Source organism: Levilactobacillus fuyuanensis, from assembly GCF_003946395.1.
Lineage (GTDB): Bacteria > Bacillota > Bacilli > Lactobacillales > Lactobacillaceae > Levilactobacillus > Levilactobacillus fuyuanensis.
In genome coordinates, this window is record NZ_RHNZ01000006.1 from 1 (window position 1) to 115,343 (window position 115,343).

Consider the following 115,343-nt stretch of genomic DNA (forward strand, 5'->3'; position numbering starts at 1 on the left):
AATGCCTGAACTAGCTTAGCAACTAGACCACTTCTAAGAATAGATTCTTAGTGTTGCACTTGATTTGACAATTGAGGAACTTGATTTTTCTGACAAATGTCATTTTTAGATAATTTTTTTCAATTGTTAATCGTGAATGACTGAGGTATGCTAAAGAAGCAAGTTAAAGGAAATAGGCGTTTTTGGAAAAATGAAATGCCGGTGTATCAGTGTTTGTTTAGTGTATTCCCCACAGGTGTGGGGGTGATCCCTGACATTCATACAGGATACGAGCTAGCCAATCGTATTCCCCACAGGTGTGGGGGTGATCCCACCCCGAAGCGAAGCAGTGGAAGACCATTCCTGTATTCCCCACAGGTGTGGGGGTGATCCCTGTATAGCTGGTTCAAAACAACGGGACTCCCCGTATTCCCCACAGGTGTGGGGGTGATCCACGACGGGGGTTCGACGTTGCAAGCTAACGCAGGTATTCCCCACAGGTGTGGGGGTGATCCCTTGATAATCTGTTTATCTGGGTTTTGATGGTTGTATTCCCCACAGGTGTGGGGGTGATCCCATGCCAATGGCGGAACGAATCGACGACAATAGGTATTCCCCACAGGTGTGGGGGTGATCCTTGCGAAGGCAAACGGGGGGAATCCTGGCAAAGGTATTCCCCACAGGTGTGGGGGTGATCCCTGTTATAATCACACTTAACAATTTCTGCACTTGTATTCCCCACAGGTGTGGGGGTGATCCTGACAAAGTTGCAAGCAGTGATATGATTGATTCGTATTCCCCACAGGTGTGGGGGTGATCCCAAGCACTGAGAACTTTAGAATCACTCCGCCTAGTATTCCCCACAGGTGTGGGGGTGATCCTGGCGTCAGCGCCCTCCTTGGTAACCGTTCCGGGTATTCCCCACAGGTGTGGGGGTGATCCTAGTGTGAATTAACCCACCATCTTCGCCGCGCTGTATTCCCCACAGGTGTGGGGGTGATCCCAAAGATAGTGTTGCTACTGATTTTGATAGTACGTATTCCCCACAGGTGTGGGGGTGATCCCAACATCTTCCGTCAGACTCAAAGCAACGGGGAGTATTCCCCACAGGTGTGGGGGTGATCCCAACGTTGCTTATAACTTGGAATGGTGTAGCCGGTATTCCCCACAGGTGTGGGGGTGATCCTACTAAGTAAATTTTGTCCTAACTTCATTGGTGGTATTCCCCACAGGTGTGGGGGTGATCCTACGGCATAACATTGACGTCGCTAAATCTCATAGTATTCCCCACAGGTGTGGGGGTGATCCTGCTGGCGTTCTGCTCGTTGATCTGTAGCTGGTGTATTCCCCACAGGTGTGGGGGTGATCCCATAAAATTGTAATAAAAAATATTCAATAATTCGTATTCCCCACAGGTGTGGGGGTGATCCCTTCGCGGCGACTTGTTCCATCTCAGGCACCCGGTATTCCCCACAGGTGTGGGGGTGATCCCTCATGTGCGGCGTGCTGGCGGCTCGCATACGTGTATTCCCCACAGGTGTGGGGGTGATCCTCATGCTTTCCACCGTTCTAACTACCTCTTTTTGTATTCCCCACAGGTGTGGGGGTGATCCCCTCTTCAATATCACTCTTGGCAGTCTGAACTTGTATTCCCCACAGGTGTGGGAGTGATCCTTTAGCCGCAAAAGTGTGCCGCAAAAGGTGGCAGTATTCCCCACAAGTGTGGGGATGATACACCATTACGCCATATGAGAGCGTCTGCGAGTACAACAATACGCAGCAGGCAGTTTCTGAAGTGCTGTGGGTGGTTTGTACCTTACTGATTGTGGTGCTGGTACTTTGGCCGTATTGTTGTCCCTGTACAGAGTAGTGAATGGAGATGATTGCGGAGGGCATGAAAGCAAAATAAAAGGCTACCCTGTTACAGGTAGTCTCTTTGGTAGAGATTAATATAGACCTTCAACGAAAACCGTTGAGACTTTCTTATCGTTGGTGCTGACGTATTCGTTGCCATTTATTGCCGAAATATAAGACTCAGCTACATCATTTAGTGGCAGGAAAAAGGGCTGCTTGCCATTATTAACAGTAATATTGTACGCGCCAGCGTCACCATTGTAACTATCATGGCTCTGGAAAACGTGTCCTAACTTAAAACTCAATTTATATTGGGTGGACTTGCCGACCTTGGCTTTTTTGGTAGTTACACCAGATAATCGCTTGTTTAAGTAGTAAGTGACGGTTGCGTGTGTACGCTTAAACTTTTTGATTTTAGCATAGCGCGTAGCCTTGTAAATTCCACCCTTAGAATGGTAAGCGAGTTGACTGTCTGCAGTCACTGAGATAAAAGGCAAGCTTGAGGCTGCGTTATCGTATTGTGCTTTTGTAGTCTTAACTGATAGTCGAGGGAAACTTGCGACAGATTTTTTAGAAAAGGCGGTTGTTCGCATGTATTTTTGTGTTGCGCCACTATTATTTTTGGACATTGCGAAGCTGTAGTGCCAGTTTCCGAGTTTTTTAAAAACTTTTTCCTGATTCTTGATACTCAGGGTAGTGTTGTCAATATTTTGCAGGTTGCCGTTACCGTCATTTAAGCCAGTGACAACTGAACCTTTAGGTAAAGTGACCGTTTTGTGTCTAAATTCATTGGTTAATGTTAACGGGCTCTTTAACTTGTACGTTTGATACATATTATATGGCTGTACGGTTTGTGTTGCACTGGGGCCATAGGTATAAATAGAATTTAGATTAGATAAATTGCTAATATCAATTTTATCAATGGCTTTATCAACTTTTTTTTCATTAGCTGCCATTTTTGCACGAGCCGCCGCAATCTGTGCAGTAGTAGGCGTTTTAGTTTTAGCGTGTGCTGTAGTCGTCCCCGTAGCAATTCCAACCCCTGTAACTGCTCCTAGAAGCATGAGAGCAGCGGCGTATTTACTAGTTAACTTAATCATGTAGTTACCCCCTAATATATGTGGTGCTTGTAAAATATTATAAACTTGCTGAGCGCAAATTAAAAACCATCCCCTGAATAAGAAAGATGGTTGCTAGTTGACCTATTTTAAAATTGCATTTCCTGCTAAAATGATGAAAGCTAGTGCAAAGAAAATAATGGTCAGTGTATTCATGGTTCGTTTATTCATTGTGGTGCCCCCTTTGTTGCATCTCGTAGATCTATGGCAGGATGGTTAGTGTCTTGCCTCGTATAAGTTACGAATTGCTAAGACCAGCCCAATTATGGCAATCACTAGAGCTATTATTGAGATAGCAAGCGTTACTGTTTCCATGTTGAGGCTTCCAGTGCCATCCAAAATCTGTAGCGCCCACGTAATCGCTAAGAGTACTAGCGCAAGGGCCCAACATATCTGATTAGCTTTTTTGCTCATATAAACTCACTCCCTGCTGATATCATACAACTAGGTGGGGTGGAAAGTAACCCCTGAGCCTTATACAGCACCTGCTGTCCCCCACGTATGTGGAGGCTTTTTCTTACGTTAGTTAGCTTGAAAGATCGCATACATAAAATTGAAAAACTATAGCTTAATTTGTTTATAAACTCTATTAGCTGTTTTGTTAAGGAATTACTTCAATCCCCAACTAGTTCAGCCGCAGTCCGATTCGGTCACTGACCTCCGCAAGCCAGTGTGACGAGTTGGCATAGCGGGCCCGGCCCGCTATGATGGAGGCCACAGTGAGGGGGGATTCTCATGCGCAAGACGGTACTACGGCTCAGCTTGGAAATCGTGGGTGGGATGATCGTGTCGGCAGGGCTACTGTCGCTGATCATTTCCAGCACCTACGTCTACGTGCACGCTTCGGGGGTAGCGCACTACAATCTCAATCTATTGGGATTGTCATTCTTTCGGATTAGCCACGTGGCAGGCCATTTTAGCGGACAATCCAACTCGTTAGGTATGGGTTATGTGTGGCTGGCGGGGACGGCAATGATTTTAGTTTTAGGCGAGTTGCGTCACCGGTTAGTCACGCATCGGTGGTTGTAGGGGGCGAGCACATGCGGATGACGACACAGAAACTCACGGGGGTGGGGATGCTGATCACGCTGGGAATTGTTTACGGCGACATCGGCACCTCGCCCCTTTACGTCATGAACGCAATCGTTGACCAGGCGGGGCGTGGAGCGATGACGGCCGTGACACCGGTCATGTTGGGTAGCATCTCCCTAATTTTTTGGACGCTGATGCTGATCACCACAGTCAAATACATCCTGTTAGCGATGCGGGCCGACAACCGGCACGAAGGTGGCATCTTTGCCCTGTACGCCCTGGTCCGTAATCACGCCAAGTGGCTGATCTTTCCCGCGCTGATTGGCGGGGCTGCGTTACTTGCAGACGGTACATTGACGCCTGCGGTGACGGTGACCTCGGCGATTGAGGGCCTGAAGAGCCAAACGCTGGGTCCCGTACACTTCAGTGGGAGTCAGGGCTGGGTGCTACTCGTGGTCACAGGGATTCTGGTCGGACTGTTTCTGGTCCAACGCCTGGGAACCCAGTTGATTGGCTGGTCATTTGGACCGCTGATGCTGGTATGGTTCAGCTTTATTGGGCTGGTGGGCTTACGTAACCTCTTTAGTGACCCCCTGATTATCCGGGCACTCGCACCGACATATGCGCTACGTTTCTTAGTCAGTCCGGATAACCGGCAAGGTATCTTCATTCTCGGTAGCGTGTTTCTGGCGACAACGGGGGCGGAGGCCCTTTACTCCGACATGGGACAGGTTGGCAAACGCAATATTTACGGGACCTGGCCGTTTGTTTACTTAACGCTGATGCTGAGTTATCTCGGCCAAGGGGCCTGGGTAATCCACCACGCTAGTCAGCTGAGGGCGGCTCATCCGGTCAATCCCTTCTACGCGATGGTGCCGGGAAGCTGGCGATTGTTTGCCATTGGAATTGCGACCGTGGCGGCAATCATTGCCTCGCAGGCGTTGATCACCGGGTCCTATACGCTGGTGCATGAAGCGATGGGGCTAAAATTACTGCCAAGATTGCGCATTAAGTTTCCCGGTAGTGAAAAGAGCCAGCTGTATATTTCAACCGTCAACTGGCTACTGTGTGCCGTGACGCTGGGGATCGTCTGGTTCTTTCGGACGTCCAGCCGCATGGAGGCGGCGTACGGCCTGGCAATCACGCTGACCATGTTGATGACAACGCTACTCCTACACGCATTCTTACAGCAGCGCGGCCATCGTTTGTTGGCACAGATCTACGTGGGGGCCTTTGGTTTGCTGGAAGGCTTATTCCTGGTGGCGAGTTTGGCGAAGTTTGTTCGCGGTGGCTACGTGACGCTGTGCCTGACCGTGGTGATTCTGACGATCATGGTCTTTTGGTACTACGGCAACCGGCGGCGGAGCGCTCACGTGGAGGATGCTGAGTACGTATCGTTGTTGGACTTTCTGCCACAGTTGGCAGCTTTGAGTCGGGACGACCAGGTGCCACCATTTGCGACGAATCTGGTCTACGTGGGTCACGTGGCCCCGAACTACGCGATTAAGCGGGCGGTGGTCTACTCGATTCTGGATCAACAGCCGAAGCGCGCGGCAGTCTACTGGTTCGTGACGGTCAACGAGACCGATACGCCCTATGAGTGTAGCTATACCGTGGAAACGCTGGGCACACGAAACGTGATGGACGTGCAGCTTTATCTCGGTTTTAAAAAACCGCAGCGGGTCAACGTGTACTTGCGCCAAATCGTCAATGATTTACTGAAAGCGGGAATTTTACCGGACCAGACGCCCCGGTATTCGAGTGTTCCGGGTCGACGCGTTGGTAACTTCAAATTTGTTATGCTTAATCAGCAATTCCAGGATCTAGGGACGGAGGATGATCTGCCGGCAGTGGATCGGTTGCTAATCGGCGGTCGACTGCTACTTCAACGCGTGAGCCTGTCACCCCAACGTTGGTATGGTTTGGAATTTAGCGACGTGGTGGAAGAACGAGTGCCACTATTCATTGGACATGCGCCGGACCGGACGTTGCGGCGGAAATAAGCTGAAGTTTTGGCAGACTAATCGTGATTCTAATTGCATTTAACGTCAAAAAAAGTTCGAGACCAATCGTCTCGAACTTTTTCAATAGTCAATTTAGTTTTCGTCACTAGCTGGATCATTTTCCTTTGCTGAACGCTTTTCAGCGTTGTGGTAGAAGATCCAAGCCACGGCACCGAAGAAGATTGGGCCAATGATCGTCCAGAAGGCGGTCTTGTAGTCGGCAGCCATGATTGGTTGGAGACAAGTGAAGACGATTCCGGCAATCAAGACCAGCAGCACGATCCCCACGATGATGTTGGTGAAGACCTTGTTCTTGTAAACGACGAATGGCCGTTCCAGGTCGGTCCGCTTCTTGAAGAATGGGAAAGCCCCAATCAAGAAAAGGTAGGGTGCTGAGGTGGAAACGTTGGCCATGTTGGTCAAGATTTGGTAGAACTCCTTGGCTGCGGAACCCCCGAAGGAGACGAAGAAGATGAAGACGGCAACCACTGTGGCTTGAATCCACATGGAGTAGGCTGGCACACCAGCCTTGTTGAGGCGCGTCATCTTCTTAGGCCACAGCTTTGGTGAAGATCCCATGATGAAGGACTTCAGTGGCGAGTAGACCAAAACGAAGAAAGAACCCAAGTAAGCCATGAACATACTCAACCCGGTCAAACGAGCCAAGACATTTCCAATCAACACGGAAGTACCGTGAGACAGGTTCATCGCGTGACCCATGACCAGCCCTAAGTTATTCATCAGGACGTAGGTGATGTTCCCCAGGTTAACGGAACCGCCACCCAAGACTTCGTGCCAGTTGGCGCTGACCCCCCAGAGGAAGATCGAGACGGAGTAGGCAATCGTGATGGTAATCGTGGAAATGATCAGCCCCTTAGGGAAGGTCTTTTCCGGCTTATCCATACTGTCGGTGATCCCCCCCATGGATTCCATCCCGGCGTAAGCAAAGACGGCGTAGATCACGAATGACAAGAGCGCCATCGGTGACTGGAATTGTGGGTTGGGTGAGGCAATGAAGCTGTGCAGGCCGTTAACGGGTTCTGCGAGTTGACCCTTGTTCAAGATCCAGATTAAAATGCTGGCGATGAAGAACAAGATGGTCAGGCCCATCACAAAGATTCCTCCCAATGAAGAAATCTTAGCGATTGAGCTTACCCCACGCGTGGCGAAGAAGGTCACGGAGAGAATCCAGACGATTCCCAAGATCCCAACCGTTTGCGTAGAGCTTAAACCGAGGATCCCCCAGGTCTGCGTTTGGTCGCTCCCGGAGATCAAGGTTGACAGTGGAATCCAAACCTTGGTCGAGGTCGACAGCATCCAGATGATCCAAGAAGACAGCCAGATGAAGGTCCCAATGAAGGCCATCTTTTCGCCGATGGATTCAGCTAACCAGGAGTAAATGCCCCCCTTAGCTTCCTTAAACGTTGATCCGTATTCTGCCAGCATCAAGGCACTTGGCAGGAAGAAGAACAGGGCGGCTAAAACGTACCAGATAATGCTGGCATATCCCATTTGGTCATAAGCAACAGTTCCGTTAGCGAAACCGTAGATGGCCGAAAAAATCATTAAGATCAGACTGAAGAGTCCAATCTTTTTTTGCTTTTCCATTAGATTAATATCTCCCATTTATGTGGTGCGGACTAGGCCAGCTAGCCCGGGCCGTGTTATAAGTTCAGGTCCTGGTGGTAATTGAGGGGCCCGAGGTCGGTGGCCTTGGTGATTAAGGTCGCCGCCAGTTCGCGGTAACGCCGAATTCCCAATGCGGCGTTCTCGTTGGCTTGTTGCGTTAAGTACTGATTCAGCTCGGTGCCGGAAAGTTGTTGACCGACGACATCGGTGTGCTGAACGGACTGCTTGAAGGCAATTCGCAGTTCCTTTTGGACGGCACTAACCGTTGGCCAAGCCGACTGATAGTGTGCGTCTAAGAGGACGCTCACGAGCTTGTAGACCCAGTAAGCGGAATCCGCGTCGTAGGTTTCCTTGCCCAAGTGATAGGCGGCTGGTGTGCTTTCGATACCGGCGTAGAACGGCACGTAGACACTCTGCGCACCCACACCCATGGCGAGCCACTGGATACCGGCTAAGGCCGGGTCCATGGCCGGTCGTAACTGTAAGACGTGTGATTCCTGCGTCTTGGCGAGGCTGACTGGTCGGAATCGCTTACGCTGTTCCGACGTGCCAGCACCGACGGGATCGTAAGGGGTGCCCTCAAAGTGACTGCTGAGGTAGCCCTGCGCGTCATCGACACTCAACAGGTGATCGGCGTACTGAATAAAAGGTAAGTCAAATGATTGCGGTTCCTGTGCGATTTCTGGATTGAAGCAACGTTGGCCGTACCAGACGCGCGGGGTATTGTAGTACAGATCCGATTGATCCTGCGTCCCGAAGATGTTGCGCCAGCTGAAACGGTCGCGGTCAGGGTTCAAGTGATTCGTGGCCACGAACTCACGCAGGTTGCGGGCGAACATAAAGTTCTCGTGATCCTTGAAGTCAATGTCCTGAATGGCCATTTGATTGGCAACGACCGCGTAGCCGTTATCCGGAATTCGTTGGGCGACCCAGTAGTGGCCGGCCCCTGTTTCCAGGTACCAGGCTTCCTGCTGGTCGGCGAATAAAATACCGTTGGATTCGCTGGTTCCGTAGTGCTCGACGATTTGGCCAAGCAGGGCGACCCCGGCTCTAGCAGAGGTGACGTAGGGTAGGACGACCGTGATCATAGCTTCCTCACCGATACCGTCTTTGACCAGGGGATCGGCCCCGAGTACCCGTTCATTCGAGTAGGTACTTTCGGTGGCACTCATGGCCACGCCAAATTCATTGATCCCGTCTTCCTCGAACAGACCGTATTTGTCGGTCCACTCGGGGGTGGCGGTGTATTTGGCAGCGGATTGGGGCAGCGGCATGGTGAAGCCGTTGTCCGTGCTGACAAAAGTCTGGGGCGTCGTGGCTGTCGTCGCGGGGTGAACGATGAAGTGCTTGGGCCAAGCGGCCTTAGCGTCTTCGTTACGGCCAATCATGACCGAGCCATCCGTGGAAGCTTGCGCGCCAATTAAAATACTTGTACAAGCGGAATAATTCATGGGAGCGCTCCTTTCTATATAGTAGTGAATAAATTCTCGTTACTATTCTATCATTTTTAAGGATTAACGGGGCCGGTTTCTGAATATTTTTAATTATTTTACACGATTTTCTCATGAAAATAAATATTTATACAATTTGATGTTTACGCCAGACTGGGATTTTGCGGTGGTTGTGGGGGCTAAAGGCTGATGGGATGGCCGTACTAGGGGTAGCTAAGTCGCAGGAGTTGTGGTTAAATGGTGAAAACAACTGATGACTGAAAGGCGTGAAGATGAGAATTATGTTAGAAAACAATCGGCGCGAGGTGGGCAAACACCTGTTAATTTTGCTTGGATCGGCCATAATCACGGCCATTGCATTAAATGAATTCTTAGTTCCCGGTAAGATTTTCAGTGCAGGCATCAACGGGATCTCTCAGATTATTGCCACGTTATTGTCGGCGGTCGGAATTCATCTGAGTACCGGGTGGTTTATCCTGCTCTTTAACATCCCCATTGGTCTGTTGGGCTGGTTCAAGGTCGGCCGGGGATTCACCATCTATTCCATTGCGGTGGCGATTCTGACCTCGGTGTTGGCCATCGTGATTCCGGTCAACAACATTTCAAATAATTCGCTACTGGCAGCGCTGTTCGGGGGCATTCTGACCGGTGTTGGCGTGGCCTATCCGTTGAAGAATGGTTTCTCGACCGGGGGGATGGATATTATTGCCGTGGTGCTGGAGAAGACCACGGGGCGGACGATTGGAACCCTCATGATGATGATCAACTCGGGTATCGTCATCGTGGCTGGCTTTCTGTTTGGCTGGGAGAGCGCGTTATACACGATTATTTCCATTTATGCAATGTCACGAGTGGTCGATAGCATTCACACGCGCCACCAAAAGCTGACCGCTTTCATTGTGACGTCGGAACAGGACGCCGTTATCACAGAACTTAATAAAACTCTCATTCGCGGCATCACGGCCATCCCATCATTTGGGGCTTATACGCGGCAGTCGAGTACGGTACTGATGACCGTTATTTCGCGGTATGAACTTTATGCATTGGAACGGGCGGTCAAGGAAGTTGATCCCCGGGCCTTCGTCAATCTGGTCAATACCGTTGATATCGAGGGGAATTTTTACAATGAAACTGAACAGTTGAAGTTACGGGAGAAGACGGCGGAAAAGTAGGTCGCGCAAGGGGTTCCAGCGTGTTATGATAGTATTTAAATAGACTTTTAAATAAGACGCAATCATATAGGGTGAGTGAGGATGCAAGCAGAACTGGAATTTGAAGACCGATTGATCGATTATTTAACGAGCATTGGCGGGTCTAAGCAGTGGCAGTACATGCCAAAGATCAAGACGACCGCTGAGTTGTGGCAGAACTTCAAGCTTATCTTGGAGCGGAATAATCAGGAAAAGTTGGATCAACCACTGAGTGACAATGAGTTTGCACAAGTTAAGAAGCAAATCGATGATTTAAAAACGCCGTATCAAGCGGGAAAATTTTTATATGGCTTAAATGGCGTGTCCCAAGTAGAAATTGATACTGATGCTGGGGAACACGTCTTTTTGACAGTCTTTGATCAAGCCTACGTTGGGGCTGGAGGGACGGTCTATCAGGTCGTCAACCAGATTGAGCGGCCGGCCAAGTTAGCCAACTGCAGGGACCGGCGTTTCGATACCACACTGTTAATCAACGGGTTGCCAATTATTCAGATTGAAGAGAAGACGGCTGCCCGTAACGTCAAGGAAGCTTTGAACCAAATGCAGCAGTACATTCATGAAGGCCAGTTCTCAGATATTTACTCAACGGTGCAGATATTGGTGGGGATGACCCCGGATGATACGCGCTACATGGCTAATACCACTGAAGATAAATTCAATTTGGACTTTGCCTTTCACTGGCAGCGCGAGGACAACAATCAGCCCGTTATGGCGTGGCGTGACTTTCTAAACCGCATGTTGTCGATTCCAATGGCTCATCAGATGGCGACGAGTTACATGATCCTGGATGGGACCAAGCACCGGCAGATGTTAAAAGTCATGCGGCCTTATCAGGTCTATGCGACTCGCCGGGTCATTGAAAAAATCAAACAATCGCGTTTTGAACTGGATAGTCAAAAATTAGGGTACATCTGGCACACGACGGGTTCCGGGAAAACAATCAGTAGTTTCAAGACGGCTTGGCTAGCTTCACGGCTACCGAACGTGGATAAAGTCGTCTTTCTAGTGGACCGAATCGCGCTAACGCAACAAACAGCCGACAATTATTCCGCGTATGATCCAGATACCAACGATGAAAATAAAGATGGTATTATTTTTGATACAGCCAATGTGAATGTCCTGGCCCGTAAGTTGCGACAGCACGGCGGAATTATTGTGACCTCGATTCAAAAATTGGACCGATTAGTTCAGCGTCAAAGCTTTAAACGGCCTGAGCAAAATATCGTATTTATTGTCGACGAGGCCCACCGTTCAACGGCGGGAGACATGCTGCAACGGGCAAAGGATGGCTTCCCACACGGCGCGTGGGTCGGTTACACGGGGACCCCCCGGTTTGATGGCATTACGACACAGGAGATCTTCGGGGACCTGCTACACGCTTACACGATTCGTGAGGCGATTGCGGATCGTAACGTCCTGGGCTTTAAGGTCGATTTCAACACGACCTTATCCGAAGATGTTCTGAAGACACAGTATCTGCCGCAGTTCTATCAGCACGAGCATCCTGACTGGACGACGGAAAAAATCAATTATAAGATTGACCACCTGTCACGTGAAGATATGGATGATACCGTTAATTCAGGTGTCTATGATGACAATGAAGATCACGTGAAACTAGTAGTTGATGATATTTTAAACAAGTGGCGAAACCGTTCCGTTAGTGGGCGGTACAGTGCACTACTGACCACGCACGTGGGTGGCCGTAAGGCGTCTTCACCAATGGCCATGAAATACTTTGATGAATTTCAGCGGCGTAATGCGGAGGCGGATGCCGACCACCAACTGAAGGTCGCAGTGACCTTCAGTCAGGATAATTCAAATGGGGACAACATGTTGGGAACCAACACGGGACTGCACCGGGCGATGGCGGCTTATAATCACCTGTTCGGGACGGCGTTTGGCGACGACAACGTTCGGGGCTATACCGAAGATGTTGTTTCACGATTGAATCGGACTGTCAGTAATGATCCAGCCGACTACTTGGATATTGTAATCGTGATAGATCAGTTGCTGACAGGATTCGATGCCCCACACTTGAATACGTTATACGTTGACCGGACGTTGCAGGGAGCCAACTTGATTCAGGCGTACTCCCGGACCAATCGGATTCAGGACATGCAGCATAAGCCGTATGGCCGGATCGTCAATTACCGGTGGCCGGCTCAGGCTGAAAAGCTGATGAATGACGCGTTGAAGGTCTATGCGGACCCGAATTCGGCGGATATTCCGATCGATTTGTTACCAGGGGTTACGGATGAGACTGGAGCCGACGACAGTACAAGTGTCGTTGCACCGACGTTTGAAGAAACTAAGGAATCGACAACTAAGGTGTTAGACCAATTGGCCGATCTGACGGATGACTACCAACAGATTCCACGGGGAACGGCCGAACAGCAACAGGCCTTTCAATTATTGAAACAATATAATCATCAGATTGCGCTGCTCAAGCAGGATGACCAGTATGATTACGATGACCCCAACGCCCTGTTGGCAGAGATTGGGATCAGTGAGAATCAGGAAATTCGACTGACCTCGACAATTGCTAACGAGCTTGAGGAAAAGTTATCGGTCATTGATAGTGATAGTAGTGGCGATGGCGTGATCTACAGTGACTTTAAGTTGGAGATGGAACACGTCAATGAAGTCGAAGTGGACTACGATTATCTGGAAGAACTCATCGCCCAGTTCCTGAACGAAACGAATGCGGGTGAGACGGACGCTGCCGATAAGAGTTACCACCGAATCAACGACTTGGCTGACCAGTTAGAGGATCGACAGTACGGGAAGCAAATCAAACGGATGACGTCCGATGTTCATAACAATCAGCTGGATTCTGATGTGGTTAAGTCCTACCCGGTTAAAGCTAATGATGTTAAGGGCATCTTGGATGAACACAATAAGCGGAGCCGGCGGGCCGCCATTGTCGAATTTCGAACGAAGTGGGGCCTGGTCGATGCCGAGGGGGTCCGCGACTGGATCAATTCAGCATTGGACCGCCACGTGGTTGGTAACGATGATTTAAACGAAAATAATGAAGTGACCAATATCATTACCGGTGGGCAAAAGTATTACAAGGCCGATGCCCTCGACGACGATATTCGGCAATTATCAAAGATTAAATACCGGAATGAGCTGCGAAACGAATTTAGCAAGTTTGCGGATCAAATCAATCAAGAATTTAAGGAGCCATTATGAGCAAGAGAGAAGAAGCACAGGACATCACCTCACAACTGTGGGCCATGGCCAATGATTTAAGAGGAAACATGGACGCCAGTGAATTTCGGAACTACATTTTAGGCTTCATGTTCTACCGGTACTTATCGGAACATCAGGAGATGCACTGGGAGCGCTCAGGGCTTTTTGATTTAGCAGATGGAGAATCGGTAAACGATGCTTACGTCAAGGTCCCTGAGGACGAGATTAAGGACTATCTCGAGGATGCCGCGAGTGAGTTGGGTTATGCCATTGCCCCACAATTTACCTGGCGAACGATTACGGAAAGGGTAAAGGACAGTAAGATTAAGCCATCCGACTTTCAAGACATGTTCGATGACTTTAACCAGAATGCGCAGATCAACCCCAACTCCCAACAGGACTTTCGGGGGATCTTCAACGACGTTAACCTGGGGAACTCACGGTTAGGGAATAGCACGGTCTCGCGGGCACAGGCACTGAGCCGAATCGTCAAATTGGTTGATGATTTCGAGTACAACGATGATAGTGGTCACGATATTCTAGGGGATGTCTATGAATATCTGATTGCCAAGTTTGCCGGAAACTCCGGGAAAAAGGCCGGTGAATTCTATACGCCACACGAAGTCTCAAAGGTCTTAGCACGATTGGTGACGATTGACTTTAAGGCTGGCGATTCGCAGTTCACCGTCTATGACCCAACGATGGGCTCCGGGTCATTACTGCTGACGGTTCAAGAGGCCTTGAATGAGGCCGGCTTCCACGATCGGGTACATTTTCACGGGCAGGAATTGAATACGACGACGTTTAACCTGGCACGGATGAACCTGATGATGCATGGCGTGGATTATCAGAATATGGATCTGCGTAACGCGGATACATTGGAAATGGACTGGCCAGACGGTACCGACGCGGACGGTGTGGACCACCCACGGAACTTTGACGCGGTGGTTGCTAACCCGCCGTATTCTAGTAAATGGGATAACAATGCTAATAAGTTGAAGGATCCACGTTTCAAGGATTATGGGAAATTGGCGCCGGCATCGAAGGCCGACTTTGCATTCTTACTTCACGGACTCTATCACTTGTCAGATCAAGGCCGTATGGCAATCGTCTTGCCACACGGGGTGTTGTTCCGGGGAGCAGCTGAAGGGAAAATCCGGCAGGCGTTGATTGAAAAGAACTACTTGGACGCCGTGATCGGGATGCCGGCGAAGCTGTTTTACTCCACGTCGATTCCAACGACGATTCTGGTCTTCTCGAAGCACAAAACGACTAAGGATATCTTCTTCATCGATGCGTCAGCACACTTTGAAAAGGGCAAGAACCAAAATATTCTACGAGATGAGGACATCGATAAAATTATCGAGACCTATAAGGCTCGCCAAGATGTTGATAAGTACGCGTACTTGGCGACGCTAGATGAGATTAAGGAAAACGAATTTAACTTAAACATTCCGCGTTACGTGGATACGTTTGAGGAAGAACCACCCGTTGACGTTGATAAACTGGTGGCGGATATCAAGGACACGAACAATCAGATCAAGACCTTACAGTCTGATTTGGGCGACATGTTAGACGATTTAGTTGGTCAAGACGCTGTCGCTCAACAGCAGCTTGAGGCCATTAAGAGGATTTTGAAATGATGGATGATAAGAAAAGAATGGTACCGCGGATTCGTTTTCGGGGATTTGGGAATGCTTGGGAGCAACGTAAGTTAGGCGAAATTTCTAAGAGTTTTTCCTATGGAATGAATTCAGCCGCCAAAAAGTTTGATGGAATAAATAAATATATAAGAATTACTGACATTGATGAAGATTCAAATAAGCTTATATTAAGTAATATTAAGAGTCCGTCTGGAAGACTTGATGACGCTTACCTGTTATTGGATGGTGATATTTTATTTGCCAGAACGGGAGCAAGTGTTGGGAAAACATTTATTTACACTCAAGATATTGGAAAAGCGTACTTCGCTGGTTTTTTGATCCGTCAAAGAACAGAAAGTAAATATGACCCTAAATTTATTTTTCAACAAACATTAACTAGGGACTGTCTGAAAACTAAAAATTCAGGTATAATCTGAGGAAAAACGAATCGAGGCATTCCGATGACAACACCTAAACGATACGAACTGGAAGATGCTCAGTGGGACCGAATCAAAGGATACTTCCCGCCATACCGGACTGGCCGTCCATCAAGCCTAGACAACCGTACCGCCCTCAACGCTATCCTCTGGCTCATGCGCAGCGGGGCTCCTTGGCGTGATCTACCTGAACGCTATGGCTCTTGGAAAACGGTGTATAGTCGCTTCCGAGCCTGGGTAAGTTCAGGCTTGTTCGAACAGGTTTTTCTCGAATTGATTGACGATCCCGACATGGAAAACTTGAGCTTAGATTCAACGATCGTTCGAGCGCATCAAAAGGCCACTGGGGCAAAAAAAACGCCGAATGTATGGTCGAAAATCAAGCTATTGGACTAAGTCGAGGTGGCCGAACGACCAAGATTCACGCACTCGTTGACGGATTAGGGAATCCCTTGGGTTTTCGCCTAACAGGTGGTCAAGTACATGATAGCCAAGTTGCCAGTGAGTTGCTGGAAGGCTTCGATATTTCTCAATCAAATATTATCGCGGATAAAGCCTATGGCACCGCGAAACTTCGCCAGTATATTAAAGATAAAGCAGCCGTCTATACCATTCCGCCAAAGGAAAATACCAAAGACAAGTGGACCTGTGATTACCACGTTTATTGTGAGCGCCATTTGATTGAGAACTTCTTCAATCAGTTGAAGAACTTTCGTAGGATTGCAACGCGTTATGATAAGCTCGCTCATGTTTATCTGGCTACGGTTTACATTGCCTCAATTTGCATCTTACTTAAGTAGTTTTCAGACGGACCCTAGTTCATATTTGAAATTTGTTAAGATATATTCTCAGCGTTCAGGACAACCAGGAATCAATTCAAAAGAGTATGGTCAGTTTTCTCTTTCAATACCTGTTGTTCGAAAAGAACAATATAAAATTAGTTCTATTCTATCTTATGCTGATAACCTTATCGTTGCCAATGAGAAAAAGGGACAACAGTTAAAAGGTTTGAAGAAGTTACTCATGGAGAAGATATTTTCTCAGGCCTGGAGATTCAAAGGATTCAGTGACCCTTGGGAGCAGCGTAAGTTAAATGAGATTGCTGTTATTAATCCGAGCGAGAGTTTACCATCAAGATTTAATTATATTGATTTAGATGCTGTTAATCATGGGAAAATAACGAAGAGGAAAGAACTGTCTCTTGCTGAGGCTCCTTCAAGAGCACAACGAGTTGCTCATTTAAAAGATGTTTTTTTTCAAAACGTTCGCCCATATCAGAAAAATAATGTGATTTACTCTAATGATTCAATTCCAACGGTATTTTCGTCAGGATACACACAAATAAGAACTAAGATTGACTCTGAATTTATGATATCAGCATTGGAGGATGACTTATTTGTGCATAGTGTATTGTTGCACAGCACAGGAACTAGTTATCCGGCTATATCATCAAAACAATTAGGTGATCTTGAATTGTCTATACCTGAAAAAGAAGAGGCTGAACGCATTGGTGGCCTTTTCAATATGGTTGATAGCCTTATCGTTGCCAATGAGAAAAAGTTGGACCAACTCAAACAATTGAAGAAATACTTGATGCAAAATATGTTCGTTTAATTAATTTTGCAAACCTCATGTCCATCGCTTGTGATGGGTGATAGGTTACTTAAAAATCGATTCGTATCACTCGCGTTTTGAATAATATTTCAGGTATAAATAAGTTGTTTAACATCGTGATGGTTAGATGGCTTATTTATTTTGGGGAGGAATTCAAAATGACGGAGGATACTAGATTTTGTCAGTATTTCAAGCAATGGATGGAATTGTATAAGTGTGGAGCTGTGCGGCCCGTGACGTATCGGAAATATGAAATGACACATAAACAGTTGGCGATGTTAGCCCCTGATCTCATGATGTGTGACCTAACGCGTTTAACTTATCAGCAGTTGTTGAATGATTACGCTGAAACCCATGAAAGACAAACGACAATGGATTTTCACCGACATCTCAAGAGTTCCTTGCTAGATGCGTTGGAAGAGGGCCTAATTGCTCGTGATCCAACACGCAAGGCAATTATCAAAGGAACTGCCCATCAGCAGCACAAGATTAAATATCTCCATCAGTATGAACTGCAAGCATTGCTGAATGAGTTAGAACTAGAGGGTGAAGTTAACTGGGACTACTTTATTCTGTTGATTGCCAAGACTGGTCTTCGATTTGCCGAGGCCCTTGGGGTTACACCGGATTCGTTTGACTTTGCCCATCAGACGTTGACGATTGATAAGACTTGGGACTATAAGTCTAAAGTCGGTGGCTTTGCGCCAACTAAAAATGAATCATCAGTTCGTAAAATTCCTTTGGATTGGCAGACGGTTATTCAATTTTCACAGTTGACGAAGCACTTGCCACCAGACCAACCTATCTTTGTTAACGGGCAAATTTATAACGATACGGTCAATCATTATCTGGAGCGCGTGTGTAAGCACGCCCAAGTGCCAATAATTTCGGTTCATGGCCTCAGACATACACACGCGTCCTTACTTCTATATGCGGGCGTAAGTATTGCATCGGTGGCTCGAAGATTAGGCCATTCGAATATGACAACAACACAGCAAACTTATATTCATATTATTCAAGAATTGGAGAATCAGGATAACGATAAGGTAATGAAACATTTGGCAAGCCTTATCTAAAGTATTCAAAATTAATTAAAGAAGTAGGACTAAATTGTGCTGATCTAATTAGTGCAATTTTTTCTTGTCGTTCATTGGCAACGATAAGGTTATCAATCTTGCTGAGTCCATCTACAATCCTACGTTGTTCAGCTATTGAAGGAACTTCAAATAAATAAGCAGACAGTTCTCGTCTATTTATTTTCGGCATACCAGTTCTCATTGAAAGCATTGTAGAGTATTTAAAAAAGGATTGTGTCTGTAGTAGGTAAAAGATAAAGCCCTGACTTATTCTTTTATTGTTTTTAGAATTTAATACATAAGTATCTGCGCTAGAAAGTCCTTCAAAATTAGCCCAAATATATTTGCCCAATTGTGGGTTGATCTTCCCGTAAATGACATCTCCTTTAAAAAAGTGGAATTTATTAGAGATAAGGTTTTCATCACCCACTGTTTTCACGTTATCTAAAAGGCGTCCTGAAAATCCTTCAATGTTGCCTGGACCTACGTGCAAAAAATCTTGGTATTTTCTATTCTTTGGATCTACCATTTCCGTTGAGATAGAAATTACCTCTCCAAACTTACGCTGCTCCCAAGCATGACCTGACTTTTTAAATAATAATCGACTCTTACTTGGGAGCAACGTAAGTTGGGGGAATTATATCAAGTTTACTCAGGTCAGACCCCATCTAAGAAGGATTTAAAGAATTATTCATCCTTTGGTACCCCTTGGATTAGAACAACAGAGTTAAACAATTATGAAATTATTGGTGCAAATATATTTTTGTCGAACAATGGTGTTAAAAATCTTCGTGTTTTAAAAAAAAATAGCGTATTACTAGCGATGTATGGAGGACTAAGTCAAATTGGGAGAACTGGAATATTAACGTTCTCAGCTACAATTAATCAGGCATTATCTGCGTTTGAACCGAATTCAAGTATTGATCCATATTTTTTATTAGCAGCTTTAAATACACGAGTTTCTGAATGGAGACCGCTGGCTGCAAGTAGTAGAAAAGATCCTAACATAACTAAAAGTGATGTCGAAAATTTCATATTAAGTTATCCCAATTTAGAAGAGCAAATCATAATTTCTAAAATTTATAAATCGTTTAGTGAAGCTATCGTTGCCAATGAACGTTGCCCATATCCAGCAAAACAGAACGCTAAGTGATATTAATAAATATCATTTAGCAAAAAGTTATGAATAACGTTCAAATAAAATTACTAAAATTGATTTAAAACACAAATGATTCGAAGCAAAATAGCCAAGAAAACAGTCAAAAATACATCAAGCAAAGCAAAATTAAACAAAATTCAATTATCAACGAATTACCTGCATATTAATACATGCAATCTGGCCAAATTTATCCAAACTATCGATATTTAGTTTAGTCAATCAAATAATCAATAACGCCTAACAATCATCACCGGCCACAAACAATATTTCACCGTAAATTCTTGTCGCTTACCGCATTAACCGGTATAATAGCCATATTCATACAGAGAAGGGAACGAAAATAATGCCAATTGTTAACATTGATTTGATTGCGGGCCGTTCACAAGCCCAACTCAAGGCTTTAGTTCAAGACGTGACGTCTGCTGTGACCAAGAACACGGGTGCTCCAGCCGAACACGTCCACGTCATCTTACGCGAAATGCAACCCGACCGTTACGGTGTGGCCGGCGTTTTGAAGAGCGACGAAAAGTAGTAAAAATTTCCAAAATCTTATAAACCGCCACCAACCCCGATACTCTCGCCTTGGTGGCGGTTTCATTTACAAAAACATTTGGCGCGGCGAGCACTTTTCGGTATACTGGTAACAAGTGCGACATCACGGTGGATTTAGGCCGTCGCTTACAACGAATGAATGGAGAGTCTATGACAATGAATGATCAACAATACATGATGGCAATTGACGAAGGGACGACGAGTACCCGGGCTATTTTATTCGACCGGCACGGCCAAATTGCGGGACAGGCACAGCGGGAATTTCACCAGTATTTTCCTCAGCCGGGTTGGGTCGAACACGATGCCAACGAAATCTGGAATGCGGTTCAATCCGTCATTTCTGACGCGCTGATCGACTCCGACGTGCAGCCTTACAAGGTGCGGGGAATCGGGATCACCAACCAACGGGAAACCACGATCATCTGGGACAAGAAGACCGGCGAACCCATCTACCATGCGGTCGTTTGGCAGTCCAAGCAAACCAGTGATCTGGCCGATCAACTGAAGGCAGACGGGTACACCGATGCCATTCACGACAAGACCGGATTGGTCATCGACTCCTACTTCTCTGCGACCAAGATTCGTTGGATCTTAGACCACGTTGAAGGGGCCCAGGAGCGCGCTGAACGCGGCGAACTGCTCTTCGGGACGATCGACACCTGGATCCTCTGGAAGCTGACTGGTGGCCGCGTACACGCCACGGACTACACCAACGCCAGTCGGACCATGCTGTACAACATTCACGATCTGAAGTGGGACGATGACATCTTGAACTGGATGAACATTCCAGCCGCCATGCTACCCGAAGTTCGCTCATCTTCTGAAATTTATGGCTACACCGCTGGGTACACGTTCTCTGGGGTCCAAGTGCCGATTGCTGGTATTGCTGGGGACCAACAGGCGGCTTTATTTGGCCAGACTGCCTTTGACAAAGGGATGGTCAAGAACACTTACGGTACCGGGGCCTTCATCGTCATGAATACCGGGGAAGAACCAACCTTATCTCACAACGGTCTGCTGACCACGATTGCCTATGGATTAAATGGCAAGGTTACCTACGCGCTGGAAGGGTCGATCTTCGTGGCCGGTTCCGCCGTGCAATGGTTACGTGACGGGATGCGCTTCTTCGAGCACGCCGGCGAATCCGAAAAGATGGCGGTCGACGCCAAGACGACCGGGAACGTTTACGTCGTACCAGCCTTTACCGGGTTGGGTGCGCCGTACTGGAACCAGGAAACGCGGGGGGCTGTCTTCGGTCTGACCCGCGGGACCACGCGCGAACAGTTCGTGCGGGCAACGGTGGAAGCCATCGCCTACCAGACACGAGACGTCGTGGACACCATGACCAACGAAACCGGGTTGAATATCCAATCCCTGAGCGTCGATGGTGGGGCGGCCAACAACAACTTCCTGATGCAGTTCCAGGCGGATATTCTCGATACGCCGATCAAACGGGCGGCCATCAACGAAACGACCGCGCTGGGGGCAGCTTACCTGGCTGGTTTAGCCGTTGGGTTCTGGCCCGACATGGATGCCATCCGGAAGATGCACGCCTTGCGGGATGAATTCACCCCACACATGGCTGCTGACAAACGAGAAAAATGCTACAAGGGCTGGCAAGCCGCTATCAAGGCGACCCAAGCCTTCGAAGATTAAGTGATTGTTTCGCTACCACCGGCCCGCGTTGGCTGGTGGTAGTTTTTGGTTAGGAGGAGAACTGGATGGCAATCGACTATTTGCCGGTAATCAACACGCACTTTACACTGTTTGGCGGTCATCAGGAGACCGTTCCCGCCGACTGGCAGTGGCCGGCCGAGGAGCATCCGGCCTTTGAGCTGATGTACATTTTAAAGGGCCGGCAGCGCACCATTACCGAAACGGGTGAGGTCGTTTTGCAGGCTGGGGAATTCACGGTGATTCCGATTGAGACGCGTCATACCAATTACGCGTTGGACCATCGACCGATGACATACTTCTGCATGCACTTTAATCTGGACGACCCGGCCTTACGCTACCTGTTGATTCGCGAGTATGCTGGCCGGGTCATCACGGCGGCCGATGCAATTTATCCAGCGTTGCGGGCCCAGGCCGAGCACCTCATGGCGATGATTGGTCCAGACTATAATTTGGCCGATCAATTGGACTTACAGGTGAGCGTGATCGACGTCATCATGACGTTGGTCAAGGACCTGAAGGCCGCCGGAAAATTCACACCCCAGACCGCCGACGTGGACCAGTTCATGCTCTGCCACCAGTTAGCCGGTGACCTGAAGGCCCAGTTGGACTATCAGATCTACCACGCCGCCGAACCCCAGCAACTGTCCGTAGCGAAGATCGTTGCGGCCCGGAATATCTCGCAGAGCTACGCCTTGAAGCTATTCCAGAAGTATTATCATGAGTCGCCACAGCAGTATCTGATCGCACTCAAATTGGCCACGGCGAAGGAACTCCTGCGCCAGCCCAAAGCCCGAATCAACGCGATTTCGGCCAAGTTGGCTTATGCGTCTCCCAGTCACTTCACGCGAGAGTTCAAGAAGCATTTCGGGCAAACGCCTCGCGAGTACATGCGTCAGGAAAAAATCGAATAGTACGAATTAGGGATAGTTCTATACGGATTATCCTCTTTTTTTGCTCTTGAAAACGCGTACAATATTTATTGTAAGCGCTTAATGAAAATTGCTATTTAAAAATGACCGTCAGTTAGCGGTCACTACTCAAGGAGGAGTTTAGTCATGACTGAAATTCAAAACCCAATCCTACCCGGCTTCACCCCGGATCCTTCAATCCTGCGGGTCGGTGAGGACTACTACATTGCCACGTCAACCTTTCACTGGAATCCTGGGATTCAGGTCTACCATTCCAAGGACCTAGCCAACTGGGAGCTCATTGCCCATCCGCTGGCCGACGTTCCCGAGGTGGATCTGCGCGGGACCATGACACCGGGTGGCATTTGGGCCCCAGACCTGTCCTATGACAAGCAGACCAAACTATTCTGGATGACCTACAGTAAGATGAATAATCAAGATGGCCGGATGTTTGACGCCGATAACTACACCATGTCGGCCGAAAGCATCATGGGACCTTGGAGTAAGCCCGTTTACCTCAATTCCATCGGCTTTGACCCGTCACTGTTCCACGACGATGATGGCCGCAAGTGGGTCGTTACGTTGGAATGGGAGACCCGGCTGGGCTATCAACATCCCGGAGCAATCGTTCTGGAAGAGTTCGACCCTAAGCAGGGCAAGTTAATCGGCGATCCCGTCCGGATCACGCGTGGCGGCACCGACCGTGGGGCCCAGGAAGCACCGCACCTGTACAAACACGACGGCTACTACTACCTGATGACGGCAGAAGGTGGGACCGGCTACGGTCACGCGGTCGTCCTGCAGCGGTCTAAGAACATTGCCGGGCCATACGAGTCCGATCCCCAGAATCCGATTATTACGTCGACACCGTACTACTATTACCGGCGTAACGATCCAGATGCCGGGCGTCCGGACCTGTACAATCCAGATGCACCGCTACAGAAGGCGGGCCACGGGTCATTGGTTTCTACCCAAACGGGTGAATGGTACGTTGCCCACTTGTCAGCGCGGCCATTGCCTGGACTACACTCTATTCTCGGCCGGGAAACGTCGCTCCAGAAGATGGTGTGGACGGATGACGGCTGGTTGCGGATGGCCGATGGCAGTAACTTGGCCAAGGCCTCGACGCCGGGAATGACTGGCGTTGAGCTGGAACACGCCCAGCGACCATTTACGTTGATTGATGACTTTGGTAAATCAACGCTGGACCTGCACTGGCTCACACCCTATGGTCGTCCAAGTAAGGATTGGCTGACGTTGCAAGACCAAGGCTTACGGATGCGCGGACGTCAGTCGTTCTTCTCTCGGATGGACGTCTCCCTGATGGCCACGGCGGTTACCGGATTCCACGAGACGGTGACGACCAAGTTAAAATTTAAGCCGATTCATTTTTCACAGTCAGCAGGGCTAGTCCTGTACTATGACAACCACAACTGGCTGTTTGAACGCTTGAGCTATGATGAACGCAACGATCAAACGGTGCTAGACGTGGTTCAGGCCAAGGATGGCGAACGAACCGAACTCGAGCCCATCAAGATTCCGGTGGCCAGCTCAGCAGCCGAACTGCGGGTCACGACCGATGATGCGCAGGCACAGTTCTCCTGGCGTGAAGACGTCAACGCCAAGTGGGTGCCAGTTGGCAAGCCAGTCGATATCAGCTTCCTGTCCGATGAGGATGTCGATGGCTTCACTGGGCTGATGGTTGGTATCGGTGCTTGGGATGCCTACCGGCGGGAATCATACGCCGACTTCGGCTGGTTCATGACGGAGACACAGGGTTAATCGTGGAACAATAAGTGCATGATTGCTGTAACCTGGTCGCACTGCGGTGGCCAGAGACTCCGGCTTAGGTTGAGTTTCTACAAAAATGTTGGTGCTCACGATTAACACTGGCGTCTCGATTCATGATGTCGCAATTGTTTGATGCCGGCTAAGCTAGTCAAATTTGATGTTAGTAATTTTTGCCGAAATCAGGGCGATTGCTACAAAAGAATGTGAATTTACAGTAAAAATACTGATTGAAAGCTTTGCCTGGAGAAAAAGCATTTCCCCTTAGTAAGGCTTTTTGCTATATACAAATGGAGTGAAATTATGTGATTGCTATATAGATCAAGGATCTTTTTTGAGTATTTGGTTTATATTGAACTAATTTAGACTAAATGTTAGAAGTAACTCATTTTGAAATCCTTATTTATCAGTCGTATGTAGTATACAATTTGTTTTGTGTAATTATTTATCAAAATGATGAGACTAATTTGGCAATTTTTACATTAGTAATAGTATAGGGGTCGTTTAGACGAGAGAAGGCAGATTTCAAAAGGGCTCAATTTCTGTGGCAGAGCAGAAACAAAGGGGTCAACTGTAGGCAGCATCCAGAGGATAGAGTGTCTAGGACAATGACAGATAAATTAGTCCCAAATTCTATGTGGGGGCAAATAAGTGAGATTCACAATTATTTGCGTTAAAATCAACTTAACTAAGGAGGAATCAGCGATGGCAGTGTTTACAGATGAACAGAAATTACAGATTCTCACGGATTTGGTGGCGATTCGGTCGGTTAACGATCATGAGACCGATGTGGCGACGTATCTTCAACACCTGTTCGCCCAACATGATATTCAAGCGCAACTCGTTTCCTTGAGTGACTCACGAGCTAATTTGATTGCGGAAATCGGTTCCGGACATCCAGTGTTCGGCGTTTCCGGTCACATGGATGTGGTTGCTCCGGGCGACAGTAATGCCTGGGCCTCCGATCCGTTCCAGGTCACGGCACGTGCCGGAAAGCTCTATGGTCGTGGTATCACGGATATGAAGGCGGGACTCGCGGCGCTGGTCATCGCGATGATCGAGCTTCATGCGGCCGGACAGCCCGCTAAAGGTACGATTCGACTAATGGCAACCGTCGGCGAAGAAGTCGGTGAGACCGGCTCTGAGGCCTTCTATGAGGCCGGTAATATGAACGATGTCGATGGCCTGCTCATCGGGGAACCCACCGGCTATCACATTTTCTCCGCCCACAAGGGGTCCATGGACGTTAAGCTGACCTCGAAGGGTAAAGCGGCGCACAGTTCAATGCCCGAACTGGGTCAAAATGCCATTGATCCACTGTTATCGTTGTTGGGGCAGGCAAACGAGGCCTTTCGTAAGACTGACCGTGAAAACGCCGCTCTCGGGAAGCTGACCTTCAATACGACCGTCTTCAATGGTGGCGACCAGGTCAATTCGATTCCAGCAGCGGCCACGGCGGAAATGAATATTCGGACGATTCCCGAGTTCGATAACGCCACGGTCACACAGGTCTTGCAACAGCTAGTGACGCAGGAAAACGAACAGGGTGGTCAGGTGACCATGGATATTTACATGTCACAATCACCTGTTGAGGAACCTAAAGACAATTCACTGAGTAACTTGGCGGCCACTATTGGGGCGACCTATGCAGGAGCACCCGTACCCAAGCTGGCGTTACCAGCGGTTACTGATGCTTCCAACCTGTTAAAAGATAAGGGAAACAATTACCCATTCATCGTCTTTGGTCCCGGCAACGAGACGGCGCATCAAGTTGACGAATATGTGGATCAGCAGATGTACTTGGACTTCACGGAACTCTATCAGAAGTTAATGACATCATATCTTGAGGATTAACGGATTTCAGGGCTGAAAGTTTTTTTGGATGATTAATTCGAGCTCTGTTGAGGCAATTGCTTGATATGATTGTATCCGTAATTTGATTCGTATAAAGGGTAAGAGTTAGCTTAGCCGGAGGCGGTCAGGGATGGCGCCAGCCGTGACAACGGTGTTAGACCAGGTGATTCTCCTGGCCTTACAGCGTGGGACGTGTTTGGAAACTCGCCTGAATCTGGCGAGGTTTCAAACCGAGCTGGAAGCCAGCACTTTGGCTGTAGGCGGTCCCCACAGCGGCAGAATCCCTGACGGCCGCAGGCGACAACTTCTTCTTATCGGTCAGACAATCAAAAAGCGCGTGAGCCCCCAATCGAGTTCACGCGTTTCGTGTCATAACTATTCAGCTAGCTTGAGATAGTCTTGCAGGTAAGTGGCTAGGCCGTCATGGTCATTATCGAATGTGGTCATGTCATTGGCCAGACTCTTGATTGGTGCGGTGGCGTTTTGCATGGCCACGCCCCAACCGGCGTAATCGATCATTGCGGCATCGTTATGTTCGTCGCCAAAAGCAATGATGTTTTTCCGGTCAATCTGATAATGGTGAGCCAGCACTTCAACCCCGGTGGCCTTCTGAACGCCCTTGACGCCCAGTTCAACCACGGCGTTAGGGCCGCCCCATGGTGCCGCGTCCACGACATCGTTGAAGTTGTGTCGCAGGTAGCTCAGCAGGTGGTCCTCATGACTGCGGTCAACAGCGACCGTCAGACTGATCGGGTTTTGCTGAAGCGTCTTTTGATTTAAGATTTCGTTGGACTGCAGTACGGTTGGGAAGAAGCCAACTTCGACGGGATGGTCCCGTACGGCCAGAAAGAGATTCTTGCCTTCGGCGGCAATCATGTTGATCCCCAGTTCGGCACGGTGAGCCAAGAGGTCGAAGGCGACGTCCTTACTGAACGTATACTGGTATTCGTCATGCCAGTGTTGATGGGGGATGTGGCCCAGACTCCCGTTGAAATTGATCATTGGACCATCCAGATGTAATTCATCATAAAAGTTTGCGGAGATGCGGTTCGGCCGACCCGTCACGATACTGACGATGTGACCGGCTTCACGCGCCTGAGTCAAAACGGCTTTCGTCTTGGCAGAGATCTGGGCGTCCGCATTTAAAGTGGTGCCATCAAGGTCGATGGCGATTAATTTTCGTTCCAACAGAGAACACCTCGCATTAGTGATTTAGAGTCGTGTAGGTGAAGCAAAGTAACCCTCTCAATGTAACATATCTCGCCGCGACTTGCATCCATTTCAACTAGCTGTGGGGTAGTGCTGGCCGGTCGAAACGGGTATAATAGGCAGAGTGAATTTGAGCGAATTAGCATTATGTATATAGCAAATAAATCAATTGTAGGATGCAAAATGGAGGAATAACGGTGAATTTACCTGAAGACTTTATCACGAAGTACCGCGACCTATTGGGCTCAGAAGCCGATGACTTTTTAGCGAGTTTTGACACGCCGAGTCTGAGTGGCTACCGGGTTAACCCGGCCCATCATGATTTGCCAGCCAAATTAACCGCGGCTGAGCCGGTTCCGTATGAACCACTCGGCCACTTCGGCACGGTTGGTGGGCGGACGTTGATGCACCAGAGCGGGGCCGTTTACAGTCAGGAACCGAGCGCCATGTTTGTCGGTGCCACGGCGGCACCCCAGCCGGGCGAGAAGGTGCTCGATCTGTGTGCCGCACCTGGGGGGAAAACCACTCATTTGGCCAGCTACTTACAGGGAACGGGTCTGCTAGTGACCAATGAAATCAACCGGAAGCGGGTCAAGGTGTTGGCAGAAAATGTCGAACGCTTTGGCGTGCAATCCGCGCTGATTTTGAACGAGTCACCGGATCGTTTGAGTCCGGTTTTCCCCGACTACTTTGACAAGGTACTGGTCGATGCGCCATGTTCAGGCGAAGGGATGTTCCGCAAGGATCCCGATGCCATGTCCTACTGGTCCCTCGATTACGTTCAGGACTGTGCGACACGACAACGCGAAATCATGACGGAAGCCTTGAAGATGGTCAAACCCGGTGGTCAGTTGATCTATTCGACGTGTACTTTTGCACCGGAAGAGGACGAACAGATGATGGCCTGGGTGTTGGATAACTTCCCAGAGTTCCACCTGGTGCCGATCAAGAAGGTTGGTGGCGTCGTGGATGCTCGTCCAGAATGGGCTAACGGCAATCCAGAGCTCAAGAAGGCTGCGCGGTTATTCCCACACCTGATGAAGGGTGAGGGTCACTTTGTGGCGAAGCTCGAACGGGACACCGGTGATGTACCAGCTGTTCACGGCCAAGCCAAGTTGGGGACACAGTTGACGGGTGATCAACGCAAATTGTGGCAGGCCTTTGCCACCGAAGTTCTGGGGCAAGATTCGTTTGACAATTTGATCACCGTCAAGGATCAACTGTTTGCCGTACCGGCCGGATTACCCAATCTGAAGAAGTGCCACGTTTTCCGTCCCGGCTTACATTTAGGAACGTTCAAGAAGAACCGCTTCGAACCGGCCTACGCATTGGCCTTAGCGAGCGACCCGCAAAACGTGGCGCAAACACTGGCTATCACCACTGATCAGTGGCGGGCCTGGGTTCACGGCGAAACCTTCACGTTGGCGACGGCGCCACAGAAGGGCTGGTACCTATTGACGTGTGACAGTCAGCCGGTTGGTTTCGGTAAGGTCGTTGGCGCGACGGTGAAGAACTTCTTCCCTAAAGGGCTGCGCTTTACGGTCTATGATGAAGATCTGCAGGACTAATGACGATTTAATCAATTAAAGAGTAATCAAAAATCCCCATAGCACGGCAACACTGGCTTTTAACAACCATGTTTGTCCTGCTATGGGGATTTTCTAAATTTTAATGTTTGTAAGAAGCAAAAAGCGCTACTGAGTTAGCCCACGTTGCCGGCAATAACTCTCTAATTCGGGGGGCAAAATAAGTTTCTGTTCCCGGAGTTCCGCCAAGTTGTGGGTACCAAGTAATGTCATGATTGTCTTGAGTCCCGTTTGCCAATCCAGCAACATTTGCGTGGTCGTGGCTTCATCGGTCTTAATCAGACTGTGTAACACTTGACCGGCACTGCCAACGACCGATGCACCGAGCGCTAAGGCTTTGGCCACATCGAGGGGGTGACGAACACCACCGGTAGCGATGGCCGTTAAGTTGGGAGTCTGCTGGGCTTCCAACAGAGACTCGACCGTTGATTGTCCCCAACCAGCCAGGTAGTTGAGTTCCTTTTCCGGGCGACGGAAGTTTTCGATTTGCGCGAAATTTGTCCCGCCCCGCCCGCCAAGATCTACGAACTTTACGCCGACGTTAGCCAACTGGGCCAGTGTCTCGTGGGCCATCCCGAAACCGACTTCCTTAACGATTACCGGAACGTCGAGTGCGGCCACAATTTCTCCGATTTCAGCCAACCAGTGAAAGTCACGATCACCCTCAGGCATGACCAACTCCTGGGCCACATTGACGTGGACTTCCAGGGCATCGGCTGCCAACATGGTCACAGCTGCTCGTGCTTGGGCCACCGTGTGACCGGCGCCGATATTGGCAAAGACTAAACCATCGGGGTTATTTTCCCGCAACACGGTGAAAGTCGGCACAGCAGCGGCATCTTTGAGAGCAATGCTCTGTGATCCGCTGGCGACGGGCATCCCCGTCGCGGCAGCGATACGGCCCAGCATGGCGTTGACTTTGCCCGTCCGCGGACTCCCACCTGTCATGGCTTCGATCATCATTGGTACGGGTAGTGTCAACGGGCCCAGCTGAGTCTGTAGGTTCACGTCACTGAATGCCATTTCTGGTAAGCTCTGGTGCACGAACCGCAACTGGTCGAATTGACTAGCGGCGTGTTCCTGGTAAAATTTTTCAGCCAGCGAAAGGTGTTCGTCCTTCCGGTGGGCGTGGCGGGATAGTTGTGCCATAAGTGGGCTCCTTACTCAATCACGTGATGGACGTTTAATTTCAAAGGTTCAATACCGCGGTGTTCCCATTCCTTTAGCAGACTAGCCAGGTCATTGGCCGCGTTGATGATGACGATACCACAGTCACCACCACCGGCACCAGAGGACTTGGCCGCACCGCCGATATGAACAGCAATGTCGCACATGGTCTTTAGTAACTTAGTCTCAATGGTAACATGGCTCAAGTTGGCCAGCTGGTTCAGCAGTTGCCGGTTGACGTCGATCTCTCTTTGAATGGCATCGAGGTCCTGGTCGTGGAAGCCAGCAATCATCCGTTGTAGACAAGCTTTACTTTCCCGTAGAAAGGCGTGATAGTCGTCACGCCGGGTAGCCTTAAAGAGGGCGACCTTGTCGACAAGATGGGAGGTGGAAGCCGGCGTACCGGTCCAACCAATCATCAGACGAAGGGGTTCCGGTGGCGTTAACAGTTCAATCTGCAGGCCGGGCCAATCCATCGTCAATAGGTCGGTCAGGCTAATTTCACGACGTGCTGAAGCCAGCCAGTCGCGGTCGAAGGCTTGATAGGCAATCCAACCGCCGTAAACGGAGGCGGCGATGTCACCCAGAGAGCCGTTGCCTTGGACGTCCAAATGAGCGATAGCGGCCAATTTGAACAGGCGATCCTTGGGCATATCGATGCCGTAGAATTGGCACAGAGCCTTTACAGTCGCCACAGTCACGGCGGCCGAGGAGCCCAGACCGTACTTCTTACCATCGGCGCTGTCGAGGTCACTGTTGACGTTCAAATGGTAAATGGCGAGTGGCTTGCCCAGTGACTGGGCGTACTGTTCAGTCAATCGAATGGCCGACAGGATATAGTGGAAGGGGTTGTCCCGGTTGTCAAAAACGAGCTCGGTTCCCTGGCGTTGCCAGTAGAGGGAGTTCTCTTGGTATTGTTTGGAGGCGATCCGCCCGTAATCGTGGCTAGGTGTAATTGTGACGGTCACAAATTGGTTCAAGGCCACAATAATGGCCGGATAGCCCGGCTCAACCACGGCGTATTCGCCAGCAATATAGAGTTTTCCGGGTGCTTGCGCGGAAATCAAAAAATCAGGTCCCTTCTGTAACAGTTAATAGTTTAGTAAGTTGTAGTTGGTTTAAATCTTGAAATGGTCAGGCTTTGTTTAAAAATTGAATACCAGGGCCTGGATGGGCCACAATAACGTTATCGCTTCCGAATTGACGGGCGAAGCGCTCCTGAATTGCAGAAACGTCTGCCGTTTGACAGAAGACTTTCAGATTTGGACCGGCATCCAGGGTGTAATAGCATTCTAAGCCGGCCGCCCGAAGCCCCTTGACCGTCTGCATGGCGGTCAGGGTGTCTCCGTTGAAGTAACTAAAGGGCGGCCGGGCGCTGAGCGTCAGCGCGTGCATCCGCATGGCATTGGTCTCCAGTGTTTCGCCCAGCGTTGTGAAATCCTGCGCGCGAATCGCGGGCTTAATCGCATCGAGGTCATCGGCAACAATCTGCTTCCAAGCCGGATAGAACGGCGAGGTGGTGACGCTACTTTGCATCCCTTGGCGCGAGCTGACCTTCTTGTGGTGGGGGTCTAAGACCAGTGCCACTACGGCGATGGGCCAGGTTACGTCTTCAATCAGGGGCACCGCACGGGAGCTAAGGTCATCGTGACCCGCTTCCCATTCGACGAATCCACCGAAAATGGAGCGGGTGGCGGAACCCGATCCGCGCCGAGCGAGCCGCGACAGGGCGGTCCGGTCAAGATCCATGCCGGCAGCTCGGCTGGCAGCACCCGCTAACGCCGCAAAAGCGGAGGCTGAGGACGCCAAACCCGCAGCGGTCGGCACGTGATTCACGGAAGTTACTCGCGCAAAAGAGGTGCGCGAAGCTTGTTGGCGCACCAAGTTGAGAAAGTTATGTACTTTTTTGGCCGCTTCCGAAGAGAGTAACTGATCGTTAACGGTCACTTCGTCGGCAGTCAGCTGGTCATCGAATGTGACCGTGGTATCCGTGTAGAACTGGTCAAGGGTGAGCGAAAGACTACTCGTTTGCGGCAGCATTAGCTCGGTATCGGCCTTACCCCAATATTTGACCAGCGCAATGTTGGTATGTGCTCTTGCGGTTACCGTTGCGTTCATTCGGTTTCCTCCTCTAAGTTGAAAGCTTCGATCCACGTTGCTGTGGCACCGGCATCGATCAGACTTTTTTGGACGCGTTGCGTGGTCGTCAGATCGGGACACAGGGCGATGAGACAGCCGCCCATGCCGCCACCGGTAAGTTTGGCGCCTAGTGCACCATTAGTGGTGGCAACCTGGGTCAAGCGGTCTAATTCAAGCGAGCTGACACCCAAGCCACGTAATTGCGTTTGAGCCTCACTGATAATGGCTCCCAAACGGTTTAAATCGGGTTTGGCTAGGGCCGTTCGAGCGTCGGCACTCAGTCGGCCCAACGTTTGAATCTGTAAGTCGGTTTCAGTTGGCAATGTCGTCTTTCGTCGAGCTACGGCAGAGACGGCTTTACCAGTCTGTCCCTTGATGCCACTGTCGGCAATCACCAGGTACCCCTGCAAAGCAAAGGGAATCTGTGTGGTCTCCTGGTGGGGAACGAACCAGATAGGGACATCTGAACTGACTGTTGCGGCGTCGATCCCACTGGGATTCCCATGGGTGATCTTTTCAGCAATATCGGCGTTGGCGAGCAAGAGATCGCGATTTAACGGGCGGTCAAAAAAAGCGTACATGGCCCGGGTGATCGCTACGGCAACGGCCGCGGAAGACCCCATGCCACGTTCGGCCGGTAGATCACTGGTGATATTCATTTCAAACGGTGTTTCGTGACCGTCAAAACGGCTAAGCAAGGTGTCGATTAGTTTGGCGACACCGGCTAAGTTTTGGCCCAACTGCACGATTGGTCCGTCGAAGTAACGACTCGTCAATCGTTGTCCGGCAGTCACCGACCGCATCGTGACATTAGTCGTTACGGAGGGTAATGGCAGGGCAATCGCAGGTTGGCCGTAGACCACGCTATGATCACCGATGAGAATAATTTTGGCATTACTTTGTCCGCTTACCGTTTTGCCCAAGGTCACTCGCTCACTTTCTTCATTAAATTTCCTACCAGAATATCATACTCTACTGATTACTAATGTGCTAGTTTTGCCGCGGAAAATTTGCAAATCTACGAAAAATTAACCCTTTCTATAGAAAGTTTTTCGAAAAAACGGTGAAACCTGGTAAAAATGTAGATGGTGTGTGACTGTTTGCGTTAGTTGAAACCTTTGTTGCTATTCGGGCGTGAAGGGAACCCAATAGCACCCTTTCTGCCAGTTTCGTGTAAAAATATAAAAAATGTTATGAAATTTTAGGAAGGCATTTGTCGTCGTTCACGCGCGGTCGAGGGTGTAGCCAGCCGGGATGGTGAGACCATTGAGACGGTGACTTGGCGTTTATGACATGGGCTTTGACAAAAGTCTATGTCAAGGTGAAAGACCGCTCCTTCAGGCTTTTACCGGTCCCCACAGCAGCCGGAATTCTTGGCAGCCGAAGGCGATGTGTAGCGGCAATGTTGATCAAACCCTATTTTGGCTGAGACCGTAGTAGCGCTACTGGCTTAAGTGGTGTATCATAGTGCCAGTTATTAACGCAATTGTGCAGAAATTGGTGAGCATATTATGGATAAAGACACGGTTTACGCGGTGGTTGATATTGAGACTACTGGAACCAGTGTGACAGATGGCGACCGCATTATCCAGATTGGGTGCGTCTTCGTCCAGCATAATCAGATTATTAATCACTTCGAGACTGATGTGAATCCGTTGCGGGAGATTCCTGCGTCGATTTCACGGTTAACGGGGATTACGAACAAACGCGTCCGGCACGCGCCGCTCTTTGACGATGTCGCCGCGACGTTGTATAGCCAATTGACCAATACGGTCTTTGTGGCGCACAACGTTAATTTTGATTTACCCTTTATCAATGCGGAGTTTGCCCGCGTGGGTTATCCCGAATTGACAATTGAGGGCCTTGACACGGTATCGCTTAGTCAGATTTTACTGCCAACAGCAGCGAGTTTCCGGCTCCGCGACTTGAGCAGTCTCTTCAACATTGAACATGACAATCCGCACTCTGCGGATAGCGATGCTAGTGCCACGGCGGAACTCTTTATTTTTCTCTTTCGGCGACTCCGGGCTTTACCGTTGGTGACGCTGCAACAGATGATTGATCTCCATCCTGAACTACCGCTACAAACAGCGGCACTTTTTGACGTGGCCTTACGCTTGAACAATGAGAAGCCACGGAAATTGCCGGATTACCTGTATGTCAAGAACGGTTTGGCCTTACGCCGACCAGCGACTTTACCGGCGACGACGCTGGCAGAACCGGTTAAATATCCTAAGACCAAGAAACAAAAACAAAAACTCATGCCAGACAATTTGGAGTGGCGGCCAGAACAGGCCAAAATGATGAATTATATTTACAACAACTATGCTGCGAGTGATCAGCATCCCGTTAAGCAGATGATCGTTGAAGCACCAACTGGTATCGGGAAGAGCCTGGGGTATCTGTTGCCCATGGCTTATCTGAACCAACAGGGGCCTACAGTGGTGATCAGTACGGCAACGACGCTTCTGCAGGAACAACTGCTGGATCAGACCTTACCGTTGCTTAATCAGATCGTGCCATTTCAGATCAACGCCGTGTTGGTTAAGGGAAGTCGACACTACCTGGACCTGCAGAAGTTTGCAGCGACGTTGAAGGTAGCTGAGACCTCGAAGCAAACGCAGCTGTTGAAGCTTCGTCTGCTGGTTTGGCTGACGATGACCACGACTGGTGATTTGGACGAGCTACATTTGGCCACGTACCGAGCACCGTACTTTCAGGAGGTCGTTCATGAAGGGACGACGCGTACAGACAATCCTTTCTATGAGGATGACTTCTTGCGACGCCGGGATCAACGGATGACACAGGCCCAAGTGATTATTGTGAATCATGCGTACCTCAGCGAGCATGCCAGCGAACTGGGCGAGCGCCTTGACCGGCCATATCTGGTCGTCGATGAAGCCCAACACTTAGCAGAAAATACTTTGCGGCAACGCCGGACACAGATTAAGTTCGCCCAGTTGACCAACATGCTGCATCATATTCAACGCGATATCAACCGTGAGATTGGCCCGAGCCTGTTGGCACTGTTCACCGGCGACACGCAGGCAACCAACACGTTACACCGGTTGGTTTTGTTGAGTGAAGAGTTGGAGGAGTCGTTGAATCAGCTGGTCAATCAGTTGTTCCTGGCCTTTCTCGCTCGACAGCGGGGGAATAATCAGAACCAGACAATTGAAAAATTAATTCCGACTGAAGAACTCGACGCTTTACGTCCCCAGACCGATCCGTTGGTTGCGACGATTGTAGCCGATACGACGGATCTTTTGGCTCAGCTGGGTGGTTTGCGGCAAAGCTTCGATCGTCAGCAGGATCGCTGCTCGGCCTCCGAACGTCACTTGTTCGAGCAGGTCGATACGCGAATTCACCAGTTTGACGATGAAGTCTCACAGTTACAGGACATCTTTGCCCAGGTGACGAAGACCCATACCGCCAGTCTTTTCTGGGTGACCATCAACCATGTGGGTGACCGGAACAGTTTACAATTTGCGAGTGGCTTGTTGGCAACTGAAGGCTTCCTGCGTCGGCAAATTTATGCGCACTTCCAGCCGGTTCTGTTAACGGGAGCAACTCTCTTTTCTTCTGGTCGTTCGCAATACATTCTGGACCAATTTGATTTGGACCGAGATGAGACCGTGACCCACCGGATGCGGTCGAGCTTTGACTACGGCGAACAGTCTCAGTTATTCATTGCCGATACGGGTCCCGAACTGAGTCGGGTTGCGCCAGCAGACTACGTGGTCTACCTGACCGCAGCAATCACTCAGATTGCGGGGGCCGTCAATAAGCAGACGCTAATTCTATTCAATTCTTTGAGTGTCATTGAACAGGTTTATCAGAAGTTAGTTGAACAGCCCGAGTTCGCCCAACATGAGATCTTTGCCCAGGGTATCAGTGGGAGTCGTGAACGGATTGCCAAACGATTTGCTACCAGTCATGGCGCCATCTTGTTAGGTGCAGCTAGTTTCTGGGAAGGCATCGACTTGCCCGCCGAACAATTGGAATTGCTGATTGTGACGCGGCTACCGTTCGATTCTCCGGATCGGGTCTTCGTGAAGGCCGACTATGCTCGGTTAGAAGCGGCCGGGAAGAATCCATTCTATAACGCGGCCTTACCAGCGGCGACGCTGAAGCTGCGACAAGGCGTGGGTCGGCTGATCCGGACGCCGACGGATCGTGGCGCCATTGTGATTCTGGATCAACGGTTGATTGAACGGCACTACGGTCAGAGTATTCTTCGTGCGCTACCGGCTGAGTTGCCACGGACGACCGGGGATGTCACGGCGATTTCCCAAGGTTTAGTTAATTTTTTCGAAAAAAAGCCGACCAAGTCGGTGACACCGCCAGAAGTTTGATATAATTGGACAAGATTGAATTCTGACAAGGGAGTACGATGGAAAATTGATGAGACAACAATATCAACGGCGCCAGCGACCACGGCATTGGGTATTACTCAGTGTATTAATCGTGATCCTCGTGCTGTTGCTGAGCGCGGGTTACGTGATCAATAAAGCCACGAAACCCCTCAGCCAAGACCAAACGCGGGCCGAGTCGGTCGCCAAAAAGTCTGGCCATCTGACCAGCACTAGTGGGTTCTACTGGACCAATCTGGATACGACTTACTACACGGTTGCTGGGAAGAACAAGGCTAAGCAGGCCGTCTACGCCATTGTGCCCAAGTCGGGGGACAACGTGACGGTGCTCAAGCAAAGCGAGGGCCTCTCTCGGAATGCGGCACTCCAACGGGTCTGGAATCGGAATCCCAAGAAGGTTCTGTCGGCGGCGTTGAGCATGTTTAACGGCAAACCGGCTTGGCAGATCAGCTACCTGAATAAGAGTGGCAAGCTCTGCTACCTGACGTATGAGTATCGTAATGGTAAAGTGTTACAACAAATTTCGAATATCTAATAGTGATGAGTGGATCGACGGTTAATGTCGTCCAAATCACTGAATAACTGCCACCCGCACAACGATCCTGTCGTGCGGGTGGTCCTACATAATCGTTTAACGGAGGCGGATTCATATGCAATTGTCTAAGCGAGCTTCAGCAGTCAGTCCCTCGGCAACGCTTGCGACCGGTCAACGGGCCCAAGCGTTACAAGCCCAAGGGATCGATGTCATCAATTTAAGCGTGGGTCAACCGGATTACGCCACGCCCCAATCCATCAAGGATGCAGCGGTCACGGCGATTCAGGCCGATCAGGTCAACGGCTACACGGCAACGGAAGGGGTCTTGCCGTTACGTCAAGCCATTGCGGCTAATCTCGCAACTCTACATGGTGTGCAGGTCGATTCCAGCCAAGTGGTCGTGACGACTGGGGCTAAGATGGCGCTCTACGCGTTGTTCCAAGTGTTGTTGAATCCCGGCGATGAGGTACTTTTACCGGCACCGTACTGGGTTAGCTACAGCGAACAGGTCAAGCTCGCCGGGGGCCAACCAGTCGAGGTTGCCCCAACGGCCAGTCTCAAGGTGACATCCGACCAGTTAGCTAGTGCGCTCACACCAGCAACCAAGGCAATTGTCTTGAATTCACCACAGAATCCGAGTGGGACGACTTACACGCGGCCTGAACTGCAGGCCATTGGCGAATTTGCCGTGGCTCACGACCTGATCGTCGTTGCCGATGAGATCTACGGGGAACTCCTGTATGACCAAACAGCCGCGGCACCAACCATGCTGGGCATCGCACCGGCTATCGACGACCACACCGTGTTGATCAATGGGGTCTCGAAGACTTATGCGATGACGGGGTGGCGGATTGGTTATGCGGTAGCGAATGCGACGATTGCGGGGGCCCTGAAGACGGTGCTATCCCACATGACGGGAAATCCAGCGGCTGTGAGTCAGGCAGCGGCTACGACGGCTCTGACGGGCAGTCAAGATTCAGTGGCGCAGATGAAGGCTGGTTTCAAACACCGGCGAGATGTCATCTATCCACAACTGGCGGCTTTGCCCGGATTCAAGTTAACCAAGCCGGCCGGCGCGTTCTACTTCTTCCCCGATGTGACGGGGGCGATGGCGTTAAAGGGCGTGACCTCGACCGCAGAATTTGTCACGCAAGTCTTGAATGAGGCTCACGTGGCCACGGTCACCGGTGAGGCGTTTGGCTTGCCGGGACATATTCGGTTGAGTTATGCGACCGATCTGGATACGCTACAGACGGCGGTAGACCGGCTTAAGGCGTTTATGAGCGTCTAAGTTATCACAAATTAGTCAGTGTTTTGGAAGGGTTGGTGAGACGATCGAACTGCTACTAGGGGTTCGGTCGTTTCTTGCCCTTAATTGGAAAACTAAGCGACATTTAAACAGAAATTTTTAGAATCAGGGGGACCTTTCATGGAAGACTTTACACAGCGCTATATTCAAGATGGACAGACGAGCATCGCCAATTACCTACTCGATCACTTCCGCGAGGTGGGGATGACGACCGACCAACTGTTGGTCTTTCTTCAGCTACGACGCTACATGGACCGGGGGCAATCGATGCCCGAAGCGGATGTCATGGCGGCTCACTTGGGTTGGGACAAGCAACGGGTCTATCAAATTTTGCACGAATTGATTGTGAACAAACTGATGGTGATTACTAGTGTGCCAGATGGTAACGGCCAGAAGCGCGATGCTTATGACTTTCGGTTGTTGATGGAAAAGCTAAGTCAGTTGGCCGTACAGACCACACAAAAGGAAGTCAAGGTGGCGGCCACCAACGACCGGTCAACGGTATTTAATCAGATTGAGACGGAGTTTGGCCGGCCACTGTCGCCCCTCGAGATGGAAAGCATCAATCAGTGGTTGGATGACGACCATTATCGCCCAGAACTGATTCAGCTTGCTCTGAAGGAAGCTGTCTTGAGTCAGGCTTACAGTCTCAAGTATATGGATCGCATCCTATTGAACTGGGAAAAGAAGAATTTGAAGACGGCTGCTCAGGTTCAGCGTGACAAGGAACGTCAGAATCCACGGCCATCATCGAAGCCAACTGCGACGCCAGGTAATGATATTCCGAATGTGCCGATTTTTAAATTAACAGATAACTGAAAACGGAAGTATGCGACTATATACGAAAGGCACCGCCAGTCAATCTCATTTGAGATGGCTGGCGGTGCCTTTCGTATATAGCTATAGCTTATTTCTTGGCGTCATCGTTACTCTTGGTCGTTGTTGCGGATGACGTGGTCGTGGAACTTGAGTTGGTTGTTGTGTCGTTATCGTCATCTCCATTGCCACCGCCAGGGGTCTGTTCCGTGCTGGAAGATTCCTTACTGGTGCTGGATTCAGTGGTGGATGATTCGACGCGCGAGCTACTGGAGCTGGTCGTGACCTGACCATTACTGCTGTAGACTGAGGAACTCGTGGTGTTCGTGGACCCATACTGGCTGGTAGCCGTCGTGTCGGTGACGGTTCCCGGATGACCGGTGACGTAGTACTCGGTCTTGCCGTTCTGCGAGGTCTGGGTGACCGTGCTTGGCTTGGTCCAGTTAGTATTGGTACTCTTAGTGGCCAAATAACTCATGGTGTACTTGTAAATTTCCTGAGCAATCGTGGTCTGCGTTTCACTGACGTAGTGGCCGGTCTGGAACTGCTTGTCATAACCGGTCCACACGGAGACAGAGTAGTTCTTGGTATAACCAGTGAACCAGGAGTCCATTGTTGCGCCATCTGGCACCTTGTCCGCGTAATCGTCAGGGTAAGAGTCCGTCCCAGTCTTTCCAGCTTGGTATAGGCCAGAAATGGCGGCCGAGCGACCTGACCCGTTTTCGTTAGTCATAACATCTTTCATCATATCCGTTAACATGAAGGCAGTTGCCGCACTCATAGCGCGCTTTCCAGTCGAAACATAGTTGTGGGCTTTCCCATCTTGGGTAACAACTTTAGAGACTAAGTAAGGCTTGTAGTACGTCCCACCGTTGGCGAAGGCGGCGTAGGCCGCAGCTTCCTGTTCGGTTGAAATGTACAGGCCAATCCCGTTTTGTAAGGTCAGCGTCTTATCAAAGGACATCCCGAGACCATCCAAGAAGGTCGTGGCTTTCTTGATACCTACGTTTTGGAGGGTTCGAATAGCGGGGATGTTCCGTGACTCGTAGAGGGCCTTACGCATGGTGATGGTGCCTTGGTACTGCCTGTCCCAGTCGTAAAGGTTCTTGGTCGTACCTGGGTACGTAAACGCCGTATCCTTCACCGGTTCATAGGTAGGATACTTGAGGTATTCAATAGCCGGACCGTAATCCATTAGCGGCTTAGCAGTCGAGGCACTGGAACGGTCGGTCTGAACGGCGCGGTTTAACCCGAAGGTCACGTTACCAGTCTTCCGGCCACCGATCATGGCGACGACTTTCCCATTATTTGGATCAACGATGGTCGAGCCAACTTGGAATTTGCTAGAAGGGAAGTTGACATAGGCACTGCCGTTAACGATGTTGTAGAGCTTCTTTTGGGCGCCCATATCGAGATTGGTGTAAACTTTCAAGCCACCTGTTGTCGTGTTGTACCCCTTAGACTTGAGTTCGGCATACACTTGTTTGAGGTAGGCATCGATAACCTTGGTGGTCTTGGCACTCGCCACCGCCGTTGATTTATGTGTCTTGGACAGGCCGGCCGTAATACTGGTGGCTTTGGCCTCTGAAGCCTGTGCCGAAGTGATGGCGTTGTTCTTGGCCATGGCATCCAGTACCAGATCCCGCCGCTTCTTGGCTAATGCCGGGTAGGTGGTTGGATCGTAGTTGGTTGGGGATTGTGGCATCCCGGCTAACATGGCCAGTTGGGCAAGGTCGAGATTTCTGAGGCTCTTGCCGTAGTAATACTGTGCGGCCGTTTGCATCCCGTAGACCCCGTTACCCATGTAGACCTTGTTAATGTAGTATTCCAGGATTTGATCCTTAGAGTAGTTGTGATCGACCTTTAAGGCCAACCAGGCTTCCTGAGCCTTACGCTTGAGCGTTCGGTCCGAGGCAGCCGTGGAGAAGACAGAGAGCTTGACCAACTGTTGCGTCAAGGTACTCCCACCTTGCATCCCCAGTGAAGAACCGGTGACGTTAGCAAGGGCAGCTCCGACGATTCGGATAGGATCGACCCCGTTATTCTTGTAGAAGCGCCGGTCTTCAGTGGAAACAACGGCCTGTTTCAAGCCATCGGGAATGTTGCTGGACTTCACGTAACTCCGGTTCTGGGCGCCCAGACGCGAGATGACAGTGCCATTGGCATCGTAGACTCGCGTTGAGGCGTCACTAGATAGTGCGGATTGTGAAATCTTTGGGGCGCTTTGTGCGTAGAAAAAGAACAGGCCAGCGCCAAACAGAATTCCTAAGACCCCGATGGCAACGATGACGAAGAGCACCCGACGGAAGGCCCGCCAACCGTTGCGTGGTTGTTTGGGCCCGCCGGATTTGCCGGCTGGACTCGGATTACGCTCGGCATTGCGGCTCATCCGGGTCTCTCTGGTTGAATTGTTACTAGACATGGTAATCTCCTTTACGTTTAAACGTGTCAGCTACCGCTTTAGTAGCTGGTCCACGGCGTTAAGATAGGGCACCGGCAATTGAAGCTGCGCGGTGAGCTTGATACCACTAGCGGCGATCTCCGTATAGGGGATGGACTTGCGCCCACCGTTAGCTTGGTCATCCCAGAAGTGAAACAGATCTTCAGCGGGGTACAGGTAGGTTTCTTGGCGGCTAACGAATTTGATAATAGCAAAACAGATACCGCCTTGAACCGTGCAGGCCCGCATATGATCAATCTGGTGTTGATGGAAATTTTTAAGCGGAAATGACCCCTTGTTCTTCGTTTCCTTGGCGTCAAAATCCAGGTAGTGTCCTTGGTAGACACCATTGTAGTCGGTGGTCGATGCCGTGCTGAAGTAGGCTTCCTTGATGACTGCCGCACTTCGCTTGGGGTAGTCGACCTTGACGATGCGAATGGGGGTCGGCTTCTTGTGAACGACGGCGAGCCCATGCGTCTGATAATAGGTATTACTCTGGTTCAATTCCTCTTCCAGCGTCATACCCCGTTTACCATAGTTGGTGTAGTGGCTGGCAAACTTGGGCCGCGTAGCTGATGCTGGCGCTTGGTAGGCATTCCCATTGGGATACCGAATAGTCATAGACTCCTCACTCCTTATTGAAAGCTGGCTTTCATTTGTGGCCCAGTTATTGATATTATACCAAGGTGGCCGTGAAATAAAAACTCCCAAACGTTCGGTTGAGAATTGTTTTCCTATAACTTAAGTATTTTGATTGCGTCCACTCCTAATTTTCGCTACACTTGAATAGACCAGTCAAAAAGGGGGTAGTTTGGTGAGTCGACTTTGGCTAACGGGATATCGGAGCTATGAACTGAGTGTTTTCGGGAATCAAGACCCGAAACTTCTAGTCATTAAGGATACGCTGCGTAAATTGTTGATCAATAAGGTGGAGTCGGGAACGGATTGGTTGATCACCGGTGGCCAGCTGGGTGTCGAGCAGTGGGCTGCCGAGGTCGGCTTGAAGCTCAAGGCGGATTATCCAGAGCTTAAGGTGGCCATGATGACGCCGTTTGCCGAGTTCGGGGGTAATTGGAACGAGGGCAATCAGGCCCAGTACGCGACTCTGGCCAGTCAGGTTGATTTTCACCAATCCGTTAGCGAGCAACCCTATCATGGGCCCCAACAGTTAAGAAACTATCAAGAATTTATGTTGACCCATACAGACGAGGCCGTAATGGTATATGATTTAGAGGTTGAAGGGAAACCTAAGTATGATTATCGCGCCGTGACGCAGTTTCAGGAGCAGCATACTTACCCCCTAACACTAATCGATATGGATTGGTTGCAAGAAAGTGCCAATGAATATCAAGAAAATTTAAATAATGGTTCCCAAATCGAATAAAAACTGGTATTATATTAATTGCCGGTTTGATAAGACAACGAGGTGTAAAGATCAATGGAAAACGTTAATTTCACTCCCAAGGAAATTTTGCAAAAGCAATTTCGACAAAAGATGCGTGGTTACGATCCAGATGATGTTGATAGTTTCTTAGACAACGTCATTAAGGACTATGACACCTTTGTTAAGGAGAATCAGCGGCTTCAAGAAGAAAACGAACGGTTGTTGGCGAAAGTTGACGAACTCACGAAGCAAGTGCAAGTGGGCGGCAGTCAACGGCAAGCTTCAACAACCAGCCAACCCACTTCAAGTGCCACTAACATGGATATCTTGAAGCGGCTCTCCAATTTGGAACGGCACGTTTTCGGTTCACAATTAGATAATGATCCAAACGAGTCACATCGTTTGTAGAATTATAAAGACTGGTGTAAATCCTGAGTAATCGCGGTCGGCTTTTGTCGGCTGAGGAAAGTCCATGCTCGCACAGACTGAGATGTCTGTAGTGTTCGTGCTCGGTGAAAAAATAAGCCGGGGGACGTTAGCAATAACGTTACGGCGGGAAAACACGGCTACGGCTTCGGCTATGCCCTAGTATCCCTGAAAAGTGCCACAGTGACGATACGTCTAAGGAAACTTAGGCGGTGGAACGCGGTAAACCCCTCGAGCGGGCAACCCAAACTTTTGGTAGGGGCGCTTCACATATGGAAATGAACGAAATGTGGGGGGAGAGGAAACTCTCGAGATAGATGATTACTGCCAGTCAGCCGTTTGCCTGAAACGGTTGGGTGGTACAAAACATGGCTTACAGGGATTTACACCATGTCAGGTTGGGTGGGAGCTTGCTCCCGCCCTTTTTTTAGACATTAAAACGGGGTAACCCCCACTGATTGGTGGTAAAATCAATGTGTATGGGATCTTATCGCAGAATCAATATTGAGGTCGAAAAGTGAAAGAGGATTGGCGCTAAGAATAGGGATAGTTGCTGCTTCTTAGCCTTAACGGTCTTATTTAAACAACTGTAAACAAGGAGGATTTTATGAAGAAATTTCATTTATACGCCGCAACTGCTAGTGGCATCGAAGCCTTAGCTGGTCGTGAATTACGTGACCTGGGCTACGAGACGCAGGTTGAAAACGGCCGCGTGCGGTTCGATGGCACGATTGAGGACATTTTACGGGCCAACCTTTGGCTGCGGACAGCCGACCGGATCCGAATCATCGTGGCTGAATTCGATGCCGTGACCTTTGACGAGCTGTTTGAAGCCACGAAGGCTGTTGCGTGGGATGAATTGTTGCCAATGGACGCCGCATTCCCAGTGGAAGGTCGTTCAAAGAAGTCACAATTACATAGTGTGCCGGACGCCCAAGCCATCGTGAAAAAGGCGGTCGCTACCAAGCTGGCCGCTGTTTATCACCGGCGGACACGAATGCCTGAAACCGGGGCTAACTATCCGTTGGAAGTCATGATCGACAAGGATCACGTTATGCTGACGCTGGACACGACCGGACCAAGTCTCTTTAAGCGGGGCTACCGGGTCGGTAAGGGTGGCGCGCCAATTAAGGAAAACATGGCCGCAGCCTTGATTGCCCTGACCAGCTGGCACAAGGACATGCCATTCTGGGATCCCGTGTGTGGGTCCGGGACGATTCCAATCGAGGCCGCTCTGATTGGTCGGAACTTGGCACCTGGATTTAACCGCGAGTTTACCTGCGAACACTGGGACTGGGTACCACAAGACCTCAGTGACAAGGTTCGTGACGAAGCCGATGCTAAGGCGGACTACGATACGCCACTTCAGATTTTCGGGAGTGATATCGACGAAAACATGGTCGCCATCGCTAAGAAGAACGCCGAAGAGGCTGGGCTGTCACAAGACATTACGTTCACCCAGTTGGCCGTTCAGGATTTCAAGACGGACTTGGAACACGGGGTCATCGTGGCCAACCCACCTTATGGGGAACGGTTGAGCGATCAGGCCAGCGTGCGGGAACTGTACACCCAGATGGGGAAGGTCTTTAAGCCTTACACCGACTGGTCCAAGTACATCTTGACGGCTGACCTGGAGTTCGAACACTTCTACGGTCAAAAGGCGACCAAGACGCGGAAACTTTACAACGGGGCGTTACGGACGGATTACTTCCAATTCTGGGCCCAACGGAAGCCGCGACATAAGGGGTAAAACGCATGATTAAAGCAGATTGTATTTTTTGTCAAAAAGACGAGCTGGTTTTAGAAAATGAGCTGGCCAAGGCGTTTTGGGACTTGCATCCCGTGCGTGAAGGTCATCTGCTGATTGTGCCCAAGCAGCACTACGCCACGTACTTTGAGGTGCCGGCGGAAACACGACAGGCGATGGATGCTTTGACGTTTGTTGCCAAGGACTTCTTAGATGATAAATTTCACCCGGCCGGCTATAACATCGGCATCAACGTGAATGCGGCGGCGGGACAGACGGTTCAGCACGCACACATTCATCTGATTCCGCGCTATGAAGGCGATGTGAAGGATCCACGCGGCGGGATTCGTAAGATGATTCCGCGGGCTGTACGTAAGTGGTAAAAAATATATAGAATTTTTAGAGCCACGTTTGGGACTATGGCGATTGCCGTAGTTCCGAACGTGGCTCTTTTTGTATAGTAGCAGATTGTTTTATTCGTCATCAATTGTAGGTGACCAATGACGGTAATGATAAATTGATGCAGATTACAAATAAGGTTAAATAGGACTGTTCTTAACTTTCAACTTGTAATGAAGATTACTGTTTTTAGTTGACTCTTCGAAGTTTGCTTCTTGGATATCAAATGCACTCCGGCTGGGGTGTCTACCAAGGCCATTTTTTATTGGTTTACCACAACTGGAAACAACATGAATGCGATTAGAATCATTCAGTTCTTTGAATGCAAACTCACAAATGCTGTTGTATTCTGTGTAAAACATTTTTAATATATCTTTGTCAATGTCCTCACGAAGGCTTACGGCTCTTTGGCAGTTCCTGTTAAACTGGCCGGTAGCAAATAGTATATCAGCATTTTTGTTAGAGTTTATGTAGTTGATAATTTTTCGATGATTTGTCTTTAAGAAATCCTCTTTACCTTTAACCTGTTTAAGAAGAGCATCGTTCTCTGGAAGTTCTGTGGCCTGTCCACTGAACGGAAGAATGTTAAAGATAGTAAATTTATTGTATTTTCGACACATTAATAGCTGATTTGTTGTTGCATCGCTTGTATCTCCATTTGCATTACTGGGATTCATCATTAAGACGATTGCCTCTTTGGAATCGCTTGTAGCAGTTTTGAGCAGTATTTGTAATTCGTACCTGTAGAACGTGTTAGAAATGGGATCACACTTAATACTATCGACATCGTAGGAATATTTGTAGTCCAAAATAGAACTCCTCCTTAAAGATTATATAGAAACTCTTAATACATGTCACGATATACTCATCACGGATACTGCTGATACAGCAAGTGCACGTTTTGTATAAACACAGGTTACCACTATCTATTAATATGTACAATTATGATTTGTGGTGTAAATTGTATTTTGAGTTGGCTGGTTCTATGAACGTGGTTATGGTTTGACCTTTTTCTAATCACAGTGTGATAAAAAACCTTCCGTTGCTAAAAATTGAGAACGGGTACCTAAAAAACTCGACGCCTTAACTCAGAAGAAGTCAGCAGACAAGAAATTTCGCAAATAGTGACCGAGTTAAGGCAGGTCTTTCAAGTTCCCGTCAAGCTTCTACTCAGAGTAGTCCAGGTTCCAAGAAGTACGTATTATTACGCACGCTCACATTGTCAACATGAAAAGCTAGATGATTCTCCAATCATTCAGGCAATCGATGAGATTCGGCAGGAAGACTCTAAGTACACCAAAAAGTATGGTTACCGGCGACTAACTAAAGCTTTACAGGAACACGGATTCACAGTGAATCATAAGCGAGTCTTACGCTTAATGCATGAGCATGATTGGCTTTGTTTGGCATACAATCGTCAAAAACGTAAATATAATTCATACAAAGGAATCGTTGGTAGAATTGCGCCTAATCGGTTAAATCGACGGTTCAAAACGGACCGACCTTATCAGAAACTCGTCACGGATGTCAGTGAATTTCGATATGGTGGCATGAGTCAAAGCAAACGTGTCTATTTAGAACCAGTCATTGACCTCTTCCCAGGCGAAGTATTAGCCTTCAACTAGTGATCATCCGACAATAGAGTTCGCCTTAAAACCGCTTAGAGAAGCGTTAGAAGGACTGCCAAAGTTAGGCTATCGAACAACGGCTCACACGGATCAGGGATTCCAGTATCAACATAAGTTCTGGCGAGAAACACTCAAAGAACATCGCGTATTTCAAAGCATGTCACGCAAAGCAACTTGCCTAGATAATGCGGCAGTTGAATCATTTTTCCATATCATGAAGGGCGAAGTCATGGATGAACATTTTGAGAACGAGGAAGATCTGATTCAAGCCATGACTGAATGGATAAACTTCTACAACAAGCGTCGAATCAAAACAAAACTCGCCATCCAGCAAGCAGCATAAATTCTGTGTCCAACTTTAAGGGTTCACTTCAAATGGTCTTTTTTAATGCAGACTGCTAGGAAATTCGTCGGCAATATCAATTTATTTAAAACAATATGTCAGAAAAGATAACACGTCAAGCCGGTTTAGCGGGAGGACAAGTAGACCAAAGTCCCATGTTACCCCCGTTAGTAAGTCAAAACCGCAAACAATAGGCCAAAGTAAAGTCGGTGGTGGACGTAGACTATTTTTAATGTTAGGATTTATGACATTAAGAGATAAAGAGGGCGTCGTTGATGAATCTTGCAAACACTGCATTCGTTTTAATCGCTAGTATCTTGGTCTTATTCATGACTCCAGGACTGGCCTTCTTCTATGGGGGCTTGGTCTCCGAGAAGAACGTGGTCAACACCATGCTATCTGTCTTTATTATGACTGGTGTCGCAATTCTGTTGTGGATCTTCCTGGGCTACAGCCTGGCCTTTTCCGGAAACATCGCTGGGGTTGTGGGTAATCTACACCACGTCTTCATGGCCGGGGTTAACTTGGCTAGCTTGACAGCGACACATATTCCGGTTGGGGCTTATTCCTTGTTTCAAATGATGTTTGCTATCATTACACCGGCGTTATTCGTGGGGGCAGTCGTTGGCCGGATTCGGTTTAAATTCCTACTGGTCTTCCTGATTGCTTGGTCGATCTTCATTTACTACCCCATGGTTCACTTGGTTTGGAGCCCATTGGGGTGGCTGGCTAAGCTGGGTGTGCTGGACTTCGCCGGTGGTACCGTCGTTCACATCAACGCTGGAGTCACGGCACTGGTGCTCTCTGCTTGGCTGGGACCACGGCTGTCCGGCAACCGGGACAATCCTCACTACAACCTGCCTTGGGTTTTGCTGGGAACGGCGATTCTTTGGATCGGGTGGTACGGGTTCAACGCCGGCAGTGCCTTGGCCGTGAACGGCGTGGCTCTACAAGCGGCCATTACCAGTACGGTCGCAACGGCCATGGCCATGGTGACCTGGATGTTTCTGGATATTTGGACCACGGGTAAGCCAACGTTGGTCGGTGTCTGTACCGGGACGCTCTGCGGTTTGGTTGCGATTACGCCGGCCGCCGGCTACGTCACGATTATGGGTTCTGTCGCCATTGGTTTGATTGCAACGATGACCAGCTACGCCTTCATTCGTCTGCTAAAGCCACGGCTGGGCGTCGACGATGCACTGGATGCCTTTGGCTGCCACGGTGTTAGCGGAATTGTCGGGAGTATCTTGACCGGGGTCTTTGCGACCAAGGCAGTTAACCCGACGATTGCTGAAAATGGTTTAGCCTACGGTGGTGGCTGGCACCTGTTGGGCGTTCAGATTCTGGCAACGGCCTTCACGATTGCCTTTGTTGCTGCAATGGGTTGCCTGCTGGTCGTTGTTTTACGGCGGTTCATGCCCATGCGAGTTACGGCTGGCGAAGAAGAGCTCGGCTTGGATCAGGGGGAACATGGCGAACGGGCCGACTACGCCGTTGGTCTGAGCGAACGCCTTTCCGAATTCCAGCCATACCAGGCACGGTACGCTTCCGAATTCCGGGGGCAATTGCAACACTTGGAACACCCGCTACCACAATCGAATCATGATAGTGGTAATTAAGGTTGCAGAAGGTTGCCAAAGTTAGTGACTTTATTAAGCTTGGTCAAAGTCGTTGTCGTTTGCGCAGAGACCTGCTAAACTATGAATGTGGTTAGGGGCCACAGAAAAATAACTTAGCTTGGGGGGAGCAAAATGGCAAAAGACATGGTTGCTTTAACAGTCTTGGTCGTGCTAGCAGTGGGTTTCTTAAGCCTGGTGTTGGTGTTAATGAAGTCACCGCTATGGATCGTCTTTCCACTGGCATTTGCCGGTTTGGCAGCGGTCTGCTACAGCGTTGATGGGTTAGTTGAAAAATTAAAAAATCGCGAACGCGAAGCTTAGTTAAAAAATAAAAGAGGCCAGTGAGCCTCTTTTTTTTCGTCTTTACAGATGCATCACCGGATTGCTAAAATAATAGGGTAAAGGCGATGACAATAAGTGAGAAATGAAGACTTGAATGCGGTGGCAGACGGCGGTGATTATCTAAAGGTCTTTGCCTGCACGGCGGTCATGTTGCAGTCGGTATTAGGACTGGCTCTGGGCATATCGCAACCGAAAAACCAATCCGGTTTGGCGTGGGCCTATCTGCTGGTGAAATTCACAGCACCGGCTTTTATCTGTGGTATCCTGCTGACGACCATGCGAACGACGGCCCACCAGCAACCGACTTATCGACAGTATCTAAAGCAACAGTGGTCGGCGTTGTTTTTGCCGACAATCTGCTGGACGCTGGCGTATCTGCTGATTTTTCCAGGTCTACAGCAACACCGGTCCTATCACGACGGGGTGAGTTTTGCCTGGCAGTTTGTGACTGGTAATGCGGCGCCACATCTGTGGTACAACACGATGATGCTACAAATGATTTTCTTGATGCCACTATTCTGGGCAATCCGGCGGTTGATCCACAATCGTTGGACGGTCTGGTGGGTGTTGGGGCTGACGACGATTGGCTATCTAGTGTGGGTGACTTGGTATACACTACGAATTTACCCCACAACTAAATTTACAGGCTGGTATCTCTTGGATCGCGTCTTTTTAGGATTTTTTCCATACGCAATCTTAGGGATTTTGGCCTGGCACGGGTGGTCGACGGTTCAGCGGCAATTGCGTCGTTGGTGGTGGCCATTGCTGGTGATAGGCGTTGTGACATTGATTGGTCAGGACCGAGCCTTACTGAGTTGGCCCTTGCCAGTGAGCTTCAGCCGTACCAGCTATTATTTGCCGGCTACTGTGATTTACATATTAAGCATTATTGGTCTGATTTTAGCGTTGGCCGGTCATCAACAGTCACGACATTCCCGGTGGCTGTCGGTGATCCACCGACTGGCGGGTTACGCCTACCCCTCATATCTAGCTAACGTTTTTTGGCTACAACTGATTTGGCGACTGGGTGGCGCGACGCTTACCCGGCAACACGTGATCGTAGGAATTGTGAGTTGCTACCTATTAACTTGGTGCTGGTCGTTTGGCTTCACGGCACTGTTAGATAAGGCTTTGAAATGGAGGAAGGCAAAATGACAAGAACGCAACCGGTAGAATTGGTAACGATGGTAATGGTGACTGATCCACAGACGGGCGATGTGTTAGTAGAAGATAAAGTTAATGTTCCTTGGAAGGCTGGCCACAGTTTCCCGGGCGGTCACGTGGAAATCGGCGAGAGTTGTGCCGCCGCAGTTATGCGTGAAGTCTTTGAAGAAACTGGACTGTCACTGAAAGCAGTCGACTTTTGTGGGACTTGCGAATGGTTCAGCGCCGACCGCCAACAGCGAAAGTTAGGCCTGCTGTATCGTGGTGACCAATTTACTGGTGAGATTAAGGCTAGCGAAGAGGGTCCCATCTATTGGTTGGCTCCGCGGAAACTGACCGTTGAAAATAGTGCCGAGAGTCTGCTGACGTTGTTGCGGGTCTTCCACGGTGAAGTGCCCGCCGTTACCAGCGATGAATGGAACGGCGAACTGCATGTCGATGCGAGTCAGCAACAGTAAATGATTTGAAAATAATCGCGTGAGTCGCTACACTGAAGGTAGAAACAAAAGGAAGCGATAATCGTGAAATCCATTAAGGAAACGCAACGCTGGTACGGTTATTTCTTTATCGCGCTCAGTGTAGTGGCTTTGCTGTTGGCGGCGGTTGCGGGAGTGACTTTGTTTCAACGGGCCCTCTTGTTGACGACTGCGTTAACACTATTGGTCTATGGCCTCACGTATGAAGCGCGGATCACCCGTGACTGGTGGCGAGCATTACTGGCCGTCAGTGTGGTGGTGTTGATCTTGGATGTTGTCGTGACGTTTGCCACGACGACTGCATTAGTAACACCTTTGCTGAGTTTCTTATTGCCACTGGCCTTCCTAGCAATTCTGCTGGGTTACCTGCGGCGTTACATCAGTCATTAATAAAAAATCTCGTCCCCATTTCTGGTGGCGAGATTTTTTGTATACCGATGTTTAGGCAAACAACGTGACTAAAATGTCCCAAGTCATGTGCACGACGATTCCGGGCCACAGGGAGCGGCTCTTGGCGTATAACCAACCGAAGAGGGCCCCGAGGGCGGTGACCGTGATCAGGTTACCCACCCAGATCATTGGACTCATCGCCGGTACCGTGGTCAGGTATCGTGGAATATGGAGGCTGGCAAAGGCCAGTGCCTGAATAAGGTTGGCCTGGGTTAAGCTGAATTTCTTTAGGAGGACGTTGAAGAAGTAACCACGAAAAAGGAATTCTTCAGCTACACCGACAACCAAGAAATATCGGCCCCAATATTCTGGCGTGAAGCTGGGGCTGATGCGGAGGCCGTGATGAACGACCCAGAACTCAACCAGAAGATAGACCACGATGGCCGCCCAGATGACGTAGCCGGCGGTAAAGTGCCAGTTGGGACGCCACTGTTCGCGGCGACCGATGGCTAATTCTTCGGGATGCGCTCGGTGAAGGAGCCAGGCAGCAGCGCCGACCCAGACGATGAGTTTGATCGCATCGAGGGCCAGCTCCTCCGGCCAGCCATTCAGATGGTGTTCGACAGGAGAGTTTAAGCCAACTTGGACAATTAGCCAAATTAGCCAAAAGCCGATGACTTGAAAGGTGAAACGACGGTTGGAAATGGTTCGTGACATAGACGGCACTCTTTTCTAAAATTAGGTTTATTTTTATTATAAGACATTTGATGGCGGAAGGGTGTAAAGCTTCTGTAAGGATTAACGAATCGAATGCTATGTTATTACTGTTTACATTAAATGTAAACAGTGATAACATAAGGCGTGAATAGTGATAACATCGGCTTTTGAGGAGTGTGAGCAATCATGGCAAAACAACCGTATCATCGTCAGAATTTAGCAGCGGCCATCGCACAGCAGGCCCGAATACAGTTGGAAAATGAGGGGGCCGGCCAGCTTTCTTTGCGTCAAATCGCCAGATTTTTAGTGGTGACGCCGGCTGCCGTTTATCGGCATTTTCCAGATAAGGCCAGCCTATTAGCACAGCTCCGCACGGATATTGTGGCGGAAATCACGGCCGCCTTACGGGAGGGTGTCTTGGATTCAGCCAACGCAACGGCCATGCTCCAGCGGATGGTGGCGAACCTTCTCGACTACGAGCGTGAACATCCAAATGCCGTGGCTTTCAGCCTGACCGGACCGTTACCCGTACCACAAAGCCTGCAGACGGTGGTGACCTTACTGGCGGCCCAGCAACAGATCGCAACACCGGTTGAACAGGTCATACCGGCCATTTGGACGTTTTTATTGGGCGTTTTACTGCGGTTACCGTATACAGAGATTGATGAAGCGTGGGTAACGACTCAGCTACTGGTATTGATTGGGAAATAAGCGTTTAAGGTCAGGACGATGGCAAATGACGCTACTACCCTGAACTTTTTAGTAAAAATGAAGTAGCCAGTAAAATCGTTAACTAAATGTTTTGCTGGCCATTACTTGCTGTGTGGCTGTGTTTTGCTAATTAAAAAGCAATGAGAAATTTCACGAGATTTTTACAATCAACCATGCTAGACTTAATCTAATTTGATAATTGGAGGCGGATAGCCATGGCGACACAGGAACAGGATTTTCTGGCATTGGTTAAGCAAATCAACCTATTAGATATGAATTTAACGTTGATCGATTGGGATTCTCACACGAATTTACCACAGGACGGGGCGAGCTTTCGGGGTGAATTGACCGGCTATATCAGCGGCCAAGAGCTGGCTTTGCGGACGGGGACGGCAATGGGGAAGTTTCTCGATTACTTTGCGGCGCACCCCGCTGAACTCGATGAGAAGGGGCAACAGGTCTTACGGTTGGTCAAGAAGGATTATGATCTGAACCACGACATCCCCGCCGAGGACTATGCGGCGTATCAGCAGGTCGTTTCCGATGCCCAACAGGTCTGGGAACAGGCTCGTGTGGCCCAGGACTTCAGCCTGCTACAACCGTATCTGGAAAAAATCGTGGCATTCAAGAAGCAGTTCATTCCTTACTGGAAACGGGGGCAAGCGACCGACTACGACGTGCTCTTAGATCAGTTTGAGCCGGGGATGACTGTGGCTCAATTGGACCCGATCATGGACACCCTCAAGGCCGGCATTCAAAAGATTCAACGGACCTTGGCAACCCGGGGCACGCAGCCGCGGACGGATTTCATGAGTCGGGCGGTTCCCGAGGCTGTGCAAGAACGATTGGTTAGAGCGACCGTCTCCCGGTTAGGTTACGACTTCAAGAAGGGAAACCTTTCACGGAGCACGCATCCCTTCACCGTGGCTTTGAATCGTGGGGATGCCCGGATCACCAATCGCTACGGCGTCCACGACTTTCAAATGGCCCTGCTTGGTGGCATTCACGAGGCGGGCCATGGCCTGTACATGCAGAACTTCAATCCCGATTACGACTACACGCCGCTGGCAGACGCCCCATCGATGGGGTTACACGAATCGCAGTCATTGTTCAATGAAATCTTTATCGGCCGTAACGCGGCGTTCTGGCAGGGTGAATATAGTCGCTTCCAGCAGGCGACCGGCGACATCTTCACGGACATTGACGAGGCGACCTTCTACCAGGGATTCATGGCGACTAAGCCAACGATGATCCGGACGGAAGCCGATCCGTTGACGTATCCGCTCCACATCATCGTGCGCTACGAGCTCGAGAAGGCATTATTTAACGGCGACACCACGGTAGCGGAGTTACCCGCGCTGTGGCGGCAAAAGTACCAGGAATACCTGGGGATCACACCCGCTAACGACACGGAGGGCATTCTCCAAGACATTCACTGGGCGGGTGGCGACCTCGGTTACTTCCCGACGTATCTGCTTGGGCAAATCTATGCGGCTCAGTTCTACCACACCATGAGCCAGACGTTGCCAGTCAATGACATTTTAGCCAGTGGGGACTATTCACAGATTACCCAGTGGCGGAAGGATAATATTCATTGGTTCGGCGCGAGCTTGACGCCCCAGGCCTTGATCAAGCAGGTTTCTGGGGAAGTCCTCAATCCCCAGTACTGGTTGGATTGGATGACGGCGACCTTTGAAAAAGCCTATCAAGTCACGAAATAATTGCTTTACTTCCTAAAAGTAAGTGGTAAACTTAATCCCAGCGTTTGAATAACCACTCATCGCTCTAAAATGATAAGAACTTTAAAAGTGAGGTTTTTTAAATTATGGAAACTAAGTTTATTGAATTAGCCAAGAAACGGCGTAGCATTTACGCACTCGGTAAGAACGTGACCTTTTCTCAAGACGACTTGGTCGACCTGATCGAAAGCACTATCAAGCAGGGACCGTCTTCCTTCAACAACCAAACGACTCGGGCAATCATCTTGTTCGATGCTTCCCACGACAAGCTCTGGGACATCGTTGCTGATTCTCTACGTCAGGTTGTGAAGGACGATGCTGCCTTCGCCAAGACGCAGGCCAAGATCAACGGCTTCAAGGCCGCTTATGGGACTATCCTGTACTTTACCGAGACCAAGACAGTTGAGGAGTTTGAAGAAAACTTCCCACTGTATGCGGATAACTTCCAAGATTGGTCCGAACAGTCCCAAGGAAACGCACAATACGCCGTGTGGACGTCACTTGCCGAAAACGGTGTAGGTGCGAACCTGCAACATTACAATCCACTGATCGACGATGCCGTCCGTGACGCCTTCAACGTCCCAGCAAGCTGGCGTCTGCGGGGACAGATGGACTTTGGCTCCATCGAAGCGCCAGCCGACGCCAAGGATTATATGGACGATAGCGAACGGTTCCGCGTTTTCAAATAAGTAGTTCATGAAAAATGGATTTTGCCGCAGTGGCAAGATCCATTTTTTTAGGGCAAACTAGGTTGTAGCGAATGGTTGCTGACTCGACAAAGGGGCCACTACGATGATTGAACGTCGCGCCAAAGGCTATGTAGCCTAGTTAGCCCCCGAATACAACCCTACAATCGTAGATTAACTAAGCGTTATCTGCCGCAAGTTATGCTAAAATGAAAACTAGTTAAGTAGTGACTTGATTAGGAGGTCAATTTGCATGCAAAAGAGAATTGCCATCGTCGGTGGCGGTATCGTTGGTGCCACCGCGGCTTATTATTTGAGTAAATTACCAGGTAGTGAAAAGATCAAGGTCACGTTGTTTGATGACGGCGTGGGCCAGGCGTCGAAGGCCGCAGCGGGCATCATCTCACCGTGGCTCTCCAAGCGCCGGAATCAACAGTGGTATCGCCTGGCCAAGGCTGGTGCCGACCTCTATCCCGAATTGATCCACGATGCGCAGTTGGGCACCGATGTCTATCAACAGACTGGAACCATCGTGACGCGTGAGGATGAAGCTGACCTGGAAACCCTGTTTGCATTGGCCCAGGATCGGCGCAAGACCGCTGCAACGATGGGAGATGTGACCACGTTGACGGCTCAAGAAGTTCAGGATCAAGTGCCGCTACTGACGGCACCACAACCCGGCGTTCTGATTACCGGGGGTGCACGGGTCGATGGTGGCGCCTTGGTTGAGGGCCTGCTGGCGAGTGCTAGCAAACGAAACCTGAAAATCAGTCACGAACGCGTCAAGCTTAATGCTCAGGGACAGGTCATCACGTCACTGGGTGCACGCCAATTTGACCGGGTTATCTTAGCCGTTGGGGCCTGGCTCAAGGAACTGGTCGCACCACTGGGTGTGAACGCCGATATCCGGCCACAAAAGGGCCAACTGATCGAGCTAGCCGTCAAGGATTATCCTTTGCAAGAACACATGCCCGTTGTGATGCCTGAAGGCGAACGGGACTTTGTGCCATTTGGTCACGGGAAGCTGATTGTTGGAGCCACGCATGAGAATGATGGTAAATTCGACATCAGCGTCAATCCTGAAGTGACAGCCGACCTGTTGGGTAGTGCCCAGCGGCTGGTCAAGAGCGTTACGGCGGATAGTCTCACCGGTGTCCGGGTCGGTACGCGGGCCTACACCAGCGACTTCGCCCCGTTCTTTGGTCTGGTTCCGGAACACGAGGACTTCCTGGTGGCGTCCGGGTTAGGCTCATCGGGTTTGACGACCGGTCCCCAGATTGGGAAGTTCCTTGCCGGTTCCGCACTGTATGGCGGGACACCGGACTGGAGCCAGTACGAGAAGCCACTGACGACTTATTTGGCCTCCTCCGCGGAGTGAAGGGCTTGATTAGCCAGCGTGTGCGCGCCCTGATTCTGCTTCTCAGGGACCCATTGCGTCAGCACCAACTGAAAGGGTGCTTGAGCGGCTAGGAGGGCATCCACGAGACTTTGGTAATGTTTTGCATAATGTTTCTGTAAACTATCGCTAACAATCTGGCTATCGGTATAGAATAAAACGGTAGTCGTTGCGCAAGCGTCCCCGGCAATCTCTGCCAGTCGTTGAAATCCCAAACGGGCGATTTCAAATTCGGCGGCGTGGTTGTTGGTGGCAGTCAAGCGGCTCTTGAGTTGGGTCTGTTCGTGGTCGTGAATGATCAGAATACCCCCAGCACTCAGGCCGCTTTGTGGTTGCGTCGCGGCATCGGTATACAAAGAAAACACAGAATCACTCCAATCTTTTTGTGAGGTGTTGTAAATTATGATAACCCAAGAACGGCGATTTTTGTATCAACCCAACCCCGTTAGCAGCATTATTAACTGGAGTTGGACGCTGATGGTCCTGATGGTTGGGGCTATCTTCTGGCTGGAAGTGACCCACTTTAACTGGTGGACGCTCGGCTTCTTCGTGGCTTTTGCCATTTTGTGTTGGGCGGAGGTTCACTATCGTAATATCACCATGGCTAATGGTGTCTTGACGGTCAGCACCGTCTTGAACCATCACCACCTGGTCATTCCGCTGGCCCACGTCAGCGCGGTCCGCGTCTCACGTTATCGGATGGGGATCGTTGCCCAGGGTAAAATCTATCAATTTTTACTGCCCCGTAACTCGGCTATTGAATTGGCTGCGCTGATTCAAGCCGCCATGCCGGGAACAGTGAAGGAGGAAATCAAGTGAGCGACATTGAAATTTCACAGGAAACGCCGTTAGAACCTATCGAAAAAATTGCGGCAAAGGTAGGGTTAACGCCCGACCAAATTGAACCCTACGGTCACACTAAGGCTAAGATCAACCTGCCACTGGCCGGCGATCACCAAACGGGGAAACTCGTCTTGGTTACGTCGATCAATCCCACCCCAGCTGGGGAAGGTAAATCGACCGTGGTCGTTGGTCTGGGGGATGCCATGAACCGTGCCGGTCACAAGACCGTGTTGGCACTGCGTGAACCCTCAATGGGCCCCGTCATGGGACTCAAGGGTGGTGCGACCGGTGGGGGCTACGCCCAGGTGGTGCCGATGGAAGACATCAACCTGCATTTTACGGGTGACTTTCACGCGCTGACCGAAGCGCACGACACGTTGGCAGCGTTGATCGACAATCACATTCAACAGGGCAACGAGTTGCGGCTCGATCCCCGACGCATTGTGTGGAAACGGGTACTGGACATCAACGACCGTGAGCTGCGGCAAACGGTCATCGGGCTCGGTGGCCGCACGTCTGGGGTCCCTCGCCAAGACGGCTTTGATATCACGGTTGCCAGTGAGCTGATGGCAGTCTTGTGCTTGAGTGAAGACCTCAGCGACTTGAAGCGCCGGGTCAACCGGATCCTGATTGGTTATAACGAAGACAAGGAGCCGGTCACGGTTGGTGATCTGAAGGTCGGCGGGGCGATCACCCTGTTACTGAAGGATGCCATCAAGCCTAACCTGGTCCAGACGTTGGAACACAACCCTGCCATTATCCATGGGGGGCCATTTGCCAACATCGCGCACGGGTGTAACTCCGTCCTGGCGACGCAGACTGCGCTGCAACTCGGTGATTACGCCGTGACCGAAGCCGGCTTCGGGGCCGATCTTGGTGGTGAGAAGTTCATGGACATTAAGACACCGGTGCTCGGCAAGACGCCGGACGCCGTGGTCATTGTGGCCACTGTCCGGGCGCTGAAGTACAATGGTGGCGTTAAGCGCGCTGACTTGGAAACGGAAGACGTAGCAGCTCTTCAAACTGGGAGCGTTAATCTGAAACGGCACATTGCCAGCATGCAGCAGTACGGCGTGCCGGTGGTCGTGGCCATCAACCGCTTCACCAGCGATACCGATGCTGAAATTGCCGCACTGACGGCCGACATCGAAGCGCTGAACGTGCCCGTTGCAACGACAACCGTCTGGGCCGATGGTGGTGCCGGCGCCTTAGACCTGGCTGACAAGGTCGTTGCGGCAACGCAACAACCCAGCCATTTTACCCGCTTGACGCCAGAACACGCTGACTTGGTCACCCAGATGACGGCGATTACGCAGAAAATCTACGGTGGGGCCAAAGTTGAACTGTCGACCAAGGCTGCCCGCCAGCTGAAGACTTTTGCCAAGCATGGTTGGGACAAGCTGCCCGTCTGCATGGCCAAGACGCAGTATTCACTCACCGACGACGCCCATCAACTCGGTGCGCCCACGGACTTTACGATTCACGTCCGCGAGTTCGCACCACGGTTGGGTGCCGGCTTCGTGGTCGCCTTGACGGGGAACGTCTTGACGATGCCGGGGTTGCCGAAGCATCCGGCGGCGTTGGATATGGATATTGACGCTGATGGGAAGATTACGGGGCTGTTCTAGACCATCTGAATTCGATTATTAAAACTATTTTGTGAACGGTCAGCCTGTAGAGGTTGGCCGTTTTTTATATCGTCGCGCAATTAATGTGAACTTTGACAGTCGGTGCGTCAGTGCTAAACTAGCTAATAGTGGGAGGAATTTAGTATGAAAAAAGTGATTCAAATCATGACGATTATCGGTGTTGGCATTGGCCTTTCAAGTGTTGTCAGTATGACGGCTTCTGCAAGTAGCCAGTATTCGGCTTCGCGTGCCAGTTCGGTACGGTTAGTTTGGCGGAAGGCCATGAAACGGCATGCTTACACGGCAACGACCGGTTCACGGTTCTCGAAACACCTCAGCATTCGTTACGGCAACAATAAGACGACAGCGAAGGTGACGTGGTACACGGATGCCCATGAAATGTTGTATAAAAAGTACGCGGGCCACAATGCTATTTACTATCACGTGAAGAGCGCGGATGGATCCTTGCAGGGGTGGATCTGGCGTGGTTACCTGAAGGCTAGAAATGGCAAAGCGCCGAAGACGCAGGTCACAGATGATGCAACTGTTGATAGCGAAACTATGATTCGGACCATGTTTCCTAAGTCTACATACAATTCAAAATTAACGGATGCGGCAAACTCTTTTGAAACGATTGATGATTCCGCTGACGTTAACGAACTGCGTAGCCAAGAAGGCATGAGTCAGGTGATCTCCAGATACATGTCATTCAAGAAGATGAAGTATATCGATTTTTACAGCAAAAATCCGGCTAGCATGAAGTCGATTGACCAAGCCCTGACTGCTCAGGGATACGATGCGGCAACTAGGAAGAGCTTCAAAGGGTGGTCCGTTGGTGGTAGTGTCACGGGGTTAAATGATACGCTGGAAGGCATTGATCCAGGGGAAGGCATTATTTACCTCATTCAACAATAGTCAGTTTTCCCGGGAAGGTGGTCATCAGTGGTGGTGACTGCCTTTTTATAACCGTGTTTAACATGAATCAGCTAAGCTAAATACTTAGAATTGTCTCTCGGTCGGTGTTAAAGTGAGGTGCCATGAAAGGGTGGATAAGATGCCGGGTAAGATGCATGAGATGAAGTGTGTTCAAGCCAATCTTGACAAAGTGTTAGTTAAACAGGCAGAGCAAGTCTTTAAGGATATTGGTATGACGCCTACTTCGGCGTTAACGTCATTCTATGAACAGGTTGTCGCCAATAAAAGGATGCCGTTTGAGTTGCCTCGGATAAGCCCAGAGGAAAAACTCAGCCAAGTTGTTCAACAAGAGATTGCGGATGGAAAATTTAAAAAGGTTAGCTCACGTAAAGAACTTAGTCACTGGTTAGCTGATGACGAGAAGGAAAACTGAGGCTACTTCATTGCAGAATTTTTGAGGATAGTTAGAAGAATATGACATGATTAAGGTGATGAGCAATCGTCATCTTTTTTTGCACGCTCTACTTATGACTAATGTAATTTTTACAATTTTAGTCTCATAAATTTTCAAAATAGCTGTAGTTTTCGTTTTAATCCGCAATTAATTGAGGAGATGATCAATCGGCCAAACTCCGGCTAAACGCCAAGCTAGACACGCGTTCACCCACCATCACACCCCAGCCATAATCCTGTTGCCCCTGAATCCCCAACCCCCATGAAATGGTTCTCCAATTTTTATTTCGCACAAACCGTCAGAGGCCGGCTTTTTCTGGTATAATTTTCAACAACGACTTATAGGAAAGGTGCTCCAGAAGTTATGCTGATTGCTGATACCATCTTAATTATTCTGCTGGTCGGAATCGACCAGTGGATCAAATACGCCGTGGTGGCCAACATCCCCCTCGGTGGCGAACAAAGCTTCATCCCCGGGCTGGTATCGTTGACCCACTTGCGCAACGATGGGGCCGCCTGGAGTATCTTACAGGGCCAAATGTGGTTCTTTACCGTCATCGCCATTGTGGCGTTGGGCGTCATGGGCTACTTTTTCTGGCAGTACCGCAATCGCGGTGAACATTGGCCGGAGGAATTAGGGCTTGCCCTAATGATGGCTGGGACCATCGGGAACTTCATCGATCGGCTCACACAGGGCTACGTCGTCGACATGTTCCAACTCGACTTTATTAATTTTCCAATCTTTAACTTTGCCGACAGTTGTTTAACGGTCGGTGTGATATTTATTGCGATCGGGGTCTTTCTCGCCGATCGTCGGGAGGCACATTAATGCAAACACATGAATTTACAGTAACGGAAACGGCACGGCTGGATAAGCTTGTTGCCGAGACCGTAACCACAATTTCTCGTTCACAGGCCAAAGGGGCTATCGAAGCGGGACAGATCACGGTAGACGGCCAACCGGCCAAACCAAAGGACAAACCGGCCGTGGGAGCCACGATTCACATTGAATTGCCCGACCCACAGCCACTCGATGTCACTCCGGAAAATATTCCGCTGGATATCGTTTACGAGGACGATGACGTCATCGTCGTGAACAAGCCGCAGGGGATGGTCGTTCATCCCGCACCGGGGCATCCCAATCACACGTTAGTCAATGCGCTGTTATACCACAGCCCGCTGTCCAGCATCAATGGGACGTTGCGGCCGGGGATTGTGCACCGCATTGATAAGGATACGTCAGGTCTACTGATGGTGGCCAAGAATGACCACGCGCACCAGAGCCTCTCTGCACAGTTACAAGCCAAGACCAACCTGCGGGAGTACGTCGCCATCGTGCACGGGAGCTTCAAGGAAGAAGAGGGCGTGATTCGCGCGCCACTTGGCCGGGCACCTAAAGATCGTAAGAAACAGGCGGTCGTGGCCGATGGTCGACCTGCCGTGACCCATTTCCGCGTGCTAGAACGCTACGGGAACTATACGCTGATTTCCTGTCGCTTGGAGACCGGGCGAACCCATCAGATTCGGGTCCACATGGCTTACATTAACCATCCCGTGGCTGGCGATCCGTTGTACGGGCCCAAGAAGACGCTCAAGGGTGAAGGGCAGTTCCTACATGCCCGTGAATTGGGGTTTGTCCACCCGACGACGGGTGAGCAGTTAGACTTTACGGCACCCGTTCCAGCGCACTTCATGGCAGTCGTTAATAAGCTGCGGCACGAAGCCGGTTTACCGGTTGACAAAGTAATCTAAGCTTTTTAAACTAAACATACGAGATAAGCGGGTTTGCCGGTAGCTAGGCGGGCGGGTTTCTTCACCATTTTACCGAAGAGATCTGCCCGTTTCCTGCACATGAACGCGTGAAACTTTAAGGAGGAATTTAAGATGGCAAAGGTAGTTGTGGACGCAATGGCAATGCAACGGGCCCTGACCCGAATCACATATGAAATTATTGAAAGAAACAAGGGTGTCGATGACCTCGTTATTCTAGGCATCAAGACGCGCGGCGTGTATTTAGCACGACGAATTGCCAGCCGCTTACAACAACTGGAGAACGTGACGGTACCGGTCGGAGACCTCGACATCACGTCGTATCGCGACGATATTGAACACGACGCCGCAACCGATCCCACGGTATCTGCAGCGAACATCAACTTTTCAGTCGCCGGCAAAAAAGTGATCCTGGTGGATGACGTCCTGTATACGGGTCGCACCATTCGGGCCGCAATGAGCGCCGTCATGGATCTCGGTCGGCCTAAGTCCATTAACTTAGCCGTCTTGGTTGATCGCGGTCACCGCGAGCTCCCAATTCGCGCCGACTTTGTGGGCAAAAATATTCCTAGCTCCCAGCGTGAACGGATCAAAGTCTCTGTCAGTGAGATCGACGACCGCGACGCCGTGGAAATCCAACAGGCATAGACTTGACGAAGGGGCCGATTTAGCATGGCAAAACGCTATTTGATTTTAGAAGACGGCTCGGCCTACGCTGGTGAAGGATTTGGTGCCGGCGCGACAACGAGTGGCGAAGTCATTTCCAACTTGAATCTCTTAGGCTATCAGGAAACAATCACCGATCAAATTTATCACAACCAAATCATCATTTTTGCGCAGCCGGCCATTGGTAACGTAGGGATCAACCACGATAGTTACGAGTCGATCCTACCCACGGCTAAGGGGATGGTGGTCCGCGATGTCACGAACATCTCGACCAACCGACTGTCCCGGCTGTCGCTCGATGAATTTTTACAACAACACAACATTCCGGGCATCAGTGGCATTGATACCCGCCACCTGATTCGTAAGCTACGTAAGATGGATGGACCGGTCAAGGGGAGCATTGTGGACGTCGCAGATGCTCACGCCTTTGATCAACTCAACGCCACGGTGCTGACGAATCGCCAGGTCGATCAGGTTGCCACGCCCAAGCCGTATCCCAACCCGGATACCGGTAAGAACGTGGTCGTGATCGACTTTGGTCTGAAACACGGGATCTTACGGCAGCTGTCTGAGCGCCGGTGTAACGTCACGGTTCTGCCGTGGACGGCGAGCGCCCAGGACGTGTTGAACTTGGATCCGGATGGGGTTCTCCTGTCGACGGGACCAGGATCTCCCTTAGACCTCGGTGAAGGGGTCTTAGAGATGATTAGAGCCGTCCAAGCGGAGATTCCGTTATTCGCTATCGGCTTGGGCCACGAGCTCTTTGCACTGGCAAATGGGGCCAAATTAGAGGCACTGCCCGTCGAGTATCATGGGAGTAGCCATCCCATTCGGCGGATCATTACGAATGATATTATTTACGCCACGCAGGGTCAGGGATACGCCGTTAGCGCCAAGACGATTGACCGTGACCGGCTGATCACGACTTACGTGGACCTGATCAATGGCACCGTTCAGGGACTGCGACATCGTGACTACCCAGCATTCTCCGTGCAATTCTTTGCGGATGGTGCACCGGGTCCTCACGAGAGTCGAGACCTGTTCGACGAATTCATGGAAGCCATGACAGCACGGCGGGAGGGATAAAGCTTGCAGAACTTGGATGACTTACAAAAAGTTTTGATCATTGGGAGTGGTCCGACGGAAATTGGTCACGAGACCGAGCTCGACAGCGCCACCGTCCAGATCATCACGGGTTTCAAGAAGCACGGTGTTCGAACACTGGTAATCGACAATAATCCGTTCTCCGTGGCGCTGGAAGAAATCCAGCCAACCAACATGTACGTTCAGGCGGTCACGACCGCTAACGTGCGTCACATCATTGAGCGCGACCAGCCAGACGCCATCTTACCAACGTTGGGTGGTCTACTGGGGATTCGAATCGCTCAGGAACTCGTTGAAAATGGCGACATTGGGCGGTTTGGTGTCACCATTCTGGGGATGCCGGCCGCAACGCTGCGACAGATCAACAATCCGGCTGCCCTCAATGACACGCTCAAGGAAATTCATGAACCGGTCATCGAGGCTCAGGTCGTGTCGACGGAAGACGAAGCGTTGGGCCTGGTTGAATCGATTGGCTTCCCTTTGATTGTGAAGCCGGTGGCACCGCGCTTGGATACCAACCGAACGATCTGTGAAAACGTTGACGACATGCTGGACGCCCTGAATCAAGGGTTCGCCCAGTCACGGTTTGACCAGTGTACGTTGGAACGCAGTGTCGTGGGTTACAAGGAAATTGAAATGGTGGCGATCCGGGATGTGGCCGATACCAAGGTCATGATCACGGGACTTGAAAATATTGACACGGTCGGGATTCACTCCGGGGATTCTATCGTGGTGACACCACCACAGACACTGAACGACCGTGAGTATCAGGATTTACGAGATGCGACCTTTCGGATAGCAACCGAGCTGGGAATCGTGGGTGTCATTCACATCCACTTTGCCTTGAATCCGGACAACCAGCATTTCTACGTGACCAAGATCGCCCCATACTTTACGCGGGGAGTGGCCTTGGCGGCACGGACGACTGGTTATCCACTGGCTCTGGTCACGGGAGCTCTGCTGATCGGTCAACGACTCGTCGACATTAAGTTGCCGAGCCGCTTTGTTAAGCAGACCGCTATCATGGAACCCACCATCGACCACGTCAGCGTGCGCATCCCAATCTGGCCTTTCCAGGAGGTGCCCGATGCTGATCAACACCTAGACACCGTCATGAAAGCGGTCGGGTCAACAGTTGGTGTGGGACGCTCGGTCGAAGAGGCCATGTTAAAGTCCGTGCGGAGTTCGCAGTTTTCACCTCGAGATGTGTTACCCAGTGTCAGTAATCTAACCGATGGGGAAATGATCAGTCAATTGATTCATCCATTGGCTAATCGGATTCTTGTGTTGATTGAAGCACTTCGGCGCGGGTACACTCCGGATGAACTGAGTGAACTGACCAAGATCGATGTCTTCTACTTCGTCAAACTCCAACATTTATTAAAAATCGAGAAACAAATCAAGGGAAATCCCTTGGATGTGGAGACTCTCAAAATGGGACGTTACTACGGTTTTGGGGATGGGATGATTGCCCGTATCTGGCAGACGGATACAGCAACTATTCGCCGGTTGTCTGCCGAAGCGGAGATCAAGCCAACCTACAAGATGATCGAGCCCACGGCTGGTGAGTTCGATGAACACGCCAGTGGCTATTACAGTACCTTTGAGTATGAGAATGAAAGCGAACCGTTAGGCGACCGGACTGCATTAGTCTTAGGACGTGGTGGTAATCAGTTGGGGCCCAATACGGCGGCCGAGTATTTCACAACTGAGATGCTTAAGCAGCTGAAGCGGGCAGGATACCATACGATTCTGATGAATACCAACCCGAATGCCATTGGAATTGCCCCTGAGTTCACGGATAAGCAGTACGTCGATCCCATCCAATTGGGTGATGTGCTCAACGTAATCAATGTCGAGCACCCCGACATTGTCATCGTTCCGGGGAATCGGCATTACCTGACACGTGAGCTGGGTAAGCTGGACTTGAATCTGCATGTTCTACCCCCAGATCAAGAGAGCAGTAAGGCGCAACCGAAGACAGCGACCATCAGTGTGAGTCTGTTCGTCCACGAGCAACACAAGATTGCGGTGGGGGTCATGGACATGATTGCCCCGGGGATGAATCAGGATATCGCCCAGGTCACCGCCTTTCGGATGCCTGCTGAACGGGCCAAAGCTGATCGACTGAAGTTGGTCGAACAAGCCAAAGAAGCCGTTAGCGAGCATCAGTTGACGGGGATGGTGCAGGTCCTCTTTGCACCGAAGAGCAAGGACAGTCAACAATTGACGGTCGTTGGCATTCGGCCAACGCGTCTGACGGAGATGGCTTTTTTGAGTAAAGTCACCGGCGTCAACTGGGTACGAATGCTCACCCGACAACACATTGGGACGCTGGACGAGAAGGAATTGGCTGCCATTAAGATCGACCTTAACAGTAAACGAGTCGCCTTGATGAACGCCGTCTTCCCATTCCAGCAACTTCACGTTCTGAACCGGCCGGGAACGACCGATCAGGAAATGGGGGCCACGATTGCCTTTGGGTCGAGCGAAGCCTTAACCTTGAGCAATTTAAGTGATACCGAACAGCTCGACAAGATTATTAATCGGACGATTTAACAAACGGTATTCTTCGGGATTAAAAAGTAAGTTGTAACTAGCAAAAAGTACGCCATCAACGTTAATTGATGGCGTACTTTTTATTTGGAGATTGTTTGTATAGTGCAATTAAGCTAATTATCTGCTAATTTTTCAACTAAAGCACTTTCAGGCGTGACGTAGACCGTCCGTTGACCGGTAAAAATCACGTAACCGGGTTTAGCCCCGTTAGGCTTGTGCAAACGCTTGACGGGTAGGTAATCCACGGGAACGTTGCTCGAAGCCCGACCCTTGGAGAAGTAGGCGGCCAGGTTGGCGGCTTCCATGATGGTAGCCTCGCTCGGGTCGTCATCGTGAATAATGACGTGAGAGCCCGGCATGTCCTTCACGTGCAACCAAATGTCGGTCCGCTTGGCCGTGTGCAGGCTGAGTTGATCGTTTTGCAGGTTGTTCTTCCCAACGGAGATCTTGGTCCCATCGCTGGCAGTGAAACGATCTGGCTTGCTGACCTTTTGCCGTTTTTGTTTCTTGTTCTTCTTCTGATGATCGTGATCGCGGAGGTAGCCACCCTGTTGAAGTTCCAAACGGATGTCGACCAGGTCCTTAGGGGCGGCCAGTTCGATCTGCGCCATGATATTCGAGAAGTAATCCACGTCAGCTTGGGTAATCTTAAGCTGTTCGTTAACGTAGATCACGGCGTTCTTGGCCTTTTGATACCGTTTGAAATACTTCTGGGCGTTTTGATTCGGCGAGAGTTGATTACTGAGCTTGATCTTCAGTGGTTTATTCTCGTCGTAAAAGTTGGGCAGGGAAACCTCGGTTTGGCCACGCTCGACTTGATTGAGATAAGTCGTGAGAATTTCACCCTTGATCCGGTAGTCATCGGCGTTTTCCGTCTCGGCTAACGTTCGCTGTAACTTCTTAAGCTTGTTACGGTTCTTTTTGAGTTCATTACGGACGACACGAATCAAAACACTCCCTTGTTGCTGAACACGGTCCCGTTCGGCCTTATCCTGATAATAGGCATCCAGCAGTTCAGACAGGCTCTCGGAGGTCTGTTGCATACCGGTCGTCGGGTAGGGGAAGGCGGTAAAACTGGTCTTGCCCTTGGGCGAGATGGTCAGCGTTGGCTGTGGATTGTCGAAACGCGCAAAGAAGTCGCGGAAGTGTTGGGCGGCATCGCCAGGTTCGTGTAGTGCCGTTGACAGGGCGGCTACCGTGTCTTTGCCCAGTCCCTGGTATTGATGTTGTAAAGTTTGGGCGAGAACGTCCTCATTGGGGAAGTCTCGTAAAGTTTGAGCGAGATCGGCTCGGGGACCATCGAAGGGATTATCAAGATCCTGTTTTGGTGGATTGATGTATTGCGCACCCGGGAGTAGTAACCGGTAACGGTTCTGATCGGAGCCGACGTGCTTGATGGCGTCCAGAATTTTACCGCTGGCACTGTCAACGAGGATGACGTTACTGTGCCGGGCCATGATCTCGATGATTAGGAGTAACTCTTGTTGATCACCCAATTCATTGCGAGACGTAAAGTGGAGGTGGACGACCCGGTCGTTAGCGGCCTGGGTGATCCCCTTGACAATGGCCCCTTGCAGGTACTTTCGAAGGATCATCGTGAAGTTCGTGGGGACGGGGGGATTGACGTAAGGAATCTGCGTCACTTGAATTCGCGCGTAGGTTGGATTAGCCGAGAGAAGAATAGGGTAATTATGGCCGTTGGTGCGAATCGTCAGGACGACTTCGTTATCGTAAGGTTGGTTAATCTTACTAACCCGGCCAGTCGTCAGATTTTGGCTGAGTTCCTGAACCATTGCGTGGGTAAAGGATCCGTCAAATGACATGGAAACAACACCTTTCTAGTGAAAAATTTATTTTTAAAAGAGATTTATAGTGGTCAGAAAGCTGACTGTGCTGGCTCACGGCTGAATAAACATAACGGATAATAGCGATAGATCGGTCGTGAGGTAGATTGTAGGTTACTTGGAATTAAGCACGGACGCACTCCCAAAATTGCCGCAACTTTAAGTATAACTGGCGGACGGGTGAAGTGCAAAGAAGACCCCTTAGAATTCCAATAATTTTAAGACGAAATCGTCATCAAATTGACTTGTGATTAGCAAGCAAATCGTTGTACAATACAAGCAAAGGAGTGAGGGCAAAATGAAATCCAGTCTAGCCGCGTTAATGGCCATCAATAAAGTGCAACAAACGTTGCTGCAACGGATGACCAAGCAGCATCACCTGACCGTTTCCGAGTGGCAGTTACTCGACCACATAGGCGGCGGCGAAAATACCCAAGAAATTCTTGCCCAACAAACCAAGTTGGATACCTCGACTTTGAGTCGTCAACTGAAGGGCCTGGTTGCCAAAGATATGGTCACCAAGAAAGCCATTGGGCGAGACAAACGACAATTGGTATATACAATAACAGATAACGGTACGGAAACTGCCGCGACAATCAACACGGCATTCGAGACCTTATCCGATGATGTTTTTGAACATTGGTCAACCGATGAACGCAATTTATTACAAATATTATTGAACCGGCTCGATAAGAGTATGGACCGGCAACGCACCGTCAAGGAACCTTGAGGGCGTTTAAGCATAAGGAGTGAATGATTATTCAGCAAAGACTAGTTGTGATTTCTTTAGATGCAATGGGGAGTCGGGACTTAGATGAACACTTAGAGGAGCTGCCCAACCTGCGGCGTCTGGTCGTCACGGGAACCCGGGTCAGAAAGGTGCGGGGTATTTATCCCACATTGACTTATCCCTCGCATACCACGATTATTACCGGGCAGTATCCGGCAGTCCATGGGATTGTCAACAATACCAAGATGCAGCCGCAGCGCCAGTCGCCAGATTGGTACTGGTATCAACGTGACGTGAAGGTGCCGACGCTGTACGACCTTGTGCGGCAAAAGCACGAGAAGACGGCGGCCTTTCTGTGGCCAGTCACGGCCGGAAGTAAAATTACTTATAACCTGGCAGAAATTTTTCCCAACCGAATCTGGACGAACCAAGTCCTGGTTTCATTAAAGGCCAGCAGTCCGGCCTTCCTGCTACGGATGAATCAACGCTATGGTCATTTGCGGCGGGGCATTCAACAGCCCGAGCTGGATGACTTTATCACGGCCTGTGCGGTCGATACGCTGATCCATAAGAAACCCATGTTAACCCTGATTCATCTGGTCGACATGGATAGCATGCGTCACCGCTATGGGGTGCGGTCGGACGAGGCGATGGCGGCTCTGAAACGTCTAGATGCTCGAGTCGGTAAGCTGATCGATGCGACGATTGCGGCCGGAACCTTCTCGGCCACAAATTTCGCCATTCTGGGGGATCACTACCAGATCAACGTGGATCACATGATTCACTTGAATCAGGCCTTCGCTAAGCGTGGATGGTTGACGCCCATGGCTAACGGGACGGTCAAGAACGACTGGCACGTGTGGGCGAAGTCCTGTGATGGGAGTACTTACGTGTACACCCGTAATTTTGCGGACAGCAAGCACCTGCAGCAACTGCTTGAGGAGACTCCCGGCGTTGCTAAGGTGATTGACGGTCAAGTTGCGGCCAAACGTGGAGCGGACCCGTACTGTCGTTTCATGGTAGAAGCGGAAGCCGGGTATTACTTTACGGATGAGACCGGTCGTCCTGACGTGGTAGAGGCGGTTGACCCGGAGAGTCTCGGGCAACCAGACCGCTATCACGGGGTTCACGGTTATGATCCAGATAAGCCGGACTACTTTACGACGTTGGTTCTGAATGGACCGGCAATTAAACCCAATCAAATCATCGATGAGGCGCGACTGATCGATGAGGCGCCAACCTTTGCAAAACTTCTGAACGTGCAGTTCCCTGAAGACTTACCGGGTCAAGCTTTGACCGCGGCATTTAAGGAGGGCCACGATGAAGTTAACTAAAGAGCAATGGAGCTGGGTCTTCTACGACTGGGCCAACTCCGGCTACGGCATCATTGTGACCACGGCGGTTCTACCGATTTACTTCAAAGGGGTTGCCGAAAGCAGTGGGGTCGCGGCGGCAAATGCTACGGCCTACTGGGGCTATGCCAATAGTTTTGGGACGTTGCTCGTGGCTATTCTGGCACCTTTCCTGGGAGCCTTAGCCGATTACCGGGGATTCAAGAAACGCCTGCTGACCGGGTTCGCCAGTCTGGGGATGGTGATGACGGTGGGACTAGCCCTGTTGCCATCCTCGCAGTGGCAGTGGCTACTGTTTATCTACATCCTGTCGATTCTAGGCTATTCGGGTGGGAATCTCTTCTATGATAGCTTTCTGACCGATGTCAGTGATGACCAGCAAATGGACCGGTTGTCCAGCGTGGGCTACGGTTTTGGCTATCTAGGGGGCGTGATTGCCTTTCTGATCTTCATGGTCCTCGAGTTCACCAATGGCTTTGGTCAGCTGTCGAGTCTGGCCGTCGCACGCTGGGGCTTTGCCTTAGCGGCCGTGTGGTGGATTGTCTTCTTCATCCCGTTCCAGCGTAACGTGCACCAGCGCCACGCCTTAGACGTCACGTCAGCGCCACTGAAGCAGAGCTGGCATCGCGTCTGGCAGACCATCATTCACCTGCGGCAACACAAATACTTAGCCTGGTTCCTAATTGCTTACTTCTGTTATATCGATGGGGTTGATACCATCTTTACCATGGCGACCTCCATCGGCCTGGATATCGGCATCAACAGTACCACGCTGATCATGGTGCTGCTGGTCGTCCAGCTGGTAGCCTTTCCGTTTTCCATCTTCTATGGGTGGTTGGCCGGCAAGACCAGCACGCGAACCGGGATCTTAATTGCCATTATTGTTTACCTGGTGATCTGTGTGGATGCCTTGAATTTGAAATCGACGCTGGACTTCTGGATTTTGGCAGTCTTAGTCGGGACGAGTCAGGGGGGGATTCAAGCTTTGTCACGATCCTACTTCGGTCGGTTAGTCCCCAAGGAACGGTCGAGTGAGTTCTTTGGTTTCTATAACATTTTAGGAAAGTTTTCAGCGGTACTGGGTCCCGTTTTAGTCGGGGTCGTCACTCAAATGACGGGGCAATCCCGCATTGGGGCGGCATCGCTGTCGATTCTGTTTGTCATTGGTCTAATAATTTTTCTCACGATTCCACGGTCAGCGACAGGTAAATCCTAGTCGTCTCGGCGAAATTATGGTATTCTAGTTTTTGAAACTTAATTTTGACCCCAGTGGACATCTCATTTTTAAAGTATTCCGCTGGCCGTACTGGTTGATCTTGCTCGCTGAGTTGTGATTAACGGTGCGGCTTAATTGTGGGGTAAATGAGTCCTAAACGAAAGATAAAGTAGGTGTACAAACATGAAGATTGCTGTGGTCACCGATAGTACCAGCTATTTGTCCGCAGAAGAGGTCGAGCGGTATCACATTCACGTCGTCCCTATTCCGGTGATCATTGATGGTCGCTCCTATGATGAAGATGTTGATATTACCACGAGCGAATTTTACGAGCGATTACGAAATTCCAAGTCGTTCCCCAGCACGTCCCAACCGCCATTAGGCGAAATGATCAATTTATATGATCAGTTGGCCGACGAGGGGTACGATGCGGTTATCAGCATTCATTTAGCCAGCACGATTTCTGGGTTCGTTAACCAGTTAAAGGCGTTGGCCCCAACGATTGAAAACATCAAGGTCATTCCATATGATTCACAAATTACCGTTAAATTAATGGGTTACTTAGCCATCGAAGCTTCACGAATGGCCGCAAAGGGTGCCAAACCGGACGAGATCATCGCCCGGCTCGACGACTTACGGTCAACAATCGGCGAATACTTCGTGGTTGATGACCTGCAAAACTTGGTGCGTGGTGGACGGTTGTCCAATGCATCTGGGTTTATCGGGAGCGTCTTACGCATCAAGCCATTGTTGACGTTTGACGATGACACCCACGAGATCGTGGCTTTCGAGAAAGTTCGTTCACGTAAGAAGGCGTTAGCCCGCGTGGAAGACCTCTTCGTCGAGGCCCAATCCAAGGTCGACTATCCGTTACGGGCGTTGGTCTTAGACGCTAACGATCCCGAGGGTGGCCAATCCTGGGCCAACAAGATTGCCACGCAGTATCCCGAGATTCCGGTGGAACGGTCGTACTTTGGCCCGGTCATCGGCACTCATCTGGGGGAAAAGGCCTTGGCCTTAGCCTGGTTAAAAGATTTCGATCGCGCTTAACGCGTGCATCTTCTATGCGGTTATGGTAAGCTAGTCGCTGTAATTAAATTTACGGAGTAGGAAATAAAGCGTCAAGTGCTGGTGGAACGCAATGTGAACACCGGACGAAGGGCAATTGGCCCGCGATTTTATTTCCGCATTGGCCGCAGCGATGTGGCAACTCCCTTAGGAGATGTCTGAATTGAAGATGACTGTAGAGACTCGGCTACCTAAGCTGAGCACGTTGAGTTTGGTCACGATGGGCCTATTGATGGCGTTACAATTGGTGATCAAGAGTTTTTCGGTGGGACCAGCATTCCTGAAGTTTAGCTTCACGTTCCTGGTCGCGGCACTGGTTGCCCGTTTATTTGGCCCCTGGTGGGGGATGATGACGGCGGCGGTGGTTGACGTTATTGGCACGCTGATGTCGGGTGGCCCGTTCTTTATCGGGTTTACGATCTCGGCGGTGTTGGGTTCCCTGATCTACGCCTTGTTCCTGTACGGTAAGCCGGTGAGCTGGCCACGGTTGATCATCGCACAGGTGATTATCTCAGTGGTGGTTAACGCGTTTCTGAACACGCTGTGGGTGGCGATCATGTATAAGACGCCATTCTGGGGCTTGTTCCCGGTACGACTTTTAAAGCAGGTAATCATGACACCGATTCAAGTCGTGTTGCTTTACGCGCTGTTTAAGAGCCAGATGGTTAATCTAATTCAAAAACGTTTAAACCTTTAAAGTAAACGAGCACCATTTCGGTTGAGAAACTGGGATGGTGTTTTTAGTTGGGGTGGGTTGAAATGGACAAGATTAAATAAATTACTTTAACTTATGCCTACACCAAACCAACCCACAACAATTCCACTTGCTAAACCCACGATACTGACAAACTAGTCCCTAGAGAATGTATGGTCAGTACGTGAACCTTTAACTTTTTCTATTGAATCGGGGATTTGCCTTGTGTCTCCCGACTTTTTCAGTTATAACAAGGATTGACGAGGCGCCATTTCGGGGAGGATACTTATGAAGCAACTACTACAACTCTATGACAAGTATAAGAGTGTCATTGCATACCTATTTTTCGGGGGACTCACGACATTGGTCAACCTGGTCGTCTTCTTTGTGACCGCGACAATGTGGGGCTGGAACTACCAGATTGCAACGGCGATGGCGTGGTTTATTTCCGTGCTGTTTGCGTACGTGACCAACCGGGTATGGGTCTTCCATTCCCACTTCACCACGTTTGAAGCCCTATGGCGCGAGATTATCACGTTCTTCTCCGTCAGAGCGGCAACGCTGATTATGGATGAAGGCATCATGTGGATCGGGGTATCCTTATTATCGCAAAATGAAATGCTGACTAAGTTGGTTGACCAAGTCATTGTTGTCTTGGCAAACTACTTCTTCAGCAAATGGTTCGTCTTTCGTAAGACCAAGGCGACCTCATCGTCAATGAATGAGTAAATGAGTAGATCACGCTGTCTGAATGGATGGCGTGATTTTTTAGAATTATTGATAAGTATGATTGAAAGAATAGGAGACCTATCATGAATCTCAACAATGACACTAAAACTATAAAGATGTCCAGTAAAGGCCGAGTCGTGATACCGGCTACGTTCAGAGAAAAGATGGGACTTTCGAGTGGTGATTATTTGCAGGCTTCACTAGACGCCAAAGGGGAATTATGTCTTGAAAAGCTACCATCTGCTCTTGATTGGCAAGACTTAGTTGCGGGAATTCCAATTGAGCGCGTTGATTTCGATGAGGCTGGCAAGTACGATGCGACAAAGTCACCGAATTTTGATGAATGGATGCATGAAGAGTAATCTGTATTTTGGGATAGTGGTGCCAAACCATTCATTTGATGACAGGATTAGTAATTGCTGTGAATTAACTGATACGTGGAAAACATTGATCGATGAATTAGGTTCTCAATGTAAAAATATAACCAATATATAATTACGCCATTAAATCGATTTTTTAAAAACATGAGACAGATTTCCCGAAAATTACATTAGTAGTAAGTAGGGACATCATTTGCCAAGCAAAAAGCCAAGTCCTGATTCGGTACTAACCGAATCGGACTTGGCTTTAAATTTGATATTAAGCAACTGCGCGCTGCTGACGTTGTCGGTTGCGGTGACCAATGCGAACGCGGTAATAGATGGCGACCAGGACGCCACCGATCACGATACCGATAGCATTGGCAAGCACATCGTTGATGTCGCTACTCCGATTGATCAGCCAGTGCTGTGAGAGGATATACTGAATGGTTTCGATGCTGCTGCCAGTGAAGAGACCGAATGCGCCGACGCCCCAGATGGAAATCTTCGGGGCAAGCCACTTTAGCAGGAGACCAAGTGGCAGGGTCAAGAGAATATTTTCTGCAAAGCCGAGATTAAAGACGTCTAATTGCGTTAAGTTCACGCGGCCGAAGCCCACGGGCATAATGTAGACGCCGGTGCCAGAGAAGGAAATCGGTGTGAATAGGATTGCTGCTAAGCCGGTTAAGTAGGCTAGAGTTAGCAGGGCGAACCACCGATGTTTGTGCGTGGTCGTGACGATGAGCAGACCGCTCAAGCAGGCCATGAGTAAGATAATTAATAAGGGTTCCCAGCGCATCGAATCACCTCCAAAAGATGCTAACCATTTCAACGTGTCATTCAACATGTTCTTAGATTACCGCAGAATGACGCGTCTGTGGGGAAATTGCCGGGGGTTTTAAGGTTTCTTTGGCCCTTTAGTAAATTCGTAAGTTCTTCGGCAAAGAAACATCACATTCTTTCGCGGTCTCGGTGTACAGGTTGAGGTATCTCGACTGAGAAAGTAGACGACGGGTGTCGCTGACACACTATTAGCGTGGTATGATAACAACAAATTAGTTGAGGAGGCAAATAGAGATGACGCATTCAGATTATCAAAATGAATTGCGAGACAATCAAGCCAATTGGAACGATCGCGCTAAGGCCCACATGACTTCGGACTTTTATGACGTTGATCACTTGGTGGCAACCCCAGACGAAACAACGGTGACCGTTCAGCATGACTATGCCATTCTGCGGCAATGGCTACCTGATAACACGATTAAAGGTTGTGACTTGCTCCACCTGCAGTGTCACATTGGAACGGATACGTTATCCTGGCAACGCCTCGGCGCTACCCACGTCACGGGTTTGGACTTTTCACCACAGTCCCTGACGTATGCCAGAGAAATTGCACAACGCGCACAGGCGGACATTACATACGTGCAGGGCGATGCCCGCTTTGCCAGTCAGCGGATTCAACGGAAATTCGACGTCGTGGTCACCAGCATGGGGACGATTACGTGGCTGCCGAATCTGACAGACTGGGCTCAGTCGATTGCGACGTTGCTGAAGGCCGGCGGCACGTTTATAATCCGTGATGATCACCCCTTCCTAAATGCCTTAGACTTCGAGTCGATGGTCGTTCACTCTGATTACTTCAACGATGGCACGCTGACCTACGAACAGGATGGCTCATACACTGACCACTCGGCCCATCGCGTGCAACACACGACAAATCACAACTGGAATCATGACTTTCAAGAAATCACCACAGCCCTCCTGACGGCGGGATTAACTCTCGAATTTCTCGGTGAATATCCACGGACGGAGTGGCCAGCGTTACCAAATCTGGTGCAGCGCGACGGTTGGTTTGAACTGCCGGCCGATGCGCCGAAAATTCCCCTGACGTTTGCGTTGGTGGTGAAGAAGCCAGCTCGCGGGTAACTGATTATGATCGTTCATCCCTAATTTTGCCTGCTTTAGTGATCGTGTCGAAATTTAAACACGGGTACCATCAAGATTGCCGCAAATGGTAGCCAACTCAATACGCCAAAGACATTGAGAAAGGCGTGATTCAAGTGATGCTTTAGTGATTGGTGAATGCGTTGCGTCAATTCAGTCAATTCGCGGTTAAGTTGGTGAACGCGTTGGGTAATCTTACGGTTGACCGCGATGGTGATGGAGCGTTGCAACTGCTGCTTTGCGGACAGTGGAATGAGCGTCACTGGAACTGCTTTTGCCGTGGCAATACTTAGCAGTTGTTGTTGGTAAATCCGATGAGCTTTTTGCTGCCGAGCAGCCGTAGAAACCGTGATGGTCGTAGGCTTGAACTTCGTCTTAGTGGACGTGACGGCCGTGCTATTTGGATTGAGCCGCCGTTGCAGTTTTTGATTGAGACGATGTTGTTGCGTTGCCGTCACATTGGCCAATCGACTGACTTGGGTGTGGGCGACGGCCAGTGTTTCGCGCTTCGCATGGGTCACATTGCTGGTGAGTAGCGTGGTAAAGACGGCAATTGCCAAGACCATCCCCACTTGCCGTAGGACGTTGGCCACACTTTGCGAGCTGGTCAAACGGGCGCCATGAAAATCGGCTACGGCGAGAATGTTCGCTGTGGCTGCGACTAAGCCGTAGCCTAAACCCAACAGAATATCGGCGATAATCAGTTGTCGATAGTTGCTACCCAGTGGTATGCGGCCAAGGAGGACATAGCTGATACCCATCAGCAGAAAACCACTGGCGACAATCAGCTTGTTGTTGACGTGACGGATCACCAGCGACGTTAGGATAACCGTCACCATAACCGTGACAGAATAGGGTGTCATCAACAGAGCCGCTGTGAGCTCGCTGGTGCCGTGAACACGGGTGAGAAAGGTTGGTAGAAGCACTGCCAGCCCACCCAGAAAGAAATTGCAGAGAACTAGCGCGAGGCTGGCACCATTAAAGTTACGACTCCGAAAGAGCTGCAGGTCGACCATAGGGTGGGCGGTATACCGTTCCCAGGCTAGAAACGCGATGAAACTGATTGTGGTCAGCGTAAACAGGCTCACGATGGTCGTAGACTGCCAGCCCCAAGTGTTCCCCTTGATCAGGCCCAGTGACAGGCTGAAAAGTAAGGCCATACTGAGCAGGGCGCCGAGCCAATCGATTTTTACATGAACTGTTTTTTCGTGTCGCAGAGGCAGTACGAAACCAAAAACAATCAGGTCTAGAATGACCAATGGTACATTGATGAAGAAGACCCACCGCCAGCCCCAATATTGGGCAACAATCCCGCCGACAGTCGGTCCTAAAGCCACAGCCAATCCCTGAACACCCGCCAATGCGGCAACGACTCGATTCCGGTTGGCTTGGCTGTTTAGGTCCAGGCCAATGACCATACTGGTGGGAATGATGGCAGCAGCCCCAATACTTTGAATAGCGCGGGCAACGAGCATCCAGGTAAGATTGGGTGATAGACCAGTCAAGAGTGATCCCAGGCCAAAGACGACTAAACCAGTAAAGACAAATTTATTCTGACCAAAGCGTTCCGCGAGACGGCCGAATGGAATGATCAATGTGGCAAAAATAATCGTGTAGATGTTGAGTGCCCAAGATAGTTCGGTCAGGCTTTCCCCAAAGGCAGACTGAATTTCGGGTAAAACGATGGTCATGATGGAAACGTCCATCATACATAGCAGGTTTCCGAGCAGTAAAACGGGTAAAACACCCTTTAGCTTGTTCATAGTGAGCTCCCCCTTTTGTGGCACATCTGTGTTAGCATGTCTCATCTGTGACACCTTGACCTTAACAGCGTATACTGAGCACTACAAGTTCAAGTAGTTGCTGAAAGATAAGTGCTACACATGTGGGGGATTTGTGACAGGAGGTTAGGCACCATGAACGGACAGGAAAGACTGGCAGAACAGTCAAAGGCGTGGTTGGAGGCAGCTCTATTTGATTTGTTAGACGAACAGCCATACGCAGCGATTACGGTCACTGAGATTGCAGACCGGGCACAGTTGTCGCGGCGGACCTTTTACCGGGCATTTCAGGACAAGGATGCTTTGTTGGGTTATTATAACCAGGAGGTCGGGCAACGGTACTTGGCGGCCCTGCAACGCATTGATCCGCAAAATATGGTCTTTGAAGATGTGTTGACCTATTTCTTTGAGTTCTGGTGGCAGGAGCGTCAGCGGGTGAGTCGCCTGATTGCTCAGGGGCTCTTCGACCGTACGTTAGCTCAGATAACGCCGCAAGCGAGTGAAATCTATCGGGTCTTCCCAGCACCTTGGCATATAGCCGGGTCAACGGTGGAGACGGGCTACATCATGAGCTTTGCCGTAGGGGGCTTTTGGAACGTGCTGAACACTTGGCTGGTCAAGCCCCATCCAGAGTCGCCAGCAAAGATGGCCGCGTTACTGACGGCTGGGCTAAAACGATTGGGTGAGACTGGGGAGTAGTTGGTTTCGGAATATGAAATGGACCTGTTAACATGGAAAAGGGAATCATAATGCCTTATTTTAGATTTTTGAAGAAAAATGGAAGTATAATGCCATTTTGGAAAGATTTCTGGCTAAATGGTATTATGTTTCCATTTGACTAGGACTCAAGTTTTAATGATTAATTGCGTGGGAACCAATACAATTAGCAAATCCATAAATTAAGGGAGACAGACAATTTGACAATCAATGCCCATCAACAATGGCTCGTCGATTTCTATAAACATCGTAACTGGTATCAGTATTCGCCCTTTGTTCACGTGGCGATTCTCACGGAAGAAGTGGGTGAGGTCTCGCGCGCAGTTCGCACCAACGAAATTGGCCGCGACCATCCCGGTGAAAAGACCGCGACAACTGCTGAGAAGCGGGCGAATTTGAAGGAAGAGCTGGCGGATACGCTGGACTTGGTTTTGGTGCTCAGTAGCCTTTACGATATTGATGCACAGGACCTGTTGAAGGCGAGTGAAAAGAAGCTGACGGCACGATTTAAGGGTGAAAAATAAAACATTGCCCGTTACGTCTGGAGGATGGTCGTAGAGAATAGTTGTTCTATCGCAGATATGGTTGCATAATGAGACTGCTAGAAATAGAATGGCTATCTCAACGATGAGGAGGGGTGTACAAGCTATGGAAGTTACCACCTATCATAAATTTCGTAAGAATCTGAAGCACTATCTGGATAAGGCCACAGAAGATGTTGAACCCGTGATCATCGTGCGTAACAATCATCAAAATGCGGTGCTCATGTCGGCAGAGGTTTATCACAATATGCGCGAGAATCAATATATACTGGAAAATTCAGCCAATCGTAAATGGTTACAGGAATCTTTGAATCAAGTACACCAAGGCCAAACGATTCAGCATGATTTGCTTTAACAATGAATATTCATTGGATGCATAAAGTAACGCTAGCAACACTAAAGGAGCCATGACGTCCGTCACAGCTCCTTTGTTTTAGAAAATTTAGCTTTATTTGTTGCGGTGTGCTCGCCGGCGTTCGTGACGATCATGATGACTCTCGGCTTGTAAGGCCGCATTAGCCCGCATCTGTGCCGGATACTGGCGCCGAGCGAGTAGCCAGACGCAGCCCCGTTGAACGAGCAGTGTGATCCCCAAGTAGAGTAGCAGGGTCACTGAGCTACCCGTCCACAGACGGTCGACGCCCAGATGACCGGCAATACCGACCACCCACAGGACCACCGTTAACCAGTTACCTTGCCGCATGACGAGGCCATCCTCGTTGACCCAAAAATGGTAAGACCAAGCACGTAGCGCGGCAAAAATCAGCGCACTAGCGAGACTAAGACCCCCGAAGATTAGAGCTTGTTGCGGGGTGATATGCAAATGTTGTTTCTGAAAGGCATCACCGATCGAGGCCATTCCCAACAGAATGACCAGAATAAAAAATTCTAGCTTGAAACGAATAATTCTGGGGGCGAGTTGGCGTCTAATGACAACGACTAAGAGCCAGGCTCCAAGAACGAGGTTGGTTAAATCTAAATTTTGCATGACTAACTCCTTCGATTTATGGTGAATAATTTATGGCAATTTCTGATTATACACCTTGATTTCGGAAAAGTCGGTCAAATAAGTTTATCTCGAAAAGTTTTACAGCATACGCGATATGACTTTTGCAAAAGGTCAGCCTCGAAATTCAGACAAATTGATTTATATAGAGACTCTTTGCGGTACTATTAAGAGGACAACTACAGAACGATAGAAGCGGGAGGATATTTATGTTAAAAGACGAGCAGATTGTCTGGGCCGTTCATCAAATGGAAGATGATATTGGGCCGGTGGGGCCGTCACTGGATGCACGGACCCCCTTCCAGTTTTTGGTCTCCGTTATTTTAAGTGCGCAAGCCACGGATGTTTCGGTCAATAAGGTGACGCCGACCTTGTTCGCCAAGTATCCGGATCCTGCGGCGTTGATGGCGGCAGACGTGGTCGATGTTGAAACGATTATCAAAAGCGTCGGTCTATTTCACAACAAGGCTAAGAATATCATTAAGACCGCACGCATTGTACATGAAGACCTAAACGATGTGGTGCCGACCGATCGGAAGGGTATCATGGCCTTGCCCGGTGCCGGTCGGAAAACGGCTAACGTTGTTTTGAGCGACGTCTTTGGCCAGGAGACATTTGCTGTGGACACCCACGTCTCGGCCATTTCCAAGCGGCTTCATTTCGTGGAACAGTCGGCCTCACCCTTGCAGGTGGAAAATAAGATTGTTAGCGTCTTGGACCCCACGGAATTGCATCAGGCGCACCATACCATGATTGAATACGGTCGCAAGTATTCGATGAAGCTATCGCCGGAGAAGGAAGTTTGCCAGCTGATCATCGACTGCGACAAGCTGAATGAAGAGAATGAGGCAGAAATCTAGGAACGGCTAGCGAGGCGATAACTCTGGTATCGCGTAGCTTAATGGACCTCCGTTTGCTCAAAGTCTCGGCGTATGTTACGGTTAATCTCAGTAAATAAACGAGGAGTGACGTTAATGAGTGTGCGAAATTGCCGTGAAGTGTCCGGCACGAGATCGTGCAAGTCATAGCAAATAGCAGGACCGACAAGTCAACATATGAAGGTCTCTCCATGCTGTTTGCTGCAAGGAGAGTAAATGAATTTAAAGGAAATTACCCAATTAGATCAAATCTTAGCAACGGTTGCCACGTACACGCACAGTGATCGGGCAGCTAAAGCCTTACAAGAGACGGCCAATCAAACTGAATTGACGGCCGTTCATACGCAATTAACGTTAACGGCGGAAGCTCACCGTTTGCTGGCCAACAACGTGACGTTTACGTATTTTGACTTGGATCAGCTAGCGGCGCTACAGGCGAAGCTTGACCAAGGACTCATGTTGAATGCCCAGCAGTTGGATCAGATCAATGACTTTCTGATTAATCTGCGGCGGCTGAAGGCTATTTTACACACGCACCAGCAGCTGGCACCCCATCTGACAGCGTTCATGCAATCCACCGCGCAATTAGGAAGCCTTCAGCAAGAATTGGAGCACATGATCATCTACGGCCAGATTGCCGACAACGCAACGCCGGAACTGGCTGAGATTCGTGGGAAAGTTGTCAAGCAACGCCAACAGGTCCAGACAGCGCTGACGCAGTTCGTTCAGAAGCATCCCCATTCCGTGCAGAGTAACCGACTGATTACGCGAAATGAGCGGGTGTGCGTGCAGCTCAAGGCTGGCGAAAAGAACCGGTTCAAGGGACAGGTTATCGATCAATCGGCGACCGGCTCAACCATTTTCTTCGAGCCAGCGACGGCGGCCAAGAAAGGGGCCGTTCTCGCAGAGCTCATTGCCGATGAAAGTGCTGAGGTCTACCAATTGCTGGTGACTTTGACCGGCGACGTTCTGGATAACTGGGACGCGCTGACCAAAAATCAGGAACTACTCAGTCAGTTCGACCAAATCATGGCCCGTGGTCAGTACGGATTGGAAACGAACAGCCGGTTGCCCGAATTAAATACAGAGCAGCACATTAAAATCGTTGCGGGCCGTCATCCCTTGCTCAAGGAAGCGGTACCTCTCGACATTGAGCTGATGCCACAGCAGGGCCTGATGATCACCGGGGCTAACTCGGGTGGGAAGACGGTCGTTTTGAAGACCATCGCGCTGTTTGCCCTAATGATTCAGGTGGGCCTCGAGTTGCCAACCGCTGCTGGTACGCAGATGGCGGTCTTCAGCCAATTCTGGGTCGATATTGGTGATAATCAAAGCATTACGGCGCAACTGAGTACGTTTGCCGCTGAGATGACGACGCTGGTTGATATGACTGACAATATCAAAGAGAATGCGCTGGTCTTACTGGATGAAATTGGGAGCGGAACTGATCCGGAAGAAGGGTCTGCGCTGAGCATCTCAATCATCGAGTATCTCCGCCAGCGAAAGGCGACCATCATTGCTACGACCCACTTTAGTGCAATTAAAGAATACGCCGTCGATTGTCCGACGTTCATGACGGCCACCATGGCCTTTGATCCGCAGACGTTGGAACCCACGTATCGCTTGTTGCTAAATCAAGTCGGTGCAAGTGAAGCAATCTGGCTGGCCGAACGTTTGGGACTGGCGCAGTCGATCCTGGATGCGGCACGTCAACGACTTGACACGAAATAAATTAGGCTTTAACTGGAGGTAACCACAGTGGTTGCCTCCTTTTATTACAGTAAATTTTATTTTCTGTTACTTGAAGCGTTTGTTTTTTTGAATTCACCTTTTTAAAGGTCGGCGCCAGTAACATCAAACACTTTGTTTAAAGATGCGGCGTATACTTTTGGAAATAAATACTGGAGGCAATCACGATGACGTTGATTGAAGAACATGTTTATTTAAAAACATTGGGAAATTCGATGGCTGTTATAATTCCTAGTAATGTTAGTAATCAGTTACGCTTAGTTGCAGGTCAAGAGTTACGGATTACTGTTGAAAGTGGGTCGATTATTCTAACACCTGTTAGAAAGAAACCAATCAATATTCACGAACTCTTTGCTGATTGGCAAGATGATAATCGTCGTGAAAAGGAACTAAATTGGGGAAAGTCGACCGGGAGTGAGTTTCCGTGGAATCAATAAGACATACATTAAAAGTCCATTCATCTCCCGTAAGTGATGGATGGACTTTTAACATACAACGAATGATCATTTGAATAGTCTGTATTTATCTGCCAATATTATAATCAAAATTAATTTGTCAGGGAATCAGGTCACTAGATAATCTAATTCGGGTAGCAATGACTAAGAGGGTACATACGATAATCATTGTTGCCATGACGAGGACATGTTAAGGTTGGAAAAAGTCGGTGTTTGAGCTTCAGTCAGATGGCCCATTTGACTAGACTAAATGGGGTCGTGCCACCAAGAAGAGCTTCGTCAACACGATCACCACCAAGACGAGTTGAAGAATGAAATCAGCTTCGTTCAGAAAGTGTCGGTCGTGGGTGGAGGCAAAGAGGTCGAAGTGAAACGTCAGCGTTACCAGGGAAAGAAAACCGATGACTGCCAAGGCAACGGGCTTGAACAAGACGATTGTAAGTCCCATCAAAATTAGTGTGGATCCAAATAAAAGGTACTGTGCGGTTGTATTTTGTTGAACCATACGCATAATTATCCCCCCAGAATAACTTGTTTCAACGAAAGTTACGCCCGATTTAACGTCCATATCGTATCATTACCTTTGAAGTAAGGTCACGCCAAAGTACTGAGATGCTATCGTTAGTTTTCAGGCGTAACGAAGGCCTGATCTTTTGGATAGAAGTGTTAAGGTGCTAGTAGTTAGCGTTCACCTACAGTGACTGCGCTTGAACAGCCAGAACAGGCCACCGACAATTAAACCAATCATTAAGGCGCGGACGCCCCAGCCAATGAGCCAAAGTGAGAGAAGTTGTGGGAGCAAGTGGTTCCAATCGATCGTTAATAACATGTTTATCAGACCTCCTGATTGTAGGTTAATAGAATTCGTCCGGCCGCGTGTTCCGTCAATAGGTGATGTTGCGCCGTCTTGACGGCGGTGAATGGAAGTTGTTCATGGATTACCGCCTTAAGCTTGTTCTGGGCGAGTTGGTCCAGTAGCCATCGGTAATCTCTTGGGGAGATAGCGCCACTTGCAAAGCTGAAAGACTGGTGTGGTTGAGCGCGATACTGTTGTCGCGCTAAGGAGAGTATCTTGACCGGTCCCAACACGGCTGTCAGTTGATCGAGCAGGGTAGCTGAACCGGCTAGATCAATCACCTGGCTGATAACAGGCGATTTAGACAACTGAGGATCGAGAGGGGAATCGTAGTCGAGCACCTGTTGCGCACCCAATGTTTGTAAAAGCCTGTGACGACTGGAATGGCCAACAGCAATGACTCGCACGCCAAAGAGTTGAGCCAGTTGTAGAAAATAGGTGCCGACACTGCCACTAGCACCAGTGACCAAGACGGTTTCGCCAGCCTGCAGCCGACTTTTTTTGAAGGCAAAGTAGGCGGCATCCGCTCCACCAATAATTGTGGTTGCATCCGTCAGTGAGACACCCTGCGGAACTGGGAACAGGAGTGGCGGCAATGTCGACAAGATTTGTTCCTGATGACTACCGCTCGGTTGGACGCCAATGACGGGACGGTTCAGTAACCGTGAGTTACGTAGCCCGCCGACCTCGCGAACAATGCCACCAAAACCGTAACCAACGACAATTGGCAGTTTGACGGGGCGCAGAGCTTTTAACTGACCTGTTTCCGTGAGAACATCGTAGGGCATAACTGGTGTGTACCGTGTTTCAATGCGAACGGTCAGAGGACTTAGACGAGGAGTTGGTCGTGACATTAGGGTTAGCGCATCGATGCCCTGATACGACGTTTGTGTGATAGCACGCATCAGTCGTTCACCGCCCAATCCGATTCGGCAAGGATAATCAATGCGGCGAGCTTCTGGGCAAAAGCTTGCTTGGCAATCGGGGCCACCAGCTTGAGTGGGACGAGAAAACCAGCGGAAGTGGGCACGCTGAGGGTTTCTGTAAGCACTGTCTGGGTGTCATCTCCGGACAATGTAAAGGTTAACTGATAGGCGAGACGGCCACCCTGACTGTGGTAGATAACCTGACTGGATGATGTGGTAACGGTCAGGTGTTCGTGAACGTTGAGCGCCGGCGCTTGCCGGGTGATGTCGACGCCATTATCTACCATGGTGACCTGTGTAATCTCGGTGTCCCAAAGGCGTAAATTTTCGAGATTGCTAAGAATCATGTGTAGACGCTGTTGCGGTGCACGGGTAAACAGGTGATTTTGAAATAAAATTTCTGACATAAAAAGGCCTCCTTCACTGGATGGCCTTACTTTAACCGATAAGCGTTTGCTATAAAAATCAGCATACTGATATTTTAGAAGTCTTTCGGAACCTGTTCATGAAATAGGTCCGTTAAGAATCGTTGCTTTTGGTGTGCTTCGGCGGCATCATTCTCGCGTCCGGCACGATCGGCAATTTCTGCCAAGAGTCGATAACTGTTGGCTAACATGTAGTGGGAATTGTGGGCGGTGATGTAGGCAATGCCGGTTAGTAGTCGTTGCGTAGCCAGCGGGGCATCTTGTAAAAAGTACGCGGTTAACGCGGCGAGGTAGAAGATAATATTGTTATTTTCCTCGTAAGGCACCTGTTCAATAGCCGCGAGTGCCTGGTCAATCAATTGCGTGGCTTTGTGACGACGTCCCTGCTTAGCCTGAACGGTGGCGAGCGATGCCATGGCCAGGCAGGTCAGTGAGGTGGGTGTGTGTTGCTCGGTCATGGTCATCGCAAATCGCAAGTTCTGCTCGGCAGCGTCCAGCTTGGACTCGACATGCAATTGGGCCACACCAAGGTAATAGTAATAGGCCTGGGTCTGTTGCGCCGTCGTCACGGCGGCGACCGTTTCGGGTGCGGATAGGAAATCCCAGAGCTCTTGATAATGGTGTTGATTGCAGAGTGCTTGCATGCGGGTGTTCAGGTTGTCATCCCCACTGATGGCAAAGTCAGTGGCTAAGCTGATCTCATCGAGTGAGATGGCTAATCGTCGGCACAACGCCACTAACAATCTTGCATTGGGTGTGTACCGATCATGTTCAATTGCTGACAGCATGGACTGCGCACAGATACCAGCTGCGACATCTTTCTGTGAGCGGCCTTGCTGCTTACGAACCTGTTTGAGCGTGGTCCCAAGTGACATTGCATTTTACCTCCCTCAAATGACTGTTTTGATTAAACTTACACGGTTTTAGGGGAGAACGCTAGTAAGAAGGACTAACATGTTGAGATTGATTCGCTGTCAACTGAACGGTCCAGGTGAGCAAGTAGTCACTCCCCTAAAAGATTACGCCTTTAGAACATCTTAATATATTACAGTCGAAATTCCATTGACACATTTTTGTAACATGCCTATAATAATTGTAATCTTTGGAAGAGGGAGTGGGATTGTTATGAAGAAATCTTTAGTATTAATGACTGTTTTGGGGTTAGTTGCACCGATGGCATTGGCCGTACCAGCCTCTGCTAAGAGCACTACGGCAGTTGTAACAGCGGCTAAGCAAAGCCATACTTACACCATCGTTTCATCCAGCTTTTTCAAACAGGCGAAAACCGTACACACTAAGGATGCCAAGCCAGTCGTTTACAAGGCTAGCATCGCGGCTGATCGCCCAACGATGACGCTGACGGCCAAGGGGAAGCTGAAGTCGGGCACCACCTACAAGGTTACCAAACAGGCGAAATTAAAGTTAACGGCTAAGAAGACACAGAAATACAGCTACGTTAAGGGGCAAGGCTGGGTTGTTGCCAGCAAGTTAACGGCGGGGAAGTTCAAGGCCGCTGATGGCATCAAGGCAAAGCCAACCAAGTACACCATCGTTTCATCCAGCTTTTATAAGAAGGCGAAAACAGTCCACACCAAAGATGCTAAGCCAGTCGTTTACAAGGCCAGCATCGCAGCAGACCGGCCAACGGCAACGTTGACGGCCAAGGGACAATTGAAATCCAGTACCACTTACAAAGTAACTCGGCAATTAAAGCTGAAGAGTTCAACCAAGAAGACAAAGACGTTTAGCTACGTGAAGGGTCAAGGGTGGGTTCTGAAGAGCGCCTTAACCAATGGTCAATTCAAAAACGCTGACTAATTGGGGAATTAGTTTGTTATACAGACATGGTCATTGAAGTAAGGAAAATGAAGCATCGGTCATCCGGGAGGTGGCGGTGCTTTTATTTTGGGGAGAGTTGACTAGTAGATTGCCGATGGCCTACTAATCACTTGCGTAAAAAAATAATTCTAGTAGGATAAAAGTTATGATAAAGCAAACGCAGATAACTGAAGAGAGCATCAAAGTGTTTAAAGCACTAGCTGATCCTATTCGCTTGGAAATTATTAAGTATCTAAGTCAGCTGGACCACGAAGTTTCTTGTGGTGAGATCAGTCAGACGATGCAGATTAGTAAGACGTCCGGTTCGTATCATTTCAAAATTTTACAGGAGGCGGGCCTGATCTCGGTACGGAAGGTAGCACGTGAAAAATATGTTATTTTAGACCGGTCGACTTTTGACCGACACCTAACCCATTTCTGGCAAAACCTATAGCCGATTAGACCATTGGAGAGGCGCTCATTGTGAGCGCCTCTTTTTAGACATTGCATCTTGTCAGCAACTTCCGGCAATGGTATGTTTACATAGTTCAAAGATATTTGAACTATATTCAACCACGGGAGATGGGGAAATGACAGGGGAAACGGTAAATTCTAGATGGATACTTGTACTGACATCGTTAGGCTTTTTCATGGCCATGATGGATGCAATGATTGTAACGACAGCATCAACGGCGATTCGCACTGAGTTTCAGATTTCGGTAAACACCTTGCAGTGGGCACTGAATGCTTATAACATTACGATTGCGGCAGTTTTACTGGTCGGTGTCTCGCTAGGAGAGCGTTGGGGTCGCCGCAAAATTTATAACTGGGGAATTCTGATTTTTACAGTTGGCTCAGTTCTCTGTGCTTTGGCCAATGGTATTGGGTGGCTGATTCTTGCCCGAATTGTTGAGGGCCTGGGTGCCTCTGTCATGACACCGATGTCGATGGCTATTCTCACCAGTGCTTTGCCGCCGGCGCAACGGGGACGGGCGTTAGGTATTTGGAGCGGCATTGGGGGCTTGGCCTTGATTGTCGGTCCCTCGCTTGGTGGGTTCATCGTCGCGAAGCTAGCCTGGCAGTGGATCTTCTGGATCAACGTGCCGATTGGCATCGTGGCTATCTGGCTATCAAAACGCCATTTACCAGAGAGTCACGGACAAAGCAATCCGATTAACTTAGTTGATAATGCCTTAGTTATTCTTACGATGGCAGGTGTAATTTGGGCATTGTCTGCAACGACAAGCAGCTCGACCTTCGCACAATTAGGACTTATCTTCGTTATTGCGTTACTCAGTTTGGGGTGTGGGGCCTGGTTTATTTATCGTCAGGCGCACGAAGCCTTACCGATGATGCCGTTAAGCCTGTTTCAAGAAAGAACGTTTAGCGGTGGAAACCTCGCAACGGCTTGCCTGTATGGCTCAATGTACGGCGTGGTCTTCTTCCTACCGCAATATCTACAGGCCAGTCAACAAAGCACTGCGCTAGTTGCTGGACTGGAGCTGTTACCATGGACGGGGACATTGGTCGTCGTTGCACCGTTTGCAGGACAGGCTGTCGATCGGTTTGGTGAGCGTTGGGTTGCCACGTTAGGACTGCTCTGCCAGGGTGTTGGCTACCTGCTAATTGCGGTGTTTGTACATAAAAATTATGGGTGGTTCGTCTTACCACTAATGCTGGCAGGCGTGGGATTGTCAATGGCAGGACCAGCCCTGCAAAAATCTGTGATTGGTGCGGTGCCACGGGTAATGATTGGTAAAGCCTCCGGAATTTATAATGTCTTCCGATTGTTGGGCGGTGCCCTAGGGACAACGCTTGCCGTAATGATCTTTTACCAGTTCCGCGGCGCTAATTTTGCTGGTGGATTTCAAGCAACGATGGTGGGAACGGCAGCAATCTCGTTACTGGGAATCGTGTGGTCAAGCCGATTGCGTGTAGGACAAAGAGAAAATATGTAAAACTAGTCTGATGTGGTTTGAACGTCTCCGTAAATAGCGTATGATAGAAATTAAGCTTAAAGATTCCTGAAGGAGGCCATCAACATGGCAGATGTCTTACTAGTCATTGATCTTCAAAACGGTGTTTGTTACGGTGAACAAACCGCTGTGAATATGCCCCAAGTCATTGCGGGTGTCAACGCGAGAATCGCGGCATACCGCAAGGCTAAGAAGCCGATTGTCTTTGTCCAGCATACGGATGAAGACTTGGTTAAAGGAACCCACGATTGGGAATTGATTCCCGAACTGGATTACCGTGACACGGATCCCTTAGTTTCTAAGAATCATGCGAATGCTTTTTACCATACTAATTTGCGGCGCGTCTTGACGAGCTTTGCCGCCGAGTCTTTGGAAATCTGCGGCGCACAGGTTGAATACTGTGTCGACACGACAACCAAAGTGGCCCATGGTATTGGCTACGACTTACAAATGACGCGGGGGTTAACGACCACCGTGGACAATAAATTTATGACGGCCGAACAGACCATTGCCTTTTATGAGGGCATTTGGAATCATCGGTTTGTGACGATGTTAGAGGCTTAGTGATTCGAGCTCACTGCGAATGATGGTGAGCTTTTTTTATGCCCTTTTGTAAAATAGTCTTGCCTTAGTGTTGCACGAGGGGCTTATACTTGAGCTATGAAATCGACATTTTTGCATTGGGGGAGTGTTATTCTTATGAAAAAAAGATTACTAATGTTCATGGGCATCGGACTACTTGTGCTGGGACTATCAGCTTGCAGTATGGGAAGCAAGCATACTAGCACCGCGTCCAACCTACCGGATTCCAGTAAGTATGAACCAACCCTGTTCTTTCACGGCTGGGGAAGTAGCTATCATGCGGAAGAACAGATGGCCCAGTCGCTGGTAAATGCTGGTCTGACGAAAACCATCGTTCGGGCAACCGTTTCGAAACACGGAAAGGTTACCTTGTCCGGCCATTTCCGTAAGGGCGACTACCATCCTATTGTGGAGGTGGGGTTCGAGGGTAATCGAAATTCTAATCCGCGCCAGTGGGGACGCTGGGCCGAGGCAACGGTGATCAAGCTGCAACAGACGTATCATACAAAGCGATTCAATATGGTCGGCCATTCGATGGGGAATATGGCAATCATGTATTATCTCTTGGATAACTCGAATAAGCTACCTAAGTTGCAGAAACAGGTCGATGTTGCCGGGCACTTCAATGGCATTCTTGGAATGGGTGACGAACCGAATCAAATGAAACTTCAACCGAATGGTAAACCCGAAAAGATGCAGGCTGCCTATAAGGCCTTGCTGCCACTACGTCATACGTACCCAAAAAATCAAATTGCCGTTTTGAATATTTACGGGGATAAGAACGACGGATCTCATTCGGATGGTTCTGTTAGCAACGCCTCTTCAAAGTCGTTGCGGTATCTGGTTGCCAATCGGGCCAAGTCCTATCAGGAACGGAAGATTGTTGGCGCGAACGCCCAGCACAGCAAGCTTCATGACAATGCACAGGTTGATAAGTTCTTGATTGATTTTCTGGACGATTAGTCGTGTTTCCAGACCGAGCTTTATTTAACATTGAGATTTAAAAAGAGCCTGCGGAGTAGCCACAAGCTCATATATATTTTGCGGGCACACCTTATTATCTTAGTGGGTGTGCTTTTTTTCTAAAAGTAAATAATATGGTAAATCCTCAATCTAATATATTCAAGGTTTCAACAGCGTGAACCGTGCCACCAGCTGACCCAGATATCGTGGCGACTCAACAAATCCCCGTTTGACCCAGTTGACTGTGATATTAATGACGGCACCAGAAAAGTATTCTAAATAGTACGGTTCGTTTAAACGTGAGCTATGACCGCCGATACGGTCTTGTTTAATCAGTAATTGGAATACAGTTTGGAACGTTTGCAAGAGGACGTCCAGTTGGCCATTTTTGATCAGCAGCTGGTAAGTTTCAGCCTCTAACTTGGTATTCTCGAAGTAGTGCATCATTAAGTCAGCGAGTTCAACTTGAGATGTCCGTGGTAACCGCCGCAGGTAGCTGAGCATATTTTGCGTTTGGTACGCGATGATAATTTGATCGAAGCTTTGATAGTGCCGGTAAAAGTACGTCCGGGAAACGCGAGCCCGGTGGCATAGCTCGGTGATGGAGATGGTCGCCATGGGCTTTTGCATCATCAGCTCCAGTAGTGCTTGGTAGATGGTCACCAAGTTTTGTTGTTTGCGTTCTTGTGGGTTCATGGGTCACAACATCCCCCTTTCTGTAACCTAAAGCTAGTTTAGCGTGAGCGATGCTCGTAGACTAGCGATAACACTTGGGGAGGGGATCTTATGTTGAAAAAATCCACACAGTTAGTTGGGACAATGGCCATTGGCATTTTCCTATGTATGTTGGATACAACGGTGATGAACATTGCGTTACCAGCGATTCAAACGGGGCTGTCGACCAGTCTGGAGCAACTCTCATGGGCGCTCAATTTGTATACCATCTTGTTTGCAAGTTTGACGATTCCTTTGGGCCGACTAGCAGATATTCATGGTCGTAGCCGGTTTTACATCTTAGGTCTAGTGTTATTTCTAGTCGGTTCACTATTTTCTGGATTATCAGCTAATGTAGCGTGGCTAATTGTGGGCCGGGGAGTTCAGAGTCTGGGAGCAGCAATCATCTTCCCAGCTAGTATGACAATTGGTATTCAGAGCGTTCCTATGGAAAAGCGAACCAGTGCGATTGCCACACTGGGCGTCACGCAAGGACTAGCGGCGGCCATGGGACCAACGATTGGCGGAATCGTGACGCAATTCTTCGGTTGGCGCGGAATATTCTTGATCAACGTGCCGTTTACCTTGCTCTCACTCACGCTTTGCTGGCGGTTGTTCGATCTACATGAAAGCAAGCAAACCAAGGAACGTTTAGATATTGCTGGTTCGCTACTCTCAATGCTGATGTTATTCAGCCTAACCCTGTTGCTGGTCAAGGGTAGCGACTGGGGGTGGACGAGTGGGAGAGGTCTGGGACTTGGACTACTGAGTCTTGTTGCACTGGTTGCTTTTATTGTGGTCGAAGCACATAGTCAACAACCTATGGTGCCGCTGGCTTTATTTAAGGACAAACAGTTTGTCGGGTCAGCAGTTGTGACCGTGATGTCCGGTATCTTTCTGGTTGCGCTATTAGTCTTGATGCCGAGCTTCTTTACGAAGGTACAAAATAAGGGGGAGCTCCTGGCAGCACTGATGATTACGCCGGCCTCGCTCATGATCTTCATCTGGTCACCCATCAGCGGTTGGTTGTTATCCAAGGTGGGGCCGCGAGCCGTCATTTTGATGGGGAGTCTGTCTATGATTGGGGGTTACGTGCTCCTTAGTCAAATGAATCCCAATGTGTATTGGCAGATTTGTGTGGCGGCAATACTAGTAGGAGCAGGCTATGGTATCGTGATCGGGCCAATTACGGTATTGGCGGCCGGCGATTTCACCGGCAACCTGCTAACGGCCTCGCAGAGCGTCATTGGTGTTTTTCGGCAGATTGGGACATCCCTAGCCGTGGCCATTTTTGTGTCGGCACTGTCTGCGAATTTAGTAACAGCGAAAACCAACATTTGGACTTTTGCGCAGGACAGAGTCGAGGCTCTATCGGTCACTGCTAAGGTGAAGCGGGACACGTTGCTGCAGGTAAAAATGCAGCTAGCAGCGGAGAAAATACCTAAACAGCAACAGACAACGTTCATCGGTAAGACGAAAACACAACGACTGATCCGCTTAAACTATCAGAAAGCCTTGCGAAAAAATGAGTTGAGCCAAGCGCCGACTACCGTTAAGCGGAGCATCTACCGGCAGGTTAGCCAGGCCGTTACAACGCAGGTCTCTCGGGACAACAGGACCTTGACTCCGGTAGTTGCGACAATCAGGAGCGAAACCAAGCAACAATTAACACAGGCCTTCTTGCGGCCATATCGATTGGCGTTACCGTTTACGTTCGGCATGCTATTGACGATATTTCTGTTTAGAAAACGCTGGAATTATCTGAATCGGAACTAAAAAGTTAATATCGAGTTAAATTCTAACGTTCAAAATGAATTACAGTTCCAAGGGCAAGTTGAAGTGATGTGTCCTATGATGACATTGCACGGTTAATGCTTGAAGCCGTTAGTGCTCGTCGGCCTAAGACGCGTTACCAATTGACAATGATGGATACGATCTCGGTAGTGATTGCGCGAAAATTATCTTATAAAATATTTGATCGTGGCATTCGACTTGGTACAACATGCTTAATATTTTTACAAATGAAGCTGATGTAAGCTAAAATAGATAGGATACTATGCTAAAAGGAGTTGCATCGTGAAAATTACAAAAGAAGAACTCATTAAACTCAGTAGTCATGATAAGGCGGTCAGTGTTGACAGGCCGTTCAACGCGCCAGGTCGTCGTAACCAAATTATTTTTGATGCGCTTCGCCATCAAGATAGCAAAAAAATATTTGGCCTCGTCTATGAGAAGGATGACACGCTGTACATCGATTTGAAATGTGATTCTAGAAATATTGATGAGTTGGTGTCCGCGTTTCCTTACATCCTACCGGGTCAGCATTTTACGAAGCAACATTGGATTACGCTCGACATTCCGCGATTGCCTTCCAGAGATGAACTGGCAAAGCTTGTGGATGCCAGCTATCGATTAACCGATTAGACGTGGGTCCGGCTAAATTATGTTTCACTATTATATAATAATTGTTTTTTTAACATGTAAAATATCGGCTTAACCCAGTTTACATTGCCAGGTTAAGCCGATATTTTAGTTTTCATTTAAAGCGTGTTACATTTTTTCCAATCCTTGCCGTTGTTCCTCATCAATGATGTGGGTATATAGTCCGGTGGCACTGGTGGAATTCTGCCCCAATTGGGTGGCGACTAACTGTTCATTCTTGGTGGCCAAATAAAGCTTAGACGCTAACGTATGCCGTAGCTTATGTGGCGTCACGCGAACTTTGAAGGCCGATGAATACTTAGCTACCATTTTTTCAATCGAATTGGCCTGCATTCGCGATGCTTGGCCACGATAGCTCGTTAGAAAGAGAGCTCGGTCGGTATTGCTAGCATGATAAATTGCCGTTCGATTCTCAACGTAGTCTTGAATGTAGGGCAACGTCCAGGGGGCAATCGGGACGGTATCGCGCTGACCGCCCTTACGAACCACACCAATCGTTCCGGTTTTCAAATTGAGATGACGCAGATCGGCGTTGGCCGCTTCGGATACTCGAAGACCACTACCCAGCAAAAGAGCGTTGATGGCCAGGTCGCGTTGTTTATCACGGTGGAAGTAGCGCCGCTTTGCTGGTGACAGTTCGTTTTCGTACTTAGTCGCAATAAAATCTAAGTAATCGTGATCCGTATCGCCCAGCATCAACTTGGTTTTTATGTTGGCAGCTCGAGTCGCGTAAGTCTCGTTGGTCCGCACCAGAGCAATCTTATGCATGACGTTGCGGTCGAAATAAGCCTCACCGTGCTCGTCCTCAGTATCTTCGGTCAGATACTTGAAGAGTGACGAGAGGGCGTTTAGCGAGCGATTAATGGTTGGATGCGAGCGACTCCCAGGAGCTCCCGTGAGCTTCGTCTGATTTAGCAGGGCAGACTTATACAACTCGACGGTTTCCTTCTTTAACGTGGCGAGAGTCTGAATTTCAATGTCGGCGGGGTGGGTGGCGGACGTCAGTCCTTCAGCAATCAGCCAGTTGAAAAAGCGGCGAAACTCCGTCAGGTATTGGTACAGCGTTGCTGGTGAAAGGGGCACAGTCGCCTTGGCCTGATAGTATTCCTGAACGTACCAGGGTGCAACGGCTAACTCTTCATCAATCAGTTTTAAGTAATGTTGTTTTTCCATGGGTAAGTCAGCCTCCAAACGTATGTTCTCATTGGTAATGATACAGAGAAATTGGTCATTAAGCAAGCCCCCTGGCTAAAAAATTGCTAACTATTATCTTTAAAATATTAGTTTTAATGAAAGTAGTCATTATTAGCGATTGGGGAGCCCCTGAGAGCTAACTATATTATAGCTGTCAGCAATGCTTGTAATCCTTGATAAACCAGCGTTTTTTTGCAGCCTTTTATGTTGTTGTCGTATGGCTTTGCTCTGAATCAAATGCAGCAAATGAATTTCATTAATTAAGACCAGCACGGTACTCAGAACGCTACAAATACTGGTATATCAGCATTTTCAGGATATCACCAGTCTATAGATCTATAGAGAACGGTGTTTGAAATCCTGTGAGTTTGGTTGCATCAGTAACGCTGCACTTAATACGTGAGTTAAAATTCTAACAGCACTTATTGCGACAGATACTGTAAGATATATTGTCCAGCGATGCTTGGTTCACAAGCAATCATAAGGCTCTTATATTGGACAACTTTGGACGTTGATTCTAAGCAAGCGTTCAGACTTTAGATGAACACCTCATCATTAGAATGCAGCAGAATACGTCTCAAATTGTAGGTGTTTCGGCAGCAATCAACGGTAATGCCGTTTAAATAATAGCTGGTCTTTAATTAGGTGATTTTAGGCTAGCTAACTACAGCTTATAATTAAACGACTGCAACTGATGTCTTGATGATTGAAATGACATTAGTAATTGTCATGTTGCTAGGAGAAAGTCAAATGATTTTGATTCGCATGTCAATTAAAATATGAGTAAGAAATTCTTCCTGAACAAATTTAGTTATTGGTGAATTTTTCTGTAGCATCTCAATGTGCGACGAATCAGTAAAACACAGCACAAAGTTATATAGATGGATCAGAGACGACAGGGTATTGGCTAAACCTACTAAAATATGCGTCTTAGTTCTCTACTTTACATAATATATATTATCGAAAGTAGTCTTAAAAGCTAAAAATAAAGGCTCCCTCCAACTTTTCTGGATTTGGCCTTTACTTCTGATCTATAACTTTTGTGTGTTTCGTAATTGTGTTAAAACACGTTTTGTAATTGGCGTTAACGTTGCTGGTAACTTTGCTAATGGGAAAAATTTGGCTGCACTGGTCTCGTCTTGATCTGCACGGAGCTCGCCAGACACCGTCAGTTGATAAACCGTGGTGACTGAATCAATCTGGTCACCATTGGGATACGTGTATTGCATGCCAGCACCGCTGACGACCGTCAAAAGTTTTGGCTGCTGACCGATCAACCCAGTTTCTTCACGTAACTCACGAATCGCTGTCGTTTGTAAATTCTCAGCCAATTCCTTAGAACCCGCTGGTAAACCCCAAAGTAAGTTATCGGTTCGTTTTACCAGCAAGAGTTGCTGATGTCTGAGCACGACCGCTGCAGCACCGACCACAATTAACGGCTGTGGTCCGATCAATTCACGTAAATTCAAAACGTAACCCATAAGCTAACCACCGTCCTTAGGCTAATTGTAACGCATAACGGAACAGTTAGTCTTGCCAATTTTTCGCGATAAACGCCTGACGGCCGCCCATTTCTTCAATCTGATAGCGGAATGGATTCTTGCGGTAGAAATCTTGGTGCTCGTCCTCAGCGGGATAAAATGGTTGGGCATCCTCAATGCTGGTCACGATTGGCTCGTCAAATTGCCCACTAGCTGCCAGTTTTTCCTTAGATGCTGTCGCAATCTGACGTTGGGCGGGACTATTGACGAAGATGACTGGGCGATAGCTGTCGCCACGGTCCTGAAATTGGCCACTAGCGTCGGTTGGGTCGGTTTGCCGCCAGTAAATGTCGACCAGTTCTGCGTAGCTGATTACAGTTGGATCAAACGTGATTTGTACAGCCTCCGTGTGACCAGTAGTATGACTGGCCACCTCAGCGTACGTCGGATTCACGGTATGACCGCCGGTGTAGCCGGAAATCACTGACTGAATGCCTGGCTGGGTGTCAAATGGTTGAACCATACACCAGAAGCAACCGCCGGCAAAAATTGCCGTTTCTGTCTGTGACATGGGTGTACCTCCTTATTTTGTGTCTGGAAATAGCTGTTGGAAATCGTGATAACCGCTTTCCTCGAGTTGATTGGCAGGGATAAACTTGAGCGCCGCTGAGTTGATACAGTAGCGCAAGCCCCCCGCTTCCTGTGGGCCATCGTTGAAGACGTGGCCGAGGTGGGACTTAGCATCGCTGCTGCGAACCTCTTGTCGAACCATGCCAAATGAATGATCGGTGTTTTCCTTGACGTTCGCGGTATCGATTGGCTTGGTAAAGGAAGGCCAGCCGCAGCCCGCGTCATACTTATCGGTCGAACTAAACAAAGGTTGGCCACTGACCACGTCCACGTAAATGCCAGGTTCATAGAAAGCATCATACTTACCGGTAAACGCGGGCTCCGTTGCGGCGTTCTGCGTCACGGCGTATTCTTCCGCAGTCAAACGCGCCTTTAAATCTGCCTGAGAGTCTTCTTGTTTCATTCAGATTCCTCCAATCAATTGTGCACAACTTTTTTTGCTTAGTCTTAGTTTACGACTCTTTGGTCAAAAGGCAATTAATTTGCCTAACTGTCATTGCTTTTTGACTACGATGAGTCATACACTAGGCTTGCTCATTTCGCTTAACTGGATCAGAGATTTAGTTGCTCAGCTATTTAGTGGTCAATTTAAAAAGCGCCGGCCCAGAAATGAGTCGACGCTTGTCTTCTATTCTACTTATCAAGCTGGCTAGCTTGCTGCTTGCCCAGCCGGTGTTTGGTAACGTGCCTTGACGCCATCGATATCAACCTGTTGAATGCCGACCGACCGATTCTCATAGTACATGACACTGTGTTTCGATGGGTTGTGGGCGAGCCCCATGGCGAGCCCCATGGCGTGACCCAGTTCGTGTTCAGCCACGTGGGTGTCATCTGACCGAGAATAACCGTAATTATGAAGTAGTTCTGGGTTTAACTCGGAGTTGATCTTGAACAAGTAATCATGCCGGGCCCAGAACTCCGTTAACCCAACATCCTTCCCCAATTGCTGCGACTCGCTTGGCGTTGCCGTTGTCAGCTTGATTTGGGCTGATTTCGCGGAAGCAAGCTTGAACGTAAAGGCTCCGGTCTTGTTCCACGCCCGGATAGCCGAACGCCAAATCCGTTGATAGTAAGCCGATTTGGTGGTAATTGCATAGGTTGCATGATTTGTGACAAACCTTTCAGGTCCAAACGGTGTTGTGGACGCTGCCAACGCCACAGCACCACCGATTTGGCTGACAAAAAGACCAATCGTAACCACGACCATCACGATTTTTCGATACCAAGCACTTCTTGTCATGCAAAGTTCCCTCTCTCTTACAGGGAATATGCCTGACGGCTACCATCGGCCCGTATTATATGCGGGTTGCCTAAAAGTTGCGACAAAAACGCTCCTCGAAGAGTAAATTTCTTCGGGGAGCGTTCCAATTTATTGTAAATTTACCGAATTAAGCGTTGAAGGCGTCGGTCAATGGCGGCACAACTTGCTTCTTCCGGGAAACCACACCAGGCAAGCTGGCACGGTTGTTTTCAAGTTTAGCGTTGAAGGCTTTTTCAACGACATCCTTAGGCTCACCGGCAACGATGAGTTCGGAGTCACTGTTCAAGACGTTGGTTGCTAAGGTAATGAATAAGTCATAACCATCAGCGGCAATTTCAGCGTTCATTTCCTTTTCCAAGCCAGCTTGGCGGGAAATAACGTCGTCTAAGTCAACCGTGTTGATTTGGCCGATTCGAACGTTGTGACCGTTCATTTCGAAGGACTTGGCATCGCCATCGATCAATTCCTTATCGCTCTTAGCGGCCAGGTTAGTCCCAGCCTTTAACATCGCGATACCATAGCTTTGAACGTCGACATCAGCGATTTCAGCCAAGGCACGAACGGCTTCGCGATCCTTGTCCGTCGTGGTTGGGGATTGTAATAACAGCGTGTCGGAGATGATGGCAGAAAGCATCAAGCCGGCCAACTTAGCTGGAATTTCAATCTTGGATTCGTCGAACATTTCAGTCAAAATGGTGCTGACACAACCCACTGGTTCTGCCCGGTAGTACAAGGGAGAGTCCGTGTGGAAGTTAGCAATCCGGTGATGGTCAACGACGAAGGTTACTTGAACCTTGTCTAAATCACTCACACTTTGTTGGGCTTCGTTGTGGTCCACCAACATAACTTGGTCAACTTCGTTTGAAACCGTCTTAACGACCCGTGGTGCTGGTTCGTCGAAGTGGTTCAACACGTAGTTAGTTTCCATGTTAGGTTCGCCCAAGGCAACGGCTTCAACATCGTAACCGCGTTGCGTTTGGTAGTAGGCAAAAGCCTTGGCAGCCACAATAGCATCCGTATCAGGATTTTGGTGACCGAAAATTAATGCTTTACTCATTGGTAAAAAACTCCCTTAATCAATAAATTTTTTGTTTAAATTTACTTGTTACGCAATTGTTTGAGGCGCGAAATGTAATCGTCGGCATGCAAGTACCGGTCAAACTGCGCGAGAAAGTGGCTGATCCGCGGAATTTCCGCCTTGCCCTTGCGGAAAACAAAGGCTAAATCGAAGCGAATATTGGGATCAAAGTGCGCCGTCCAGGTCTCTGGCAGGTCATCCTGACCGACCATAAACGAGTTAGGCAACGCCGTCGATGCACCCGTCTGCATTGAAAAATGCAGGAGTTGTGTTGGTGTCGTGAAATTGGCAACGCCTTTGGGAAAATCAGCCAATTGATTCTTATAGGCTTCATGAATCGTCTGATTCAGGTAGTAGCCATCTGGATACATGGCCCACACATTAGCCGTGGTGTCCTTGAACTTGATTCGGTGTTTCTTGGCTAGTTGTTCATCGTGATGGATAAACAACAGGTCATCCGAAATGATTTTCTTGGACTCGTACGGCTTCCAATTCTTGATGGAATCGTCGGGCAAGTACATGATAGCTAAGTCAATCTTGTTATTTTCCAACCGTTCCCAAATTTCCTTCCGGGTTAACATGTGGAAGGAAATTTTGAGTTCGGGATTGCTTTGGTAAGACAGGATGGCAAAGTCTTCAAAAACGGCATCCTCGACCGAAGCCAAGAGGCCAATATTAATTTCCCCCTGAGTGGCACTGGTGGATTGTTGAATCTCATCCGTTGCCTGGTTCAGGATGGCGTAAATCTTGTGCGTGGCATCCAACATGGTGTAGCCAGCGTCTGACAACCGGAGCTTTTTCCCGACTGAGTAGAAGAGCGGTGCCCCCACCGTTCGTTCTAGCTTCTTAATCTGTTGGGTCAAAGCTGGTTGGGTAATCCCCAAAATTTGAGCAGCCTGCGTATAATTCATGGTTTCTGCGAGTTGCAGAAAATACGTCAGGGTTTTAGAAGAAAAGATGCTTTCTTGTTTCGTCTTCATCCGCGTTTACTCCTTATGACTGGCGTGACGAACCGTCTAGCCGACAACTACGTCAGCCTAATAGTAACTATTAATCTCTATAATAGGCTGTTTTGGATGAAAGCGCAACGATTACCGCTTGCGAATCCCCTTACAGCCGATTGAGAGGAATTAAACACTACCAACATAATGGCAGTAGCTCGCGAATTGTCCGGTAAACTTGTTGTTAATCCAGCACCAATTCAGCCGGTTTAACGCGTAGTGAAACGGGGGTCCCTTCCACATCGGTGTCGACCACGAATGATCCGTTGGAATAGCGACCACTCAGTGGATGTTCCATCGGTAAGACATCGTGGGTACGCTCACGACTGGTCATGATTTCCAACGGCGGGTTGCCGGCCGGAATCGTCATAAAGTCGACGACTCGGTGCGGATCGCGCTTCAACTCACGGAGCACAATGACCCCACGACGGGCTCGGCTTGTCACGGAAATTTCCTTCATCGCTAGGCGCTTAAAGCCCCCACGCTGGGTAATCAACGCAATCGTGTCGTTATCGGCAACCAAGGCCAGGTTAACGACCTCGTCATCATCGCGCAGATCCATAGCCCGAACCCCAGTGGTCCGAGCACCGTTGATTGAAACTTCATCAACGGTATAACGAAGAGCGTAACCATTCTTCGAAATCAGCAAAATCCCCTTATCAACGGGTTCCGTCAGGTATTTCACCTGAACAACTCGCGCGTCATCGTGCTTGAGCTTCTCGTAAACCGCAGCGCGACTCTTGTAGGTTCGACCAGGCGTCAGGTCACTGAAGGCCGTCTGCTTGATGTAACCATCGCTCGTCGCAATTAAGAAGCGTCCCGGTTCCTTCAGCGTCTTAAAGGCAAAGGTGGCAACAATTTCTTCATCGCTAGCTAAGCCGATCGTTTGCGAAATATGTTCACCGGTTTCCTTCCACTTCACATCGCTGATCTCATGGACAGGTCGGTAAATCAAGTTACCCTTGCTGGTAAACATCATGAGGTGGTCTAACGTGCTGAGTTTTTCCATGAAGATTGGGTAATCCTCATCCTTTAGTCCGTTGTCCTCAGGGTCCGAAGCCGTGTAGGACCGGACGCCGGAGCGCTTCAGGTAACCGTCGTGACTAACTAATACGACGACATCTTCATTAGCAACCGTCACTGTCGTCTTGATCTTCAGGTCTTCGATCTTATCCTGAATCTCGGTCCGACGTGGGTTCCGATAGTTCTTGGCAACGTCCTTCAACTCTTTACGTAAAACCGCGTTAAGGGTCTTAGGTTCGGCCAAGATTTTGTGGTCCTGTTCAATGGCTGCGGATAACTTATCCGATTCAGCTTGGAGCTGGGTCACATCGGTGTTGGTCAACCGATACAGTTGCAAGGCTACAATGGCGTCCGCTTGCTTTTCAGAAAAGTCGTAGGCACTGACCAGATTATCTCGCGCATCACGCCGGTCCTTGCTGGCCCGGATGGTCGCGATGACTTGATCCAGAATGGACAGCGCTTTGATCAGCCCAGTAACGATGTGTTGTCGATCCAAGGCCTTTTGTAGCTCGTACTTAGTCCGCTTCGTAATCACGTCGCGTTGGTGTTCCAAGTAAGCCGTCAGAATCGTTTTGAGACCCACGTGTTCTGGCCGCATGTGATTGATCGCAACCATATTGAAGTTGTAGGTGATTTGTAATTCTGTATTTTTAAATAAGTAGTTCAGAACCCCTTGAGCATCGGCATCACGCTTCAGTTCAATGGCAATTCGTAACCCGTCCCGGTCAGTTTCGTCTCGGACTTCTGCGAGGCCTTCGACCTTTTTGTTGAGGCGGATTTCATCGATCTTTTTGACCAGTTGAGCCTTGTTTACTTCGTAAGGGATTTCGGTCACAATGATCTGACTCTTGCTCCCCCGTAAAGGCTCGATGGATGTCTTGGAACGGACAACAACGCGACCACGACCGGTCTCGTAGGCCTTAACGATGCCGTCCTTACCTTGAATGATTCCACCAGTAGGGAAATCGGGTCCCTGAACGAACGACATGAGTTCTTCCAATGTCGCCTTAGGATGACTTAACAGGTAGACCAGAGCGTCCACGACTTCGCCCAAGTTATGCGGTGGAATATCCGTGGCGTAACCGGCTGAAATCCCGGTAGAACCGTTGACCAGTAAATTAGGAAAACGAGCGGGTAAGACGGTTGGCTCGTACTCGGTATCATCAAAGTTGAGCACCATTTCAACCGTGTCCTTATCGATATCCCGTAACATTTCACCGGCTAATTTGCTCAGCCGGGCTTCGGTATACCGCATGGCAGCGGCCGGATCACCGTCCATTGACCCGTTGTTCCCGTGCATCTCAACGAGGGGTTCGCGGACCTTCCAGTCCTGACTCATCCGCGTTAATGCTTCGTAAATTGAGCTATCACCATGGGGGTGAAAATTACCCATGACGTTTCCGACCGACTTGGCAGACTTCCGGAAGCCCTTGTCGTAGGTGTTGCCGTCCTTGTTCATGGCAAATAAAATTCGCCGTTGAACGGGCTTGAGACCATCACGAATATCTGGCAATGCCCGTTCTTGAATGATGGACTTGGAATACCGGCCGAACCGGTCACCCATCACTTCTTCCAAAGTTAATTCTTGAATGTTTTGTCCTTCACTCACGAAAGTTGTGCTCCTTTCACCGGTTATTTATCCGTTGACTCTGTCGGTTCCGCAGATTCCAGCAGACTGGTGTTATCGTCCTCAAGTGTAAATTGAACGTTGCTTTCAATCCACTTCCGGCGAGGTTCAACCTTGTCACCCATTAACGTGGTGACCCGGCGTTCGGCTAAGGCTGCGTCATCGATTTGGACCCGAATCAGTGTCCGCTTCTCGGGATCCATCGTGGTATCCCACAGTTGTTCAGCGTCCATTTCACCCAACCCCTTGAATCGTTGCAAGTTGTAGCCGTGATTTTTAATCTGTTTGGTCTTCTGATCGAGTTCGTCGTTTGTCCAAGCGTATTCGATGGTTGACTTCTTACCAGTCGTCTTGATGCGATACAGTGGTGGCAAGGCAATGTAGACCCGCCCGGCATCGATCATGGGCCGCATGTACTTATAGAAGAAGGTCAACAACAGGATCTGAATGTGGGCCCCATCGTCATCGGCATCGGTCATGATAATAATTTTATCGTAGTTAGCGTCGGCAATATTAAATTCGGCACCAACACCAGCACCGATCGTGTAGATCATGGTACTGATTTCTTCGTTTTTCATAATATCGGGTAGCTTGGCCCGTTCCGTGTTCAGCACTTTCCCCCGTAATGGCAGGATGGCTTGAAACTTCCGGTTACGGCCTTGCTTGGCAGACCCCCCGGCGGAATCCCCTTCGACTAAGAACAATTCGTTTTTGGCGGAATTCTTGGATTGGGCGGGTGTTAGTTTACCGGAGAGCAAGCGTTCATGCTTCTTGTGGCGCTTGCCATTTCGACTTTCGTCACGGGCCTTGCGGGCAGCCTCACGGGCTTGGCGGGCTTGGGTCGACTTGCGAATCAACATCTTCCCAAAGTCCCCGTTTTCCATCAGATAGTAGCCCAGTTGTTCGCTGATAATGCTATCTACGGTGGCTCGAGCTTCCGGTGTTCCCAGTTTTTCCTTCGTCTGTCCTTCGAACTGCAACAGATTTTCGGGGATCCGCAGTGAGATCACGGCAGACAGCCCCTCACGTACATCGGTTCCTTCAAGGTTCTTATCGCGATCCTTGAGGAGGCCGACCTTACGTGCATATTCGTTGAAGGCCTTGGTCCACCCACTACGCATACCCACTTCATGGGTTCCGCCATCTTTAGTCCGCACGTTGTTGACGAAGGACAGGAGGTTTTCGGTATAGCCGTCGTTGTATTGGGCAGCGACCTCGACCTCGATACCGTCCTTCTTGCCATCAAAGTACATCACGTCTCCGAGGGTATCCTTGTCTTCGTTAAGGTAGCTAACGAACTCCTTGATGCCATCTTCAAAGTGATACTCTTCAGCCTTTTCTTGGCCTTCACGTTCGTCGGTCAGCGTAATCTTGACGCCCTTGAGCAGGAATGCCGATTCACGGAGCCGTTCTGAGAGCGTATTAAAGTTATAGACAGTCGTCGTGAAGATCTCACTATCCGGCTTAAAGGTCAGCGTGGTCCCGTTATGGGCACGCGTATTGCCCTTCTTTTCCAGGGTGCCTTGGGGATGCCCCCCCTTGGCAAATTTTTCCTGGTAGCGAACGCCGTCACGTACAATAGTCACGGTCAGTGAACTGGAGAGCGCGTTGACCACAGAAGCCCCCACCCCGTGGAGCCCACCAGAGGTCTTGTAACCACCTTGACCGAACTTACCCCCGGCATGCAGCACCGTCAAAATAACCTCAGGTGTCGGAATACCGGACGCGTGCATGCCCACGGGCATACCGCGGCCATGATCGACGACGGTAATACTATTGTCCTGGTGGATGGTAACGTTGATTTCCTTACCGTATCCGGCCAGAGCTTCATCAACGGCGTTATCGACAATTTCGTAGACCAGGTGATGGAGCCCTCGGCCGTCAGTAGAGCCAATATACATACCAGGACGTTTACGGACAGCTTCCAATCCCTCCAAGACTTGGATGGAGGAATCGTCATATTTAGGTTTTGCTTTCGCCATGCGTAAATCCCCTTTACTTTTACTAGATTTAGAATTGCTTTCACGATACCCTTTAGTTTACCCCAATGCGAACGTATGTTCAAATGAATCGTACAAATCGCATGGGGTGGGTTTTCAGTAACCACATTATCATACCACAGGAAACTAAACGCTGGCTAGGTTTCCTGATATAATTGGCGTAATGCGCAAAACATGCTAAAATATAGAGCAGCTTATTAGTAACGGCCGCCACCCCAGCGATGGTGGCCGTCGGGAGAAAGAGCGGAGGAATTACGCGTGAAATTAATTGGGTTACTCATTGTGGCCTACCTACTTGGGGCCATTCCGAATGGTGTCTGGGTGGGTAAGGCCTTCTTCCATACCGATATTCGTCAGTCTGGTTCCGGAAATATTGGCACGACGAATACCTACCGGGTTCTCGGACCGTATGCCGGAACGGTCGTGATGGTCCTCGATATTGCGAAAGGAACGGTGGCCACGTTGCTTCCTACTTGGGGACACGTGACCACGATCTTTGGCACCGCGACACCCCTCTTATTTGGGCTGTTTGCGGTTCTTGGCCATACCGTCTCCGTCTTTGACCACTTCAAAGGTGGCAAGGCGGTAGCGACCTCAGCGGGGATGCTCTTGGCATACAACCCGTTGATGTTTGTGATTGCGGCTGGACTATGGGTCAGCCTGATCTACTGGACCAGCATGGTCAGTCTAGCCAGCATGGTTGCCTTTTCGTTGATTGTTTTGATCTCGCTAGGCTTTCACGACTGGTATCTGACCGGTATCGCCTTCATCTTGACGGTATTTGTCTTCTACCGTCACAGGACCAATATTACTCGGATCAAGAATGGGACGGAATCAATGGTCCCATTCGGTCACGGTTACCAGAAGCGTCACGCTAAATAGGATACTGAAGGCTCTCAACGACAATCGTCGCTGGGAGCCTTTTTCTTATGATTTGAAAACTATGGCTAAACATTATCGCCTACGGCAGCCAGCAATTCCGCCTGCTGTGGGGAACGCCTACAGCCAAAGAGCGGGCTTCCAGCTCGGTTTGAAACCTCGCGAGGTTCATGCGAGTTTCCAAACGCGTCTCGCGTTGTAAGGCCGGAAAATTCGCCGGTCTAACGACGCCATCACGGCCGGCTACATTACTGGCTGTCTCCGGCTAAAATAACGTTTAACTATAACTTTAACCGAACCGTCGTTGGAAGTATCGGTTAGTTCTGTTGTAACCATGCGATTGTGATACCGAAGCCTATCTTACAGCTGTCAACCATTCCAGGCGGAATCTCGGACATCCGTAGTCGACTGCTTTCGGCCGTCTAGAAGTAAGTAACCTGATAACTCGCCTTAAAGGCCTCCTTGCCAGCCAATTTCTGGATGGCAACCTTTGTCTCCAGATCACCCGTAGCTTGAACGTCATCTGCTAGGCCCCACCATGGTTCTAAGCACACGAACGGTGCTTGCTTGGGATACGGTGACCAAATGCCCAGATATGGGGCGGCGACCGTTAAGGCAATACCATGGTCGTCTGAGGGTGTGCTGAGCATGACCGTAGTTTCATGATTGTCGAGCGTTAATACCTGGGCGTCATGGTCGAATAAGTCGTGCTTTAAGGCCAGGGGCTGATGCAGGTCAAGCGGCACGGCATGCTTCGTATCACTGTATGGCCCGACCAGTGGAACACGTTGATAGGTCTGTTTGGGTGAAACGGTCACGTTATAGTCGGTGAAGTCGGCTAATGCGCCGCCAAATGGCACGTTGAACCCGGGATGGGCGCCAAACGAGAAGGCCATGGTCTCGTCAGTTGGATTCGTCACCGTCGCGTTGACCTTGACCTGGTGATCGACCAATTCATAAGATAGCGTCAGGATGAAGTCTTGCGGGTACAATGCCTTGGTCTCATCATCGGCCGCTAATTCGAGACTGACCTGAGTATCGGTCTGATCGATGACCGTAAATTCACGGTCGCGTGCGAAGCCGTGTTGCGTCATGTGATACGTCTCGCCATTCAGTTGGTACTGGTTGTCCTGTAACCGGCCAACAATTGGGAAGAGGATCGGTGCGTGACGGCCCCAATAAGCTTTATCGGCCTGCCACATATATTCCAAACCGCTCTCATTATCTTTGACACTGGTTAATTCGGCACCTAACGGATTGATTTTCACCGTCAGATAGTCATTCTTCAACGTGATCATCGCAATTCCTCCCACATTAATCTGTTACCTCTTATCATACCTTACGCAACGCAAAAGAGCCAAGACAACCGTCCTGGCCCCACATACGTTTATAGGATGTACCGTGATAAATCCTTGTTCTGAACGATATCACCGATCTTATCGTTAACGTAACTTTCGGTAATCGTGACGTCACCGGTCCCCATGTCAGGTCCTTCGTAAAGCAGATCTTCCAGGAGCTTTTCAAGAACAGTCTGTAACCGTCGAGCCCCAATGTTTTGGTTCTCGTGGTTCAGTTCAAAGGCCAACTCGGCAATGCGTTCGATGGCTTCCATGGTGAAGGTCACCTTGACATTGTCGGTCCCAATCAAAGCGATGTATTGCTTGATCAGGGCGTTATTTGGTTCAGTCAAGATCCGAACGAAGTCTTGCTTGCTCAGGTCGTTTAATTCTACCCGAATTGGGAAACGGCCCTGCAGTTCAGCAATCAAATCGCTAGGCTTGGATTCCGCAAAGGCCCCGGCTGCGATGAAGAGAATGTGATCGGTATCAATGGTCCCATACTTCGTCTTAACCTGCGTCCCTTCAACGATTGGCAAGATGTCGCGTTGAACCCCTTCACGGGAAACATCGCCGCTGTTCTGGCCACTGCCCTTGGTGATCTTGTCGATTTCATCGAGGAAGATGATCCCGGTGTTTTCGGCCCGCTTGATGGCATCGTGATTGATGTCGGCGTTGTTGACCAGCTTTTCTGATTCTTCGCTGACCAAGATTTCGCGAGCTTCAGCGACCGTGACCGTCCGCTTAATCCGCTTCTTAGGCATGATGGACCCCAAGGTATCGTTCAAATCGATACCCATTTGGCCCAGCATGTTGTTGTCGGTGGCACTGGCTTGTTGTGGATCGTCCATTTCCAATTCAACAGAATGGTTTTCGAGCAGGCCCTTGTTGAGCTGTTCTGTTAAGGACAACCGTTCATTACGGATCTCATCGGTAACTTCTTCTTGTTCGCTAGGTGCCGTTGGCATTTGGCCGTTTTGCATCTGGGAGAACATGTTCATCATATTTGAGAAATCGTTATTGTTCTTGTTTTCCTTCTTCTTGGCTGGGGCCAACAGCTTAACTAATCGCTTGTTGGCAGCCTGTGTGGCATCAGCGCGGACATTCTTGAATTGGTCCTGCTTTTCCATAGCAACGGAAACTTCAACCAGGTCACGAACCATGGATTCCACTTCACGGCCGACGTAGCCAACTTCGGTAAACTTGCTGGCTTCGACCTTGGTGAATGGTGCGTGAACGATCTTGGCTAACCGGCGGGCAATTTCAGTTTTCCCGACACCGGTAGGTCCGATCATTAACATGTTCTTAGGTGAAATTTCTTCTTGCATGGCGGCATCGAGTTGCATGCGGCGGTAACGGTTCCGTAAGGCAATGGCAATCGCCTTCTTGGCTTCGTCCTGACCGATGACGTATTGGTCAAGTAAGCCAACAATCTCTTTAGGTGTTTTATTAATTGCGTCCACTATTCTCAGTCCTCCAGATTTAAAGTTCTTCAGAAATAACGTTTTCGTTCGTAAAGATATCGATCCCACCAGCGATGTGAATGGCGCTTTCGGCAATTTCCTTAGCGCTCATTTCCTTGGCGTGGTGGTGTAAAGCCGTCGCTGCTGCTAAGGCGAAGTTCCCACCGGAACCGATGGCTAAGATGTCATCGTCGGGGGCAATGACTTCACCGGAGCCAGAGACCAGGAGCATTTCGTCCTTGTCCATAACGATCAGTAAGGCTTCCAACTTTTGCAAAGCTTGGTCGGAACGCCACTGCTTAGCGAGTTCAACGGCTGCCCGTTGCAGGTTACCACTGTATTCGTTGAGTTGGCCTTCGAATTTTTCTTCAAGGTTAAAGGCATCGGCGACACTACCGGCGAATCCGACAACGACTTGGTTGTTGTAGATCCGACGAATCTTGTGGGCGGTTCCCTTCATGATGACTTTTTCACCCATCGTGACTTGACCGTCACCCGCCATGGCGTTATGGCCGTTATGACGGACGGCACAGATGGTCGTTGCTTCAAATTTTACTGGCATAATTATTAGTCTCCTTATGATTACTTCGGTTGATCCTTGTCTTCAGTTGCACGGGGAAAGAATTGACGATAATCCCGTTGGAGGTGTTCTCGCGTCACGTGCGTATAGATCTGTGTGGTCGAGAGACTACTGTGACCCAGTAGCTCCTGAACCGAGCGCAAGTCCGCCCCATTGTTGAGCAGGTGCGTGGCAAACGTGTGCCGCAGCATGTGGGGATGAATCTCACTGGTCAGGCTACTGCGCTTGATGATCTGATTGAGCAGATACGTCACGCCCGCCGGGGTCAGCTGCCCCCCATGAGCGTTGATAAAGACGTAGTCGTGCTGCTGATGATACTTGGTCATCAAGGGTGTCCGCGCCGCCGTGAAATATGTCTCCAGAGCGTCGCTGGCGTAATGGCCAAAGGGCACATAGCGTTCCTTGTTACCCTTCCCATGAACCAGCATGATCCGATTATCAAAATCTACATCGCGTTGGGTCAGATTGACACATTCACTGACCCGAATCCCGGTGCCATAGAGAATCTCTAGTACAGCGGAATCCCGCGTTGCCAATTGCTGATTGGGGTTGCCCGCGGCGGCTGTGAACAGCGCCGTCATTTCCCGTTCGTAGAAGAAACGGGGTAAGTGGCTCTGATGGTGCTTGAGTTGAACGTAGGCGAACGGATCGTCTTTGGCCAAGCCATTGCTCATCAGAAAGTTATAGAATGACCGCAACGTTGAGAGCTTGCGGGCAATCGTCGTCCGCGCGTAGTGATGATCGTACAGGTCGCTGAGATAAACCTCCACGTCGAGCTGGTCGATCTGTGCCCAGGGCTTCTCACCGCCATTGTCCTGCAGGAAGTGACTGAACTCAGCTAAGTCTTCCTGGTAGGCCTTCACGGTTTCGGGTGAATATTGACGCTCACCACTCAGGTAAGTCATGAATTGTGCGACTGCTGAAGCCACGGCTGACACCTCCTATACGTGTTAATGCTAGCAAACGCGCCCTAAAAACTCAACTAACTCATCAGAAATGTTGTGAGCAGACTGGGTAAGCTCGTGTGTTAGGGCTGATGCTGGGTGATAATTGTTGTGGTTCTGGAACTCTTAGTATCGTTGTTTATTATTTTGGTAAACATCTCAAGATAAAGCGAAAGCCGAATATAAGCCACGAATCGCGGCTAAAGGCACTCAGCCTGGATAAACGGATTAAATTAATTGTTGACATATTTCGTAAACATTTGTAAAGTAGATGCTACTGGAGGGATGAGACATGAACTTAGTCGATCTGACACTGACTGAAATTGAACAGGGCTGGCATGAAACGGCCGCGGCCTACGTCTGCAATGCCTGTGAGGCAACGTTTCCTAAGGACCAAGTCTTCCCAGAAGACGACAAGTTTTATCCGGCGGCAACCATGATTCGGCGGCATCTTGCGACCGAACACCCCCATGCCGTGGCCGACCTGATTCAAACCGACAATAAATACAATACGCTAACGGCCAAGCAACGAGACCTACTGCTGGCATTTGCCCAGGGTCAGAAAGATGCTGCCATTGCTGAACAGATGGGCATTGCGGCGGCAACCGTTCGCCATCAGAGGTTTACCTTTCGTGAAAAGGCCAAGCAGGCCAAGCTCTACCTCGCTATTTACGAGCAGGTCTTCAATCAGCCAACGACTGCCGATCAACTGGTGACGTTACCCGACCAGAAGGGCCAAAAGGATGACCGGTTTGCCATCACCGCTGACGAGTACGATCAGCTGGTGGCGAAATACTTCACCTCGACTACACCCCTGAAATTAGCGCGGTGGCCCAAGCATCAAAAGGCTATCCTGGCCATTCTGAAACGCATTAGCCTGTCGATTCCAGCGAACCAGCATTTCACGGAACCGGAACTGACGGCCAAACTCAAGCCCATTTACGCCGATTTTCCGTTATTGCGGCGTTACCTGGTCGACTACGGTTTCCTTAACCGCACGGCAAGTGGCAGTGACTATTGGCGGGACCCTGACGATAAGGAGTTACACATGAATCGCAAAGAACTCATTCAAAACTATAAGGCGGCACCGACCTTCTACGGTGTGATTCAGATTAAAAACAACCAGAACGGTAAGACCTTCATCGACGTCGCACGCAACATCCACAACCGCTGGGGGTATTATCAGACCAGCTTAAACGAAAACTTCTACCATGATACTGAGCTCCAAAAAGATTGGAATACCTTAGGAGCGGACGCCTTTACCTACAGTGTCCTCTGGAAGGCGGATGTTGCCGAGGTCGATAACATCCGACAAACGCTCAAGGACCTCAAAGTCGAGTGGCTGGAGAAATGTCAACCGGCTTATAACCCGTCAGAAAGGAATTAATATGCAACCCTTAAATACAAATAGTACCCCCATCGATATGGCCACGTGGCCGCGTCGCGAATACTTTTATTACTTCACCAAGATGATGCCAACAGGATTCACCCTGACCGTGGATCTGGACGTCACGGCGACCAAGGAATGGTTGACGGCCCGCGATTTAAAATTTAACGCGGCCTACCTCTACTTGGTCTCAAAGGTCATCGCTCAGACCCCAGAGTTCAGAGTGTACCGCGATAACACGGGGCAGTTACAACGCTTCGACGTCCTCCACCCGTCCTATTCTGTCATGCATGCGGATGATCACAGTATCTCCAACTTATGGACGGCCTACGATCCGGACTTCACGCAATTCTATCAGAATTATTTGGCCGACCTGACCGAATATGGCGATCAGCGGACGCCAATGCCCAAGACCCCGCAGATCGAGAACACCTACATGATTGGTAGCATTCCCTGGACGCACTTTACCAGTTATACACCGCTGCCCTTCACGCCGTTAAATACCTTCTTTCCGGTCATTCAGGCCGGCAAGTTCGAGCAGGAAGCGAAACGGTGGCAAATGCCCCTGTCACTGACAATCCATCATGCGGTAGCGGACGGCTATCACGTGAGTCAGTTCCTGGAACAACTCCAGTTAGCCTTTGATCATCCTGAGGCGTGGTTGGTCAGTTAAGATTTAATGGTCATTTTATAAAGCGACGATTCCACTCACCAACCGAGTAGAATCGTCGCTTTTTCTGTGGCGTAAAACGCCTAATGACTGCTGAACATATTGCTACTGTTGGGGATGCACCATTATCTGGTTAAAACGATTTTTCAAAGAAAAGTGAGACCGGATCGGCAATTTTTACATTAGTAATAAGTGTCGGGTTCAAAAAAGGCGCTGACCCCTGAGAGGTCAACGCCAGTGAAACGAATTTGACTATTAGTAACGCTTCCGTGAAGCCGCCTACTTTTGTGGCGCTTCTTCGTAGTCGCCGTTTGGACAAACAATCTGAATACCGCCACGAATCTTCTTGGCGACCAGATAGTGACCATCCTTCGGGCAATCACGGCCGACTGGCTTGTCCCATGAGACAAAGTCACAGTCGGGATAACGGGAACAACCGTAGAAGATCCGGTTCTTCTTGGACTTACGTTCGATGACTTGGCCCTTATGACAAACGGGACAAACGACACCGATTTCCTTAACGATTGGCTTAGTGTTGCGGCAATCTGGGAAGCGTGAGCAAGCGTAGAACTTTCCGTAACGGCCCATCTTGATGACCATTGGGGCACCACAGATGTCACAGTCAAAACCGGCTGGTTCGTCACGAATCTGGATCTTTTCGATGGCGTCCTCGGCATGCGCAACTTCGGTTGAGAATGGCTTGTAGAAGTCATCGATGATCTTGACCCAGTCCTGCTTACCTTCTTCAACGCTGTCCAGTTCGCCTTCCAAGTCGGCCGTAAAGCCAACGTCGACGATATCTGGGAAGTAGTCGTTGATGATATTGTCTACGATTTCACCCAGTTCAGTGGGTTCAAATCGCCGACCGACCAACTTGACGTAGTACCGGCGTTGGATGGTATCTAGCGTTGGCGCGTAGGTTGATGGCCGACCCACACCGTTTTCTTCCAGCGCCTTGATCAGGTTGGCTTCGGAATAGCGTGCAGGCGGCTGCGTGAAATGTTGGGCCGGATCGGTCTTGGCCAGTTTAACCTGGTCACCGATCTCGAGGTCAGGCAAGAGGTTATCCTTTTCCTTACCATCCTTGTAGATTTTCAGGAACCCTTCGAACTTCATCTTGGACCCGTTGGCACGGAACGTCACGCCGTTTTGGTTCAGCGTCACAGCCATGGTATCCATGATGGCGTTGGTCATCTGACTAGCTACAAAGCGATTCCAGATCAATTGGTACAACCGGAATTGATCCTTGTTCAGCCGTTCCTTCAGGCTAGCTGGCGTCCGGAATACAGAGGTTGGCCGGATGGCTTCATGGGCATCCTGCGCCCCTTCTGGCAGCTTACCCTTGATGGGCTTGGTTGCGGCGTATTCGGCACCGTATTTCTCATGAATAAAGGTTGAGGCCTCGTGCTTAGCGATACTGGAAATCCGTGTCGAGTCGGTCCGCATATAGGTAATGAGCCCCTGTGTGCCTTCCTTACCCAAGTTGATTCCTTCGTAAAGCTGTTGCGCGGCCATCATGGTCTTCCGCGTTCGGAAGTTCAACTTCCGGTTAGCGTCCTGTTGCATGGAACTGGTGGTAAATGGTGGTTGTGGCGAACGCTTCCGTTCCTTTCGAACCACGTTGGTGATGTCAAAGTCACCCTTTTTATCCAGTTTAGCCAAGACATCTTGAACAGCGGCGTTGTCCTTCAAGCCAGCCTTCTTCCCATTGAGACCATAGAAGCTGGCACCAAAGGTACTCCGAGACTTCTTGAAGTCGGCATCGATCGTCCAGTATTCTTCGGGTTGGAAGGCCTTGATTTCCTTTTCCCGTTCGATGATCAGTGACAAGGCAATGGATTGCACCCGGCCGGCACTCAGACCCTTTTTAACCTTTTTCCAGAGCAGTGGTGAGATGGAGTATCCCACTAACCGGTCCAGAATCCGACGGGCTTGTTGCGCGTTAACCAGGTTCATATCGATCGTCCGGGGCGTCTTGAAGGCTTCCTTGACGGCGTCCTTGGTAATTTCGTTAAAAGTGACCCGGTTCTTGTCGTTGACGTCCAAGTTCAGGATATGCGCCAAGTGCCAGGCAATTGATTCTCCTTCACGGTCAGGGTCAGATGCGAGGTAGACAGCTTTGGCCTTCTTGGCCTCAGCCCGCAACCCTTTGATCACATCACC

106 protein-coding genes, 1 other RNA gene, 1 CRISPR repeat array and 1 riboswitch (1 of these 109 running past the window's edge) are annotated in these 115,343 nt (G+C 49.5%); of the genes, 69 read left to right on the forward strand and 38 right to left on the reverse strand.

The genetic code is table 11. The features are described from left to right. The first annotated feature begins 222 nt into the window (after window positions 1-222). Window positions 223-1,714: a CRISPR direct-repeat array (repeat unit 28 nt; unit sequence GTATTCCCCACAGGTGTGGGGGTGATCC). Between the two features lie 211 nt (window positions 1,715-1,925). Then, entirely contained in the window at window positions 1,926-2,933 is a 1,008-nt protein-coding gene (locus EKM73_RS03890; RefSeq protein WP_125700681.1) for a hypothetical protein, read from the reverse strand. A gap of 753 nt (window positions 2,934-3,686) precedes the next feature. Between EKM73_RS03890 and EKM73_RS03895 the strand changes: the two genes are divergently transcribed. Both EKM73_RS03895 and EKM73_RS03900 read left to right on the forward strand, forming a co-directional pair. Then, complete coding sequence (locus EKM73_RS03895) at window positions 3,687-3,980, forward strand: LlsX family protein (protein WP_125700682.1); 294 nt, start codon at window positions 3,687-3,689, stop codon at window positions 3,978-3,980. An 11-nt stretch (window positions 3,981-3,991) separates the two neighbouring features. Further along, complete coding sequence (locus EKM73_RS03900; RefSeq protein ID WP_125700683.1) at window positions 3,992-5,986, forward strand: KUP/HAK/KT family potassium transporter; 1,995 nt, start codon at window positions 3,992-3,994, stop codon at window positions 5,984-5,986. Window positions 5,987-6,079: 93 nt separating this feature from the next. On the opposite strand, the gene yjeM is transcribed toward EKM73_RS03900, so the two are convergent. Both yjeM and EKM73_RS03910 read right to left on the reverse strand, forming a co-directional pair. Continuing rightward, window positions 6,080-7,594, reverse strand: coding sequence for a glutamate/gamma-aminobutyrate family transporter YjeM (gene yjeM / locus EKM73_RS03905; protein WP_125700684.1), 1,515 nt, complete (start codon window positions 7,592-7,594; stop codon window positions 6,080-6,082). Window positions 7,595-7,650: 56 nt separating this feature from the next. Further along, window positions 7,651-9,066, reverse strand: a complete 1,416-nt coding sequence (locus tag EKM73_RS03910; RefSeq protein ID WP_125700685.1) for a C69 family dipeptidase — start codon at window positions 9,064-9,066, stop codon at window positions 7,651-7,653. Window positions 9,067-9,347: 281 nt separating this feature from the next. On the opposite strand from EKM73_RS03910, the gene EKM73_RS03915 reads away from it, so the two are divergent. From EKM73_RS03915 to EKM73_RS03945, 7 genes are all read left to right on the forward strand, one after another. Continuing rightward, the gene (locus EKM73_RS03915) at window positions 9,348-10,238 is read left to right on the forward strand and encodes a YitT family protein (RefSeq protein WP_125700821.1); all 891 of its coding nucleotides are present in this window, start codon (window positions 9,348-9,350) and stop codon (window positions 10,236-10,238) included. Window positions 10,239-10,319: 81 nt separating this feature from the next. Continuing rightward, complete coding sequence (locus EKM73_RS03920) at window positions 10,320-13,472, forward strand: type I restriction endonuclease subunit R (RefSeq protein ID WP_125700686.1); 3,153 nt, start codon at window positions 10,320-10,322, stop codon at window positions 13,470-13,472. Then, window positions 13,469-15,115, forward strand: coding sequence for a type I restriction-modification system subunit M (locus EKM73_RS03925; protein WP_125700687.1), 1,647 nt, complete (start codon window positions 13,469-13,471; stop codon window positions 15,113-15,115). Before EKM73_RS03920 ends, EKM73_RS03925 begins: the two co-directional genes overlap by 4 nt. After that, complete coding sequence (locus EKM73_RS03930; RefSeq protein ID WP_125700688.1) at window positions 15,112-15,552, forward strand: restriction endonuclease subunit S domain-containing protein; 441 nt, start codon at window positions 15,112-15,114, stop codon at window positions 15,550-15,552. Before EKM73_RS03925 ends, EKM73_RS03930 begins: the two co-directional genes overlap by 4 nt. Before the next feature lie 24 nt (window positions 15,553-15,576). Continuing rightward, a protein-coding gene (locus EKM73_RS03935; RefSeq protein ID WP_125700689.1) for an IS5-like element ISLpl3 family transposase occupies window positions 15,577-16,352 on the forward strand; the annotation gives its coding sequence in 2 pieces (ribosomal slippage) (window positions 15,577-15,901 and window positions 15,901-16,352; 777 coding nt in all). Between the two features lie 25 nt (window positions 16,353-16,377). Continuing rightward, window positions 16,378-17,166, forward strand: a complete 789-nt coding sequence (locus EKM73_RS03940) for a restriction endonuclease subunit S domain-containing protein (RefSeq protein WP_191988612.1) — start codon at window positions 16,378-16,380, stop codon at window positions 17,164-17,166. A 158-nt stretch (window positions 17,167-17,324) separates the two neighbouring features. Beyond that, window positions 17,325-18,242 carry a site-specific integrase gene (locus EKM73_RS03945; RefSeq protein WP_125700690.1) on the forward strand — a complete coding sequence of 306 codons (918 nt, stop codon included), beginning with the start codon at window positions 17,325-17,327 and terminating at the stop codon, window positions 18,240-18,242. On the opposite strand, the gene EKM73_RS03950 is transcribed toward EKM73_RS03945, so the two are convergent. Next, entirely contained in the window at window positions 18,235-18,864 is a 630-nt protein-coding gene (locus EKM73_RS03950; protein WP_125700691.1) for a restriction endonuclease subunit S, read from the reverse strand. The genes EKM73_RS03945 and EKM73_RS03950 overlap by 8 nt on opposite strands. 6 nt (window positions 18,865-18,870) lie before the next feature. Between EKM73_RS03950 and EKM73_RS03955 the strand changes: the two genes are divergently transcribed. From EKM73_RS03955 to EKM73_RS03980, 6 genes are all read left to right on the forward strand, one after another. Continuing rightward, the gene (locus tag EKM73_RS03955; RefSeq protein WP_125700692.1) at window positions 18,871-19,395 is read left to right on the forward strand and encodes a restriction endonuclease subunit S; all 525 of its coding nucleotides are present in this window, start codon (window positions 18,871-18,873) and stop codon (window positions 19,393-19,395) included. 349 nt (window positions 19,396-19,744) lie between these two features. Continuing rightward, window positions 19,745-19,933 (forward strand): 2-hydroxymuconate tautomerase, encoded by a 189-nt coding sequence (locus tag EKM73_RS03960; RefSeq protein ID WP_020090404.1) that lies wholly within the window; start codon window positions 19,745-19,747, stop codon window positions 19,931-19,933. Between the two features lie 176 nt (window positions 19,934-20,109). Further along, on the forward strand, window positions 20,110-21,609 hold the full coding sequence (gene glpK / locus EKM73_RS03965; protein WP_125700693.1) for a glycerol kinase GlpK: 1,500 nt from the start codon (window positions 20,110-20,112) through the stop codon (window positions 21,607-21,609). A 65-nt stretch (window positions 21,610-21,674) separates the two neighbouring features. After that, window positions 21,675-22,541 carry a helix-turn-helix transcriptional regulator gene (locus tag EKM73_RS13005; RefSeq protein WP_125700694.1) on the forward strand — a complete coding sequence of 289 codons (867 nt, stop codon included), beginning with the start codon at window positions 21,675-21,677 and terminating at the stop codon, window positions 22,539-22,541. A gap of 144 nt (window positions 22,542-22,685) precedes the next feature. Next, on the forward strand, window positions 22,686-24,320 hold the full coding sequence (locus EKM73_RS03975; protein WP_125700695.1) for a glycoside hydrolase family 43 protein: 1,635 nt from the start codon (window positions 22,686-22,688) through the stop codon (window positions 24,318-24,320). Window positions 24,321-25,031: 711 nt separating this feature from the next. Continuing rightward, window positions 25,032-26,180 carry an ArgE/DapE family deacylase gene (locus EKM73_RS03980; protein ID WP_125700696.1) on the forward strand — a complete coding sequence of 383 codons (1,149 nt, stop codon included), beginning with the start codon at window positions 25,032-25,034 and terminating at the stop codon, window positions 26,178-26,180. A 375-nt stretch (window positions 26,181-26,555) separates the two neighbouring features. Here EKM73_RS03980 and EKM73_RS03985 read toward each other — a convergent pair whose 3' ends face one another. Beyond that, entirely contained in the window at window positions 26,556-27,368 is an 813-nt protein-coding gene (locus EKM73_RS03985) for a Cof-type HAD-IIB family hydrolase (RefSeq protein WP_125700697.1), read from the reverse strand. Between the two features lie 218 nt (window positions 27,369-27,586). Here EKM73_RS03985 and EKM73_RS03990 point away from each other — a divergent pair, with 218 nt between their 5' ends. After that, complete coding sequence (locus tag EKM73_RS03990) at window positions 27,587-28,957, forward strand: RsmF rRNA methyltransferase first C-terminal domain-containing protein (RefSeq protein WP_125700698.1); 1,371 nt, start codon at window positions 27,587-27,589, stop codon at window positions 28,955-28,957. A gap of 126 nt (window positions 28,958-29,083) precedes the next feature. Here the strand turns inward: EKM73_RS03990 and fni are convergent, their stop codons facing one another. From fni to mvk, 4 genes are all read right to left on the reverse strand, one after another. Then, the gene (gene fni, locus EKM73_RS03995; protein ID WP_125700699.1) at window positions 29,084-30,124 is read right to left on the reverse strand and encodes a type 2 isopentenyl-diphosphate Delta-isomerase; all 1,041 of its coding nucleotides are present in this window, start codon (window positions 30,122-30,124) and stop codon (window positions 29,084-29,086) included. An 11-nt stretch (window positions 30,125-30,135) separates the two neighbouring features. Then, window positions 30,136-31,209: a phosphomevalonate kinase gene (locus EKM73_RS04000; RefSeq protein ID WP_125700700.1), complete on the reverse strand. Its 1,074-nt coding sequence runs from the start codon at window positions 31,207-31,209 to the stop codon at window positions 30,136-30,138. 67 nt (window positions 31,210-31,276) lie between these two features. Next, a complete protein-coding gene (mvaD, locus tag EKM73_RS04005; RefSeq protein WP_125700701.1) occupies window positions 31,277-32,260 on the reverse strand; it encodes a diphosphomevalonate decarboxylase in 984 nt (327 codons plus the stop codon). Next, on the reverse strand, window positions 32,257-33,204 hold the full coding sequence (gene mvk / locus EKM73_RS04010) for a mevalonate kinase (protein ID WP_125700702.1): 948 nt from the start codon (window positions 33,202-33,204) through the stop codon (window positions 32,257-32,259). Before mvk ends, mvaD begins: the two co-directional genes overlap by 4 nt. Window positions 33,205-33,792: 588 nt before the next feature. Between mvk and EKM73_RS04015 the strand changes: the two genes are divergently transcribed. From EKM73_RS04015 to EKM73_RS04030, 4 genes are all read left to right on the forward strand, one after another. Next, window positions 33,793-36,636 carry a helicase C-terminal domain-containing protein gene (locus EKM73_RS04015; protein ID WP_125700703.1) on the forward strand — a complete coding sequence of 948 codons (2,844 nt, stop codon included), beginning with the start codon at window positions 33,793-33,795 and terminating at the stop codon, window positions 36,634-36,636. Window positions 36,637-36,685: 49 nt separating this feature from the next. Continuing rightward, a complete protein-coding gene (locus EKM73_RS04020) occupies window positions 36,686-37,189 on the forward strand; it encodes a cell wall elongation regulator TseB-like domain-containing protein (protein ID WP_020089270.1) in 504 nt (167 codons plus the stop codon). Window positions 37,190-37,304: 115 nt separating this feature from the next. After that, on the forward strand, window positions 37,305-38,480 hold the full coding sequence (locus EKM73_RS04025; RefSeq protein ID WP_125700704.1) for a pyridoxal phosphate-dependent aminotransferase: 1,176 nt from the start codon (window positions 37,305-37,307) through the stop codon (window positions 38,478-38,480). Between the two features lie 138 nt (window positions 38,481-38,618). Beyond that, window positions 38,619-39,317, forward strand: coding sequence for a DnaD domain-containing protein (locus EKM73_RS04030; protein WP_125700705.1), 699 nt, complete (start codon window positions 38,619-38,621; stop codon window positions 39,315-39,317). Between the two features lie 88 nt (window positions 39,318-39,405). Here the strand turns inward: EKM73_RS04030 and EKM73_RS04035 are convergent, their stop codons facing one another. Beyond that, complete coding sequence (locus tag EKM73_RS04035) at window positions 39,406-41,736, reverse strand: transglycosylase domain-containing protein (protein ID WP_125700706.1); 2,331 nt, start codon at window positions 41,734-41,736, stop codon at window positions 39,406-39,408. Window positions 41,737-41,766: 30 nt separating this feature from the next. Further along, the gene (gene recU, locus EKM73_RS04040; RefSeq protein WP_125700707.1) at window positions 41,767-42,375 is read right to left on the reverse strand and encodes a Holliday junction resolvase RecU; all 609 of its coding nucleotides are present in this window, start codon (window positions 42,373-42,375) and stop codon (window positions 41,767-41,769) included. Window positions 42,376-42,568: 193 nt separating this feature from the next. Between recU and EKM73_RS04045 the strand changes: the two genes are divergently transcribed. From EKM73_RS04045 to EKM73_RS04065, 5 genes are all read left to right on the forward strand, one after another. Next, complete coding sequence (locus EKM73_RS04045) at window positions 42,569-43,138, forward strand: DUF1273 domain-containing protein (RefSeq protein WP_125700708.1); 570 nt, start codon at window positions 42,569-42,571, stop codon at window positions 43,136-43,138. A 54-nt stretch (window positions 43,139-43,192) separates the two neighbouring features. Further along, a complete protein-coding gene (gene gpsB / locus EKM73_RS04050) occupies window positions 43,193-43,546 on the forward strand; it encodes a cell division regulator GpsB (protein ID WP_125700709.1) in 354 nt (117 codons plus the stop codon). Window positions 43,547-43,565: 19 nt separating this feature from the next. Further along, window positions 43,566-43,945, forward strand: an RNA gene (rnpB, locus tag EKM73_RS04055) — RNase P RNA component class B. Window positions 43,946-44,171: 226 nt separating this feature from the next. Continuing rightward, window positions 44,172-45,314: a THUMP domain-containing class I SAM-dependent RNA methyltransferase gene (locus tag EKM73_RS04060; RefSeq protein ID WP_125700710.1), complete on the forward strand. Its 1,143-nt coding sequence runs from the start codon at window positions 44,172-44,174 to the stop codon at window positions 45,312-45,314. Window positions 45,315-45,319: 5 nt separating this feature from the next. Continuing rightward, entirely contained in the window at window positions 45,320-45,694 is a 375-nt protein-coding gene (locus tag EKM73_RS04065; RefSeq protein WP_125700711.1) for an HIT family protein, read from the forward strand. Window positions 45,695-45,850: 156 nt separating this feature from the next. Here the strand turns inward: EKM73_RS04065 and EKM73_RS04070 are convergent, their stop codons facing one another. Then, entirely contained in the window at window positions 45,851-46,519 is a 669-nt protein-coding gene (locus EKM73_RS04070) for a DUF1643 domain-containing protein (protein WP_164508853.1), read from the reverse strand. Between the two features lie 315 nt (window positions 46,520-46,834). On the opposite strand from EKM73_RS04070, the gene EKM73_RS13035 reads away from it, so the two are divergent. The 7 genes from EKM73_RS13035 (at window position 46,835) to EKM73_RS04105 (ending at window position 51,672) form a co-directional block, all read left to right on the forward strand. Further along, on the forward strand, window positions 46,835-47,335 hold the full coding sequence (locus EKM73_RS13035) for an IS3 family transposase (protein WP_164508854.1): 501 nt from the start codon (window positions 46,835-46,837) through the stop codon (window positions 47,333-47,335). A 160-nt stretch (window positions 47,336-47,495) separates the two neighbouring features. Further along, entirely contained in the window at window positions 47,496-47,681 is a 186-nt protein-coding gene (locus tag EKM73_RS12875; protein ID WP_225421274.1) for an IS3 family transposase, read from the forward strand. 275 nt (window positions 47,682-47,956) lie between these two features. Further along, the gene (locus tag EKM73_RS04085; protein ID WP_125700715.1) at window positions 47,957-49,300 is read left to right on the forward strand and encodes an ammonium transporter; all 1,344 of its coding nucleotides are present in this window, start codon (window positions 47,957-47,959) and stop codon (window positions 49,298-49,300) included. 132 nt (window positions 49,301-49,432) lie between these two features. After that, entirely contained in the window at window positions 49,433-49,621 is a 189-nt protein-coding gene (locus tag EKM73_RS04090; RefSeq protein ID WP_125700716.1) for a hypothetical protein, read from the forward strand. Window positions 49,622-49,717: 96 nt separating this feature from the next. Further along, window positions 49,718-50,797: an acyltransferase family protein gene (locus EKM73_RS04095; RefSeq protein WP_125700717.1), complete on the forward strand. Its 1,080-nt coding sequence runs from the start codon at window positions 49,718-49,720 to the stop codon at window positions 50,795-50,797. After that, window positions 50,794-51,264 carry an 8-oxo-dGTP diphosphatase gene (locus EKM73_RS04100; protein WP_125700718.1) on the forward strand — a complete coding sequence of 157 codons (471 nt, stop codon included), beginning with the start codon at window positions 50,794-50,796 and terminating at the stop codon, window positions 51,262-51,264. Before EKM73_RS04095 ends, EKM73_RS04100 begins: the two co-directional genes overlap by 4 nt. A 63-nt stretch (window positions 51,265-51,327) precedes the next feature. Next, window positions 51,328-51,672 carry a hypothetical protein gene (locus EKM73_RS04105; protein ID WP_125700719.1) on the forward strand — a complete coding sequence of 115 codons (345 nt, stop codon included), beginning with the start codon at window positions 51,328-51,330 and terminating at the stop codon, window positions 51,670-51,672. Between the two features lie 51 nt (window positions 51,673-51,723). Here the strand turns inward: EKM73_RS04105 and EKM73_RS04110 are convergent, their stop codons facing one another. Then, window positions 51,724-52,389 carry a CPBP family intramembrane glutamic endopeptidase gene (locus EKM73_RS04110; RefSeq protein ID WP_125700720.1) on the reverse strand — a complete coding sequence of 222 codons (666 nt, stop codon included), beginning with the start codon at window positions 52,387-52,389 and terminating at the stop codon, window positions 51,724-51,726. A 186-nt stretch (window positions 52,390-52,575) separates the two neighbouring features. On the opposite strand from EKM73_RS04110, the gene EKM73_RS04115 reads away from it, so the two are divergent. The 4 genes from EKM73_RS04115 to EKM73_RS04130 all read left to right on the forward strand — a co-directional run bounded on the left by EKM73_RS04115 (window position 52,576) and on the right by EKM73_RS04130 (window position 56,903). Next, the gene (locus tag EKM73_RS04115; protein WP_125700721.1) at window positions 52,576-53,100 is read left to right on the forward strand and encodes a TetR/AcrR family transcriptional regulator; all 525 of its coding nucleotides are present in this window, start codon (window positions 52,576-52,578) and stop codon (window positions 53,098-53,100) included. Between the two features lie 215 nt (window positions 53,101-53,315). After that, window positions 53,316-54,821, forward strand: a complete 1,506-nt coding sequence (locus EKM73_RS04120; RefSeq protein ID WP_125700722.1) for a carboxypeptidase M32 — start codon at window positions 53,316-53,318, stop codon at window positions 54,819-54,821. Between the two features lie 104 nt (window positions 54,822-54,925). Continuing rightward, window positions 54,926-55,528: a nitroreductase family protein gene (locus EKM73_RS04125; protein ID WP_125700723.1), complete on the forward strand. Its 603-nt coding sequence runs from the start codon at window positions 54,926-54,928 to the stop codon at window positions 55,526-55,528. Window positions 55,529-55,778: 250 nt separating this feature from the next. Beyond that, entirely contained in the window at window positions 55,779-56,903 is a 1,125-nt protein-coding gene (locus EKM73_RS04130; RefSeq protein WP_125700724.1) for an NAD(P)/FAD-dependent oxidoreductase, read from the forward strand. On the opposite strand, the gene EKM73_RS04135 is transcribed toward EKM73_RS04130, so the two are convergent. Beyond that, window positions 56,879-57,286, reverse strand: coding sequence for a ribonuclease HI family protein (locus tag EKM73_RS04135; protein WP_125700725.1), 408 nt, complete (start codon window positions 57,284-57,286; stop codon window positions 56,879-56,881). The two genes, EKM73_RS04130 and EKM73_RS04135, sit on opposite strands and share 25 nt — an antisense overlap. 37 nt (window positions 57,287-57,323) lie before the next feature. Between EKM73_RS04135 and EKM73_RS04140 the strand changes: the two genes are divergently transcribed. From EKM73_RS04140 to EKM73_RS04180, 9 genes are all read left to right on the forward strand, one after another. Then, window positions 57,324-57,740, forward strand: coding sequence for an EbsA family protein (locus EKM73_RS04140; protein ID WP_125700726.1), 417 nt, complete (start codon window positions 57,324-57,326; stop codon window positions 57,738-57,740). Next, window positions 57,737-59,392: a formate--tetrahydrofolate ligase gene (locus tag EKM73_RS04145; protein WP_125700727.1), complete on the forward strand. Its 1,656-nt coding sequence runs from the start codon at window positions 57,737-57,739 to the stop codon at window positions 59,390-59,392. Before EKM73_RS04140 ends, EKM73_RS04145 begins: the two co-directional genes overlap by 4 nt. A 144-nt stretch (window positions 59,393-59,536) precedes the next feature. After that, window positions 59,537-60,307: a hypothetical protein gene (locus tag EKM73_RS04150; RefSeq protein WP_125700728.1), complete on the forward strand. Its 771-nt coding sequence runs from the start codon at window positions 59,537-59,539 to the stop codon at window positions 60,305-60,307. 139 nt (window positions 60,308-60,446) lie between these two features. Then, window positions 60,447-60,740, forward strand: coding sequence for a type II toxin-antitoxin system RelB/DinJ family antitoxin (locus EKM73_RS04155; protein WP_225421280.1), 294 nt, complete (start codon window positions 60,447-60,449; stop codon window positions 60,738-60,740). Between the two features lie 384 nt (window positions 60,741-61,124). After that, window positions 61,125-61,589 carry a signal peptidase II gene (gene lspA, locus EKM73_RS04160; protein ID WP_125700730.1) on the forward strand — a complete coding sequence of 155 codons (465 nt, stop codon included), beginning with the start codon at window positions 61,125-61,127 and terminating at the stop codon, window positions 61,587-61,589. Beyond that, window positions 61,589-62,512: an RluA family pseudouridine synthase gene (locus EKM73_RS04165; RefSeq protein WP_125700731.1), complete on the forward strand. Its 924-nt coding sequence runs from the start codon at window positions 61,589-61,591 to the stop codon at window positions 62,510-62,512. Before lspA ends, EKM73_RS04165 begins: the two co-directional genes overlap by 1 nt. 132 nt (window positions 62,513-62,644) lie before the next feature. Beyond that, window positions 62,645-63,178 carry a bifunctional pyr operon transcriptional regulator/uracil phosphoribosyltransferase PyrR gene (gene pyrR, locus EKM73_RS04170; RefSeq protein WP_020089295.1) on the forward strand — a complete coding sequence of 178 codons (534 nt, stop codon included), beginning with the start codon at window positions 62,645-62,647 and terminating at the stop codon, window positions 63,176-63,178. 24 nt (window positions 63,179-63,202) lie between these two features. After that, window positions 63,203-64,282, forward strand: coding sequence for a carbamoyl phosphate synthase small subunit (locus EKM73_RS04175; protein WP_125700732.1), 1,080 nt, complete (start codon window positions 63,203-63,205; stop codon window positions 64,280-64,282). 3 nt (window positions 64,283-64,285) lie between these two features. Further along, window positions 64,286-66,859, forward strand: a complete 2,574-nt coding sequence (locus EKM73_RS04180; RefSeq protein ID WP_125700733.1) for a carbamoyl phosphate synthase preATP-grasp domain-containing protein — start codon at window positions 64,286-64,288, stop codon at window positions 66,857-66,859. Between the two features lie 113 nt (window positions 66,860-66,972). On the opposite strand, the gene EKM73_RS04185 is transcribed toward EKM73_RS04180, so the two are convergent. After that, a complete protein-coding gene (locus EKM73_RS04185; RefSeq protein WP_125700734.1) occupies window positions 66,973-68,682 on the reverse strand; it encodes an NFACT RNA binding domain-containing protein in 1,710 nt (569 codons plus the stop codon). A gap of 319 nt (window positions 68,683-69,001) precedes the next feature. On the opposite strand from EKM73_RS04185, the gene EKM73_RS04190 reads away from it, so the two are divergent. The 7 genes from EKM73_RS04190 to EKM73_RS04220 all read left to right on the forward strand — a co-directional run bounded on the left by EKM73_RS04190 (window position 69,002) and on the right by EKM73_RS04220 (window position 74,854). After that, the gene (locus EKM73_RS04190; protein ID WP_020089299.1) at window positions 69,002-69,433 is read left to right on the forward strand and encodes a MarR family winged helix-turn-helix transcriptional regulator; all 432 of its coding nucleotides are present in this window, start codon (window positions 69,002-69,004) and stop codon (window positions 69,431-69,433) included. A gap of 23 nt (window positions 69,434-69,456) precedes the next feature. Then, complete coding sequence (locus EKM73_RS04195) at window positions 69,457-70,767, forward strand: alkaline phosphatase family protein (RefSeq protein WP_125700735.1); 1,311 nt, start codon at window positions 69,457-69,459, stop codon at window positions 70,765-70,767. Further along, the gene (locus tag EKM73_RS04200; protein WP_125700736.1) at window positions 70,754-72,001 is read left to right on the forward strand and encodes an MFS transporter; all 1,248 of its coding nucleotides are present in this window, start codon (window positions 70,754-70,756) and stop codon (window positions 71,999-72,001) included. Before EKM73_RS04195 ends, EKM73_RS04200 begins: the two co-directional genes overlap by 14 nt. A 183-nt stretch (window positions 72,002-72,184) precedes the next feature. Then, entirely contained in the window at window positions 72,185-73,051 is an 867-nt protein-coding gene (locus tag EKM73_RS04205; protein WP_125700737.1) for a DegV family protein, read from the forward strand. Between the two features lie 50 nt (window positions 73,052-73,101). Beyond that, window positions 73,102-73,199: riboswitch (THF riboswitch) on the forward strand. A 39-nt stretch (window positions 73,200-73,238) separates the two neighbouring features. Next, window positions 73,239-73,766, forward strand: a complete 528-nt coding sequence (locus EKM73_RS04210; RefSeq protein ID WP_225421282.1) for a folate family ECF transporter S component — start codon at window positions 73,239-73,241, stop codon at window positions 73,764-73,766. 285 nt (window positions 73,767-74,051) lie between these two features. Next, complete coding sequence (locus EKM73_RS04215; RefSeq protein WP_125700739.1) at window positions 74,052-74,492, forward strand: GtrA family protein; 441 nt, start codon at window positions 74,052-74,054, stop codon at window positions 74,490-74,492. A gap of 83 nt (window positions 74,493-74,575) precedes the next feature. Beyond that, on the forward strand, window positions 74,576-74,854 hold the full coding sequence (locus tag EKM73_RS04220) for an AbrB/MazE/SpoVT family DNA-binding domain-containing protein (RefSeq protein WP_225421276.1): 279 nt from the start codon (window positions 74,576-74,578) through the stop codon (window positions 74,852-74,854). Window positions 74,855-75,131: 277 nt separating this feature from the next. Here the strand turns inward: EKM73_RS04220 and EKM73_RS04225 are convergent, their stop codons facing one another. Next, the gene (locus EKM73_RS04225) at window positions 75,132-75,650 is read right to left on the reverse strand and encodes a VanZ family protein (protein WP_125700740.1); all 519 of its coding nucleotides are present in this window, start codon (window positions 75,648-75,650) and stop codon (window positions 75,132-75,134) included. A 278-nt stretch (window positions 75,651-75,928) separates the two neighbouring features. Between EKM73_RS04225 and EKM73_RS04230 the strand changes: the two genes are divergently transcribed. Further along, window positions 75,929-76,777, forward strand: a complete 849-nt coding sequence (locus tag EKM73_RS04230; protein ID WP_125700741.1) for a class I SAM-dependent methyltransferase — start codon at window positions 75,929-75,931, stop codon at window positions 76,775-76,777. 35 nt (window positions 76,778-76,812) lie between these two features. Here the strand turns inward: EKM73_RS04230 and EKM73_RS04235 are convergent, their stop codons facing one another. Next, complete coding sequence (locus tag EKM73_RS04235; RefSeq protein ID WP_125700742.1) at window positions 76,813-78,558, reverse strand: MFS transporter; 1,746 nt, start codon at window positions 78,556-78,558, stop codon at window positions 76,813-76,815. Window positions 78,559-78,711: 153 nt separating this feature from the next. On the opposite strand from EKM73_RS04235, the gene EKM73_RS04240 reads away from it, so the two are divergent. From EKM73_RS04240 to EKM73_RS04250, 3 genes are all read left to right on the forward strand, one after another. Then, window positions 78,712-79,275, forward strand: a complete 564-nt coding sequence (locus EKM73_RS04240; protein ID WP_164508856.1) for a TetR/AcrR family transcriptional regulator — start codon at window positions 78,712-78,714, stop codon at window positions 79,273-79,275. 218 nt (window positions 79,276-79,493) lie between these two features. After that, window positions 79,494-79,817 carry a MazG nucleotide pyrophosphohydrolase domain-containing protein gene (locus tag EKM73_RS04245; RefSeq protein ID WP_125700744.1) on the forward strand — a complete coding sequence of 108 codons (324 nt, stop codon included), beginning with the start codon at window positions 79,494-79,496 and terminating at the stop codon, window positions 79,815-79,817. A gap of 124 nt (window positions 79,818-79,941) precedes the next feature. Next, entirely contained in the window at window positions 79,942-80,190 is a 249-nt protein-coding gene (locus EKM73_RS04250; RefSeq protein WP_164508857.1) for a type II toxin-antitoxin system Phd/YefM family antitoxin, read from the forward strand. 93 nt (window positions 80,191-80,283) lie between these two features. Here the strand turns inward: EKM73_RS04250 and EKM73_RS04255 are convergent, their stop codons facing one another. Beyond that, window positions 80,284-80,823 carry a hypothetical protein gene (locus EKM73_RS04255; RefSeq protein ID WP_125700746.1) on the reverse strand — a complete coding sequence of 180 codons (540 nt, stop codon included), beginning with the start codon at window positions 80,821-80,823 and terminating at the stop codon, window positions 80,284-80,286. A gap of 227 nt (window positions 80,824-81,050) precedes the next feature. Here EKM73_RS04255 and EKM73_RS04260 point away from each other — a divergent pair, with 227 nt between their 5' ends. The 3 genes from EKM73_RS04260 to EKM73_RS04270 all read left to right on the forward strand — a co-directional run bounded on the left by EKM73_RS04260 (window position 81,051) and on the right by EKM73_RS04270 (window position 83,905). Further along, window positions 81,051-81,701: an endonuclease III domain-containing protein gene (locus EKM73_RS04260; RefSeq protein WP_125700747.1), complete on the forward strand. Its 651-nt coding sequence runs from the start codon at window positions 81,051-81,053 to the stop codon at window positions 81,699-81,701. Window positions 81,702-81,935: 234 nt separating this feature from the next. Continuing rightward, window positions 81,936-83,450 carry an endonuclease MutS2 gene (locus EKM73_RS04265; protein WP_125700748.1) on the forward strand — a complete coding sequence of 505 codons (1,515 nt, stop codon included), beginning with the start codon at window positions 81,936-81,938 and terminating at the stop codon, window positions 83,448-83,450. Window positions 83,451-83,635: 185 nt separating this feature from the next. Beyond that, complete coding sequence (locus EKM73_RS04270; protein ID WP_125700749.1) at window positions 83,636-83,905, forward strand: AbrB/MazE/SpoVT family DNA-binding domain-containing protein; 270 nt, start codon at window positions 83,636-83,638, stop codon at window positions 83,903-83,905. Between the two features lie 259 nt (window positions 83,906-84,164). On the opposite strand, the gene EKM73_RS04275 is transcribed toward EKM73_RS04270, so the two are convergent. From EKM73_RS04275 to EKM73_RS04290, 5 genes are all read right to left on the reverse strand, one after another. Continuing rightward, window positions 84,165-84,434: a hypothetical protein gene (locus tag EKM73_RS04275; RefSeq protein WP_125700750.1), complete on the reverse strand. Its 270-nt coding sequence runs from the start codon at window positions 84,432-84,434 to the stop codon at window positions 84,165-84,167. 177 nt (window positions 84,435-84,611) lie between these two features. Next, window positions 84,612-84,752, reverse strand: a complete 141-nt coding sequence (locus EKM73_RS12750; protein ID WP_164508858.1) for a hypothetical protein — start codon at window positions 84,750-84,752, stop codon at window positions 84,612-84,614. A gap of 5 nt (window positions 84,753-84,757) precedes the next feature. Beyond that, window positions 84,758-85,684, reverse strand: coding sequence for a quinone oxidoreductase family protein (locus tag EKM73_RS04280; protein WP_125700751.1), 927 nt, complete (start codon window positions 85,682-85,684; stop codon window positions 84,758-84,760). After that, the gene (locus EKM73_RS04285; RefSeq protein ID WP_191988613.1) at window positions 85,684-86,112 is read right to left on the reverse strand and encodes an SRPBCC family protein; all 429 of its coding nucleotides are present in this window, start codon (window positions 86,110-86,112) and stop codon (window positions 85,684-85,686) included. The genes EKM73_RS04280 and EKM73_RS04285 overlap by 1 nt, the downstream gene beginning before the upstream one ends. Before the next feature lie 74 nt (window positions 86,113-86,186). Continuing rightward, window positions 86,187-87,005, reverse strand: a complete 819-nt coding sequence (locus EKM73_RS04290) for a helix-turn-helix domain-containing protein (protein ID WP_125700752.1) — start codon at window positions 87,003-87,005, stop codon at window positions 86,187-86,189. 250 nt (window positions 87,006-87,255) lie between these two features. Here EKM73_RS04290 and EKM73_RS04295 point away from each other — a divergent pair, with 250 nt between their 5' ends. From EKM73_RS04295 to EKM73_RS04315, 5 genes are all read left to right on the forward strand, one after another. Further along, window positions 87,256-87,948 carry a hypothetical protein gene (locus EKM73_RS04295; RefSeq protein ID WP_125700753.1) on the forward strand — a complete coding sequence of 231 codons (693 nt, stop codon included), beginning with the start codon at window positions 87,256-87,258 and terminating at the stop codon, window positions 87,946-87,948. Between the two features lie 166 nt (window positions 87,949-88,114). Next, window positions 88,115-88,402, forward strand: coding sequence for an ArsR/SmtB family transcription factor (locus EKM73_RS04300; RefSeq protein WP_125700754.1), 288 nt, complete (start codon window positions 88,115-88,117; stop codon window positions 88,400-88,402). Between the two features lie 136 nt (window positions 88,403-88,538). Further along, complete coding sequence (locus tag EKM73_RS04305) at window positions 88,539-89,906, forward strand: MFS transporter (protein WP_125700755.1); 1,368 nt, start codon at window positions 88,539-88,541, stop codon at window positions 89,904-89,906. 84 nt (window positions 89,907-89,990) lie between these two features. Beyond that, window positions 89,991-90,488, forward strand: coding sequence for a cysteine hydrolase family protein (locus tag EKM73_RS04310; protein WP_020089321.1), 498 nt, complete (start codon window positions 89,991-89,993; stop codon window positions 90,486-90,488). A gap of 135 nt (window positions 90,489-90,623) precedes the next feature. After that, the gene (locus tag EKM73_RS04315; protein ID WP_164508859.1) at window positions 90,624-91,469 is read left to right on the forward strand and encodes an alpha/beta hydrolase; all 846 of its coding nucleotides are present in this window, start codon (window positions 90,624-90,626) and stop codon (window positions 91,467-91,469) included. 159 nt (window positions 91,470-91,628) lie between these two features. On the opposite strand, the gene EKM73_RS04320 is transcribed toward EKM73_RS04315, so the two are convergent. Then, on the reverse strand, window positions 91,629-92,165 hold the full coding sequence (locus tag EKM73_RS04320) for a TetR/AcrR family transcriptional regulator (RefSeq protein WP_125700756.1): 537 nt from the start codon (window positions 92,163-92,165) through the stop codon (window positions 91,629-91,631). Window positions 92,166-92,255: 90 nt separating this feature from the next. Between EKM73_RS04320 and EKM73_RS04325 the strand changes: the two genes are divergently transcribed. Both EKM73_RS04325 and EKM73_RS04330 read left to right on the forward strand, forming a co-directional pair. Then, entirely contained in the window at window positions 92,256-93,959 is a 1,704-nt protein-coding gene (locus tag EKM73_RS04325) for an MFS transporter (RefSeq protein ID WP_164508860.1), read from the forward strand. Window positions 93,960-94,259: 300 nt separating this feature from the next. Then, window positions 94,260-94,607 (forward strand): MmcQ/YjbR family DNA-binding protein, encoded by a 348-nt coding sequence (locus tag EKM73_RS04330; protein ID WP_164508861.1) that lies wholly within the window; start codon window positions 94,260-94,262, stop codon window positions 94,605-94,607. A 126-nt stretch (window positions 94,608-94,733) separates the two neighbouring features. Here EKM73_RS04330 and xerS read toward each other — a convergent pair whose 3' ends face one another. From xerS to parE, 9 genes are all read right to left on the reverse strand, one after another. After that, window positions 94,734-95,798: a tyrosine recombinase XerS gene (gene xerS, locus EKM73_RS04335; protein ID WP_125700758.1), complete on the reverse strand. Its 1,065-nt coding sequence runs from the start codon at window positions 95,796-95,798 to the stop codon at window positions 94,734-94,736. A gap of 1,052 nt (window positions 95,799-96,850) precedes the next feature. Next, window positions 96,851-97,300 (reverse strand): NUDIX hydrolase, encoded by a 450-nt coding sequence (locus EKM73_RS04340; RefSeq protein WP_125700759.1) that lies wholly within the window; start codon window positions 97,298-97,300, stop codon window positions 96,851-96,853. Window positions 97,301-97,346: 46 nt separating this feature from the next. Next, window positions 97,347-97,871: a peptide-methionine (S)-S-oxide reductase MsrA gene (msrA, locus tag EKM73_RS04345; protein ID WP_125700760.1), complete on the reverse strand. Its 525-nt coding sequence runs from the start codon at window positions 97,869-97,871 to the stop codon at window positions 97,347-97,349. Window positions 97,872-97,883: 12 nt separating this feature from the next. Continuing rightward, entirely contained in the window at window positions 97,884-98,333 is a 450-nt protein-coding gene (msrB, locus tag EKM73_RS04350; RefSeq protein WP_125700761.1) for a peptide-methionine (R)-S-oxide reductase MsrB, read from the reverse strand. Window positions 98,334-98,579: 246 nt separating this feature from the next. Then, window positions 98,580-99,170, reverse strand: a complete 591-nt coding sequence (locus EKM73_RS04355) for a matrixin family metalloprotease (protein ID WP_125700762.1) — start codon at window positions 99,168-99,170, stop codon at window positions 98,580-98,582. A gap of 148 nt (window positions 99,171-99,318) precedes the next feature. After that, window positions 99,319-100,248: a manganese-dependent inorganic pyrophosphatase gene (locus EKM73_RS04360; protein WP_125700763.1), complete on the reverse strand. Its 930-nt coding sequence runs from the start codon at window positions 100,246-100,248 to the stop codon at window positions 99,319-99,321. A gap of 41 nt (window positions 100,249-100,289) precedes the next feature. Further along, complete coding sequence (locus EKM73_RS04365; protein WP_125700764.1) at window positions 100,290-101,249, reverse strand: LysR family transcriptional regulator; 960 nt, start codon at window positions 101,247-101,249, stop codon at window positions 100,290-100,292. A 205-nt stretch (window positions 101,250-101,454) separates the two neighbouring features. Beyond that, window positions 101,455-103,902 carry a DNA topoisomerase IV subunit A gene (gene parC / locus EKM73_RS04370; RefSeq protein WP_125700765.1) on the reverse strand — a complete coding sequence of 816 codons (2,448 nt, stop codon included), beginning with the start codon at window positions 103,900-103,902 and terminating at the stop codon, window positions 101,455-101,457. Between the two features lie 23 nt (window positions 103,903-103,925). Continuing rightward, on the reverse strand, window positions 103,926-105,902 hold the full coding sequence (gene parE, locus EKM73_RS04375) for a DNA topoisomerase IV subunit B (protein ID WP_125700766.1): 1,977 nt from the start codon (window positions 105,900-105,902) through the stop codon (window positions 103,926-103,928). A gap of 276 nt (window positions 105,903-106,178) precedes the next feature. On the opposite strand from parE, the gene plsY reads away from it, so the two are divergent. Further along, a complete protein-coding gene (plsY, locus tag EKM73_RS04380; RefSeq protein WP_125700767.1) occupies window positions 106,179-106,802 on the forward strand; it encodes a glycerol-3-phosphate 1-O-acyltransferase PlsY in 624 nt (207 codons plus the stop codon). A 419-nt stretch (window positions 106,803-107,221) separates the two neighbouring features. Here the strand turns inward: plsY and EKM73_RS04385 are convergent, their stop codons facing one another. From EKM73_RS04385 to xerC, 4 genes are all read right to left on the reverse strand, one after another. Then, window positions 107,222-108,097, reverse strand: a complete 876-nt coding sequence (locus EKM73_RS04385) for an aldose 1-epimerase family protein (protein ID WP_125700768.1) — start codon at window positions 108,095-108,097, stop codon at window positions 107,222-107,224. A gap of 89 nt (window positions 108,098-108,186) precedes the next feature. Next, entirely contained in the window at window positions 108,187-109,599 is a 1,413-nt protein-coding gene (gene hslU / locus EKM73_RS04390) for an ATP-dependent protease ATPase subunit HslU (protein ID WP_125700769.1), read from the reverse strand. Window positions 109,600-109,618: 19 nt separating this feature from the next. Next, a complete protein-coding gene (gene hslV, locus EKM73_RS04395) occupies window positions 109,619-110,161 on the reverse strand; it encodes an HslVU peptidase proteolytic subunit (protein ID WP_020088639.1) in 543 nt (180 codons plus the stop codon). 20 nt (window positions 110,162-110,181) lie between these two features. Next, window positions 110,182-111,084, reverse strand: a complete 903-nt coding sequence (gene xerC, locus EKM73_RS04400) for a tyrosine recombinase XerC (protein WP_263853797.1) — start codon at window positions 111,082-111,084, stop codon at window positions 110,182-110,184. Window positions 111,085-111,415: 331 nt separating this feature from the next. On the opposite strand from xerC, the gene EKM73_RS04405 reads away from it, so the two are divergent. Continuing rightward, the gene (locus tag EKM73_RS04405; protein WP_225421278.1) at window positions 111,416-112,510 is read left to right on the forward strand and encodes a DUF2087 domain-containing protein; all 1,095 of its coding nucleotides are present in this window, start codon (window positions 111,416-111,418) and stop codon (window positions 112,508-112,510) included. Between the two features lies 1 nt (window position 112,511). Next, complete coding sequence (locus EKM73_RS04415) at window positions 112,512-113,183, forward strand: chloramphenicol acetyltransferase (protein WP_125700771.1); 672 nt, start codon at window positions 112,512-112,514, stop codon at window positions 113,181-113,183. Window positions 113,184-113,459: 276 nt separating this feature from the next. On the opposite strand, the gene topA is transcribed toward EKM73_RS04415, so the two are convergent. Next, window positions 113,460-115,343, reverse strand: the 3' portion of a protein-coding gene (gene topA / locus EKM73_RS04420) for a type I DNA topoisomerase (protein WP_125700772.1). The gene runs 228 nt beyond the window's last position; only the last 1,884 of its 2,112 coding nucleotides appear in the window; its start codon lies off the right edge, out of view; it ends in the stop codon at window positions 113,460-113,462.

Excerpts from the sequence above, each read along its gene's own strand:
- EKM73_RS04320 (WP_125700756.1), bottom strand. The coding sequence starts at position 92,165 with ATGAACCCACAAGAACGCAAACAACAAAACTTGGTGACCATCTACCAA.
- EKM73_RS04355 (WP_125700762.1), bottom strand. The coding sequence starts at position 99,170 with ATGACAAGAAGTGCTTGGTATCGAAAAATCGTGATGGTCGTGGTTACG.
- EKM73_RS04035 (WP_125700706.1), bottom strand. The coding sequence starts at position 41,736 with ATGTCTAGTAACAATTCAACCAGAGAGACCCGGATGAGCCGCAATGCC.
- msrA (WP_125700760.1), bottom strand. The coding sequence starts at position 97,871 with ATGTCACAGACAGAAACGGCAATTTTTGCCGGCGGTTGCTTCTGGTGT.
- EKM73_RS04155 (WP_225421280.1), top strand. The coding sequence starts at position 60,447 with ATGCCGGGTAAGATGCATGAGATGAAGTGTGTTCAAGCCAATCTTGAC.
- EKM73_RS04195 (WP_125700735.1), top strand. The coding sequence starts at position 69,457 with ATGATTATTCAGCAAAGACTAGTTGTGATTTCTTTAGATGCAATGGGG.
- EKM73_RS04225 (WP_125700740.1), bottom strand. The coding sequence starts at position 75,650 with ATGCGCTGGGAACCCTTATTAATTATCTTACTCATGGCCTGCTTGAGC.
- hslV (WP_020088639.1), bottom strand. The coding sequence starts at position 110,161 with ATGCCAGTAAAATTTGAAGCAACGACCATCTGTGCCGTCCGTCATAAC.
- EKM73_RS03960 (WP_020090404.1), top strand. The coding sequence starts at position 19,745 with ATGCCAATTGTTAACATTGATTTGATTGCGGGCCGTTCACAAGCCCAA.
- EKM73_RS04340 (WP_125700759.1), bottom strand. The coding sequence starts at position 97,300 with ATGGGTTACGTTTTGAATTTACGTGAATTGATCGGACCACAGCCGTTA.
- EKM73_RS03900 (WP_125700683.1), top strand. The coding sequence starts at position 3,992 with ATGCGGATGACGACACAGAAACTCACGGGGGTGGGGATGCTGATCACG.
- EKM73_RS04120 (WP_125700722.1), top strand. The coding sequence starts at position 53,316 with ATGGCGACACAGGAACAGGATTTTCTGGCATTGGTTAAGCAAATCAAC.
- EKM73_RS04215 (WP_125700739.1), top strand. The coding sequence starts at position 74,052 with ATGAAGCAACTACTACAACTCTATGACAAGTATAAGAGTGTCATTGCA.
- EKM73_RS04305 (WP_125700755.1), top strand. The coding sequence starts at position 88,539 with ATGACAGGGGAAACGGTAAATTCTAGATGGATACTTGTACTGACATCG.
- EKM73_RS03895 (WP_125700682.1), top strand. The coding sequence starts at position 3,687 with ATGCGCAAGACGGTACTACGGCTCAGCTTGGAAATCGTGGGTGGGATG.
- EKM73_RS03925 (WP_125700687.1), top strand. The coding sequence starts at position 13,469 with ATGAGCAAGAGAGAAGAAGCACAGGACATCACCTCACAACTGTGGGCC.
- EKM73_RS04140 (WP_125700726.1), top strand. The coding sequence starts at position 57,324 with ATGATAACCCAAGAACGGCGATTTTTGTATCAACCCAACCCCGTTAGC.
- EKM73_RS03975 (WP_125700695.1), top strand. The coding sequence starts at position 22,686 with ATGACTGAAATTCAAAACCCAATCCTACCCGGCTTCACCCCGGATCCT.
- EKM73_RS12750 (WP_164508858.1), bottom strand. The coding sequence starts at position 84,752 with ATGTTATTAACGATCGATTGGAACCACTTGCTCCCACAACTTCTCTCA.
- EKM73_RS03945 (WP_125700690.1), top strand. The coding sequence starts at position 17,325 with ATGACGGAGGATACTAGATTTTGTCAGTATTTCAAGCAATGGATGGAA.
- EKM73_RS04150 (WP_125700728.1), top strand. The coding sequence starts at position 59,537 with ATGAAAAAAGTGATTCAAATCATGACGATTATCGGTGTTGGCATTGGC.
- EKM73_RS04415 (WP_125700771.1), top strand. The coding sequence starts at position 112,512 with ATGCAACCCTTAAATACAAATAGTACCCCCATCGATATGGCCACGTGG.
- pyrR (WP_020089295.1), top strand. The coding sequence starts at position 62,645 with ATGGCAAAGGTAGTTGTGGACGCAATGGCAATGCAACGGGCCCTGACC.
- EKM73_RS04025 (WP_125700704.1), top strand. The coding sequence starts at position 37,305 with ATGCAATTGTCTAAGCGAGCTTCAGCAGTCAGTCCCTCGGCAACGCTT.
- EKM73_RS04210 (WP_225421282.1), top strand. The coding sequence starts at position 73,239 with ATGACTGTAGAGACTCGGCTACCTAAGCTGAGCACGTTGAGTTTGGTC.
- EKM73_RS04205 (WP_125700737.1), top strand. The coding sequence starts at position 72,185 with ATGAAGATTGCTGTGGTCACCGATAGTACCAGCTATTTGTCCGCAGAA.
- recU (WP_125700707.1), bottom strand. The coding sequence starts at position 42,375 with ATGACTATTCGGTATCCCAATGGGAATGCCTACCAAGCGCCAGCATCA.
- gpsB (WP_125700709.1), top strand. The coding sequence starts at position 43,193 with ATGGAAAACGTTAATTTCACTCCCAAGGAAATTTTGCAAAAGCAATTT.
- EKM73_RS04250 (WP_164508857.1), top strand. The coding sequence starts at position 79,942 with ATGGAAGTTACCACCTATCATAAATTTCGTAAGAATCTGAAGCACTAT.
- EKM73_RS03915 (WP_125700821.1), top strand. The coding sequence starts at position 9,348 with ATGTTAGAAAACAATCGGCGCGAGGTGGGCAAACACCTGTTAATTTTG.
- EKM73_RS04130 (WP_125700724.1), top strand. The coding sequence starts at position 55,779 with ATGCAAAAGAGAATTGCCATCGTCGGTGGCGGTATCGTTGGTGCCACC.
- mvaD (WP_125700701.1), bottom strand. The coding sequence starts at position 32,260 with ATGAACGCAACGGTAACCGCAAGAGCACATACCAACATTGCGCTGGTC.
- EKM73_RS04285 (WP_191988613.1), bottom strand. The coding sequence starts at position 86,112 with ATGTCAGAAATTTTATTTCAAAATCACCTGTTTACCCGTGCACCGCAA.
- EKM73_RS04265 (WP_125700748.1), top strand. The coding sequence starts at position 81,936 with ATGAATTTAAAGGAAATTACCCAATTAGATCAAATCTTAGCAACGGTT.
- EKM73_RS04275 (WP_125700750.1), bottom strand. The coding sequence starts at position 84,434 with ATGCGTATGGTTCAACAAAATACAACCGCACAGTACCTTTTATTTGGA.
- EKM73_RS04360 (WP_125700763.1), bottom strand. The coding sequence starts at position 100,248 with ATGAGTAAAGCATTAATTTTCGGTCACCAAAATCCTGATACGGATGCT.
- EKM73_RS04030 (WP_125700705.1), top strand. The coding sequence starts at position 38,619 with ATGGAAGACTTTACACAGCGCTATATTCAAGATGGACAGACGAGCATC.
- EKM73_RS04110 (WP_125700720.1), bottom strand. The coding sequence starts at position 52,389 with ATGTCACGAACCATTTCCAACCGTCGTTTCACCTTTCAAGTCATCGGC.
- xerC (WP_263853797.1), bottom strand. The coding sequence starts at position 111,084 with ATGACTTACCTGAGTGGTGAGCGTCAATATTCACCCGAAACCGTGAAG.
- EKM73_RS04200 (WP_125700736.1), top strand. The coding sequence starts at position 70,754 with ATGAAGTTAACTAAAGAGCAATGGAGCTGGGTCTTCTACGACTGGGCC.
- yjeM (WP_125700684.1), bottom strand. The coding sequence starts at position 7,594 with ATGGAAAAGCAAAAAAAGATTGGACTCTTCAGTCTGATCTTAATGATT.
- EKM73_RS04060 (WP_125700710.1), top strand. The coding sequence starts at position 44,172 with ATGAAGAAATTTCATTTATACGCCGCAACTGCTAGTGGCATCGAAGCC.
- EKM73_RS04015 (WP_125700703.1), top strand. The coding sequence starts at position 33,793 with ATGGATAAAGACACGGTTTACGCGGTGGTTGATATTGAGACTACTGGA.
- xerS (WP_125700758.1), bottom strand. The coding sequence starts at position 95,798 with ATGGAAAAACAACATTACTTAAAACTGATTGATGAAGAGTTAGCCGTT.
- EKM73_RS04175 (WP_125700732.1), top strand. The coding sequence starts at position 63,203 with ATGGCAAAACGCTATTTGATTTTAGAAGACGGCTCGGCCTACGCTGGT.
- EKM73_RS04125 (WP_125700723.1), top strand. The coding sequence starts at position 54,926 with ATGGAAACTAAGTTTATTGAATTAGCCAAGAAACGGCGTAGCATTTAC.
- fni (WP_125700699.1), bottom strand. The coding sequence starts at position 30,124 with ATGGCACAACTATCCCGCCACGCCCACCGGAAGGACGAACACCTTTCG.
- msrB (WP_125700761.1), bottom strand. The coding sequence starts at position 98,333 with ATGAAACAAGAAGACTCTCAGGCAGATTTAAAGGCGCGTTTGACTGCG.
- glpK (WP_125700693.1), top strand. The coding sequence starts at position 20,110 with ATGAATGATCAACAATACATGATGGCAATTGACGAAGGGACGACGAGT.
- EKM73_RS04190 (WP_020089299.1), top strand. The coding sequence starts at position 69,002 with ATGAAATCCAGTCTAGCCGCGTTAATGGCCATCAATAAAGTGCAACAA.
- EKM73_RS04290 (WP_125700752.1), bottom strand. The coding sequence starts at position 87,005 with ATGTCACTTGGGACCACGCTCAAACAGGTTCGTAAGCAGCAAGGCCGC.
- EKM73_RS03890 (WP_125700681.1), bottom strand. The coding sequence starts at position 2,933 with ATGATTAAGTTAACTAGTAAATACGCCGCTGCTCTCATGCTTCTAGGA.
- EKM73_RS04295 (WP_125700753.1), top strand. The coding sequence starts at position 87,256 with ATGAAGAAATCTTTAGTATTAATGACTGTTTTGGGGTTAGTTGCACCG.
- EKM73_RS04235 (WP_125700742.1), bottom strand. The coding sequence starts at position 78,558 with ATGAACAAGCTAAAGGGTGTTTTACCCGTTTTACTGCTCGGAAACCTG.
- EKM73_RS04300 (WP_125700754.1), top strand. The coding sequence starts at position 88,115 with ATGATAAAGCAAACGCAGATAACTGAAGAGAGCATCAAAGTGTTTAAA.
- EKM73_RS04185 (WP_125700734.1), bottom strand. The coding sequence starts at position 68,682 with ATGTCATTTGACGGATCCTTTACCCACGCAATGGTTCAGGAACTCAGC.
- EKM73_RS04325 (WP_164508860.1), top strand. The coding sequence starts at position 92,256 with ATGTTGAAAAAATCCACACAGTTAGTTGGGACAATGGCCATTGGCATT.
- EKM73_RS03930 (WP_125700688.1), top strand. The coding sequence starts at position 15,112 with ATGATGGATGATAAGAAAAGAATGGTACCGCGGATTCGTTTTCGGGGA.
- EKM73_RS04240 (WP_164508856.1), top strand. The coding sequence starts at position 78,712 with ATGAACGGACAGGAAAGACTGGCAGAACAGTCAAAGGCGTGGTTGGAG.
- EKM73_RS04065 (WP_125700711.1), top strand. The coding sequence starts at position 45,320 with ATGATTAAAGCAGATTGTATTTTTTGTCAAAAAGACGAGCTGGTTTTA.
- EKM73_RS04085 (WP_125700715.1), top strand. The coding sequence starts at position 47,957 with ATGAATCTTGCAAACACTGCATTCGTTTTAATCGCTAGTATCTTGGTC.
- EKM73_RS04100 (WP_125700718.1), top strand. The coding sequence starts at position 50,794 with ATGACAAGAACGCAACCGGTAGAATTGGTAACGATGGTAATGGTGACT.
- EKM73_RS04310 (WP_020089321.1), top strand. The coding sequence starts at position 89,991 with ATGGCAGATGTCTTACTAGTCATTGATCTTCAAAACGGTGTTTGTTAC.
- EKM73_RS04230 (WP_125700741.1), top strand. The coding sequence starts at position 75,929 with ATGACGCATTCAGATTATCAAAATGAATTGCGAGACAATCAAGCCAAT.
- EKM73_RS04115 (WP_125700721.1), top strand. The coding sequence starts at position 52,576 with ATGGCAAAACAACCGTATCATCGTCAGAATTTAGCAGCGGCCATCGCA.
- parE (WP_125700766.1), bottom strand. The coding sequence starts at position 105,902 with ATGGCGAAAGCAAAACCTAAATATGACGATTCCTCCATCCAAGTCTTG.
- EKM73_RS04315 (WP_164508859.1), top strand. The coding sequence starts at position 90,624 with ATGAAAAAAAGATTACTAATGTTCATGGGCATCGGACTACTTGTGCTG.
- EKM73_RS04280 (WP_125700751.1), bottom strand. The coding sequence starts at position 85,684 with ATGCGTGCTATCACACAAACGTCGTATCAGGGCATCGATGCGCTAACC.
- EKM73_RS04270 (WP_125700749.1), top strand. The coding sequence starts at position 83,636 with ATGACGTTGATTGAAGAACATGTTTATTTAAAAACATTGGGAAATTCG.
- EKM73_RS04405 (WP_225421278.1), top strand. The coding sequence starts at position 111,416 with ATGAACTTAGTCGATCTGACACTGACTGAAATTGAACAGGGCTGGCAT.
- EKM73_RS04165 (WP_125700731.1), top strand. The coding sequence starts at position 61,589 with ATGCAAACACATGAATTTACAGTAACGGAAACGGCACGGCTGGATAAG.
- EKM73_RS03920 (WP_125700686.1), top strand. The coding sequence starts at position 10,320 with ATGCAAGCAGAACTGGAATTTGAAGACCGATTGATCGATTATTTAACG.
- EKM73_RS12875 (WP_225421274.1), top strand. The coding sequence starts at position 47,496 with ATGTCACGCAAAGCAACTTGCCTAGATAATGCGGCAGTTGAATCATTT.
- EKM73_RS04220 (WP_225421276.1), top strand. The coding sequence starts at position 74,576 with ATGAATCTCAACAATGACACTAAAACTATAAAGATGTCCAGTAAAGGC.
- EKM73_RS04365 (WP_125700764.1), bottom strand. The coding sequence starts at position 101,249 with ATGAAGACGAAACAAGAAAGCATCTTTTCTTCTAAAACCCTGACGTAT.
- EKM73_RS03980 (WP_125700696.1), top strand. The coding sequence starts at position 25,032 with ATGGCAGTGTTTACAGATGAACAGAAATTACAGATTCTCACGGATTTG.
- EKM73_RS04020 (WP_020089270.1), top strand. The coding sequence starts at position 36,686 with ATGAGACAACAATATCAACGGCGCCAGCGACCACGGCATTGGGTATTA.
- lspA (WP_125700730.1), top strand. The coding sequence starts at position 61,125 with ATGCTGATTGCTGATACCATCTTAATTATTCTGCTGGTCGGAATCGAC.
- EKM73_RS04260 (WP_125700747.1), top strand. The coding sequence starts at position 81,051 with ATGTTAAAAGACGAGCAGATTGTCTGGGCCGTTCATCAAATGGAAGAT.
- EKM73_RS04385 (WP_125700768.1), bottom strand. The coding sequence starts at position 108,097 with ATGATCACGTTGAAGAATGACTATCTGACGGTGAAAATCAATCCGTTA.
- EKM73_RS04255 (WP_125700746.1), bottom strand. The coding sequence starts at position 80,823 with ATGCAAAATTTAGATTTAACCAACCTCGTTCTTGGAGCCTGGCTCTTA.
- EKM73_RS13005 (WP_125700694.1), top strand. The coding sequence starts at position 21,675 with ATGGCAATCGACTATTTGCCGGTAATCAACACGCACTTTACACTGTTT.
- EKM73_RS04090 (WP_125700716.1), top strand. The coding sequence starts at position 49,433 with ATGGCAAAAGACATGGTTGCTTTAACAGTCTTGGTCGTGCTAGCAGTG.
- EKM73_RS03910 (WP_125700685.1), bottom strand. The coding sequence starts at position 9,066 with ATGAATTATTCCGCTTGTACAAGTATTTTAATTGGCGCGCAAGCTTCC.